Annotated in this window: 96 protein-coding genes and 3 pseudogenes (1 of these 99 running past the window's edge); 60 read left to right on the top strand and 39 right to left on the bottom strand. The window is 60.6% G+C overall.

Annotated elements, in window-relative coordinates; translation table 11 throughout:
- On the bottom strand, positions 1-617 hold the beginning of the coding sequence (locus tag F8N44_RS27055; protein WP_038360740.1) for a CoA-acylating methylmalonate-semialdehyde dehydrogenase. It extends 877 nt beyond the left edge of the window; only the first 617 of its 1,494 coding nucleotides appear in the window; it begins with the start codon at positions 615-617; the stop codon falls past the left edge of the window.
- Between the two features lie 76 nt (positions 618-693).
- Positions 694-2,043: an aspartate aminotransferase family protein gene (locus F8N44_RS27050; protein ID WP_150652463.1), complete on the bottom strand. Its 1,350-nt coding sequence runs from the start codon at positions 2,041-2,043 to the stop codon at positions 694-696.
- Positions 2,044-2,181: 138 nt separating this feature from the next.
- On the opposite strand from F8N44_RS27050, the gene F8N44_RS27045 reads away from it, so the two are divergent.
- The 7 genes from F8N44_RS27045 to F8N44_RS27015 all read left to right on the top strand — a co-directional run bounded on the left by F8N44_RS27045 (position 2,182) and on the right by F8N44_RS27015 (position 10,156).
- Positions 2,182-3,102 carry a LysR family transcriptional regulator gene (locus tag F8N44_RS27045; protein ID WP_150652462.1) on the top strand — a complete coding sequence of 307 codons (921 nt, stop codon included), beginning with the start codon at positions 2,182-2,184 and terminating at the stop codon, positions 3,100-3,102.
- A gap of 122 nt (positions 3,103-3,224) precedes the next feature.
- Positions 3,225-4,613 carry a uracil-xanthine permease family protein gene (locus F8N44_RS27040; RefSeq protein ID WP_150652461.1) on the top strand — a complete coding sequence of 463 codons (1,389 nt, stop codon included), beginning with the start codon at positions 3,225-3,227 and terminating at the stop codon, positions 4,611-4,613.
- 88 nt (positions 4,614-4,701) lie between these two features.
- Entirely contained in the window at positions 4,702-5,352 is a 651-nt protein-coding gene (locus F8N44_RS27035; protein WP_038360732.1) for a TetR/AcrR family transcriptional regulator, read from the top strand.
- 7 nt (positions 5,353-5,359) lie between these two features.
- On the top strand, positions 5,360-5,941 hold the full coding sequence (locus F8N44_RS27030; RefSeq protein ID WP_150652460.1) for an IMPACT family protein: 582 nt from the start codon (positions 5,360-5,362) through the stop codon (positions 5,939-5,941).
- A 621-nt stretch (positions 5,942-6,562) separates the two neighbouring features.
- Positions 6,563-8,110, top strand: coding sequence for an ABC transporter ATP-binding protein (locus tag F8N44_RS27025; RefSeq protein ID WP_150652459.1), 1,548 nt, complete (start codon positions 6,563-6,565; stop codon positions 8,108-8,110).
- Positions 8,111-8,123: 13 nt separating this feature from the next.
- Positions 8,124-9,230 (top strand): ABC transporter permease, encoded by a 1,107-nt coding sequence (locus F8N44_RS27020; protein ID WP_150652458.1) that lies wholly within the window; start codon positions 8,124-8,126, stop codon positions 9,228-9,230.
- Positions 9,230-10,156 (top strand): ABC transporter permease, encoded by a 927-nt coding sequence (locus F8N44_RS27015; protein ID WP_150652457.1) that lies wholly within the window; start codon positions 9,230-9,232, stop codon positions 10,154-10,156. The genes F8N44_RS27020 and F8N44_RS27015 overlap by 1 nt, the downstream gene beginning before the upstream one ends.
- Positions 10,157-10,215: 59 nt before the next feature.
- Here the strand turns inward: F8N44_RS27015 and F8N44_RS27010 are convergent, their stop codons facing one another.
- Complete coding sequence (locus F8N44_RS27010; protein WP_150652456.1) at positions 10,216-10,632, bottom strand: hypothetical protein; 417 nt, start codon at positions 10,630-10,632, stop codon at positions 10,216-10,218.
- An 83-nt stretch (positions 10,633-10,715) separates the two neighbouring features.
- Here F8N44_RS27010 and F8N44_RS27005 point away from each other — a divergent pair, with 83 nt between their 5' ends.
- The 3 genes from F8N44_RS27005 to F8N44_RS26990 all read left to right on the top strand — a co-directional run bounded on the left by F8N44_RS27005 (position 10,716) and on the right by F8N44_RS26990 (position 13,384).
- A complete protein-coding gene (locus F8N44_RS27005; protein WP_150652455.1) occupies positions 10,716-11,066 on the top strand; it encodes a MerR family transcriptional regulator in 351 nt (116 codons plus the stop codon).
- Positions 11,067-11,088: 22 nt separating this feature from the next.
- A complete protein-coding gene (locus F8N44_RS27000) occupies positions 11,089-11,775 on the top strand; it encodes an SDR family oxidoreductase (RefSeq protein ID WP_150652454.1) in 687 nt (228 codons plus the stop codon).
- 250 nt (positions 11,776-12,025) lie between these two features.
- Complete coding sequence (locus F8N44_RS26990; RefSeq protein WP_150652453.1) at positions 12,026-13,384, top strand: 8-oxoguanine deaminase; 1,359 nt, start codon at positions 12,026-12,028, stop codon at positions 13,382-13,384.
- Positions 13,385-13,508: 124 nt separating this feature from the next.
- Here the strand turns inward: F8N44_RS26990 and F8N44_RS26980 are convergent, their stop codons facing one another.
- Positions 13,509-14,600 carry a calcium:proton antiporter gene (locus F8N44_RS26980; RefSeq protein WP_150652451.1) on the bottom strand — a complete coding sequence of 364 codons (1,092 nt, stop codon included), beginning with the start codon at positions 14,598-14,600 and terminating at the stop codon, positions 13,509-13,511.
- A 287-nt stretch (positions 14,601-14,887) separates the two neighbouring features.
- On the opposite strand from F8N44_RS26980, the gene F8N44_RS26975 reads away from it, so the two are divergent.
- The 3 genes from F8N44_RS26975 to F8N44_RS26965 all read left to right on the top strand — a co-directional run bounded on the left by F8N44_RS26975 (position 14,888) and on the right by F8N44_RS26965 (position 18,106).
- The gene (locus F8N44_RS26975; RefSeq protein WP_077570867.1) at positions 14,888-15,961 is read left to right on the top strand and encodes a BMP family ABC transporter substrate-binding protein; all 1,074 of its coding nucleotides are present in this window, start codon (positions 14,888-14,890) and stop codon (positions 15,959-15,961) included.
- A 145-nt stretch (positions 15,962-16,106) separates the two neighbouring features.
- A complete protein-coding gene (locus F8N44_RS26970) occupies positions 16,107-17,072 on the top strand; it encodes a 2-oxoglutarate and iron-dependent oxygenase domain-containing protein (RefSeq protein ID WP_150652450.1) in 966 nt (321 codons plus the stop codon).
- 80 nt (positions 17,073-17,152) lie between these two features.
- Positions 17,153-18,106 carry an adenosine deaminase gene (locus F8N44_RS26965; RefSeq protein WP_008082147.1) on the top strand — a complete coding sequence of 318 codons (954 nt, stop codon included), beginning with the start codon at positions 17,153-17,155 and terminating at the stop codon, positions 18,104-18,106.
- Positions 18,107-18,227: 121 nt separating this feature from the next.
- Here the strand turns inward: F8N44_RS26965 and F8N44_RS26960 are convergent, their stop codons facing one another.
- The 3 genes from F8N44_RS26960 to F8N44_RS26950 all read right to left on the bottom strand — a co-directional run bounded on the left by F8N44_RS26960 (position 18,228) and on the right by F8N44_RS26950 (position 21,730).
- Positions 18,228-19,610, bottom strand: a complete 1,383-nt coding sequence (locus F8N44_RS26960) for an MFS transporter (RefSeq protein ID WP_150652449.1) — start codon at positions 19,608-19,610, stop codon at positions 18,228-18,230.
- A 138-nt stretch (positions 19,611-19,748) separates the two neighbouring features.
- Positions 19,749-20,483, bottom strand: a complete 735-nt coding sequence (locus F8N44_RS26955; RefSeq protein ID WP_150652448.1) for an ArsR/SmtB family transcription factor — start codon at positions 20,481-20,483, stop codon at positions 19,749-19,751.
- 317 nt (positions 20,484-20,800) lie between these two features.
- Positions 20,801-21,730: a LysR family transcriptional regulator gene (locus tag F8N44_RS26950; RefSeq protein ID WP_127925719.1), complete on the bottom strand. Its 930-nt coding sequence runs from the start codon at positions 21,728-21,730 to the stop codon at positions 20,801-20,803.
- 119 nt (positions 21,731-21,849) lie between these two features.
- Between F8N44_RS26950 and F8N44_RS26945 the strand changes: the two genes are divergently transcribed.
- From F8N44_RS26945 to F8N44_RS31435, 3 genes are all read left to right on the top strand, one after another.
- Positions 21,850-22,143, top strand: a complete 294-nt coding sequence (locus F8N44_RS26945) for a putative quinol monooxygenase (RefSeq protein ID WP_150652447.1) — start codon at positions 21,850-21,852, stop codon at positions 22,141-22,143.
- Between the two features lie 31 nt (positions 22,144-22,174).
- Complete coding sequence (locus F8N44_RS26940) at positions 22,175-23,188, top strand: zinc-binding alcohol dehydrogenase family protein (protein ID WP_150652446.1); 1,014 nt, start codon at positions 22,175-22,177, stop codon at positions 23,186-23,188.
- A 153-nt stretch (positions 23,189-23,341) separates the two neighbouring features.
- Complete coding sequence (locus tag F8N44_RS31435; protein WP_177431451.1) at positions 23,342-23,515, top strand: hypothetical protein; 174 nt, start codon at positions 23,342-23,344, stop codon at positions 23,513-23,515.
- A gap of 4 nt (positions 23,516-23,519) precedes the next feature.
- On the opposite strand, the gene F8N44_RS26935 is transcribed toward F8N44_RS31435, so the two are convergent.
- A complete protein-coding gene (locus tag F8N44_RS26935; RefSeq protein WP_150652445.1) occupies positions 23,520-24,722 on the bottom strand; it encodes a multidrug effflux MFS transporter in 1,203 nt (400 codons plus the stop codon).
- Between the two features lie 89 nt (positions 24,723-24,811).
- A complete protein-coding gene (locus F8N44_RS26930) occupies positions 24,812-25,009 on the bottom strand; it encodes a cation transporter (protein WP_150652444.1) in 198 nt (65 codons plus the stop codon).
- Positions 25,010-25,156: 147 nt separating this feature from the next.
- Between F8N44_RS26930 and F8N44_RS26925 the strand changes: the two genes are divergently transcribed.
- From F8N44_RS26925 to cueR, 3 genes are all read left to right on the top strand, one after another.
- On the top strand, positions 25,157-25,540 hold the full coding sequence (locus F8N44_RS26925; protein ID WP_150652443.1) for a hypothetical protein: 384 nt from the start codon (positions 25,157-25,159) through the stop codon (positions 25,538-25,540).
- A gap of 195 nt (positions 25,541-25,735) precedes the next feature.
- Entirely contained in the window at positions 25,736-28,129 is a 2,394-nt protein-coding gene (gene cueA, locus F8N44_RS26915; protein ID WP_150652442.1) for a copper resistance metal-translocating P1-type ATPase CueA, read from the top strand.
- A complete protein-coding gene (gene cueR / locus F8N44_RS26910) occupies positions 28,126-28,539 on the top strand; it encodes a Cu(I)-responsive transcriptional regulator (protein ID WP_025111722.1) in 414 nt (137 codons plus the stop codon). The genes cueA and cueR overlap by 4 nt, the downstream gene beginning before the upstream one ends.
- Here the strand turns inward: cueR and F8N44_RS26905 are convergent.
- From F8N44_RS26905 to F8N44_RS26895, 3 genes are all read right to left on the bottom strand, one after another.
- Positions 28,493-29,701 carry an MFS transporter gene (locus F8N44_RS26905; RefSeq protein WP_150652441.1) on the bottom strand — a complete coding sequence of 403 codons (1,209 nt, stop codon included), beginning with the start codon at positions 29,699-29,701 and terminating at the stop codon, positions 28,493-28,495. The two genes, cueR and F8N44_RS26905, sit on opposite strands and share 47 nt — an antisense overlap.
- Before the next feature lie 351 nt (positions 29,702-30,052).
- Positions 30,053-30,949: a PA4780 family RIO1-like protein kinase gene (locus F8N44_RS26900; protein WP_007958482.1), complete on the bottom strand. Its 897-nt coding sequence runs from the start codon at positions 30,947-30,949 to the stop codon at positions 30,053-30,055.
- A gap of 441 nt (positions 30,950-31,390) precedes the next feature.
- Positions 31,391-32,668, bottom strand: a complete 1,278-nt coding sequence (locus F8N44_RS26895; RefSeq protein ID WP_150652440.1) for an acetyl-CoA C-acetyltransferase — start codon at positions 32,666-32,668, stop codon at positions 31,391-31,393.
- 253 nt (positions 32,669-32,921) lie between these two features.
- Between F8N44_RS26895 and F8N44_RS26890 the strand changes: the two genes are divergently transcribed.
- The 4 genes from F8N44_RS26890 to F8N44_RS26875 all read left to right on the top strand — a co-directional run bounded on the left by F8N44_RS26890 (position 32,922) and on the right by F8N44_RS26875 (position 38,831).
- Positions 32,922-34,274 (top strand): 3-oxoacyl-ACP reductase, encoded by a 1,353-nt coding sequence (locus F8N44_RS26890; RefSeq protein ID WP_150652439.1) that lies wholly within the window; start codon positions 32,922-32,924, stop codon positions 34,272-34,274.
- Between the two features lie 3 nt (positions 34,275-34,277).
- Positions 34,278-35,132 carry a MaoC family dehydratase gene (locus tag F8N44_RS26885; RefSeq protein ID WP_150652438.1) on the top strand — a complete coding sequence of 285 codons (855 nt, stop codon included), beginning with the start codon at positions 34,278-34,280 and terminating at the stop codon, positions 35,130-35,132.
- Positions 35,133-35,430: 298 nt separating this feature from the next.
- Positions 35,431-37,026 (top strand): collagen-like triple helix repeat-containing protein, encoded by a 1,596-nt coding sequence (locus F8N44_RS26880; RefSeq protein WP_150652437.1) that lies wholly within the window; start codon positions 35,431-35,433, stop codon positions 37,024-37,026.
- 134 nt (positions 37,027-37,160) lie between these two features.
- Positions 37,161-38,831, top strand: coding sequence for a ShlB/FhaC/HecB family hemolysin secretion/activation protein (locus F8N44_RS26875; protein WP_150652436.1), 1,671 nt, complete (start codon positions 37,161-37,163; stop codon positions 38,829-38,831).
- 144 nt (positions 38,832-38,975) lie between these two features.
- Here F8N44_RS26875 and F8N44_RS26870 read toward each other — a convergent pair whose 3' ends face one another.
- The 4 genes from F8N44_RS26870 to F8N44_RS26855 all read right to left on the bottom strand — a co-directional run bounded on the left by F8N44_RS26870 (position 38,976) and on the right by F8N44_RS26855 (position 42,936).
- Positions 38,976-41,381, bottom strand: a complete 2,406-nt coding sequence (locus F8N44_RS26870) for an autotransporter outer membrane beta-barrel domain-containing protein (RefSeq protein ID WP_150652435.1) — start codon at positions 41,379-41,381, stop codon at positions 38,976-38,978.
- 635 nt (positions 41,382-42,016) lie between these two features.
- Positions 42,017-42,424 carry a response regulator gene (locus F8N44_RS26865; RefSeq protein WP_127925706.1) on the bottom strand — a complete coding sequence of 136 codons (408 nt, stop codon included), beginning with the start codon at positions 42,422-42,424 and terminating at the stop codon, positions 42,017-42,019.
- A 71-nt stretch (positions 42,425-42,495) separates the two neighbouring features.
- The gene (locus F8N44_RS26860; protein WP_007914651.1) at positions 42,496-42,708 is read right to left on the bottom strand and encodes a Flp family type IVb pilin; all 213 of its coding nucleotides are present in this window, start codon (positions 42,706-42,708) and stop codon (positions 42,496-42,498) included.
- An 18-nt stretch (positions 42,709-42,726) separates the two neighbouring features.
- Positions 42,727-42,936: a Flp family type IVb pilin gene (locus tag F8N44_RS26855; protein WP_007914649.1), complete on the bottom strand. Its 210-nt coding sequence runs from the start codon at positions 42,934-42,936 to the stop codon at positions 42,727-42,729.
- A 330-nt stretch (positions 42,937-43,266) separates the two neighbouring features.
- Here F8N44_RS26855 and cpaB point away from each other — a divergent pair, with 330 nt between their 5' ends.
- The 8 genes from cpaB to F8N44_RS26815 are packed head-to-tail and all read left to right on the top strand — an operon-like array spanning position 43,267 to position 50,715.
- Positions 43,267-44,208: a Flp pilus assembly protein CpaB gene (cpaB, locus tag F8N44_RS26850; RefSeq protein ID WP_150652434.1), complete on the top strand. Its 942-nt coding sequence runs from the start codon at positions 43,267-43,269 to the stop codon at positions 44,206-44,208.
- A gap of 20 nt (positions 44,209-44,228) precedes the next feature.
- Entirely contained in the window at positions 44,229-45,446 is a 1,218-nt protein-coding gene (locus F8N44_RS26845) for a type II and III secretion system protein family protein (protein ID WP_150652433.1), read from the top strand.
- Positions 45,443-46,633, top strand: coding sequence for an AAA family ATPase (locus tag F8N44_RS26840; RefSeq protein ID WP_127925701.1), 1,191 nt, complete (start codon positions 45,443-45,445; stop codon positions 46,631-46,633). Before F8N44_RS26845 ends, F8N44_RS26840 begins: the two co-directional genes overlap by 4 nt.
- A complete protein-coding gene (locus F8N44_RS26835; protein ID WP_150652432.1) occupies positions 46,630-47,898 on the top strand; it encodes a CpaF family protein in 1,269 nt (422 codons plus the stop codon). Before F8N44_RS26840 ends, F8N44_RS26835 begins: the two co-directional genes overlap by 4 nt.
- Positions 47,899-47,916: 18 nt before the next feature.
- The gene (locus F8N44_RS26830) at positions 47,917-48,801 is read left to right on the top strand and encodes a type II secretion system F family protein (RefSeq protein ID WP_150652431.1); all 885 of its coding nucleotides are present in this window, start codon (positions 47,917-47,919) and stop codon (positions 48,799-48,801) included.
- Between the two features lies 1 nt (position 48,802).
- Entirely contained in the window at positions 48,803-49,687 is an 885-nt protein-coding gene (locus F8N44_RS26825; RefSeq protein WP_150652430.1) for a type II secretion system F family protein, read from the top strand.
- Positions 49,688-49,709: 22 nt separating this feature from the next.
- Positions 49,710-50,432: a tetratricopeptide repeat protein gene (locus F8N44_RS26820; protein WP_150652429.1), complete on the top strand. Its 723-nt coding sequence runs from the start codon at positions 49,710-49,712 to the stop codon at positions 50,430-50,432.
- Between the two features lie 10 nt (positions 50,433-50,442).
- Positions 50,443-50,715, top strand: coding sequence for a DUF3613 domain-containing protein (locus F8N44_RS26815; protein ID WP_150652428.1), 273 nt, complete (start codon positions 50,443-50,445; stop codon positions 50,713-50,715).
- 118 nt (positions 50,716-50,833) lie between these two features.
- Here the strand turns inward: F8N44_RS26815 and F8N44_RS26810 are convergent.
- The 3 genes and pseudogenes from F8N44_RS26810 to F8N44_RS26800 form a co-directional block, all read right to left on the bottom strand.
- Positions 50,834-51,197, bottom strand: a pseudogene (locus F8N44_RS26810) (DUF6124 family protein).
- A 1,176-nt stretch (positions 51,198-52,373) separates the two neighbouring features.
- The gene (locus F8N44_RS26805) at positions 52,374-53,162 is read right to left on the bottom strand and encodes a response regulator transcription factor (RefSeq protein WP_150652426.1); all 789 of its coding nucleotides are present in this window, start codon (positions 53,160-53,162) and stop codon (positions 52,374-52,376) included.
- 126 nt (positions 53,163-53,288) lie between these two features.
- Positions 53,289-53,759: a prepilin peptidase gene (locus F8N44_RS26800; RefSeq protein ID WP_150652425.1), complete on the bottom strand. Its 471-nt coding sequence runs from the start codon at positions 53,757-53,759 to the stop codon at positions 53,289-53,291.
- A 75-nt stretch (positions 53,760-53,834) separates the two neighbouring features.
- Here F8N44_RS26800 and F8N44_RS26795 point away from each other — a divergent pair, with 75 nt between their 5' ends.
- Together F8N44_RS26795 and F8N44_RS26790 are read left to right on the top strand one after the other, a co-directional pair.
- Positions 53,835-54,278: a TadE/TadG family type IV pilus assembly protein gene (locus F8N44_RS26795; protein ID WP_123376941.1), complete on the top strand. Its 444-nt coding sequence runs from the start codon at positions 53,835-53,837 to the stop codon at positions 54,276-54,278.
- A complete protein-coding gene (locus F8N44_RS26790) occupies positions 54,275-57,028 on the top strand; it encodes a PAS domain-containing sensor histidine kinase (protein ID WP_150652424.1) in 2,754 nt (917 codons plus the stop codon). Before F8N44_RS26795 ends, F8N44_RS26790 begins: the two co-directional genes overlap by 4 nt.
- Here F8N44_RS26790 and F8N44_RS26785 read toward each other — a convergent pair.
- The 5 genes from F8N44_RS26785 to F8N44_RS26765 all read right to left on the bottom strand — a co-directional run bounded on the left by F8N44_RS26785 (position 57,025) and on the right by F8N44_RS26765 (position 61,509).
- Complete coding sequence (locus F8N44_RS26785; protein ID WP_150652423.1) at positions 57,025-59,013, bottom strand: pilus assembly protein TadG-related protein; 1,989 nt, start codon at positions 59,011-59,013, stop codon at positions 57,025-57,027. The genes F8N44_RS26790 and F8N44_RS26785 overlap by 4 nt on opposite strands.
- Positions 59,014-59,218: 205 nt before the next feature.
- Positions 59,219-59,776, bottom strand: coding sequence for a DUF4136 domain-containing protein (locus tag F8N44_RS26780; protein ID WP_150652422.1), 558 nt, complete (start codon positions 59,774-59,776; stop codon positions 59,219-59,221).
- 54 nt (positions 59,777-59,830) lie between these two features.
- Positions 59,831-60,445 carry a DUF4136 domain-containing protein gene (locus F8N44_RS26775; RefSeq protein WP_150652421.1) on the bottom strand — a complete coding sequence of 205 codons (615 nt, stop codon included), beginning with the start codon at positions 60,443-60,445 and terminating at the stop codon, positions 59,831-59,833.
- A 12-nt stretch (positions 60,446-60,457) separates the two neighbouring features.
- Positions 60,458-61,207, bottom strand: coding sequence for a methyltransferase (locus tag F8N44_RS26770; RefSeq protein WP_150652420.1), 750 nt, complete (start codon positions 61,205-61,207; stop codon positions 60,458-60,460).
- Positions 61,207-61,509, bottom strand: coding sequence for a MazG-like family protein (locus tag F8N44_RS26765; RefSeq protein WP_007914625.1), 303 nt, complete (start codon positions 61,507-61,509; stop codon positions 61,207-61,209). The genes F8N44_RS26770 and F8N44_RS26765 overlap by 1 nt, the downstream gene beginning before the upstream one ends.
- Positions 61,510-61,753: 244 nt before the next feature.
- Here F8N44_RS26765 and F8N44_RS26760 point away from each other — a divergent pair, with 244 nt between their 5' ends.
- Positions 61,754-62,047, top strand: coding sequence for a hypothetical protein (locus tag F8N44_RS26760; RefSeq protein ID WP_007914623.1), 294 nt, complete (start codon positions 61,754-61,756; stop codon positions 62,045-62,047).
- A gap of 204 nt (positions 62,048-62,251) precedes the next feature.
- Positions 62,252-63,601: an MATE family efflux transporter gene (locus F8N44_RS26755; protein WP_150652419.1), complete on the top strand. Its 1,350-nt coding sequence runs from the start codon at positions 62,252-62,254 to the stop codon at positions 63,599-63,601.
- Here F8N44_RS26755 and F8N44_RS26750 read toward each other — a convergent pair.
- From F8N44_RS26750 to F8N44_RS26715, 7 genes are all read right to left on the bottom strand, one after another.
- Complete coding sequence (locus tag F8N44_RS26750) at positions 63,595-64,470, bottom strand: alpha/beta hydrolase (RefSeq protein WP_150652418.1); 876 nt, start codon at positions 64,468-64,470, stop codon at positions 63,595-63,597. The two genes, F8N44_RS26755 and F8N44_RS26750, sit on opposite strands and share 7 nt — an antisense overlap.
- A 17-nt stretch (positions 64,471-64,487) precedes the next feature.
- Complete coding sequence (locus F8N44_RS26745) at positions 64,488-65,282, bottom strand: DUF4123 domain-containing protein (RefSeq protein WP_150652417.1); 795 nt, start codon at positions 65,280-65,282, stop codon at positions 64,488-64,490.
- Entirely contained in the window at positions 65,279-66,616 is a 1,338-nt protein-coding gene (locus F8N44_RS26740; RefSeq protein WP_150652416.1) for a type VI secretion system Vgr family protein, read from the bottom strand. Before F8N44_RS26740 ends, F8N44_RS26745 begins: the two co-directional genes overlap by 4 nt.
- A 232-nt stretch (positions 66,617-66,848) precedes the next feature.
- Positions 66,849-68,762 carry an arginine decarboxylase gene (gene speA, locus F8N44_RS26735; protein WP_038360569.1) on the bottom strand — a complete coding sequence of 638 codons (1,914 nt, stop codon included), beginning with the start codon at positions 68,760-68,762 and terminating at the stop codon, positions 66,849-66,851.
- A 218-nt stretch (positions 68,763-68,980) separates the two neighbouring features.
- Entirely contained in the window at positions 68,981-69,352 is a 372-nt protein-coding gene (locus tag F8N44_RS26730) for a translation initiation factor Sui1 (protein WP_007914613.1), read from the bottom strand.
- A 306-nt stretch (positions 69,353-69,658) separates the two neighbouring features.
- On the bottom strand, positions 69,659-70,216 hold the full coding sequence (locus F8N44_RS26720; RefSeq protein ID WP_150652415.1) for an NUDIX hydrolase: 558 nt from the start codon (positions 70,214-70,216) through the stop codon (positions 69,659-69,661).
- 3 nt (positions 70,217-70,219) lie between these two features.
- Positions 70,220-71,287 (bottom strand): DUF2333 family protein, encoded by a 1,068-nt coding sequence (locus F8N44_RS26715; RefSeq protein ID WP_150652414.1) that lies wholly within the window; start codon positions 71,285-71,287, stop codon positions 70,220-70,222.
- 434 nt (positions 71,288-71,721) lie between these two features.
- On the opposite strand from F8N44_RS26715, the gene gcbA reads away from it, so the two are divergent.
- The 12 genes and pseudogenes from gcbA to F8N44_RS26655 all read left to right on the top strand — a co-directional run bounded on the left by gcbA (position 71,722) and on the right by F8N44_RS26655 (position 87,942).
- Positions 71,722-73,392, top strand: a complete 1,671-nt coding sequence (gene gcbA / locus F8N44_RS26710; RefSeq protein WP_150652413.1) for a diguanylate cyclase GcbA — start codon at positions 71,722-71,724, stop codon at positions 73,390-73,392.
- Positions 73,393-74,883: 1,491 nt separating this feature from the next.
- Positions 74,884-75,390: pseudogene (locus tag F8N44_RS32335) on the top strand (methyl-accepting chemotaxis protein); the annotation flags it as partial.
- A gap of 241 nt (positions 75,391-75,631) precedes the next feature.
- Positions 75,632-76,084 carry a type II 3-dehydroquinate dehydratase gene (gene aroQ / locus F8N44_RS26700; RefSeq protein WP_007914604.1) on the top strand — a complete coding sequence of 151 codons (453 nt, stop codon included), beginning with the start codon at positions 75,632-75,634 and terminating at the stop codon, positions 76,082-76,084.
- 48 nt (positions 76,085-76,132) lie between these two features.
- Positions 76,133-76,594 (top strand): acetyl-CoA carboxylase biotin carboxyl carrier protein, encoded by a 462-nt coding sequence (gene accB / locus F8N44_RS26695; protein WP_150652411.1) that lies wholly within the window; start codon positions 76,133-76,135, stop codon positions 76,592-76,594.
- Positions 76,595-76,611: 17 nt separating this feature from the next.
- The gene (gene accC, locus F8N44_RS26690; protein ID WP_007914602.1) at positions 76,612-77,970 is read left to right on the top strand and encodes an acetyl-CoA carboxylase biotin carboxylase subunit; all 1,359 of its coding nucleotides are present in this window, start codon (positions 76,612-76,614) and stop codon (positions 77,968-77,970) included.
- 264 nt (positions 77,971-78,234) lie between these two features.
- Positions 78,235-79,113, top strand: a complete 879-nt coding sequence (gene prmA, locus F8N44_RS26685) for a 50S ribosomal protein L11 methyltransferase (RefSeq protein ID WP_150652410.1) — start codon at positions 78,235-78,237, stop codon at positions 79,111-79,113.
- Between the two features lie 30 nt (positions 79,114-79,143).
- Positions 79,144-80,421: a DUF3426 domain-containing protein gene (locus tag F8N44_RS26680; RefSeq protein WP_150652409.1), complete on the top strand. Its 1,278-nt coding sequence runs from the start codon at positions 79,144-79,146 to the stop codon at positions 80,419-80,421.
- Positions 80,422-80,606: 185 nt separating this feature from the next.
- The gene (gene dusB / locus F8N44_RS26675) at positions 80,607-81,617 is read left to right on the top strand and encodes a tRNA dihydrouridine synthase DusB (protein WP_150652408.1); all 1,011 of its coding nucleotides are present in this window, start codon (positions 80,607-80,609) and stop codon (positions 81,615-81,617) included.
- Positions 81,614-81,934 carry a DNA-binding transcriptional regulator Fis gene (fis, locus tag F8N44_RS26670; RefSeq protein ID WP_003221275.1) on the top strand — a complete coding sequence of 107 codons (321 nt, stop codon included), beginning with the start codon at positions 81,614-81,616 and terminating at the stop codon, positions 81,932-81,934. The genes dusB and fis overlap by 4 nt, the downstream gene beginning before the upstream one ends.
- Before the next feature lie 83 nt (positions 81,935-82,017).
- Positions 82,018-83,625: a bifunctional phosphoribosylaminoimidazolecarboxamide formyltransferase/IMP cyclohydrolase gene (gene purH, locus F8N44_RS26665; protein WP_007914589.1), complete on the top strand. Its 1,608-nt coding sequence runs from the start codon at positions 82,018-82,020 to the stop codon at positions 83,623-83,625.
- A 147-nt stretch (positions 83,626-83,772) separates the two neighbouring features.
- Entirely contained in the window at positions 83,773-85,068 is a 1,296-nt protein-coding gene (purD, locus tag F8N44_RS26660) for a phosphoribosylamine--glycine ligase (RefSeq protein WP_150652407.1), read from the top strand.
- A gap of 99 nt (positions 85,069-85,167) precedes the next feature.
- Complete coding sequence (locus F8N44_RS26655) at positions 85,168-87,942, top strand: hybrid sensor histidine kinase/response regulator (protein ID WP_150652406.1); 2,775 nt, start codon at positions 85,168-85,170, stop codon at positions 87,940-87,942.
- A 22-nt stretch (positions 87,943-87,964) separates the two neighbouring features.
- Here the strand turns inward: F8N44_RS26655 and F8N44_RS26650 are convergent, their stop codons facing one another.
- From F8N44_RS26650 to F8N44_RS26640, 3 genes are read right to left on the bottom strand one after another with little or no spacing between them, the layout of a single operon-like run.
- On the bottom strand, positions 87,965-88,606 hold the full coding sequence (locus F8N44_RS26650) for a hypothetical protein (protein WP_150652405.1): 642 nt from the start codon (positions 88,604-88,606) through the stop codon (positions 87,965-87,967).
- Positions 88,603-89,304, bottom strand: coding sequence for a hypothetical protein (locus tag F8N44_RS26645; RefSeq protein ID WP_150652404.1), 702 nt, complete (start codon positions 89,302-89,304; stop codon positions 88,603-88,605). Before F8N44_RS26645 ends, F8N44_RS26650 begins: the two co-directional genes overlap by 4 nt.
- 55 nt (positions 89,305-89,359) lie before the next feature.
- Positions 89,360-90,160 (bottom strand): hypothetical protein, encoded by an 801-nt coding sequence (locus F8N44_RS26640; protein ID WP_150652403.1) that lies wholly within the window; start codon positions 90,158-90,160, stop codon positions 89,360-89,362.
- Between the two features lie 234 nt (positions 90,161-90,394).
- Between F8N44_RS26640 and F8N44_RS26635 the strand changes: the two genes are divergently transcribed.
- Entirely contained in the window at positions 90,395-90,991 is a 597-nt protein-coding gene (locus tag F8N44_RS26635) for a MarC family protein (RefSeq protein WP_025111770.1), read from the top strand.
- An 85-nt stretch (positions 90,992-91,076) separates the two neighbouring features.
- Here F8N44_RS26635 and F8N44_RS26630 read toward each other — a convergent pair whose 3' ends face one another.
- From F8N44_RS26630 to cobG, 5 genes are all read right to left on the bottom strand, one after another.
- Positions 91,077-98,129 carry a TcdA/TcdB pore-forming domain-containing protein gene (locus F8N44_RS26630; RefSeq protein WP_224794819.1) on the bottom strand — a complete coding sequence of 2,351 codons (7,053 nt, stop codon included), beginning with the start codon at positions 98,127-98,129 and terminating at the stop codon, positions 91,077-91,079.
- A gap of 400 nt (positions 98,130-98,529) precedes the next feature.
- Positions 98,530-100,230 (bottom strand): precorrin-3B C(17)-methyltransferase, encoded by a 1,701-nt coding sequence (gene cobJ, locus F8N44_RS26625; protein WP_150652401.1) that lies wholly within the window; start codon positions 100,228-100,230, stop codon positions 98,530-98,532.
- Complete coding sequence (locus F8N44_RS26620; protein ID WP_412071562.1) at positions 100,230-100,964, bottom strand: precorrin-2 C(20)-methyltransferase; 735 nt, start codon at positions 100,962-100,964, stop codon at positions 100,230-100,232. Before F8N44_RS26620 ends, cobJ begins: the two co-directional genes overlap by 1 nt.
- Positions 100,961-101,587, bottom strand: a complete 627-nt coding sequence (locus F8N44_RS26615; protein WP_150652400.1) for a precorrin-8X methylmutase — start codon at positions 101,585-101,587, stop codon at positions 100,961-100,963. Before F8N44_RS26615 ends, F8N44_RS26620 begins: the two co-directional genes overlap by 4 nt.
- Complete coding sequence (gene cobG, locus F8N44_RS26610; protein ID WP_318182865.1) at positions 101,580-102,875, bottom strand: precorrin-3B synthase; 1,296 nt, start codon at positions 102,873-102,875, stop codon at positions 101,580-101,582. The genes F8N44_RS26615 and cobG overlap by 8 nt, the downstream gene beginning before the upstream one ends.
- Positions 102,876-103,007: 132 nt before the next feature.
- Here cobG and cbiE point away from each other — a divergent pair, with 132 nt between their 5' ends.
- The 12 genes and pseudogenes from cbiE to F8N44_RS26550 form a co-directional block, all read left to right on the top strand.
- The gene (cbiE, locus tag F8N44_RS26605; RefSeq protein ID WP_150652398.1) at positions 103,008-104,219 is read left to right on the top strand and encodes a precorrin-6y C5,15-methyltransferase (decarboxylating) subunit CbiE; all 1,212 of its coding nucleotides are present in this window, start codon (positions 103,008-103,010) and stop codon (positions 104,217-104,219) included.
- Positions 104,212-105,309, top strand: a complete 1,098-nt coding sequence (locus F8N44_RS26600) for a cobalt-precorrin-5B (C(1))-methyltransferase (RefSeq protein WP_150652397.1) — start codon at positions 104,212-104,214, stop codon at positions 105,307-105,309. The genes cbiE and F8N44_RS26600 overlap by 8 nt, the downstream gene beginning before the upstream one ends.
- On the top strand, positions 105,306-106,034 hold the full coding sequence (locus F8N44_RS26595) for a cobalt-precorrin-6A reductase (protein WP_150652396.1): 729 nt from the start codon (positions 105,306-105,308) through the stop codon (positions 106,032-106,034). The genes F8N44_RS26600 and F8N44_RS26595 overlap by 4 nt, the downstream gene beginning before the upstream one ends.
- Positions 106,035-106,375: 341 nt before the next feature.
- On the top strand, positions 106,376-106,666 hold the full coding sequence (locus tag F8N44_RS26590) for an addiction module antidote protein (RefSeq protein ID WP_077570750.1): 291 nt from the start codon (positions 106,376-106,378) through the stop codon (positions 106,664-106,666).
- Positions 106,667-106,763: 97 nt separating this feature from the next.
- Positions 106,764-107,162 carry a DUF2946 domain-containing protein gene (locus F8N44_RS26585; protein WP_150652395.1) on the top strand — a complete coding sequence of 133 codons (399 nt, stop codon included), beginning with the start codon at positions 106,764-106,766 and terminating at the stop codon, positions 107,160-107,162.
- A gap of 48 nt (positions 107,163-107,210) precedes the next feature.
- Complete coding sequence (locus F8N44_RS26580; protein ID WP_150652394.1) at positions 107,211-107,690, top strand: copper chaperone PCu(A)C; 480 nt, start codon at positions 107,211-107,213, stop codon at positions 107,688-107,690.
- 21 nt (positions 107,691-107,711) lie between these two features.
- Positions 107,712-108,158 carry a DUF2946 domain-containing protein gene (locus F8N44_RS26575; RefSeq protein WP_150652393.1) on the top strand — a complete coding sequence of 149 codons (447 nt, stop codon included), beginning with the start codon at positions 107,712-107,714 and terminating at the stop codon, positions 108,156-108,158.
- Positions 108,159-108,243: 85 nt separating this feature from the next.
- The gene (locus F8N44_RS26570) at positions 108,244-110,364 is read left to right on the top strand and encodes a TonB-dependent copper receptor (protein ID WP_150652392.1); all 2,121 of its coding nucleotides are present in this window, start codon (positions 108,244-108,246) and stop codon (positions 110,362-110,364) included.
- Positions 110,365-110,514: 150 nt separating this feature from the next.
- A complete protein-coding gene (locus F8N44_RS26565) occupies positions 110,515-111,894 on the top strand; it encodes a PepSY-associated TM helix domain-containing protein (protein WP_150652391.1) in 1,380 nt (459 codons plus the stop codon).
- Between the two features lie 256 nt (positions 111,895-112,150).
- Complete coding sequence (urtA, locus tag F8N44_RS26560; protein ID WP_150652390.1) at positions 112,151-113,416, top strand: urea ABC transporter substrate-binding protein; 1,266 nt, start codon at positions 112,151-112,153, stop codon at positions 113,414-113,416.
- Positions 113,417-113,672: 256 nt separating this feature from the next.
- A complete protein-coding gene (gene urtB / locus F8N44_RS26555) occupies positions 113,673-115,175 on the top strand; it encodes an urea ABC transporter permease subunit UrtB (protein WP_150651725.1) in 1,503 nt (500 codons plus the stop codon).
- Positions 115,175-115,343, top strand: a pseudogene (locus tag F8N44_RS26550) (urea ABC transporter permease subunit UrtC); the annotation flags it as partial. The gene urtB and the pseudogene F8N44_RS26550, both read left to right, overlap by 1 nt.

The following is a 115,343-nucleotide window of genomic DNA, read 5'->3' as shown; positions in this document are numbered from 1 at the left end:
GTCTTGTCACCGTGAACCACGCTCATCACGCCTTTCGGCAGACCGGCTTCCAGCAGCAGCTGAGCGATCAGCAGTGTCGAGCTTGGATCACGCTCGGACGGTTTGAGGATGAAGCAGTTGCCGCAGACGATCGCCAGCGGGTACATCCACAGCGGCACCATGGCCGGGAAGTTGAAAGGGGTGATCCCGGCAACAATGCCCAGCGGCTGGAAGTCCGACCATGCGTCGATGTTCGGGCCGACGTTGCGGCTGTACTCGCCCTTGAGGATTTCCGGCGCTGCGCAAGCGAACTCGACGTTCTCGATACCGCGCTTCAGTTCACCGGCGGCGTCTTCCAGAGTTTTACCGTGTTCTTCACTGATCAATTGCGAGATGCGTGCTTCGTTCTGCTCCAGCAGTTGCTTGAAGCGGAACATCACCTGCGCACGTTTGGCCGGTGGCGTGTTGCGCCAGGCCGGGAACGCAGCTTTGGCGGCATCGATGGCTTTCTGGATGGTTGCCTGGCTGGCCAGTGGCAGCTTGTGGATAGCCTGACCGGTGGACGGATTGAACACATCAACCGCGCGACCGTTCTCGGTCACCAGTTCGCCATTGATCAAATGCGGGATAACGCTCATCGAAAACTCCTGAATTCTTGTGCGCAGACGCCCGCAACAGGCGCCTGCTATTTGCATAGCTATATAGAAGGAAAAATCAGTCGAGCTTGTTCAGCACTTCGCCGACCGCGTCGAACAGACGATCGAGGTCTTGCGGCTTGCTGTTGAAGGTTGGGCCGAACTGCAGGGTGTCGCCGCCGAAGCGTACGTAGAACCCGGCTTTCCACAGGGCCATGCCCGCTTCGAACGGACGCACGATGGCGTCACCGTCACGCGGGGCAATCTGAATGGCACCGGCCAGGCCGAAGTTACGGATGTCGATAACGTTCTTCGAGCCCTTCAGGCCATGCAGCGCGTTTTCGAAATGCGGCGCGACTTCCGCGACGCTCTGCACCAGGTTTTCTTTTTGCAGCAGGTCGAGTGCCGCAAGGCCAGCGGCGCAAGCCACCGGGTGCGCCGAGTAGGTGTAACCGTGCGGGAATTCCACGGCGTATTCCGGGGTCGGCTGATTCATGAAGGTCTGGTAGATCTCGGAGCTGGCAATCACCGCGCCCATCGGGATCGCGCCGTTGGTGACTTGCTTGGCGATGCACATCAGGTCCGGAGTAACGCCAAAGGTGTCGGCACCGAACATGTTGCCGGTACGGCCGAAACCGGTGATCACTTCGTCGAACACCAACAGAATGCTGTGCTGATCGCAGATTTCGCGCAGACGCTTCAGGTAACCCTGCGGCGGCACCAGTACGCCGGCGGAACCGGCCATAGGTTCTACAAATACGGCGGCGATGTTCGACGCATCGTGCAATTCGATCAGCTTCAGCAGCTCATCGGCCAAAGCGATACCGCCCTGCTCCGGCATGCCGCGGGAGAACGCATTGCTCGCCAGCAGGGTGTGCGGCAGGTGATCGACGTCCATCATCGCCTGACCGAACAGCTTGCGGTTGCCATTGACGCCGCCAAGGCTGGTGCCGGCGATGTTCACGCCGTGGTAACCACGGGCACGGCCGATCATTTTGGTTTTGGTCGCCTGACCTTTTAGGCGCCAGTAGGCACGGACCATTTTCACCGCGGTGTCGGCGCACTCGGAACCCGAGTCAGTGAAGAACACGTGATTGAGGTTGCCCGGGGTCAGCTCGGTGATTTTCTCGGCCAACTGGAACGACAACGGGTGGCCGTACTGGAAGCCCGGCGAGTAATCGAGGGTACCCAACTGCTTGGAAACCGCTTCCTGAATTTCCTTGCGGGTGTGGCCAGCGCCGCAGGTCCACAGACCGGACAGCGAGTCGTATACCCGGCGGCCCTTGTCGTCGATCAGCCAGCTGCCTTCGGCGCCAACGATCAGACGCGGGTCGCGCTGGAAGTTACGGTTGGCGGTGTACGGCATCCAGTGCGCGTCCAGCTTCAGTTGGCTGGCCAGTGGCGACTGAGCGTTTTCAGGCATGTTCATCGGGCAAAACCTCGCAGGGCATAAGCGTCAGGGAGATAAAAAGCGTTGTTGCAGCTAAATTGCCACGCGGATAAAGTCTGTGAAATTCAACTCTTCTAACGTTCAGTTAGAACTTTGCTAAACAATGAGAACAACAATATGAGCAGCCGTCGCCCCGATCCGCTGGCCCAGGTCAGTGACTTTGATATTCGCCTGCTGCGGATATTCCGCAGCGTGGTGGAGTGCGGCGGCTTCTCGGCGGCGGAAACCGTGCTCGGCATCGGTCGCTCGGCGATCAGCCAGCAGATGAGCGATCTGGAGCAGCGTCTCGGTTTACGTTTGTGTCAGCGCGGCCGCGCCGGGTTTTCGCTGACCGAAGAAGGCCGTGAGGTGTATCAATCGGCGCTGCAACTATTAAGTGCGCTGGAAAGTTTCCGCACTGAGGTCAACGGCCTGCACCAGCATTTGCGCGGTGAGCTGATCATCGGCCTGACCGACAACCTCGTCACCCTGCCCCACATGCGCATCACTCACGCCCTCGCCCAGTTGAAGGAACGCGGGCCGGATGTGCAGATCCAGATACGCATGATTGCGCCGAATGAAGTCGAGCAAGGCGTGCTCGATGGGCGACTGCATGTCGGTGTGGTGCCGCAGGCCAGTGCGTTGTCGGGACTGGAATATCAACCGCTGTACAGCGAGCGCTCGCTGCTCTATTGCGCAGTGGGGCATCCGTTGTTTTATGTCGATGACAAGCAACTGGATGACGAACGTCTAAACAGTCAGGACGCGATTGCCCCGACCTTTCGTCTGCCGGCGGATATTCAGGCGCATTACCAGGCGCTCAATTGCACCGCCAGTGCCTCGGACCGTGAGGGCATGGCGTTTCTGATTTTGACCGGGCGTTACATTGGATATCTGCCGGATCACTACGCCAGTCTCTGGGTGCAGCAAGGTCGCTTGCGTGCTTTAAAACCAGGAACGCGGTTTTACGACTTGAGTCTGGCATCGGTCACGCGCAAGGGGCGGCGCACTCATTTGGTGCTGGAAAGCTTTCTGGAAAGCCTTGCCGCGACGCGCTGAAAAATCCAGCAAGGCCCAGCGGGGTTGGGCCTAAACAACAAATTCTTTGAATAACCTGAGCAAGTGGACAGCTTTTTGCAAAGCAGGATCAACTCCGATCCTTCAACAAGAAGCCTTCAGCCATGCAGCCAGATTCCGAACAATCCAGCGACCTGATCTACGGCCTCAACGACCGCCCCAAACCACTCGCCGCAACTCTCGCGGCGCTACAACACGTGCTCGCCAGTTTCGTCGGCATCATCACCCCGCCGCTGGTGATTGGTTCAGCATTGGGGCTGACCGCGCACTTGCCGTATCTGATCAGCATGGCGTTGATGGTTTCGGGCGTCGGCACGTTCATTCAGGCGCGGCGGCCGTTCGGCATCGGGGCGGGAATGATCTGTCTGCAAGGCACCAGTTTTGCTTTTCTTGGTGCGGTGCTGTCGGCCGGGTTTCTGGTCAAGCAACGCGGCGGCAGCCCGGAAGACATTCTGGCGATGATCTTCGGTGTGTGCTTTTTCGGCGCAATCGTGCAGATCGTCCTCAGCCGTTTCATCGGTCAATTGCGTCGAGTCGTTACGCCGTTGGTGACCGGTATCGTCATCACCCTGATCGGTATCAGCCTGATCAAGGTCGGCATCACCGATCTGGGCGGTGGCTTCAATGCGCCGGACTTCGGTGCGCCGGGCAATCTGGCGCTGGGCGTGTTTGTGTTGCTGACCATCATTCTGCTCAACCGTTCGAACACGCCATGGGTGCGCTTGTCGGCAATCATCATCGGTTTGCTGCTCGGCAGCCTGGCCGCGTGGTTCAGTGGGAAACTGGTGCCGCAGCCTTTACCTGACTTGCCACTGGTGAGTTTTCCTACACCGTTCAAGTTTGGCTTCAGCTTCGACTGGACGGCTTTCCTGCCGGTCGCGCTGATTTATCTGATCAGCACCATCGAAACCGTCGGCGACCTCACTGCCAATTGCATGCTCGCTCGCCAACCGATTAGTGGCCCTTCTTATATAAGCCGCCTGCGCGGTGGCGTCCTCGGCGATGGCGTCAGTTGCATGATCGCCGCGACCTTCAGCGCCTTCCCCAACACCACGTTTGCGCAGAACAACGGCGTGATCCAGCTGACCGGCGTTGCCAGTCGCTATGTCGGTTTGTACATCGGCACGATCCTGTTTTGTCTCGGAATGTTCCCGATGATCGGCGCGGTGCTGCAACAGATTCCAAAACCGGTACTCGGTGGCGCGACCCTGGTGATGTTCGGCGCGGTGGCCGCTGCCGGCGTGCGCATCCTCGCGCAGTCGCCGCTGGATCGCCGCAGCATGTTGATCATCGCCACTTCGTTCGGAGTAGGCTTGGGCATTGCTGCGCAGCCGAACCTGCTGCACTTGTTGCCGAAACTGGTGCAGAACCTGTTTGATTCGGCGATCACCAGCGGCGGCCTGACCGCAATTATCCTGTGCCTGTTGCTGCCGGAATCGAAAACCGAGGCCGCTGAAGCGCACGCGCCGCTGAACAAGATCGAACAGGCGTAACGGTTTTATCGCGCAAAGACTTGTCGGATGCCTGTGGGTGCGCTATCAACGCAACTGGTTGCACCCACAGACAAACCCGGAAGTGCCTATGACCTTTGAAGTCCCAGCCCATGGCGGCAAACCCGCCAGCCGCATTCGTCAGAAAAACGAAGAGACCATCCTCAAAGCCGCCGAAGACGAGTTCGCCCGTCACGGGTACAAAGGCACCAGCATGAACACCATCGCGCAGAATGCCGGGTTGCCCAAGGCCAACCTGCATTACTACTTCACCAACAAACTCGGTTTGTACGTGGCGGTGCTGAGCAACATCATTGAGCTGTGGGACAGCACCTTCAACACCCTTACCGCCGAAGACGATCCGGCCGAAGCGCTGACCCGCTATATTCGCGCCAAAATGGAATTCTCCCGCCGCCAGCCACAGGCCTCGCGGATCTTTGCGATGGAAGTGATCAGCGGCGGCGAATGTCTGAGCGAATATTTCAATCAGGATTACCGCGCCTGGTTCACCGGCCGCGCAGCGGTGTTTCAGGCGTGGATCGATGCGGGCAAAATGGACCCGGTCGATCCGGTGCATCTGATCTTCCTGTTGTGGGGCAGCACCCAACATTACGCTGACTTTGCCACGCAAATCTGTCGCGTCAGCGGTCGCAGCAAGTTGACCAAGCAAGACATGGAAGACGCCGGCAACAACCTGATCCGCATCATTCTCAAAGGCTGCGGCCTCACTCCTCCTCTATAAGACGTTTATGCCTTTCACCCTCAGCGGTTTTTGCGAGTACCGCGAAGAGATTCGCAAAAGCCGCTTTATCACTTTCGCCACGCGGATCAACAGCCCTGCCGAGGCGCAGGCGTTCTTCGAACAACACAGCGATCTCAACGCCTCGCACAATTGCTGGGCGTGGAAACTCGGCGATCAATATCGCAGCAATGACGACGGCGAACCGGGCGGCACGGCGGGTCGACCGATTCTGGCGGCGATCGAAGCGCAGGACTGCGATCAGGTCGCGGTGCTGGTGATTCGTTGGTACGGTGGTATTCAACTCGGCACGGGCGGTTTGGCCCGGGCTTATGGCGGTGGTGCGAACAAGTGCCTGCAGACCGCGGCGAAGGTTGAACTGATCAGTCGGGTGCCGTTGAGCTGTGCCTGCGGGTTTGCCGAGTTGGCGTTGGTGAAGTTGCGGGTTGCGGACTTGGGTGGATTGGTTGTCGAAGAAAACTTCACGGCAAACGGCGTTGAGTTGAAGTTGGCTGTGGGGGAAGCGCAGATCGATATCTTGCAAACGCAGCTAGCCGATTTGAGTCGTGGGCGGATTTTGTTGCAGCGGTGAAGCAAGATCAAAAGATCGTCCGATCGCGGCCCGAGCGTTCCGCAGCTCCTACACTCGAAATGCGTTCCCCTGCAGGAGCTGCCGAAGGCTGCGATCTTTTAGGGCATCACCCTTTTCCGTTTTTCCCCGGACTTGCCCACATCTGCTGTGCACCCGACTGTGGATAACCTGAGCACATAACGCTGTAACCCTTCTGTCACGTGGCTTTGCGCGGTTTGTTCACTTTTCGTTCAATTCACCCGACGAAACGAAAATTCCAAACAGAAACAGATAGTTAGCTCGGTTTATCACCATTAGAAGAAAGCACCGCAGTGCTTATGCCCGGGTTGTCGGCTTGCGCACAATAACTGTGGAGCAACCTGTGGATAACCCGTTCATGACCGCCGCAGTCGCAGGTTCTTCCTAGCCCCCACGGATTTGCTCGTTTTTTGATCAGTTGCCGACGGGCAAAACTGGAGCCCGATCAACGGCTTTGCTCTGAATTGGTGCCGTGAGCCCAACCAATTTTGAAGGCAATGCTCTGCTTCAGGCACTTGCACACGCGGCCCGCTCGGGTTCCTGACCCAATGGCCAGGAAATTGCTTTATCCACAGGCACAACTCCAAGCAAGTCGAGCCTGTCATGCCAATAGCCCCTCCCCTCCCGCGCCTGCAATTGCGCCATATCAGCAAACGCTACCCCGGCTGTCTGGCCAATGACGCCATTGACCTGAGCATCGCGCCGGGGGAAATCCATGCCCTGCTCGGTGAAAACGGTGCGGGCAAAAGTACCCTGATGAAGATTATCTACGGCGTCACCCAGGCTGATTCGGGCGAGATGCTCTGGCAGGGGCAACGGGTCAATATCCGCAACCCTGCACAGGCGCGGCAGTTGGGCATCGGCATGGTGTTCCAGCATTTCTCCCTGTTCGAAACCCTCAGCGTGGCGCAGAACATTGCGCTGGCGATGGGTGCTGCGGCCGGCACACCGAAACAACTGGAACCGAAGATTCGCGAAGTGTCGCGCCGCTACGGCATGGCGCTGGAACCCGAGAGACTTGTCCACAGCCTGTCGATCGGCGAGCGGCAACGAGTGGAGATTATTCGCTGCCTGATGCAGGACATTCGCCTGTTGATTCTCGACGAACCGACTTCGGTGCTGACGCCGCAGGAGGCCGAGGAATTGTTCATTACCCTGCGTCGCCTCGCTGCCGAAGGCTGCAGTATTCTGTTTATCAGCCACAAACTTGGCGAAGTACGGGCGCTGTGTCACAGCGCGACAGTTTTGCGCGGCGGGCGAGTTGCCGGACATTGCGTGCCAGCCGAATGTTCGGATCAGCAGTTGGCGCAGCTGATGGTCGGCGAAGCAGCGGCGTTGATTGGCGATTACCCGAAGGTCAGTGGCGGCACGACGTTTTTACGGATTAGCGGATTGAGTTGGCACAATCCGGACCCGTTTGGCTGCTCGCTCAAAGACATCGACCTGGAAGTGCGCAGCGGTGAAATCGTCGGCATCGCCGGGGTCGCCGGTAATGGTCAGGATGAGTTGCTTGCGCTGCTCAGCGGCGAGCAAATCCTGCCTCGCGCCGAAGCGGCGACTATTCGATTCGCGGAGCAACATGTCGCCGACCTGCGCCCGGATGCGCGACGCAAACTGGGCCTGGCGTTCGTCCCCGCCGAGCGTCTCGGCCATGGCGCGGTGCCGGAATTGAGTCTGGCCGACAACGCCCTGCTCACCGCTTTCCAGCAAGGCTTGGTCAGCCACGGCTTGATCGAACGCGGCAAAGTCCAAGCCCTCGCGCAACAGATCATCCAGCGCTTCGGCGTGAAAACCCCAGACACGCAAACCGCCGCGCGCAGTTTGTCCGGCGGCAACCTGCAGAAATTCATCCTCGGCCGGGAAATCCTTCAGCAACCGAAACTGCTGATCGCCGCGCACCCGACCTGGGGCGTGGACGTCGGCGCTGCCGCGACCATTCACCGTGCATTGATCGCGTTGCGCGATGCCGGCGCGGCGATTCTGGTGATTTCCGAAGACCTAGACGAACTGTTCCAGATCAGCGACCGCCTAGGCGCGTTGTGCGGTGGACGTTTGTCGGCGCTGCACAACACCACCGATACCCAACTCAGCGACGTCGGCGGCTGGATGGCCGGCCAGTTCGATCATTCACCTTCAGCCGCCACGGTTTAACGGAGTTTTCCACATGTTGCTTTTCCTCGAACCCCGTGGCCAGCAATCGCGCTTGATGCTGTGGTGCTCGCCATTACTGGCGGCGGCGCTGACGCTTGGCTGCGGCTCGCTGCTGTTTATCGCCCTTGGCCACGACCCGCTGCAAACCTTGCACACGCTGCTGGTCGCGCCGGTCAGCGATTTGTATGGCGTCTCCGAATTACTGGTCAAAGCGCTGCCGATTCTGCTCTGCGCACTGGGTCTGGCCGTGGCGTATCAGGCACGAATCTGGAACATCGGCGCCGAAGGCCAATTACTCCTCGGCGCGCTTGCCGGCAGCGCCTTGGCGGTGAACATCATCGGCATGCAAAGTCGTTGGGCGCTGGTATTTATTCTGCTCACCGGCACCGTCGCTGGTGCGGCGTGGGCCGGGCTGACCGCTTGGTTGCGCACACGCTTCAACGCCAACGAAATCCTCACCAGCATCATGCTCAATTACATCGCCCTGAACCTGCTGCTGTTCTGCGTGCACGGGCCGTTGAAGGATCCGGCCGGGTTCAACTTTCCCGAGTCGGCGATGTTCGGCGACGCCAGTCGTTTGCCGCTGCTGATGGAGGATGGCCGCGTGCACGCCGGGGTGTATTTCGCCTTGCTCGCACTGGTTGCGGTGTGGGTGTTGTTGCAGAAAAGCTTTGTCGGTTTTCAGATCAAAGTGCTTGGGCTGGACAAGCGTGCGGCGGGGTTCGTCGGCTTTCGCGAGAAGCGTTTGATCTGGCTGGCGCTGTTGATCAGTGGTGGCTTGGCCGGGCTGGCGGGTGTCTGCGAAGTCACCGGACCGATTGGGCAATTGGTGCCGCAGGTTTCGCCGGGGTATGGCTATGCGGCGATTACCGTGGCTTTTCTTGGGCGCCTCAATCCGATCGGGATTCTGTTTTCCAGCCTGCTGATGGCGCTGCTGTACATCGGTGGCGAGAGCGCACAGATGACGATGAATCTGCCGCAAGCGATCACCCAGTTGTTCCAGGGAATGATGCTGTTTTTCCTGCTCGCCAGTGACGTGCTGATCCTCTATCGGCCACGCCTGAACCTGCGCTGGGTGAAGCGCACGTCGACCACTGCCGTAACCGCCGGAGCGCTGTGATGGATATCGATCTGTTGAGCAATATTTTCTACGCCATGGTGCGCTGCGGCACGCCGCTGTTGCTGGTGGCGCTGGGTGAACTGATCTGCGAGAAGAGCGGCGTGCTCAATCTTGGCCAGGAAGGGATGATGCTGTTTGGCGCGGTGATCGGTTTTATCGTCGCGCTGAACAGCGGCAATCTGTGGCTTGGCGTGTTGCTGGCGATGCTCGCCGGAATGCTGTTGTCGTCGCTGTTTGCCTTGGTGGCGTTGGTGTTCAACGCCAATCAGGTTGCGACCGGTTTGGCGTTGACGATTTTTGGTGTCGGGCTGTCGACGTTTGTTGGGGCGGCCTGGGTGGGCAAACCGCTGGCCGGTTTTGAGCCGTGGGCGATTCCTTATCTGAGTGAGATTCCGCTGATCGGGCGGATGCTGTTTGCTCAGGATCTGCTGGTGTATCTGTCGTTCGCGCTGTTTGCGCTGGTGGCGTGGGTGATCATCAAAAGTCGTGTCGGGTTGATCATTCAAGCGGTCGGCGAGAATCCGGATGCGGCCAGTGCGATGGGGTTGCCGGTGTTGACCGTGCGCACGTTGGCGGTGCTGTTCGGCGGGGCGATGGCCGGGCTGGCCGGAGCGTATTTGTCGCTGGCGTACACGCCGATGTGGGCGGAAAACATGACCGCCGGGCGTGGCTGGATCGCCCTGGCGCTGGTGGTGTTTGCCAGTTGGCGAGTATGGCGGTTGTTGCTCGGGGCGTATCTGTTTGGCCTCGCCAGCATCCTGCACCTGGTGGCGCAGGGGTTGGGGCTGGCGATTCCGTCGAGTTTGCTGGCGATGCTGCCGTATGTGGCGACAATTGTGGTGTTGGTGCTGTTGTCGCGGGATGCGTTGCGGACGCGGTTGTATGCGCCGGTGTCGCTTGGGCAGCCTTGGCAGGCGGGGCATTAAGGGGTGAATTTACTGGCCTCTTCGCGAGCAAGCTCGCTCCCACAGTTGACCGAGCTCACTCACATCCCCTGTGGGAGCGAGCTTGCTCGCGAAGGCGTCCGCACAGGCAACACCTGAGCAATGCCCCACGCTAACTCGAGGACCAGGAAAACCAGCAATATCGAACTGGCGCCATGCAGCAAGGCATACGCCTGCCAAGCCGCAAACAGAAACCTGGCCACCGCGTCATACCGTCCATAAAGCGCCTGCGGATCGCGAATCCGCAGCACCGCCCACACGCACACCACCGAACCCAACAGATTCGCCATCAACAGATGCACAGGCTGAAACGCCGGCAGTTCGCCGGGCAAATTCAGCGCGGTCAAAAATCCATGCAAAACCGTAAAACTCCACGGCGTGGCAAACGCTGCCGTGACGATCAGGTCATACCAGGCGCTGCCACGCACCACATTGCGATACTGCGTTGAAGTCCACATCATCCTTGCTCCGGAAATTCAGGGAGCAAGCACGGTAAAGCCTGGAGTATGCTCCAGGGTCAATAGCCCTTTTGAGAGTCGCCATGCGCATCGGTGAATTAGCCCACGCCAGCGCCGTCAGCCGTGACACCCTGCGTTTCTATGAGCAGCGCGGGTTGATTGCGGCGCAGCGTAGTGCTAACGGTTACCGCGACTATCCGCCGGAGATGGTGCAACTGGTGCTCTATATCAAAACAGCACAGCGCCTGGGATTTACCCTCGGCGAGATCGGCGACAGTGTTGCGGCATTGTGGAACGCACCCGATCCGGACAACGCCGTGGCGCAACTTCTGCGCGACAAACTGCAACTGATCGAAACCCGCATGCGCGAGCTCGACGCGTTGCGTCAGGAGTTGCAACTTCGCCTCGGTCAGGCCTGTCCATTGAATCCATGATCCTCATTCATCAAGGAAGCCCATCATGTCTGCAAAAAACGCACTGATCATCGGCGCCTCCCGGGGCCTTGGCCTCGGTCTGGTGAAAACCCTGCTGGCCGACGGCTGGCAAGTCACCGCCACCGTGCGCAATCCTGCCAATGCTGAGGCGCTGCAAGCGCTGGGCACGGTGCGGATCGAGAAGCTCGACATGGACGACCAGCAAGCGGTCATTGCTCTGAGCCAACAGCTCAAGGGCGAAACCTTCGACCTGCTGTTCGTCAACGCCGGGGTCAAAGGCCCGGCCGATCAGACCCCGGGCGGCGCTACATTGGCCGAAGTCGGTCAGTTGTTCTTCACCAACGCGGTGGCGCCGATCAATCTGGCCCAGCGTTTTGCCGGGCAGATTCGTGACGGCAGCGGTGTGCTGGCGTTCATGAGTTCCGGGCTGGGCAGCGTGACGGTGCCGGACGCGCCGGAGCTGGCGCTGTATAAGGCGAGCAAGGCTGCGCTGAATTCGATGACCAACAGTTTTGTCACGCAACTGGGTGAGCAGAAGATGACGGTGTTGTCGCTGCATCCGGGTTGGGTGAAGACCGATATGGGTGGTGAAGGGGCTGACCTTGATGTGGAAACCAGCACCCGTGGGTTGGTCGATCAGGTGAATGCGTACACCGGCAAGGGCGGGCATCACTTCATCAACTACAAGGGCGAAACCATCCCCTGGTAATTGATGATCCCCCTGTAGGAGCTGCCGAAGGCTGCGATCTTTTGATCTAAAAAAAAATCAAAAGATCGCAGCCTTCGGCAGCTCCTACAGGGGTTGTGTATTTTGGTGATGTTGTCCTGTCGGATTGGGCTTGCCCGCTGCAACAATTTGTTTGAAACTGCGCACCTCGTCCACGCGGCGACCCTGGATCAGCAGACAGGGCATCACTGAGCTGGCAACCCTGAACCCCATTTTCAGAGGAGCCGGCAACATGCCCGCGACCCGTACCTGGTTAAAAAATCCCCTCGCCATTTTCACTTCCAACGAGCTCGATGCCCGTGGCGGTCTTGTCGTGCAAGACGGTGTCATCGTCGAAGTGCTTGCCGCCGGTCAGCAGCCATCGGCGCCGTGCAATGAAGTGTTCGATGCCCGCGAGCATGTGATCCTGCCGGGCCTGATCAACACCCACCATCATTTCTATCAAACCCTGACTCGCGCCTGGGCGCCGGTGGTCAATCAGCCGTTGTTCCCGTGGCTGAAAACCCTTTACCCGGTGTGGGCGCGCCTGACACCTGAGAAGCTCGCGCTCGCCACCAAAGTAGCGTTAGCTGAATTGCTGCTGTCGGGCTGCACCACCGCGGCCGACCATCACTACCTGTTCCCGGACGGTCTGGAAAATGCCATCGACGTGCAAGTCGAAAGCGTCCGCGAACTGGGCATGCGCGCCATGCTCACTCGGGGTTCGATGAGCCTCGGCGAGAAGGACGGCGGCCTGCCGCCGCAGCAGACCGTGCAGGAAGGTCAGGTGATTCTCGACGACAGTCAGCGCCTGATTCACGAGTACCACGAGCGTGGCGATGGCGCGCAGATCCAGATCGCGCTGGCGCCGTGCTCGCCGTTCTCGGTGACCCCGGAAATCATGTCGGCCAGCGCCGAACTGGCGAACAAGCTCGACGTGCGTCTGCACACGCATCTGGCCGAAACCCTCGACGAAGAAGATTTCTGCCTGCAGCGCTTCGGCCTGCGCACCGTCGATTACCTGGACAGCGTCGGCTGGCTCGGCCCGCGCACCTGGCTGGCCCATGGCATCCATTTCAACCCGGACGAAATCGCCCGCCTCGGTCAGGCTGGCACCGGCATCTGCCATTGCCCGAGTTCGAACATGCGTCTGGCCTCCGGGATCTGCCCGAGTATCGATCTGACTGATGCCGGTGCGCTGTTTGGTCTGGGCGTGGATGGTTCGGCGTCCAACGATGCCTCGAACATGATTCTCGAAGCGCGTCAGGCGTTGTACATCCAGCGTCTGCGTTACGGCGCCGAGAAGATCACCCCGGAGCGCGTGCTGGGCTGGGCGACCAAGGGTTCGGCGAGCTTGTTGGGCCGTACCGATATTGGTGAGATTGCCGTGGGCAAGCAGGCGGATCTGGCATTGTTCAAGCTCGATGAGCTGCGTTTCTCCGGTAGTCATGATCCGGTTTCGGCGCTGTTGTTGTGCGGCGCGGATCGGGCGGATCGGGTGATGATTGGCGGCAAGTGGCGCGTGGTGGATGGTCAGGTTGAAGGGCTGGATCTGAAAGGCCTGATCGCCGATCACAGCCAGGCGGCTCGCCAGTTGATCGCCGGTACCTGATACACCGCCGTTCAAAACTGTGGGAGCGAGCCTGCTCGCGAAGCGGGAATGTCAGACAACATGTTTGTTGAATGACACACCGCTTTCGCGAGCAGGCTCGCTCCCACATTGGTTTCTGTCAGCCTCAAAGGCCCAGCAGGGACAGCATGATGAAGGTCGCAAACAATACGAAGTGGGTCATGCCCTCAATGGCATTGGTCTCACCATCATTTAGGTTGATCGCACTGACGATCAGCGTGATGAAGATCATCACCGTCTGCACCGGCGTCATCGCCATCTGAAACGGCTGGCCGGTGTACAGGGCCATTGCTTCCATCACCGGCACCGTCAGAATCACCGTCGACAGTGACGCGCCCATCGCAATGTTCACCACCGACTGCATACGGTTGGCCAACGCTGCACGCAACGCGGTCAAAATTTCCGGCGCCGCGGAAATCGCCGCGACCAGAATCGCCGTGATCACCGGCGGTGCGCCCGTGCCTTCCAGGCCCAGATCGAGGGTCTTCGACATCACTTCGGCCAGTGCGCCGATCACCACAATGCCAAACACCAGAATGCCGATCGACAGGCCGATGCTCGATGCTTTCTCCTGCGCGTCCTGCGGTTCTTTCTTACGGCGTTTATCCGGGTAGCTGTAGCTGAAAAAGTAACTGTGCGGGCCGACCTGCATGCGCAGAAACAGCGCGTACAGCACCACCATCGCACCGATGGTGAACGCCGAATAAATCTTCCAGTTGGCCTCGGGAATAAATTCCGGCACTACCATCGACACGCCCATGGCGGTGAGGATCATCACGCTGTAGCTGCGCGCGGAATCGTCGTTGTAGGACTGTTCGCCGTGCTTGATCCCGCCCATCAGCGCGGCGAGGCCAAGGATGCCGTTGATGTCGAGCATCACTGCCGAATAGATCGTGTCGCGCACCAACGTGGGCGACGCTTCGTTGCTCATCATGATTGCCAGAATCACCACTTCGACGAGAACGGCGGCGAGGGTCAGGATCATGGTGCCGTAAGGGTCGCCAACTTTTTCCGCGAGCAATTCGGCGTGATGAGCGACGCGCATCGAGGCGGCGACGATGAAGGCGATCAGCACCAGACCGCCGATCAACGCGACGATCTGGCCGCTGTGCAGCATCCAGTGTTCCAACGGATAGGCGACGCACGCGGCGATGACGGCCAGGAGCAGAAAGCTTTCTTGCTTGAGGATGGTGAGCATGGCGGGCCTTTTGCCGAAGAGTGCGAATGAGCTACTGACTGCGGAGCGGCGCTAACGTTTCGTTACACCTTAGCGCACCAACCGATAGCAGCTGATTTCAGGCATGCACTTTTATTGGCCTCGCCGGCCCGTTCGCGAGCAAGCTCACTCCCACAGGTGACCGCATTTCAATGTGGAAGCGAGCTTGCTCGCGAAGGCCGTGCCTCGGTTTCGGCAGGGTTTGTTGTCCTTTTGGTCAGCAATTTGCATTGGCCCTGACCACACACAACAAAACGGAGCTCCAATTCATGCAAATACGTCCGCTGCACAAACTGCTGTGCGCCGCCCTCGGTCTGGGGATCAGCCTGAGCGCCAGCGCTGCCGATCCGCTGAAGGTCGGTTTCGTCTACATCGGCCCGATCGGTGACCACGGCTGGACGTATCAGCATGAACAGGGGCGCAAGGCTCTCGCAGAAAAACTCGGTACGCAGATCACCACCAACTACGTCGAGAACGTCGCTGAAGGCGCCGACGCCGAGCGGGTCATCCGCAACATGGCCAAGGACAACTACGACCTGATTTTCACCACCTCCTTCGGCTACATGAACCCGACATTGAAGGTCGCCAAGCAATTTCCCAAGGTAACCTTCGAACACGCCACCGGCTACAAGCAAGACAAGAACCTCGGCACCTACCTGGCGCGCACCTACGAGGGGCGCTACGTCGGCGGTTTCCTCGCGGCGAAGATGACCAAGACCAAGAAGATCGGTTACGTCGCTTCGTTCCCGATCCCCGAGGTGATCCGCGATATCAACTCGATTCAACTGGCCTTGAACAAGTACAACCCAGGCACCGAGATCAAAGTGGTGTGGGTCAACTCGTGGTTCGACCCGGGCAAGGAAGCCGATGCGGCCAACGCGCTGATCGATCAGGGCGTCGACGTGGTGTTCCAGCACACCGACAGCCCGGCGCCGATTCAGGCCGCCGAACGTCGTGGCGTGTACGCGGTAGGTTATGCCTCGGACATGGCGCATTTCGGGCCGAAAGCGGTGCTGACCTCGATCGTCAACGACTGGGCCCCGCACTATATTCAAGCGACGCAAAGCGTGATCGACCACACGTGGAAATCGCAGGATTACTGGGGTGGGTTGAAGGAAGGCACGGTTGAACTGCCGATCAGCGATCTGGTGCCGGCGCCGGTGAAAGCCGAGGCCGAGCAGATCATTGCCGATATCAAGAGCGGTGCGTTCCAGCCGTTTACCGGGCCGATCAAGGATCAGGCCGGTGTCGAGAAAATCCCGGCGGGCGTGAGTGCGACGAATGCGGAACTGGCGTCGATGAACTATTACGTGGAAGGCATGAAAGCTGAGATGCCGAAGTAATCCCCCGATTCACCACACAAAACCCTGTGGGAGCGAGCCTGCTCGCGAAAGCGGTGTGTCATTAAACAAAAATGTTGTCTGACACTCCCTCTTCGCGAGCAGGCTCGCTCCCACATTGGAAACACAGCGTATTCAAGGATTGTGTATGGATCAGCTTCCGATCATCGACATCAGCCCGCTCTATAGCGACGACGAAAACGCCTGGCCTGCCGTGGCAAAACAGATCGACCTGGCCTGCCGCGAATGGGGTTTCTTCTACATCAAGGGTCACCCGATTTCAGCGCAGCGCATCGACGCGGTGCTTGATCAGACTCAGCGTTTCTTTGCTCTGCCCGCAGCGGAAAAACTCAAAATCGACATCACCCAGACCCGCCACCATCGCGGCTACGGCGCCATCGCCACCGAGCAACTCGATCCGAGCAAACCCAGCGACCTGAAAGAAACCTTCGACATGGGCCTGCACCTGCCGGCCAACCATCCTGACGTGCTCGCCGAAAAACCGTTACGCGGTCCGAACCGTCATCCCGCGCAAGCAGGATGGGCTGAATTGATGGAACAGCATTACCTCGACATGCAAACCCTCGCGCAAACCTTGCTGCGGGCGATGACTATCGCGCTGAACATCGAACGTGACTTCTTCGACAGCCGCTTCGCTGATCCGGTCAGCGTCCTGCGCATGATCCACTACCCACCGCGCCACACCGCCAGCTCCGCCGAGCAGCAAGGCGCCGGCGCGCACACCGATTACGGCTGCATCACCCTGCTCTATCAGGACAGCGCCGGCGGCCTGCAAGTGAAGAACGTCAAAGGTGAATGGATCGATGCCCCACCGATCGACGGCACCTTCGTGGTCAACCTCGGCGACATGATGGCGCGCTGGAGCAACGACCGTTATCGCTCGACCCCGCACCGGGTGATCAGCCCGCTCGGGGTAGATCGCTATTCGATGCCGTTCTTTGCCGAGCCACACCCTGACACGCGCATCGAATGCCTGCCCGGTTGTCAGGACGCACAGCATCCGGCGAAATATCCGACCACCACCTGCGCCGAATTCCTGCTGTCGCGCTTCGCCGATACCTACGCCTATCGCCGCGAACAGGAAGCGGTGTGATGGATCGCTTGGTCAGGTTTTGCCAATTGTTTCGGCGAGCATCTGTAGAATGCCGCCATTGCACCTGATGAGAAAAGAATATGTACGACTGGCTCAACGCCTTGCCCAAGGCTGAACTGCACCTGCACCTGGAAGGCTCGCTTGAGCCCGAGCTGCTGTTCGCCCTGGCCGAGCGCAACAAGATCGCCCTGCCGTGGAACGATGTCGAAACCCTGCGCAAGGCTTATGCCTTCAACAATCTGCAGGAGTTCCTCGACCTGTATTACCAGGGCGCCGACGTGCTGCGCACCTCGCAGGATTTCTATGACCTGACCTGGGCCTACCTGCTGCGCTGCAAAGCACAGAACGTGATTCACACCGAACCGTTCTTCGATCCGCAGACCCACACCGACCGCGGCATCCCGTTCGAAGTGGTACTCAACGGCATCGCAGCCGCATTGAAGGATGGCGAGCAGCAACTGGGCATCACCAGCGGTTTGATCCTCAGCTTCCTGCGCCACCTCAGCGAAGAAGAAGCCGAGAAAACTCTGGACCAGGCACTGCCATTCCGTGACGCGTTTGTCGCGGTCGGCCTCGACAGTTCCGAGATGGGCCACCCGCCGAGCAAGTTTCAGCGCGTGTTCGATCGTGCCCGTCACGAAGGCTTCCTGACCGTTGCCCACGCTGGCGAAGAAGGCCCGCCAGAGTACATCTGGGAAGCCATCGACCTGCTGAAAATCCAGCGTATCGACCATGGCGTGCGCGCTATCGAAGACGAGCGTTTGATGCAGCGGATCATCGACGAGCAGATCCCGCTGACCGTGTGCCCGCTGTCGAACACCAAGCTTTGCGTGTTCGATCACATGTCGCAGCACAACATTCTCGACATGCTTGAGCGTGGCGTGAAGGTCACGGTGAACTCCGATGACCCGGCGTACTTCGGTGGTTACGTAACCGAGAATTTCTACGCGCTGCATGAACATTTGGGCATGACCCAGGATCAGGCCAAGCGCCTGGCGCAGAACAGCCTGGATGCGCGCCTGGTAAAACCCTAAGCAACACCGAAGTACCCATGTGGGAGCGAGCCTGCTCGCGAAGAGGGAGTGTCAGTTAACATTTTCGTTTAATGACACTCCGCTTTCGCGAGCAGGTTCGCTCCCACAGTGGGTTCTTTGTTCAGCCTGGGATTTGGGTTTCAGTCAGTTCCTCCAGGGTTTTCCCGCGCGTCTCCATCCCGAACAACCACACCACCCCCGCCGCTATCGCGAAACACGCTGCCCCCAGCGCGAACACCCCGCCCTGCCCGGTAATCGGGAACACCAGCCCCGTCACTAATGGCCCGAGCAGCGAGCCAACCCGGCCAATCGCCGAGGCGAAGCCCGAACCGGTTGCCCGCGCCGACGTTGGATAGAGCTCCGGCGTATAGGTGTAGAGCACCGCCCACATGCCGAACAGGAAAAACTGCATCAACAGTCCGGTGCCGATCAGCAGCGCAACGTTGCCGCCGAACACCGCGCTCTGCCCATAGAGAAACGCCATCACCCCGCCGCCGAGCAACGTGACGATGCACACCGGTTTGCGCCCCCAGCGCTCGACCAGCCATGCAGCCATCAAAAATCCTGGAATCCCGCCAAGGGAAATCAGCACCGTGTAATACACCGACTGCGTCACGGCAAAACCCGACTGTTGCAGCAACGCGCTGAGCCACGACGTCAGACCATAAAATCCCAGCAGCGCGAAAAACCACAAGCTCCAGATCATCGTCGTACGCTGACGGTATTGCGGCGACCAGATCTGCTTGAGCGCCGCGAAGAAATTGCCCGGCGGCGTCACGGTACGCGGCAATCGAATCGGTTCCGGCAACGCGACACCGCCGAGCGACGAACGCACCCGCGCCTCGATGCCGTTCAGCACCTTGTCTGCCGCCTCATGCTTTCCAGCCTGCTCCAGCCAGCGCGGTGACTCGGGAATGAAAAAGCGGATCGCCAGCACAAACACCGCCGGCACCGCCAACACCAGGAAGATGTCGCGCCAGCCAATCAACGGCAGCAGAAAGTAAGACAGCACGCCGGCCGCCACGAAACCCAGCGGCCAGAAGCCATCCATCAACGCGATGTAACGACCCCGGCGTTGCGCCGGAATCAGCTCGGACAGCATCGACTGGGCGATCGGAAATTCCATGCCCATGCCAATCCCCAGCAAGATGCGGAACAGCGTCAGCGTCTCGACCGTTTGCGCCGTCGAACACAGGTAGCTGGCCACGCCCCACAGCACGATGCTCCACTGAAACACCGGTTTGCGCCCGAAACGATCGGCGAGCATGCCGGACAGCGACGCCCCCAGCACCATGCCGAAGAAGCTCGAACTGGCGAGCAGACCCGCTTGCGCGCTGCTCAGACCGAACTCGGCTTTGATTGAGCCGAGCAGGAACGTCATCATCGCCAGGTCCATGGAGTCGAAGAAAAACGCCAGGGCGATGATGATGAAAATGATCCGGTGATAACCGCTGATCGGCAGTCGCTCCAAGCGTTCTGCCGCGCTGTAGCCATGTGTGTCCATGCCGCCTCCCCCATCCGAAATATCCCCGGATCGAGTGTGCGCGATAGCGTTTCGGCGTTCGTGCTGGATGCGACATGTTCGCAGTCGTGGACGACGCCAGAAGCACCGGTGCTTCCCAGGCGTCGAATGTGCGGTGCTCTACAACGCCATTTCCAGCTCGGCTTCCTTGGCGAAGCGATGCAGCTCCCGTTGGCCGATAGCCGTCAATTGCAAGGCCCGAGAGTCGTTGGGCAGGGTCAGCCAGCCGGACTGCATGAACAACTGCAGCAACGCCGCGCCGAGTGAGCCACCCATGTGCGGGCGACGCTCGCTCCAGTCCGGACAAGCGCACGCCACTTGCACATTGCGATGGGCCAGCGCCTGGATGAACACACCGCGGCCGGCCAGCAATTTCGCCCCCTTGAGAGTTACCACGACGCGTTGTTCAAGTTGTTCGATCCAGCCGGCATCCAGCAGCCGCTGGTACAGATCGGCGGCCAGTGTACCGCCCAGGTGGTCATCGCAAAAACGCGCGCGCAGCAGCGAGGACGGTGCAGTTTGCGGCTTGGCCATCGGAGTGGTGCGCTTGAACACCTCGGGAATGTCCCGTGGAGCACTGGCGATAGTGGCGCTGGCCAATGCTTCTATCGCAGCACCGACTTCCGGTGCCGAGAGACGGAAAAACCGTTTGCGACCACGGACTTCGACCTTCAACAGACCACCCGTGGATAGCCGCGCCAGATGCGCGCTGGCCGACGATGGCGACAGCCCTGTCAGTAGCGCAAGCTCCTCGGTTTGCCGGGCCGAGCCATCCATCAACGCCCACATCATCGCGCTGCGCTTGGGGTCGGCCAGCAACGTGGCGATCTGGCTGATGCAAGGTGCATGTTCCATGTGTTCACTCCCTGTTGAATCGTATCGTCTACTGCTCGGAGACATCTTGGCCGGTAATGAGTCATCGGCCAAGACGCGAAAATCGCCATGAACCGGGGCGAGGCAAGCTACTGACGCAGCCTGCTCCGGCACAGAACCCGCAGCAGTTGCGCGACCGTCACTCGAAGACTGGCGACGCGGTGCGAGGGTCTCCGGGCCGGGGTGTCGGTGCTGGCGTGAGGCGGGCGCTAGTATAAGCGGGTTAGCTGCCGCGTCCCGCGCCGGGGCCTGCACAGGTGGTGATTGTTCCTGACAGAAATTTCTCTATTTACCTGCGACTAATGATCATCTTTGGGAAAAACGGGAAATTGACTACTCAAATCAGCGCATCGGCTGGCGAGCATTTCCCTCAGAAGGTTCACCGGCTTACTCAATTGGGCGCGATGGGCGCACAACAGATTCAGCGGTGCGCGCTCACAGAGCAGCTCCGGCAACAGCACTTTGAGCCTGCCGGCGAGCACATCGGCGCCGACGTCCAGCCACGATTTGTAGGCAATCCCGGCACCGGCCACCGCCCACAGGCGCACGACGTCAGCGTCGTCGCTGAAACGGTCACCGCTGACGGTCAGACCGACTTCACGTTTGCCGTCGTGAAAACTCCAATGGTCATGCACCCGGCTGCCGAGCATGTACAGCAGGCAGTTGTGCTGAGCCAGCTGTTCGAGCTGGCGCGGTTCGCCGTGCCGGGCCAGATACGCCGGGGAAGCGCACAGCACGCGGCGGTTGTGCGGGGCGATGGGTAAGGCGACCAGGCTTGAGTCTTCCGGCTCGCCATAGCGCAAGGCGATGTCCACTGGCTGGCGGAACAGATCGGCGATGCGGTCGCCGAGCAGCAAGCGCACGGTCAGTTTCGGGTGCTCACGCTGGAACTCATCGAGCCACGGCAGCAACAGGTTACGGCCGAAGTCCGAAGGCGCCGACAACTGCAAGACCCCGCTGACCTGATCCTGGCCACTGGCGAGCAAACGCCGGCCTTCATCAAGATTACTCAGCGCCGCCCGCGCGTATTCGAGAAAGCCTTCGCCCTCGGCGGTCAGGCGCAGGCTGCGGGTCGAACGCGCCAGCAAGCGTGCGCCCAATTGCTGTTCGATCCGCTTCAATGCCGCGCTGGCCACGGCGGCAGACATGTCCATCACCCGCGCCGCCGCCGACAGACTGCCCAGATCCGCTGCCCGGACAAACAACTGCAAGTCATCGAAACGCAACATGGTCAGCCTCGATTATCAAAAAAATATTGAAAGAGACTGCTCTTTTAGCCGGTTTTATCTCGCAGAGAAATAGCCAATCATCTCTCCATCGAATTCATCCCGCTTCTCTGGAGCCGAGCATGTCCCAGCCATTCACCGCCATCGCCACCCTGATCGCCAAACCCGGCCAGCAGGATCGTCTCGAACAGGGCCTGCGCGCACTGGTTGAACCGAGCCGCGCCGAAGACGGTTGCAGCCAATACGATTTGCACCGCGACCTCGCCGACCCGCAGGTGTTTTATGTGATCGAACACTGGGCCAGCGAAGCGATTCTGGAGGCGCACAACGCCAGTGCGCACTTTCGGCACTTCCAGGCCAGCGCCGGCGACACCATCGAACACTTCCAGCTCAAGCGCCTCGGCGCGATTGCCTGATTCCTTCTTCTATACCTGTACGGAGCCACTCATGAAAGCCATCGCCTACTACGCCTCTCTGCCGATCAGCGACGCTCAATCCCTGCAAGACATCGAGCTGCCAGAACCGGTCGCCGGCCCGCGCGACCTGCTGGTGGAAGTCAAAGCCATTTCGGTGAATCCGGTCGACACCAAAGTGCGGCAGAACGTGGCGCCGGAAAACGGTGCAGCGAAAGTATTGGGCTGGGACGTTGCCGGTGTGGTCAAGGCAGTCGGCAGCGAAGTGACATTGTTCAAGGCTGGCGACAAAGTCTTCTACGCCGGCTCCATCGCCCGTGCCGGCGGCAATAGCGAGCTGCACGTAGTGGATGAACGCATCGTCGGCCACATGCCCAAGTCGCTCGGTTTCGCCGAAGCCGCCGCGCTGCCGCTGACCGCGATCACCGCGTGGGAGCTGTTGTTCGAACGTCTGCAAATTCGCGAGGGCAAAACCGATCAAGGCCAAAGCCTGCTGGTCGTCGGCGCGGCGGGGGGGGTGGGTTCGATCCTCACTCAGTTGGCGAAACGGTTGACCGGTCTGAAAGTGATCGGCACCGCGTCTCGCGAACAGACTTGCGACTGGGTAAAAGAACTGGGCGCCGACCTGGTGATCGATCACAGCCAGCCACTGAGCGAAGAGCTGAAGCGCGCCGGGATCGACAGCGTGACTCACGTCGCCAGCCTGACCCAGACCGATCAACATCTGGATCAATTGGTCGAAGCGCTGACGCCGCAAGGCAAACTGGCGCTGATCGATGATCCGAAGTCGCTCGACGTGAGCAAACTCAAACGCAAGAGCCTGTCACTGCACTGGGAGTTCATGTACACCCGTTCGCTGTTCGAGACGCCGGACATGATCGAACAGCACAAACTGCTCAACCGCGTGGCCGAGCTGATTGATGCCGGGACGTTGAAGACTACGGTGGGTGAGCATTTCGGCACGATCAATGCGAGCAACCTGCGCCGCGCCCATGAGTTGCTGGAAAGTGGCAAAGCCAAGGGAAAAATTGTGTTGGAAGGTTTCTGAGTTCGAAAAATCGAAGCCCTCGGCAGCTCCCACAGGGGCTGCCGAGGGCTTTTTGCCGTCAGTCAGATGATTGACCGTTGTCACAATTGCGATCGTATTCAGGACTACAATCGAAGCCTCTGCGATACATCTTTTACGCAAGGGAGGTCAGCAATGAAGATCCTGATAAAAGAAGTGGCAAAGTCTCAATGGCAGGTTCGTCTGGACCAACACGCCGTGACATTCCGCAGTGAAGCCGAAGCTTTGGCCTTCACCCGCACCCTCGAAGCGCGAATTTGCGCACCCCACCAGATTCCCGACCGTAGCCAGCAGCGCGCTGCCGGCTGAGGATTCACGCCTCAGCCTGAGCTTGCGCCAGCGCCCGCGCGTTCTGCAGACGCCGGGTGAGCATTGCCACGCACACTACCAGCACACCGCAAATACTGATGACGATTGCCATCGGTACAGCCGTGCCGTCGTGCAACACGCCCACCAGCGCTGAAGCGCCAGCGGCGACGCTGAACTGCATGCAACCGAGCAACGCCGAAGCACTGCCGGCACGCCCGCCCTGCCCGTTCATCGCGCAAGCTGCGGCATTGGGGCTGATGCAGCCGAGGCTGGAAACACAGATGAACAGCGGAATCAGCAGCGGCCACAAGGATTCGGTGTGCAGGGCGCTGACCGCGAGCAGCGTCAGCCCCGCCGCCAGATAAACCCAAACCGCACGTGCCAGCAGGAATGCCGGGCCACGCTTGGCCAACAAGCGCGCATTGACCTGCGCCACCAGAATGAACCCCGCCGCATTGGTGCCGAACAGCCAGCCGAAATGCTCGGCAGGCACGCCATACAGCTTGATGAAGATAAACGGTGAGCCCGCGATGTAGGCAAACATCCCGGCGATGGCGATGCCGCCGGTCAGGGCATGACCGAGGTAAACCCGATCCTTGAGCAAGCGTCCGTACTGGCGCAATGCGCCGGACAACGGCTGGCGCGGCATGTGCGCGGGCATACTTTCCGGCAGCCCCAGGGCCACGGCCAATCCTGCCAAGGCACTGAACCCGGTCAGCACCAAAAAGATCGACTGCCAGCCTGTGGTGTTGACCAGCAGGCCACCGAGCATCGGCGCCAGAATCGGCGCCAGGCCCATCACCAGCATCAATTGCGAGAAGACCTTCGCCGAGCCGACCGCGTCGCATTTGTCGCTGACCACCGCCCGGGAAATCACCATCCCCGCGCAACCGCCCAACGCCTGGACAAAACGCGCACCGATCAGCCATTCGAGGTTCGGCGCATAGGCGCAGGCCAGCGATGCCAAGGTGAACAGCGTGAGCCCCACGAGCAGCGGAATACGCCGGCCAAAGCGATCCGCCACGGGGCCGTAAAGCAGTTGGCCAATCGACAATCCGGCGAAATACGCCGCCAGCGTCATCTGTACATGTTTCTCGTCGGTGCCGAACGCCAGCGCCATAGAGGGAAATGCGGGTAAATAGAAGTCGATCGCCAAGGGCCCGAAGGCGGTCAAGGCACCGAGGATCAGAATGGTACGGAAGTTCATCAGGCATCCAGGTTGGCAAGTCGGCAGCCCGACAGTCTAGCCGCGCCCGGACGCCTTGAACATTCCGATAGCTCGCTAACTATAAAACTTCAGACGAGTTTCACCGCGTAGCCTTCTTCGCTGATCGCCTCGATGACCTGATCGCTGGTCAACGCGCTCTCGACGCCCACCTCTTTCGCCGCCAGATCGACCCGCACGCTGGCCGCCGGATCCTTGGCCTGCAGAGCGTTGGTGATGGCTTTGACGCAATGGCCGCAGGACATGCCTTGAACGTTGAACACTTGCATGGAATAACTCCTTTGAGTGAGATTGCCGCCAGTTTCGAGCTTGCCACGATGGCAAGGTCAAGTTCTTCAATAAACTGCCGGGCTGGCAATCGGCGCCGCGCTCGGCCAAGCTGCGTACATCAATGACTCGATTCAGGAGATTCAGCCATGCGCTGGTCAGCTTTCAGCCTGTTTGGCTTTCTCAGCCTCTTTGCCGCCGTCCCTCAAGTGCAAGCCGCTGGCGAGGATTACGGCGTTCTGATCATCTCCCGTGAGCGTCTGGAAGTGGCAACCTCCTGCGAGATCGGTGTGTATATCCAGGATCAGCTGTCGGCACGCCTGTTTCAGGAACAGAGCACATCTTTCAACTTGCCACCTGGCACTGTTTCGCTACGTCTGAAACTACTGCCGGGGCAAGTACCGGGTTGTAATCCGGGCGTGCTCGCACCGGGTTCACAGGAAATAAAACTGCAGGCGGGCGATGTGCAGAAGTACCGGATCGCGATGACACAGGAAGGCATGTACCTGAAGCGCGCCGATCTCGGCTATTAAGCAAATCCAGACCTGTGGGAGCGAGCCTGCTCGCGAATACGGTGTGTCATTCAGCGATGATGTTGACTGACCCACCGCTTTCGCGAGCAGGCTCGCTCCCACAGTTGCTTTTGCGGCGAGTCAAAGAATGGCGCTTGACCTTGCCCGCATGGCAAGGTTGATCCTTGTAGGCATCTACTACAGGGAGTACGACCGATGTCCGATTCCATCACGTTCGATCTGCCGATTGCCGGCATGACCTGCGCCAGTTGCGCCGGCCGTGTCGAGCGGGCGTTGAGCAAAGTCAGCGGTGCCAGTGCCGTCAGCGTCAATCTCGCCACCGAGCAGGCCCGTGTGCAGGCACCCGGCGGCAGTTTGCCGGCCTTGATGGACGCAGTTGAGCGCGCCGGTTACAGCGTCCCGCAGCAAACCATCGAACTGAATATCGAGGGCATGACCTGCGCCTCCTGCGTCGGTCGCGTCGAGCGCGCCCTGAACAAAGTCCCCGGGGTGAAAAGCGTCAGCGTCAACCTGGCCAACGAACGCGCCCACCTCGAATTGCTCGGTCAGGTCGATCCGCAAAACCTGATCGAAGCCGTCACCAAGGCTGGTTATTCGGCCAGCGTCTGGCAAGCCGAGCACCCACAAACCGATAACCAACAACAGCGCCTGAAACATGAACGCTGGGCACTGATCTGCGCGATCGCCCTGGCGCTGCCGCTGGTGGCGCCGATGTTGCTGCAACCGTTTGGCATCCACTGGATGCTCCCGGCCTGGGCGCAATTTGCCCTCGCCACGCCGGTGCAGTTTGTTTTCGGTGCACGTTTCTATGTCGCCGCGTGGAAAGCCGTGCGTGCGGGAGCGGGCAACATGGACTTGCTGGTCGCCCTCGGCACCAGTGCTGGTTACGGCTTGAGTCTCTATGAATGGGCCACCGCTGCCGGGCGTATGCCGCATCTGTATTTCGAAGCGTCGGCGGTGGTCATCGCCTTGGTGCTGCTCGGCAAATATCTGGAGAGTCGCGCCAAACGCCAGACCGCCAGCGCCATCCGCGCCCTTGAAGCGTTGCGTCCGGAGCGGGCGATTCAAGTGATTGATGGCCGCGAACAGGAGGTCGCCATCAGCGCTCTGCGCCTCAACGATCTGGTGCTGGTCAAACCCGGCGAGCGTTTCCCGGTCGACGGCGAAGTCATCGAAGGCCAAAGTCATGCCGACGAAGCATTGATCAGTGGCGAAAGCTTGCCGGTGCCGAAACAACCGGGTGACAAAGTCACCGGCGGCGCGATCAATGGTGAGGGGCGCTTGCTGGTGCGCACTCAGGCGCTCGGTGCGGAAACCGTACTGGCGCGGATCATTCGTCTGGTCGAGGACGCTCAGGCCGCCAAGGCGCCGATCCAGAAACTGGTGGATAAAGTCAGCCAGATCTTTGTGCCAACCGTGTTGCTGATTGCCTTGGCGACACTGATCGGCTGGTGGCTCTACGGCGCGCCAATGGAAACCGCATTGATCAATGCCGTCGCTGTTTTGGTCATCGCCTGCCCGTGCGCGCTGGGCCTTGCCACGCCGACGGCGATCATGGCCGGCACCGGCGTGGCCGCGCGTCATGGCATTCTGATCAAGGACGCGGAAGCACTGGAACGCGCTCATGAAGTCAGCAGCGTGGTGTTCGACAAGACCGGTACGCTGACCTCCGGCACGCCGCGTATCGCCCATTTCAGTGCAGTGGATGGTGATGAAAACTCGTTGCTGACACTGGCCGGTGCGCTGCAACGCGGCAGCGAACACCCGTTGGCCAAAGCGGTGCTCGATGCCGCAGCGGAACGAGGACTGCACGTACCGGATGTCAGCGACAGTCAGTCGCTCACCGGTCGCGGCATCGCCGGCAATCTCGACGGCCGGTGCCTGGCGCTGGGCAATCGCCGGTTGCTGGAGGAAAGCGCTTTGAGCGCCGGCAATCTGGGCGAATCCGCCCAAGCCTGGGAAGCCGAGGGCCGCACTCTGTCATGGTTGATCGAGCAAAGTCCGGAACCGAAAGTGCTCGGCTTGTTCGCCTTCGGTGACACCTTGAAACCCGGAGCGCTGGAAGCCGTGCAACAACTCGCTGCACGCGATATCCACAGCCATCTGCTGACCGGCGACAATCGCGGCAGCGCTCGCGTGGTCGCCGAGGCCTTGGGCATCAGCAATGTCCACGCCGAAGTGCTACCGGCGGACAAAGCCGCCACCGTCACCGAGCTGAAAAAAACCGGCGTGGTCGCCATGGTCGGTGACGGCATCAACGACGCCCCGGCCCTCGCCGCGGCCGACATCGGCATCGCCATGGGCGGCGGCACTGACGTGGCCATGCACGCGGCGGGCATCACATTGATGCGCGGCGATCCACGGCTGGTGCCGGCGGCACTGGAGATCAGTCGCAAGACTTATGCGAAGATCCGCCAGAACCTGTTCTGGGCCTTCGTCTACAACCTGATCGGCATTCCGCTGGCGGCGTTCGGCTTCCTCAACCCGGTACTGGCCGGTGCGGCCATGGCGCTGTCGAGCGTCAGCGTGGTGAGCAATGCGCTACTGTTGAAAACCTGGAAACCCAAGGATCTGGAGGAACACCGATGAACATCGGCCAAGCGGCCAGACACAGTGGCCTGAGCGCAAAAATGATCCGTTATTACGAGTCGATTGGCCTGCTCAAGGCGGCCCATCGCACCGACAGCGGTTACCGGGTCTACGGCGACGACGACCTGCACACGCTGGCATTCATCAAGCGCTCGCGGGACTTGGGCTTTTCGCTGGAAGAGGTCGGCAAGCTGCTGACCCTCTGGCAGGATCGCCAGCGCGCCAGCGCCGATGTCAAAGCCTTGGCCCGTCAGCACATCGACGAGTTGAACCAGAAGATCCGCGAACTCGGCGAACTGCGCGACACCCTGCAAGACCTGGTCGAGCACTGCAACGGAGACCATCGCCCCGACTGCCCGATCCTCAAGGAACTGGCGTCGGGCTGCTGCGCGCAACCCGCCCGCGCTTGAGCGCCAACAGCTTTACCGTGAGCAATGTGCCGAGGGGAATGCCGTGGAACAGCATGACCACGGCACCTGGCGTCCACCAGGCGTAGAACGGCGCGGCGATCAGCATGCCGATGCCGAACCCGGTCATTTGCAGCAAAGTCAGCACGCTGAAAATCGGCAGGCGTAACTGCTCGGGTTCGCGTTGCAGGCGCGACATCAGCCCGACTTCTGAAAAACCATCACCGAGCCCCGCCGGCAAGGAAAACAGCAGCAGACCGTAGAGGTTGTGCTGTTGGAACATCAGGATAAAGCCGCAGGACATCAGCGCCACACCGAAGAAAAACCGCCGCTCGAGGTTGATGTTGTCCGAGCCTTTGAGACGGCTGGCGATTCGCGCGCCCAGCAGTTTGCCGCTGGCCCACACCGCCAGCATCAGGCCCAGTGTGGTGCTCGCCGACTCCGGCGTGAGCAGTTTGGAAATGATCGGAAAGCCGACGTTGTGCGCGGCGCTGCCCAAGGTGTCGGCCATCGTCACCGCAAGCATCGCGGCAATCACCGGTGCCGAACGCAGGCCTTGCTTGAGTGCGGTCCATTCCCCGCGTTCGGGTGCTGCGTTGACTGTTGCGGGTTCGAAACGCAGCGGCACAATCAATAACGCTGCCAGCAAATAGGTCAGTGCATTCAGGGCGAACACTGTTTCAAAACCAAAACCCGCGACCAGCAAACCTGAAACCAGACTGCCGCCGACCATGGCCGCTGAAGACGCCGAAGTGATCCAGGCGTTGGCCTTGAGCAATTGCTCGGCGGGGATCAGACGCGGCAATTGACTGTTGAGGCCGATAGCGAACATCGAATTGCCCAGACCCAGACCGAAAGCGATCACGGGCAGCAACAAGGCTTGCTGGCTGACGGGCACGATCAACAGCAAACCGAGCACGCTGGCGCGCAGCAGATCGAACGCGATCAACGGCGCGCGTCCGCTGCAACGGCGGTAAAACGCAGTGCCAATCAGGCTGGCAAAGATCCCCCCGCCCACGCGACTGGCGAGGAAGATCCCGACGCTCATGGCGCTGTTGCTCAGCAGGTAGACGTAGGTGGCCAGCGCGACCATGTTGAGGAAGGCGCCGAAATCGGAGATCAGGCGGGCGGTGACGATCAGGTGGGTGTTGCGCGGGGTGGTCACATTCAGTCCTTGAGTGTGGTTGGGGCGGTGGACAGTAGACGTGAAATTGCGTTGATCCGAAAGAGGCCCTCACCCTAACCCTCTCCCAGGGGGAGAGGGGACTGATTGGGGGATGCTGTGGAGATACGCCGACCTGAACGTGCTGTATCGAATCCATAATCAACGCGGTAGCCCATTCCATAATCGACCCGGTGTTTCAGGTCGATGTATGACGCAAGGCACCTCGGTCGGCCCCCTCTCCCTCTGGGCGGTCCGACGTTTCGGGAGGGCTGGGCGGGCGGCGTTCCGATGAGGGTGCATTTCGAAACCAAACAAAAAAACCCGGCCGAAGCCGGGTTTCTCATCAAGCGCTCACTGCATCCACGGTGGCGGTGGTGGTTCGTCGGACTTGCCTTTCGGCTCGTCGTCCGCCGCGCGGATGGCCTGCTTGCGTTCCTCGTCGAGGCGCGCCGCTTCGATCTCGCGCAGAACTCCGCCAACATCGGCCAGGTCCTCCGGATCATCGAACTCACCGGTCAGCACACTGGCCGGGTGCAAGGTGCCCGCTTCGTAAAGCGCCCACATTTCCTTGGCGTACTTGGTCTTCTTCAACTCCGGCGCAAAGCGACCGAAGTACGAAGCCATGTTGCCGACATCCCGCTCCAGCATGCTGAACGCGTGGTTGTTGCCGGCAGCATCGACGGCTTGCGGCAGGTCAATGATGACCGGGCCGGTCGGCGTCAGCAGCACGTTGAACTCCGAGAGGTCACCGTGCACCAGACCGGTACACAACATCAGCACAATCTGCGAAATCAGGAACGCGTGATACTCGCGCGCCTGATCCGGCTCCAGCACCACGTCATTGAGACGCGGCGCGGCATCGCCGAATTCGTCGGCCACCAGCTCCATCAACAGTACACCGTCGAGGAAGTCATACGGTTTTGGCACCCGCACCCCGGCGCCGGCCAGACGGAACAGCGCCGCCACCTCGGCGTTCTGCCAGGCATCTTCGGTCTCTTTGCGACCGAACTTGGAGCCTTTCGCCATCGCCCGAGCCTGTCGGCTGTTGCGAACCTTGCGGCCTTCCTGATACTCGGCCGCCTGGCGGAAACTGCGTTTGTTCGCCTCCTTGTAGACCTTTGCGCAACGTAACTGATTGCCGCAGCGCACCACATAAACAGCTGCTTCTTTACCACTCATCAGTGGGCGCAGCACTTCGTCGACCAGACCGTCCTCGATCAGGGGTTCAATGCGTTTTGGAGTCTTCATCAGCTTTTATTGTGGGTCCTTTATTACCAAACACGCGAATGTCACTCGTTATACGGCAATCCTCGCACAACGGGGAGGGGTTGCCGACCTGTGAACCTGTGAATGCACACACTGTGCCGAAAAAATCGACCGCTGCGAATCATAGCTGAGCCGCCCTTGAATGTTGGTATCGGCCGTTGAGGGCATTTGCGACAGAATCTGACATCTGCGGTTTTAGCCCTTTACCCTCACCCCAGCCCTCTCCCGGAGGGAGAGGGAGCCGAGGTGTCTGGCGTTATACATCGACCTTACATACCGCGTCGATTATGGATTGGGCTAACGATCTGACTGAAACACCGTCGATTATGGATTCGGTGAAGCACGTTCAGGTCGGCGTATCTCTCAAACATCCCCCAATCAGTCCCCTCTCCCCCCGGGAGAGGGTTAGGGTGAGGGGCTCTTCTAACGTTCGATGATGGCGGTAACGCCTTGGCCGCCCGCGGCGCAAATCGAAATCAGGCCCCGGCCCTTGCCCGCCGCATCCAGCAGTTTCGCCAAATTAGCGACGATACGCCCGCCAGTCGCGGCAAACGGATGCCCGGCCGCCAGCGAACTGCCCTTCACATTGAGTCGGCTGCGATCTATCGAGCCTAGCGGTGCGTCGAGGCCCAGTCGGGTTTTGCAGTATTCCGGATCTTCCCAGGCTTTCAACGTACACAGCACCTGCGCGGCGAATGCCTCATGTATTTCGTAATAGTCGAAATCCTGCAAGGTCAGCCCATTGCGCGCCAGCAACCGTGGCACGGCGTAGACCGGCGCCATCAGCAGCCCTTCGGCGCCGTTGACGAAATCCACTGCCGCCGCTTCGCCATCGCGCAGATACGCGAGAATTGGCAAACCCCGTTCCTTCGCCCATTCCTCACTGCCGAGCAATACCACCGACGCGCCATCGGTCAGCGGTGTGGAGTTGCCTGCCGTCAATGTGCCTTTTGCGCTTTTTTCGAAGGCCGGTTTCAGCGCCGCGAGTTTTTCCAGGGTCAGGTCCGGGCGCAGGTTGTTGTCGCGGGTCAGGCCAAGGAACGGCGTCATCAGGTCGTTGTGCCAGCCTTCGCTGTACGACGCGGCAAGTTTGTGATGGCTTTCGAGGGTCAATTGATCCTGCTCTTCACGCGGGATCTGCCAGGTCTGCGCCATCAATTCACAGTGCTCGCCCATCGACAGCCCAGTGCGTGGTTCACCGATGCGTGGGAAATCCGGAATCAGATGTTTGGGCCGCAGTTGCAGAAAGGTTTTCAGTTTGTCGCCGGTGGTCTTGGCGCGGTTGGCTTGCAGGAGGATTCTGCGCAGACCTTCGTTGACGCTGATCGGTGCGTCCGAGGTGGTGTCGACGCCACCAGCAATGCCGCAGTCGATCTGGCCTAGGGCGATCTTGTTCGCCACCAGGATCGCCGCTTCCAGCCCGGTGCCGCAGGCTTGCTGGATGTCGTAGGCGGGCGTAGCGGGTGACAGACGTGAGCCGAGCACGCATTCACGGGTCAGACTCATATCTCGTGACAATTTCAGCACCGCGCCTGCCACCACTTCGCCGATGTGCTGGCCGTGCAGGTTGTAGCGTTCGATCAGGCCTTCGAGGGCGGCGGTGAGCATCGCCTGATTGCTGGCCGTGGCGTACGGCCCGTTGGAACGGGCGAAGGGGATACGGTTACCGCCAATGATCGCGACGCGGCGCAGCTGACTCATGAATAACTCCTTGGATAAATTCGGGTTGAAACAATCCCTGTGGGAGCGAGCTTGCTCGCGAAGAGGGCGGCACATTCACCACTTTTACCGACTGATACGACGCCTTCGCGAGCAAGCTCGCTCCCACAAGGTCCGCGCATGTCTGCAAGACCTGCTAAACCTCAGTGTCTAGCGTAGGCCTTATTGCGTGAATCGAACGATTGATTGCCATCGACAGTCCACACTTTGAACCCCAACTTCTGGAGAGCGTTCCATGTCTGACCGCTATATCGACTTCGCCAACTCGTCCATCGGCCATCGTCTGGTCGGGGCGCTGGGTCTGCCGTCGCCGGTGCGACTGGAACGCTGGCAGGCCGGGCGCCTGCGGCCGGTGGAAGGTGCGTTGCTGATCGGCGGCGGGCCGCTGGCCGAGCGCATCAGTGCCTTCGCCAACCGTTTGACCGACGGCATTTACCGCTACGGCGAACAGCCGGCGACGGCCACCGAATGGATTCCCGGTCACGGGCCGAAACTCAAAGCCGTGGTGTTCGACGCCAGCGAATTGCTGCACACCGACCAGCTCAAACAGCTGCGCGAATTCTTCCAGCCGTTGATGAAGAATCTTGAGCACAGCGCCCATCTGGTGATTCTCGGTCGTGCCCCGGAAACCCTGAGTGATCCGTTTGCCGCCAGTGCGCAACGAGCGCTGGAAGGATTTTCCCGTTCGCTGGCCAAAGAACTGCGCAGCGGCGGCACGCTGCAATTGATCTACGTCGGCGACGGCGCGGAAGATCAACTGGAAGGTCCGCTGCGGTTTTTCCTTTCGCCGAAAAGTGCCTTCGTCTCCGGGCAAGTGATTCGTCTGACGGCTTGCGCGACGCCAGTGACTGACTGGACACGCCCGCTGGCCGGGCGCAAGGCGTTGGTCACCGGGGCTGCGCGTGGCATCGGCGCGTCTATTGCCGAAACGCTGGCCCGCGATGGCGCCGACGTGATCCTGCTCGATGTACCACCGGCCAAGACTGATCTGGAAGCCCTCGCCGCGCGCCTCGGCGGGCGCGCCATCACCCTCGATATCTGCGCCGAAGATGCCGCCACGCAACTGATCGAACAGTTGCCCGACGGCCTCGACATTCTGGTGCACAACGCCGGTATCACCCGTGACAAAACCCTGGCCAACATGACGCCGGAGTTCTGGGACGCGGTGCTGGCGGTCAACCTCAATGCCCCGCAAGTGTTGACCAAAGCCCTGCTCGACAGCGGCACCTTGCACGACAACGCGCGGGTGATTCTGCTGGCCTCGATCAGCGGTATTGCCGGCAATCGCGGGCAAACCAACTACGCCGCGAGCAAGGCCGGTTTGATCGGGCTGGCGCAAGCCTGGGCTCCGACGTTGCTGGAACGTGGCATCAGCATCAACGCCGTCGCGCCCGGTTTTATCGAAACGCAGATGACCGCACACATTCCGTTCGGCCTGCGCGAGGCCGGGCGGCGCATGAGTTCGCTGGGCCAGGGCGGCTTGCCGCAGGACGTTGCCGAAGCGGTCGCGTGGCTGGCACAACCGGGCACCGGCGCGTTCACCGGGCAGGCGCTGCGGGTCTGCGGACAAAGTGTTCTGGGGGCATAGGCAATGAGCATCGAATGGCACACGCTGGATCGCGAACCGAGTCTGCCTGCGCTTTACGCAAGGGCGGCAACGCGACGGAAAATCACCGGCACGCAATTGCCCGACAGCGGCTTGCGCTGCGGGGTCGATGTCGATGGCAAGCGCCTGGCAGCCTATCGCAAGGTCTGCGGATTCGTCGATGACGGTCTGTTGCCACCGACGTATCCGCATATCCTCGCCTTTGCGTTGCAGATGCAACTGCTCACCGCCAAGGGGTTTCCGTTTCCGCTGCTGGGGCTGATTCATCTGAGCAACCGCATTCGCGTGTTGCGCCCGATGGGCGGAATCGGTCGGGCGCAAGTGAGCGTGCGCGTGACAAATCTGCAAGCGCATCCCAAAGGTGCAACGTTCGATCTGCTGACCACGCTGGATGATCAGCTCGGGCCGTTGTGGGAAGCCGAAAGCCAGATGCTCTGTCGCGGCGTGAAGCTTGAGGGCGAAGCTGTCGAACAAGACTGGGAACCCTCGCAATCGCTGGTGGAGGTGGCGCGCTGGAAAGCCCCGGCCGATATCGGGCGGCAATACGCCAAAGTCTCCGGAGACTACAACCCGATTCACTTGAGTGCGGCGAGTGCCAAGCTGTTTGGTTTTCCGACAGCAATCGCCCATGGTCTGTGGAACAAGGCGCGAACGCTCGCGGCGCTGAGCGATCATCTGCCCAAGGCCAACCTCGAGATCGCCGTGCACTTTCGCAAACCGGTGCGCCTGCCCAGTGAGGTGACCTTATTGGCGAGTGCGGCGGGATCCAGTGGTGAATTGCGGCTGATCGGTGCACAAGACCTGGAACACATGGTCGGGCAGTGGCAGCCCATTGCCTGAGCACGCGGGACACCGTTAATTGTGTGTATATAACTTAAGTTTTCGCCGTCCTTCCCCCTTCCGTTGAAAAAACCCGGGCCTTGATTATCAAGGCCTTTTTTTGTGCGGCTATATCGTGGGTATTAGTTATTAGGCGCTGAACTTCACCCTCTATATAAAGGCGTTAATACCAACTTGAGAATGGTGTGAAACCTGCCCCGGGACGAGATTGAGCACAACGGGCGAAGGCATCTCCGGCGACAGACCGGCGAGCCATCGAAGACAACGTACGTTGTGACAGGTGCAAGGAATCTCCATCATGAAAACTCAAAACGTGTGGTGCAAATCAGCAATCGTTATCGCAATGATGCTCTCTCTTGGCCTCGCCGGTTGCAGCAGCGGTGGTGGCGGTCACAAGAGCAGTTCCGGCAGTTCGGCGGCGGACGGCACTGCAGGGACTGGCGGCACATCGGGTACTGACGGCACGGGTGGCACGGGTGGCACCGGTGATACTGCCGGCACTGGTGGCACTGGCGGAACCGGTGGCACGGGCGGTACTGGCGGAACCGGTGGTACCGATCCGACCAACCCAACCAACCCGACTAATCCAACCGATCCGACTGATCCAACCAACCCGACCAATCCAACCACTACACCGCTGGTGACCACCACGCTGGTGCAGGATGTCGGTACAACCGTCGCTGGCGTCGGCGATGGCGTTGGCCAGATCGGCGATTCCCTGAGCACCGTTCCGGTTGTCGGTGGCGTGGTGCAGAGTGCGGCCAACACCGCAGGCAATGTTGTCAGCACCTTGGGTGATGGCGTCGCCAATGGCGTTGGCAAACTGGCCACCGATCCCAACGGTCTGACCACCACCGTTGCTTCGGTTGGCGGTGTAGTGACGGATGTCGGCAACGGCGTCTCCGACCTCAGTGGCAAACTGGCAACCGCCACCAGCAGCGTGCCGGTAGTAGGCGGTGTGGTCACCAAAGTCGCGCCGCTGCTCGATGGCGTCGGTGAAAAAGTCACCATGCTCGGCAATACCCTCGACACCACGCTGACCAGCGGCCCGACCAGCCAACTGACGAACAAAATCGGTGGCAGTCTGGTGCCGGTGATTGCGATGGTCGAAAGCACCACGGACAAACTCGGCACTGCCACCGGGCTTGGCGATCCGCTCAAAGGCGTGGTTGCGAAAGTAGGCGGAGCCGTCGACGGCCTGGGTGGCAAGGTCACCGATGCCGGTAACGGCAACGCCTTGACCAACACACTCGGCGGTGCGTTGAGCAACGCTGGCACAGCGGTCGGCAAGGCCGGCGGTCTGGTGTCCAACGGTACAGGTTCAGGCACCGGCGGTGGCGTCGGTGGCGTCGGTGGCGGCCTCGGTGGGACTGGCCTGCTGCAAACCGTCGGTGGTGCGGTGGTCAATGTCGGCTCAGGTCTGGCGGCGGGCAACGGCACGCTGGCCGCGCCTGGCAACGTCCTCGCCGCAGCCGGCAACACGGTGGCTTCGCTCAACACCGTACTCGGCGGCTCGGGTTCACCGATCACCGCGCCGACCTCGCCATTGGCCACGGCTGGCGGTGCCTTGGGCAACGCTCTGAATCCAGTCACCAGCGCGGTCACCAACCTGACCCAGCAAGTCGGCGGCGCCACCGGTCTCGGCTCGCCTGTCGCAGGCCTCACCGGTCAGGTCGGCGGTGCCGTGAGCAACATTGGTGGCGCGATTGCCGCCACCAACAACCCGGTCACCACTGCAGTCGGTGGTCTGGTCACTAACGTCGGCGGTACCGTTGCCGCTGTCGGCGGACTGGTCACCGGCGGTGCCAGCGGGGGCACCACCAGTGGTGCAGGCGGCGGGCTGGGCGGTATCGTCGGCGGTCTGACCGGCGCCCTGGGAGGCAACAAACGCTAAATTGCACCTGGCCGATTCGACGGCCTCACCTACAGCGCCTACGCTTGGTTGAGGGCGGAAGATTCCCACGAGTCTTCCGCCTTTTTTCTTAGGAGAAATCAGCCCTGCGCTGTGATCTGACCATGGAGTGTCCTATGCGTGTAATGGCATCCCTGCTGTTCCTCAGTCTCAGTTCCGCTGCCCTCGCCGACACCCTGCCCAGTTTTCTCAACAGCAACGAAACCATCCGCAACCTGCCCGTGCCGAACCTGCCAGCCGACGCCTATCGCCCGAGCGCCACGCCCGTGCAAGTGCCAGACGCCGGTGCAGCCGCCGCGCAACCGCTCTTGATGGACAGCAAAATCAATCTGCAAACCGTGCAGATCGAAGGCGGCACCCTGTACCCGCTCAACGAACTCGCTGAAATCTATAAGCCCCTGATCGGCCGGCAAGCCACGCTCGCCGACCTGATCGAAGCCACGCGCAGCATCACCCGACGTTATCAACAGGACGGCTATCTGCTGTCCTACGCGTTCCTGCCACAGCAAAATTTCAATGACGGCGTCGCGCGCGTGGTGCTGGTGGAAGGCTACGTGCGCGATATCCAGATCCAGGGCGATGTCGGTCGGGTCAAAGCCCTGCTCGACAAACTGGCGGCGAAAATCCAGGCCGAACGGCCACTGACCCGCAAGACCTTCGAGCGCTACACCACGCTGATGACGCGCATCCCCGGCGTGACGATTCAGGCCCAGGTGCCGCCACCGGGCACCACCGATGGCGCGACCACGCTGATCGCCCAGGCCAGCCGCAAACCGTTCACCAGCACCCTGAGCACCACCGAAGACAACCGCAACGGCACCCAGGCCTTGCTCGGTGTCAGCAGCAACTCGCAAACCTCGATGGGCGAGCAACTGAGCCTCAGCGGTTTATTCCCGCCGGGTGACGATCACGAACATTACTACCGCCTCGACTACAGCCAGTTTCTCAATGACGAGGGCGCACAACTGGCCTTGTCCGCTTCACGCTACCGAGCGGACCCCGGCACCAATGTCGTGCTCGACAATGGCCTGCAACTCAAACCGCACCGCGAAAACGATCGCTACTCGATCGGCCTCACGTTGCCGCTGATTGCCGCTTCCAACGAACTGCTGACAGCCGGCTCAAGGCTCTACGCAGTCAACGACAAAACCCGCTACAACGTAATCGGCTACCCGCTGAGCGTCGAAGAGCGCACCGACATCCGCGCCCTCGCGTTCGAGAGTGACTGGCGCAAGGCTGATGCCCGACAACTGCGGATCCTCAGCGGCGGTGTGTACCAAGGCGTGGACAGCATGGGCGCGAAAACCAACAACGACGCCATCGACCTCGACTTCTTCCGCCTGCGCCTGTCCGGCGTACAGAGCGACAAGTTCCTCGACAACTGGCAAGGCGTGCTGTCGGCCGCACTTTACTGGAGCGACGACAGCCTGCCCGACAGCGAGCGCGCGGTGTTCGGCGGACAGAATTTCGGTCGCGGTTATCCCGACGATCAAGCGTCCGGCGACAAGGGCTGGGGCGTAGCTTACGAGGTCAACTACAGTTTCAACCGCGACGGCAACTGGGTGCGCATCCTGCAACCGTATGTCGTGCTCGATCGCTCGCGCAGCTGGTTCAACGAATTGCCGGTGCGGGCCAACAATCTGTCATCGGCGGCGATCGGCCTGCGGTTTGGCGATGCCAAGTACTACAACATTGCGCTGGAGGCAGCGAAGGCGATGTCGGATGAAGCACTCGATACGTTCAATCGCAGGCCTCGGTACAGCATCAGTTTCAGTTATCAGCTGTAGGGCCAAGATTGCACGCAAGCCCTGAGTCAAAACAACTGTGGGAGCGAGCCTGCTCGCGAAAGCGCTGGGTCAGCCAACCGTTCTGTTGACTGACACACCGTCTTCGCGAGCAGGCTCGCTCCCACAGGTTTTACGTGATGCGGATCAGAACGCGTAACGCACCTTCGCGGTAAAGCCGTCGGAATCAAACCCGCTGGCCGTTACGTAGTTGTACGAGCCACCGACACTCCACGCGCCCATCCGATAATTGGCGCCCAGACCCAGTTCGTAACTGTCGCGCACCGGCGTGGTGCCACGGCTGGTGAACGAATCGCCGCCCAGTACAAACGAAGACGTCGTGCCGACCTTGTCGCCGATGAAGTCGTGCCAGGCCATGAGTTTCGCTTCCGGTTCAAGACTGCCGGTGCCCACTGCAAACGCTGCAGCGAGGCGCGCGCCCACACCCATTTCACCGACTTCATAACGCTGACTGCCGACATTCAGCGAGGCCGAACTGCCCTTCTCGCGATATGAATCCATGCCGACGTTGGCGTAACGCGCACCGACCTGCGGCTCCAGCACCACACCCGGGGTCAGGCGCAGGGTATAACCGGCCAAGGCACTGACGCCGAATACATCGCTGTCGTAATCGCCTTTGGCGCGGGTGCCGGCGATGTAGCGTTTGGACTCGTTGTCATTCCAGCCGTACATCAGCGAAGCGTCCACGAACCAGTTGTCGTGCATCCAATTGCCGTAAGCGGTCAGCGCATGACCGGTCACTTTGGTTTTGCTGCCGAGATCGGATTTCACATCGCTGTCGAGGTAGCTGTAAGCCAGACCGATCGATGTGTCGGCGTTCAACTGGCCGTCGGCGCCTACGGCAATCCCGTGGCTGTCGGCATCATAACCAGCGACACCGCGACGGGCATCCTGATCGGCATCGCTGTTTAGGGCTTGCAGCCAGACGCCTTTTTCCAGGCTGCCGGTGGCCGTACGTGCGCGATTGGCGCGGTCGTTGATCACGCCCGAGACCAGCATCTGGCTGTTGGTGGCGGCGTGCAGCACGCCACGGCTGACGTCCGGGCTGAGTGTCTCGGCCAGCCGCGCCAGTTGCGTGTCGGTGCTGGCGTTGGCAAACGCCTGGAACACCGGATCCTGTTCACCAAGACGTGACATCAGCGAGGCCGACAGTCCGACCAGCGCAGAAGCAGCATTTCGGGTGCCACCCGCATCGAGGGTGTTTTGCGTCAACACATCTTGCGACTTGGTGCTGACCAGCGCCTTGACGTCGTTGCCTTCCACGCCGAAGCTTTTGACTTCCAGCAACGCCGAAGACGACTCGACCGTAAGGTTTTCGCCGCCGATCAGATTGCCCGAACGGATCAACGTGTAACGGTTGCCACCAGCGGCGGTGCGAAAATCGCTGGAGCGTGCCTGCAATTGCACATGGCCGCCCGGCGCGATCTCGGTAGTGCCGGTGACGGTCAGAATCGCCCGGTTGATGTCGGTGTCATTGCCGACCGACATCGCAATCACCGAGTCCGCTTCTTCCATGTCCAGATCGCCGACGATCGTGGTATGTGCCCGCGCCAGGGTCAGCGTGCCTTCTTGTACCGTGACGTAACCGGACTTGATCGTCGCGCCATCGAAGTTGACCTCGCCATCGATGGACACCCCGGAAAGGCCCAGCAAGTCGCCTTTGACATCGCCGTTATTCCAGTAAAAGTAACTCAGGCCATCGTCCACTTGAATGGCCGCCGTACCGCCCTCGATCATGCCGTATGACTGAACAATGTTGAGCGGACCTTGTCCTGCGGGCTGGTTGTACACATGAATGCCGATGCTCTCCCCGTATACGTTGCCGTAGTTGTAGAGACCGTATTGGCTCGCATTCGATGCAGACACAAGCTGCACCCCGTTCAACACCAAAGCTTCGGCGCCACTGCCGGTGGCCCTGAGCGTCGACCGGCTCACGACGGCGGCGGACAGTGCGGTGTTTTCCAGATAAAGGCCACGGGCGTTGGTGCCGCTGACGACGATGGGGCCGGAGTTGATCACACCGCGGCCAAACGAAGTGTCGACCAGCGCAACCCCGGTGGCGTTATTGCCGCTCACCGTGATTGGACCTGAGTTCATGAAGGTGCCACGAACCGGAGTGCCCTTCAGCGCGATACCCGTCGATTCACCGCTGGCAGCCAGGCCATTGACCGTGACCGAACCCTCGTTGCTGAAGTTGTAGCCGAGCTGCGCCCACGACACGCCCGCCGCCGGCGCTATATCGATCCCGACACCGTGGGTGGCGCCATCGATGGTGATCCTGGCCTTGTTGACGATTTCGCTATTGACCGACAAACCGGTGAACCGCGCCGCGCTGGTCATCGCCGACGAAGAGCTTTCCACAACATTCGCCGTGCCCACGAGATTCAGAAAATCGTACGTCTGCTTGACGCTGACCAACGGCCCCGTGCCCAGATCGTAATTGAGCGTGACAGCGCCGACACCCGAAGCCTGAACAACGGCAGCCGCCACAGAAAGCGCCAGCAAAGAGCGGCGCAGACAAGAAGTATTCAAACGAGATTCCCTTCCAAAACATGAAAGACAGTTTCAGCAGGGTTCACATCTTCATTCAGGCATCCCTACCGGCCCGCCAGGTGTCCTGGCTCGGGCGCGGGGAATGTACATGAGCCATCACTTTGACACCATCAAAAGGTCAAAGGAATGACGTCAAATATTCAAAGAAACCGACCAACTGTCATTCCGCAATCGCGAGCAGGCTCACTCCCACAGAAAAACAAACGCAAGAACAGCGCAAATCGCACATCCATTCTGCTCCTCACCACTCAACAGGATGAGCGTTAGCTCGGCTGCAGCTTTTGATCTTGATCCACGGGCGACATCGGAAGGCTGAGCGGAGGGATTGATCCGGGCGTGGGAGCGCAGCGACCGTTTGGCGCAGCCAAACACAGCGAGAGGAGGTGCAGCGAAGCAAACCGTAGACGCTGCGCCCGGATCGATCCCGCAGCGAAGGAACCCCGAGCTTTAGCGAGCGGGCCGCACGTAGGAGCAAGCCTTTTTGGGTACTTTTTCGGCGTCTGGAAAAAGTGCCTCGCCGTAAGGGCGAAACCGCCAGCCGCAACACCCGAAGCAACGGATATTCACCAAAACCACCCAACGCACGGTCGGCCCAAAGGCCGCCGAGTTCAACCTCAGCCAACCTGAACCTTAGGCTTGGGAAACAGATTATCCAAAGTCTCCAACAACCTGACGTGATAAATCGGCTTGCGGAACAGATCCAGCACCTGCAACCGCAACATATCGCTGACATCCTCCATATCCGCATGCCCCGACGTCACAATCACCGGCAAATGCTGCCGAGAAGTATGCTCACGCAAGCGCTTGATCAACGACATCCCGGACTCCTCCGGCATACGCAAATCAGTAATCACCAAAGCAATATCCGGATACCGCGTCAGATGATGCAACGCCAGCTTCACCGACGTCGCCGTATGACAAGTAAACCCCTCACCCTCCAGCAACTCTGCCAGCTCCAGCAACGCGTCCTCTTCATCGTCAACCAGAAGCAACTGTTGGCGCGGCAGCGAGGAAGCAGTCATGGGCAATCCCTGAAAACTGAAAGTGAACCCGAGTGTAGCGCGGCATCAACCAGGCAGCAGTTTCATTCAACTCAGGACGGCGGTGCGGGGGCCGTCACGGCAGTGCCGCCCAGTGCCACCAGCAAATTGTTGAACATCACCAATACCCGGGCGCCGACGGGGGTGACGAACACAATGACCACCACCGCCACCATCGCCACGACAATCGCATACTCGATTGCCGACGCGGCTTCAGTGCTGGCAAAGAAGCCGCGGACACGCACTTTCAAATAATCAAAGAGCATCGCCATTCTCCTCGCCAGTCAGGGCCTGGTTACCGCTGTGCCACCCAGCCCGGTCAGAATATTGTTGAAGTAAGCCAACACCCGGTTACCCAACGGCGTGACGAAAGCCACCACGACCACGGCAACCATCGCCACCACGATCGCATATTCGATCGCCGACGCGGCTTCTTCGTTTTTGACCAGCAAACGGACTCTGGCCATCAAATAATCGAGGATCATCCGACACATACGACTACTCCTTTGCGCCTGTGGCGCCCATGTCACGCTGCTGCGGCAAAAGCCACCGTGCCATTTGAGCATTGTCAACAAAGCCCCACCCAACAACTGTAAGAACGGATTAATCACAAAGGATTAATCCGATCGCGAAGTTGCCGATTGCTGCTGTTAATTGGCCAAGACTCATACTTTAGTGGGTTATTTTCCTGTCACTAATGGCGTTTCGGCTTGGATCAGCTAGCGTGGAAATAGCGAAATAGTTGCATGTTCATAGCTGCCGGATTGGGAACTTCTCTCGTAAGCAAGTGCGGTGGGTAGTGCAGCAGGAAAGGGAGAGCCGTCATGAACAGTCGCGTCACCATGGGCCTTGCAGCCATTCTTATGCTTGCAGCGATCTTCGTCGGTTACTGGGGGCTGGTGCTCAGTCGTCAACCGGCACCCGTCGCCGAAGCCCCCGTTGCCCCAGCCGTCACCGTTGAAAAAACTGTCGCGATCGCCGAAGACCAGACTCGCCAACCGGTGGTGGTATTGCTCCACGATGTACCGCCCTTCACCGCGCTGACGGCGGCCGATGTCGCGGTGGAAAAACTGCGCAGTGCACCGGCCGGCAGCTTGAGCAATGTCGATCAGGCCATCGGCCGCACACCCTGGCGGCACCTCAGCGCCGGCACTTGGCTGAACGATGAAAGCTTCACCGCCGGCGGCTCACTGGCACGCATGATTCACAGCGATGAACGCGCCCTCACCGTGGCCGTCGACGAAGTGATCGGCGCGGCCGGGCAACTGATTCCCGGCGATTACGTCGATGTGCTGCTGTATCTGCGCCAGGACACCAGCAATCTGGAACAGTCGGCGCAGATCGTCGTCCCGGCCATGCGTGTGCTCGGGGTTGGCGATCAATATGGACTGACCAACGACGGCCAACCTGCTTCGCCGGCCCTGAGCGCCGATGAAAAACTCAAACAGGATCAACGCCGCATCGCCGCGCGCACCGTGGTGCTGGCGGTGCCGGAACAACTGCTCAGCCGACTGATGCTGGCAACGCAAGTCGGCACCTTGCGTCTGGCCGTACGCAGCAGCGAAGAACAACGCCTGGCCAAATACTGGGCCGGCGAAGCTCAGGCGCCGGCCCATCTGAACACTGCCAACAGCCAACTCTTCCAGTTCACCCAACTGGCCTTGGGCACCGGACCAAAAACGCCTGCCGGTGGCGGTTCCGGCGCGGCCCCGAGGCCGGCCGTGGAAATTATTCGCGGCAATCAGATCACTCAACAAAATCCATGACTGCGCAAGGATCCAAGGGCATGCAGAGTCGTTTCAGGCCGACATTCAAACCGATGCTGCGCGCCCTTTTATTGATGGGCCTGTCGATGGACGCCGCGTTGGCGGCAGTCGGCAATTGCTCGGCGCTGGGGCGCATGCCGCCGGTGATCGAAATCGGCGAAGGCTTTCAACAGGACGTGCAGTCGCCGGTAGCGATCACCCGCCTGGCGATCGGCGATCCGAAAATCGCTGACGTACACGCCAACGGTAGTTCGTCCTTTCTGCTCACCGGTGTGGCGCCCGGCGCCACCAGCCTGATGGTCTGGACGTCGTGCTCGAGCGAGCCACGCCAGAGCATGGTGTTCGTGCAGGGCGCCGCCACTGCCGCCATGACCGGCACCCTACCCTCGGATGACCCGAACCTGCCGTCCCAGGTGCAGACCGATATCCGCTTCGTCGAAGTCAGCCGCACCAAACTCAAGGAAGCCACCGCCTCACTGATCGGCACGCGCGGCAACTTTCTGTTTGGTTCGCCCGGCACCCTGCCACCGATTGATGGCGTGCCGCAGCCACGTCTGCCAGTGGACAACTCACTGTTCAACTTCTCGTGGGTCGGCGGCAAGACCATGGCGATCATCAATGCCTTGGAAACCAGCGGCTTCGCCTACACCCTCGCGCGGCCGAGTCTGGTCGCGTTAAACGGCCAGAGCGCAAGCTTTCTGGCCGGCGGTGAAATTCCGATTCCGGTGCCCAGTTCCGGCAGCGACAGCGTGTCGATTGAATACAAGGAATTCGGCATTCGCCTGACCCTGACGCCGACCATCATCGGCCGCGATCGCATCGCCTTGAAGGTCGCCCCGGAAGTCAGCGAACTCGACTTCAGCAATGCCGTGCAGATCGCCGGCACCACCGTGCCCGCTCTGACCATTCGCCGCACCGACACCAGCGTGTCGCTGGGCGATGGCGAGAGCTTCGTCATCAGCGGCTTGATCAGCACCACCAACAGCTCGCAGGTGAACAAGTTTCCCGGCCTCGGCGATATCCCGGTGCTGGGTGCGTTTTTCAAGGGCTCGCAGATCAAACGCGAAGAACGTGAACTGCTGATGATTGTCACCCCGCATCTAGTCCAGCCATTGGCCGCCGATGCGCAACTGCCGTCGCTACCGGGCGAAAAACTGCGTAATTACGATCCGAATTTCTACCGCATGTTCTTCCTTGAAAACGGCAACTTCGACAAGCGTAGCGGGTTATCGCAATGAGCCAGAGCCTGAGCCAGACCTTTCTCGCCATCACCCGCAACAGCACCGATCTGGAGTGGCTGCAGGGCGCGCTCGCGCCGCTCGGTCAAGTGGTCAGCGCCGGTGGCGGAAGCCTCGATGAACTGCTGGCGCTGGTGGACGTGACCTTTGCCAGCCTGGTCTTCGTCGGCCTTGATCGTGAGCACGTGGTCGCTCAAAGCGCGCTGATCGAAGGCGCGCTGGAGGCCAAACCGATGCTGGCGATCGTCGCCCTCGGCGACGGCATGGACAATCAGTTGGTGCTCAACGCCATGCGCGCCGGCGCCCGGGATTTTGTCGCCTACGGTTCACGCTCCAGTGAAGTCGCCGGACTGGTACGGCGCTTGAGCAAACGCCTGCCACCCGTTGCACCGAACACGCAACTGGGCGGGCTCACGGTCATGTATGGCGTGCAGAGCAGTTCCGACGGCGCACTGTTGGCCAACCACATGGCGATGGTGGTGCAAAAGAGCGGCCAGCAAACCTTGCTGCTCGATCTCGGTTTGCCGCGCGGTGACAGCCTCGCCCTGCTCGGGCTGGAGAGTTCTTTTCACTTCGGCGATGCCTTGCGCCACTTGCGCAGGCTCGACGCCACGCTGATCGACAGCGCCTTCACCAGCGCCGAAGCCGGCCTGCGGATTCTCGCCTACGCCAGCAACGATGAACCGCTGGAAAACACCAGCGCCGCCGAGCTGTACATGTTGCTCAGCGCCTTGCGCCAGCACTTCCAGCACATCGTCGTGAACCTCACCGGACAGACCGACAGCGAAGCCTTGCGCACCTTTGTCAGCCACTGCGACAAGTTGCTCTGGTACACCGACCAGAACGTGCTCAACTGCCGACGCAACCTCGCCGTACTCAATCTGTGGCGGGAAAAAGGCATGAAGCTCGACCACGGACGCCTGCTGATCGACCGCTATTTGAGCAACGTCGCGCCCAATTCGGAAACCCTCGGCAAGACCTTCAATCTGGAAGTAATCGCCACGCTGGCCCTCACCCCCGAAGTGCGCCTGAACGCGAAAAACCAGGGTGTCAGCCTGTTCGAACTGGCCCCGCGGGAAAAACTCACCCAGAGCCTGCGCGCCCTCGGCGAACGTTTGGCCAAACGCTCCGAAGGCCTGGCCAAACCGAAAGTGACCTGGTTCGACCGCTTGCGAGGTACCTCATGAGCGCAGAAAAACTCTTCGGCGCGGCACCCCGCAGTGGCGTCGGCAATAGCGATCACGAAGGCCTGAAACTGGTCCTGCATCGCTACATCATCGACGCCCTCGAAGAGTCCGGGAAAAACCTGCTGGAAGGTTCACGCCAACAACTCGCACAGTTCGTCACCGACAAAGTCGCCGAGTACATCGCGCGTTTGCACCTGGCGATTTCCCGCTACGAAATGGAGCGTTTGGCCGAAGAGATCGTCGACGAGCTCACCGGTTTCGGTCCACTGGAAGTGTTGCTGCGCGATCAGTCGGTGACCGAGATTCTGGTCAACGGCCCGCACCGGGTGTTCATCGAACGCGACGGTGTGCTGCACCAGAGTGACCTGCGGTTTATCGACGCGCATCACGTCGAACGTGTGATGCAGCGCATCCTCGCACCGCTCGGCCGGCGCCTCGACGAGTCTTCGCCGATGGTTGACGCGCGCCTGCCGGATGGCAGCCGGGTCAATGCGATCATTCCGCCGATTGCCCTCGACGGCCCATGCCTGTCGATCCGTAAATTTCGCAAGGACATGCTCAAGAGCACCGACCTGATGGCGATGCAAACCATCGACCTGTCGATCTTCGAGTTTTTCCAGGATGCGGTCGGCAAGCGCTGCAACATCCTGATCAGCGGCGGCACCGGCACCGGCAAAACCACGCTGCTGAATATTCTCAGCCAGTTGATCAACCCGCACGAGCGTCTGGTGACCATCGAAGATGTCGCCGAATTGCAGCTCGGTCACCCGCACGTGGTGCGCCTGGAAACCCGTCCGCCGAATGCCGAAGGCCACGGTGAAGTGAAAGCCAGCGACCTGATTCGCAACGCCCTGCGGATGCGCCCCGACCGGATCATCCTCGGCGAGATTCGCGGCGTCGAAGTGGTCGACGTACTCACGGCGATGAACACCGGCCACGACGGCTCGATGAGCACCGTGCACGCCAACAACGCCCAGGATGCGTTGTTGCGCCTGGAAACACTGGTCGGCCTGACCGGCCGCGCCATCGCCGAACGCACCCTGCGCCAGATGATCTGCGCCGCCCTCGACGTGATCATCCAGTTGACGCGCATGCCTGACGGGCGCCGCTGCGTCAGTGAAGTGGTGGAAGTGGTCGGTATTCGCGAAGACGTCTACGTCACCAACACCCTGTTCCGCCTCGACCGCCGCAGCGGTTTCGGCTTCCTGCGCGAAGCCGTCAATCCGGCCGGCGACAAGCTACGCCACGAGACGCATCTGGGCTGACGGCAAGGAGCACCGAGCATGCTGGGACCGATCATTCTCATCGTTATCTGCCTGACGCTGCTGGGGCTGTCGATCCGTCTGTTCCTGCAAGGCCTGCGCAAGACCGCAACGGAAAAAGTCCTCAATCGACTGGCCGCCGGGCAACCCCAACTGACGCCTGAAAAACCGGTGTGGGTTGGCTTGGAACGGATGTTTCTGCGCGCCGGACTGGGCCGCCCGACCGAGCGTTTCGGCCTGTGGCTGAGTCTGTGGGCGCTGGCGATGGCGCTGGGTTATTTTCTCGCCGACTGGGTCGGCCTGTTGCTGATGATCTTCGTGCCGCCACTGGCACTGCGACTGTACATCGCCGTGCTCTACCAGCGCCGGGTCAAACGCATGATCGAGCAACTGCCGCAGTTGCTCGATCACACCGTACGCAGCCTGAAGTCCGGGCGTACCCTAAGCGATGCAGTCATGGGCGGCATCGAAGCCAGTGAAGATCCGCTGAAAAAAGCCATGGGCCGGGTCCAGCGCAACGTGCAACTGGGCGTGAACTTGCCGGACGCCGTCAGCGACTTTGCCGAACTGTACGAACAGGACGAACTGCGCATGTTCGCCCTCGGCCTCAAGGTCAATCATCGCTATGGCGGCAACGCCAGCGAGCTGCTGGAAAACCTGATCAAACTGATCCGCGAACGCGACCAGGGCGCACGGCAACTGCGTGCGCTCACCGGCGAAACGCGGATGACCGCGTGGGTGCTCGGCTCGTTGCCGTTGCTGCTGGTGAGTTACTTCATGCTGACCAATCCCGGCTACATGCTCGGGATGTGGAACGACGCGAGCGGCCAGCACATGCTGATCAGCGCTGCCGTGTTGCAAGTGTTCGGCAGCCTGGCGCTGTGGCGCATGTTACGGAGCGTCTGACATGGTCTGGCTCGCGGCTCTGATGTTGCTGCTCGGTTCCCTGCTGCTGGTGGTCAATCACTTGCTGACCGAACGGCGTCGAGTGCGTCAGGTCAATCAGCGTTTGCAAGGGCATCTGGTGCGCGAGAACCGCTTCGGCAGCTGGCTGCGCGCACTGGGCAGCAGCAAGTTTGGCCAACGCTCGGTGAGCATCGACAGCGAAACCCAGACCCTGCTCAACCGCATCGGCTGGCGCCGCGCCAACGAACGAGCGCTGTTCGCGGCCTGCCAGATCGGCACGCCGTTGCTAACGTTGGGTTTGGCAATTTTTCTGCAAGAGGTGTTTTTTCCCCAGGCTGACAACCGCTGGATCGTGCCGATGCTCGCTACCGGCGGTGGTTATCTGCTGCCCAAACGCTTGCTGGCCTACGCGGCGGCACGTCGGCAGAAAACCATCGCCGTGGAGGTGTCGACGTTCATTCCGCTGCTGCGCATCCTCTTCGAATCCGGCATGGCCGTCGAACAGGCCCTGCGTGTGCTCAGCATTGAGGCGCAAAAGCTGCTGCCGGAACTGACCAGCGAACTGCGCCTGATCCTGACCCGTGTCGACAGCGGCCTGGAACTCGGCCAGGAGTTGAACAAAGCCGCGGTGATGCTCGCCGTCGACGAATTCACTGACACCTGCGTGATCCTCCAGCAACTGATTCAACAGGGCGGCGGCGCGATGAAATCGCTGCTGGCGCTCAAGCAACTGCTGGATGACCGGCGCCTGACGCGCTTGCAGGAATACATCTCGAAAATGTCCGCGAAGATGTCGGTGGTGATGATGCTGTTTCTGTTTCCGGCACTGCTGATAGTCCTCGCCGGCCCGGGTTTCACCGCGATAGCCCGGGCGTTCGCAAACTGACCTTGCTCATGGAGAGCGTTTGATGAAAATACTGATAGTCATGGCAAGTCTGTTGCTGCTCGGCGGTTGCGCCACCGACGGCCAGGCACCGTGGACGGCGCTGTTGGCACCGAGCAGTTGCAGCAAAATGACCCAGGAGCAGGAACTGGCCCTGAACCTCGCGGACGACCTGGCCAACGACGGCAAACTGCACGCCAGCCTCGCCAACCTGCAAAGCCTGCCGGACAACATCAGCGAAGTGCGCCTGCGCAAAGCCAAGGTCTACCGCCTGCTCGGCCGCAGCGAAGCCGAGCCGTTGTACCGCGGCCTGCTCGGCGGCTGCCTGACCGCCGAAGCCGAACACGGCCTCGGCCAACTCTACGCCGCCCGCGGCGACAACGGCCAGGCCCAGGCCCACCTGCAACGCGCCGCCCGCCTGGCCCCCACCGACGAAAAAATCCGCAACGATCTCGGCGTGGTCTACCTCAACCAGCTACGCCTCAACGACGCCCGTTTCGAGTTTCTCACCGCCATCGAACTCAAGCAGAACAACCAACTGGCGACCCTGAACATGGTCACCCTGTTGCTGTACCAGAACGACTGGCCACAAGCCGCCGAAATCGTCAGCCGCGCCAAACTGACCCCGGAACAATTCACCGAAGCCCAGCAACGCGCAGAAAAACTCAAAGCCCCGGTCAAGGCCAAACCCGCCAGCAGCAATCAAATGGCCGCCGTCGCTGACCCGTTGCCGTCATCGCTCAAATAAGGAGACAGCCATGAACCCCCTTAAAGGCCTGTGCTACCTGACCCTCCTCAGCCTGCCCCTCAGCGCTACCGCCATCGACGCCGGCCCCGCCTCGGCGCAACAACAGGAAACCGAAGGCTGGCTGGTCCTGCAAAGCCGCAACAAAGCCGCCTCGCCCAAGCCACAAACGGCGACCCCGACCGAACGGGATCTGGCGATGCAGCGCTGGTTGAAGAAGTACAAATATGAGATTCCGGATTTTTATGATCCGGATGCGGGTGGGAAGATCGAGACCAGGAATTAGTGAGGTGCTGACCTTGCGAGCGCTTTCGCGAGCAGGCTCGCTCCCACAGGTGGATTGCATTTCAAAATGTGGGAGCGAGCCTGCTCGCGAAGAACGATGACGCGGTATACCTGCCAAATCAGCGCTGCGGATCAACCCGATCCAATGCCCGGTTTACCGCCAGCTCGGCCAGCATGATGATCTGCTGAATCGCCAGCGCGGTATTGCGCTCGGGCCGGCCCAACTGATCGGCAAAGTTAGCCGCCAGCGTATTGGCTGAGGCCAGGGAATTCGCAGGCGTGGGCGAGCAGGCTTTCGGTATCGATTTTCGGATGGATGAGAAACATCGTGCTGGGCTGGCGTGGTTTTGCGGGTTCGGGGCAGAGGTAGAAATCGAGAGCACGTTTGATGGCTTCGCGGTTTTTTTCGAGGTTGTCGGCGCGGATGGCTTCTTCGAGCGGGGTGGTGGATTCGGTGGGTGGGTCGGGGATCAGTTTGTCCATTGAAACAACTCCAAAGTCTCTGCCACCACCCACTGCCATTCTCACGGGGCAAAAGGTGGCAGCTGTATGCAGGGTGAGAATACCGGTTATGGACACCCGGCCAGACCGAAGTCTGCCCGCACACAGCCGCCATGACACATTGCAGACAGCAGACAAGCTGGCGGCGATTATGCGTGCACAACGACTGGATGACCATAAATTGCCGGGTTCTCACACCCGATCGCTGAGTGTTCAGCGACAGCCAGAGACTAGAGAGCGCACGTCCGACGGACAACCTGAAAACAGTGTGGGAAGGTTCCTGTTATCTGGCGCAAATTTAAACAGCCAAACGCCAACCCTCACCCTAGCCCTCCCGAAACGTCGGACCGCCCGTAGGGAGAGGGGACTGACCGAGTTGTCTGGGAGAGCTACGCCGACATGAAATTCCGAATCGAACTCAGACATCTGAAACAGATCAAAAGCCCCTCACCCTAGCCCTCTCCCAGAGGGAGAGGGGACTGACCGAGTTGCCTGGAAGAGTTACGCCGACGTGAAATACCGAGTCGAATTCAGACTCTGAAACAGATCAAAAGCCCCTCAACCTAGCCCTCTCCCAGAGGGAGAGAGGACTGACCGAGTTGTCTGGGAGAGCTACGCCGACATGAAATTCCGAGTCGAACTCAGACTCTGAAACAGATCAAAAGCCCCTCACCCTAGCCCTCTCCCAGAGGGAGAGGGGACTGACCGAGTTGCCTGGGAGAGCTATGCCGACATGAAATACCGAGTCGAATTCAGACTCTGAAACAGATCAAAAGCCCCTCCCCCGCTCCTAACCACTCAACAGGATGAGCGTTAGCTCGGCTGCAGCTTTTGATCTTGATTCACCGGCCGCGTCGGCAGGCTGAGTGGAGGGATTGATCCGGGGGTGGGAGCGCAGCGACCGTTCGACGAAGTCGAACACATCGAGAGGAGGTGCAGCGAAGCAAACCGTAGGCGATGCCCCCCGGATCGATCCCGGAGCGAAGGAACCCCGAGCCTCAGCGAGCGGGCCGAACGTTGCGGCAAGCCTTTTTGGGTACTTTTTCGGCGTCTGGAAAAAGTGCCTCGCCGTAAGGGCGAAACCGCGAGCGGCAACACCCGCAGAAACGGATATTCACCCAAAACCCCAAGAGCATGGTCGGCCCACAGGCCGCCACGTCAATGCGCCGTAACCCGCTGCCGCAAAGCAGAAGCACTCGGCGACAAGGCCAAAGCCAACTGCGTCCGATTATGCATATGCGTCAACCGCAACACCTGCGAAACATAAAGCTTCACCGTGTTCTCGGTAATCCCCAACTCACAGGCAATCTGATAATTGGTCTGCCCCTTGCCCACCAACCGCGCCACATCCAGCTGTCGCGGTGACAACTGATTGAAAATCGCCGGCATCTCCTGCGCCTCAGCCTCGGCAGGCTCACCACCCGACACATCGCGAGCCACCGCCGAAGGACTGCGCCGCACCTTGTCCAGATCCTGATACAGGTCATCAATCGACTCAGACAAATACTGCAACTTCTGATTCAAATGCCCCAGTTGCAGATTCTTCTGCCGCTCCTGCAGAGCCACCTCCTGACGCCGCACACCTTCGAGCAACTCATCCAGATCAATCGGTTTCTGATAATAATCGGCAATCCCGGCACGCAACGCCTTGATCACATCCTGCTTGTCGGCACGCCCGGTGAGCATGATCGCCTCAAAAGCCCGATGCTTGCCCGCCAACCGCTGCAATGCCTGGATCAACTGAATGCCGTCCATGTCCGGCATGTGCAGATCACTCAGCACCAGACCGATTTCCGCGTCCTCATTGAAACGCTCGATCGCCTGCTGACTGGACTCACACGGCACACAGCGATAACCGCTGCTTTCAAGAAACTCGCACAACTCCTCCACAATCAACGGCTGATCGTCGACCACGAGGACTTTTACCGCAGACGTAAGCTTGTTCACGTGCTACTCCATGTCCCAGGCCAAAGCTGACCATTCCTGTACTGCCAGCCTTTGGCTGTATAACCAGTTCCTTTGAAAGTAGACGTACTTTCCGACTATGTACATAGGACTAGTGGCGCTTGGCGACTAATGGATCCAAAGCAGAACAAGCACCGTCCCAAGCAGCACAAACGGTGCAAATGGCAGCTTTTTTGACATATTTGGCCCCAGATATCGCAGACGATCTCTAAGCCCTTGACTCATATGAAGCCAGACTCTTGGCGCCAGCAGCATCCAGACCACGCTGGCGAGCCCAGCGCCAATAAATACCCCAAGAATGAACAGACCGTCCGTCGCGAGCCCCAGAGCTGTCATTAATTTCACATCGCCGGCGCCCATGCGGCCCATGAGAAAACCCGGCAGGGTCAGTGCCAGCGCAATCAGGCAGGCCCAACCGCCCTGCCCCGCTTCCGCGCCCAGCCAGGTGCTGCCGGTGCACAACAGCCAGATCAGCGCCAGCGCGGCGACGCCGAGGGTCAGAGCATTGGCAATGCGGCGCTGGCGAGCGTCTTGCGCCGCGCACAGCACCAGCCAGATCAGGAGAATAAAACTGTGCATCCGGTAAAAACCGTCCGTTTTTGCTGAATGATTCTATGCTGATACTACGCAGTGACAGTCAGGGTAGACGCACTCATGAAAACCGGCTTTCGGAAGTCGCAAAAAGGTGCGGTGGCGATCGAGTTCGCCTTGGTGTTCATCATCTTTTTCGCCGTGTTCTACGGTCTGGTCAGCTACAGCCTGCCCTTGGTGATGATGCAATCATTCAATCAGGCCACGTCCGAGGCGGTGCGCCGCAGTGTCGCGGTCGATCCCAACACTCCCAACTATTCAACGGTCGTGCTCAACACCGCGAACGCCACGCTGACCCAGCAGTTGTCCTGGATTCCGCCGGTCTTCAACCTGGTGGTCGGCGTTGATACCAGCAGCCAATACAGCGCGTCAGGCCTGCTGACGGTGCGAGTGGATTATCCGGTCAGCAAGTTGAATCAGGTCATGCCGTTCCTGGTGCTTCCGGTCGTTGGTACAGTGCCCAGTCTGCCCACCTATCTGACCGCCAAATCGAGTCTGCAATTTTGACGTCGGGGGACAAACTCTTCGGGCGCTTGCTCAAACGCAAGCCGCCCGCCGCACACGAGTTGCCCGACCCACTCGGCTCACCCGCGACAGGCTTGCACCTGTACCTGAACGACGACGCTGGCGTGCTGCAAATGGCCGGCCCGTTGCGCCATCTGCTGGCGCAGCACAAACCGCACCAGCCCCCCTTGCCACTGAGCGCCTATCTGTTACCCCACAGCACATTGACCATCGAAGGTCGGCCGAGGGAGTGGCAAGGGCTACTGCTCGATCTCGACTTTTCGGGATTGGGCGAACAGCACTTGCACTTGCGTGGCTGGGTGCAACCGCAGGGCGAAGGCTGGTTGATGCAGTTGATCGATATCGCCGACCTGCTGTTCGAACGCCAGCAATCGCGCCAGCGTGACGCCTGCCAATTGATTGCCGGGCAGATCAGCGAACAGTTGCGCGCGTGCAGCCCCCTGCGTTTGCCGGTGATCGTCAGCGAACAACTGCAGGTGATTGCCCAGCACTGGCACATCCCTTGTCTGGCGTTGGCCTTGCTCGATGATGAGGCGCAGGGCTGGCAGATTTATCGCCAGTATCGCGCCCACGATGCGCCGACTTTGTGGCATGACGATCAGCGTCTCGGCACGCCGCTGGACAGCCTCAATGGCGCTGCACCGCAGCGTGTCGGCGCGCACCATGGCCTCGATGAACATTCACGGGTGCAGGCTCTGTTTGGCAATGCCGAAGGTTTCGCGGTGCCGTATAGCGATGAACGCGGTGTGGTGGCCTGGCTGCTCTGCGGGTTTTATCCCGTGGACAGCGCCGCGCCGCATCTGACCGATCGTGACTGGATAACACTGCTCGCCGCGCTGGCCGGGCCGTTGCTCGGGCGCCTGCGCGAACAGCAGCATCACCGGCAACTGGAGCGCATCGAAGCGCTGCAAACCCTGTTGGGTGCAGGCTGGTGGGAAATCCTCGGCGGTGACGACAACATTCAACTGGCGCCTGCGCTGGCTGCGTCCCTGCAACTGAACAATGACGGACTGGCGCTGGAAGACTGGCTGGCACAGATCCATCCCGCCGACCGCGACGAGTTGCGCAGCCGTCTACAGGCCTTGCAGCAACATGGCGAAGCCCTGACGCTGTCGGTGCGCCTGCGCAATGGCGATCCCGCGCAGGCGCCAACGTGGTTTCGCGTCCAAGGCCAGGTGATTGGCAGCGGCGAGCATCGCCGGCGGGTCGGTTTCATGCTCGACATCAGCGACATCCAGAACCAGCAGCAACGAGCCGCCGCCGCGCATGCACGGCTCGACAATCTGATCGCCAGTTCGCCGGCGGTGATTTACGTCCAGCAGTATCACGAAGGCGCGCTGATTCCGGCGTTCTTCAGTGCCAGCCTGCAACCGCTGCTGGGCTGGAGTCTTGAGGACTGCGGCAACAGTGCACTGATCGAGATGATCCACCCTGACGATCGCGACCTGTATTTCGCCCGCAGCCGCCAATTGCTCCGTGAAGGTTCAGTGCGCGCGCGTTATCGCCTGCGCGACCGGCATGGCGAATATCACTGGCTGCTCGATGAAGCCAGGCTGCTGCGCAATGACCTTGGCCTGCCGGTGGAAGCGGTCGGGTTGTGGCTGGATGTCACCGAAGCAACCCTGGCGGCCGAGCAGGTGAAAAAGAGCGAGGAGCGCTACCGGATTCTGGTGGAGGACTCGCCGGCGATGATCTGTCGCTACCGACCGGACCTGACTCTGACTTTCGGCAACCGGCCGCTGGCGACCTATCTGGAATGCACGCCGGAAGAGTTGCCGGGGGTCGATCTGGGCAGTTGGATGTCCGACGAGCAACGCGCCGCGTTCATCCAGCGCCTCGCTTCACTGACGGCGGAGCAGCCGGTGAGCACCGCAGAAATCAGCCTGCAACTGCCCGGCCGCGAACACGCCTGGTGGGTGTGGTCCGATCGCGGCGTGTTCGACGAACACGGCCAATTGATCGAAGTGCAAGCGGTGGGCCGCGACAACACCGAAGTGCGCCGCTCGCAGCAGCAACTCACACAAAGCGCGAAAATGGCCACACTCGGCGAAATGGCCACCGGCCTGGCCCACGAAATCAATCAGCCGCTGAACGTGATGCGCATGGCCATCGTCAACGTGCTCAAGCGCCTGAGCAACGGTGATGTACAGATCGATTACCTGACCGACAAGCTCAACCGCATCGACGCGCAGGTGCAGCGCGCCGCGAAAGTGGTCGATCACATGCGCGTGTTTGGCCGGCGTTCGGAGATCGAACAGCAACTGTTCAATCCAGCCTCGGCCATTGAAGGCACACTGTCGCTATTGGCCGAAGGCATGCGCGGCAAAGGTGTGGATCTGCGCATCAGCGAGACGGGGTTCGAGGTTCAGGTGCGCGGCTACGTCGATCAGCTTGAGCAGGTACTGATCAACCTGATGGTCAACGCGCGCGACGCGTTACTGAGCAAGCGCGAGAAGGATTCAACCTTCAAACCATGGATTGCGATCTACGTCGAGCGCGATGAACAGAGCGTGCGGTTGTGGGTCGAGGACAACGGTGGCGGCATTGATCCGCGTCTGCTGGAGCGGATCTTCGAGCCGTTTTTCACCACCAAACCGATCGGCATCGGCACCGGGCTGGGGCTGTCGGTGAGCTACGGCATCATCGACAACATGGGCGGCCAGTTGAGCGTGCGCAATTCGGTGGAGGGTGCGCGGTTCTGCATCGAATTGCCGATTGCCTCTGATGCCTAAATTACCAGATAGGCCTTGCCGGTCTGGCCGCAGGTCATATTGGCGCCAACGTCGACGTCCATCAGGTTGATACCCAGACCTTTGAGCAGGTTGTTCAGCAGAGGGTCGAGCAACGGGCTGATCAGGTTGGTCACCACCGGCAGCAACTTGCTGGTGACATCGCTGATCAACGAGGCAACACCAGTGACGATGGCACCCAACGGATTGCTGCCCTGCGGTTTGTAGACGATCAGATTGATCCCCGCGAGGGTATTCGACAGGCTGCCGACGATGTTGCTGGTTGGCGCTGCCGGCAAGATGCTCGGCGGCAGTTTGAGGTTGGCCGGGGTGGCGAATGGTGTGCTGCTGGAGAACACCAGGTCTTGCGAGTTCTGCGCGACGCTGCTGTCGAGTTTGATCGCAATTCCGCCTGCGCCGAATTGCACATGGGAGTTGGCATCACAGCCGAACAGTCCGTAACAAGTCTCGATGCCCAGATCAATCAATGGCAATGGCGCGACCGTTGGCTCGGCTGCCGAAGAAAAGGCGTTGATTGGGTCGATCTTGCCAAGCTTCAGATCGGCGATGGACGTAATGGTGTGTGCCGTCAGGCTTTTACTGCCCGTTGTGCCTGTCGGGCAGCTGTAATCGGTGACATAGCTTTTCGCGCCGCCTGCATCCAGGCTGATATCGATTTGCGGCGATGGCAACAGCCTCGGGGCCAACTGCTCACATCCGGCACCGAGCAGGCAAAGCACTGAATTGAGCGTCGCCGCCAGGTTCAAGCTCAGCAGCGCATTGAGCGTCGGGGTCAACGCACCGACCAATCCCAACACCGCATTGGTCAGCCCCGTCACTCCGGACAGCACCGGCAGATTCACTGAGACCAGCGTGCGCACCTGCGCCGTACGCACATAAATCCGGTCCGCCCCGGTCGGGTTGACCTTGGCCCGCGCCGGATCGCCAATCGCAGAAAACTGCGGTGGCTCGATCACTTTCACCCGCACCGTGACATTCGCCAGCCCCAGCACACTGATCGGCAACGTTGCCGCCACCGCACTCTTGCTGTTGGCCAGTTGCACCACGCCCTGAATCAGTTGCAGCAGTTGCAGATTGGCGTCCAGCCCTGCCGCCGTGGTGCCGGTCTGCAATTGCAGGATGTCGCCCAGTTTGACCGGCGCCGCATTGATCGCGGCCACCTGCAATTGGCCCAGTGCAGTGATCACCTGGGCGGTCGCGCCGTTGAGTTGCACCACCGTCGCCGCCGCCTGAATCAGTTGCGTCACGGTCGCCTGGGTATTGAGCAACTGCGTGTAGTTGCCGGCCGCGACGTTGAGATTGATCGCCAGTTGATCAAGGTATTTGAGCAAGTTGATGTCGGTGTTCAGCAGGCCATCCCAGCCCAGTGCTGTGAGGTTGACGTTGCCGCCCAATAATCCGGAAAACAGCGGATTGAGGATGTTCGACTGTGCCGTATCAATGCTGGCCAAGGTGCTGCGTATATTCAGCTGGGCCACCGTCGGCTGCGGTTTGGCGGCCACCGCCGAGGCATTGAGCGTGGTGTTGAGACTGACCGGGGTGCCGCTGAACAAGGCCTGTACGCCACCGGCAAAACTGGTGGTCACCGTACGACTGGCGACGACTTTGACCGCTGCCGCTTGCGTGGCATCCACTGCGAACGTGCGCAGGCCGGAGGCTGGAGTGACCAGGGTGCCGCACGTGGTGGCGAGGGTGTTGCCGGCATCGACTATGTAGCCATTGCGCACGGCGCTTTGCCCGGCGTAACTGGCAGCGCTCAGGCCCGGCAGGCAATTGCCGCCACGGCTGACGGCTTCGAGGGCGGCGTTGTCGACCACCCGCTGCAATTTGCGTTGTTCCATGTACAAGCGACCGGTGTCGACCACCAACAGCAGCATCACCACCGCCAGACTGAGGGTGGCCGCCGCCATCAAGCCGATCGCCCCGCGCTGGCGGACCGGGCCGTTGAATCGCGAACGAGGCGACATGGCGCACTCCTTTGCCGCTGGCTCCATTGGTGTAACTGAGTGTAGACGCGCAATCTCCGGTAGGAGCTGCCGAAGGCTGCGATCTTTTGATCTTGGCCTCTAAAAATCAAAATCAAAAGATCGCAGCCTTCGGCAGCTCCTACCGGGGGTCGTCGCAGGGCAAAAAAAATGGGAGCTCAAGGGCTCCCGTTTTCTCTGAACAGACTCAGCGTGGTGGATAGTTGGCCAGAATCCGCGTGACCGTCTCGCGGATGGCATTGCTGCGATCATCGGGATTCGGCTTGCCGGAGAGCATCTGCTCATCGCTGCCGCGCCACACCAGTTTGCCGTCCTTGCCGTCGAGCAGGTCGATCTGGATGGTCGCGACCTTGTAGGTGATGTTGCGCGTTTCGTTGTACATCGGCGCGCCCCAATAGCCATTCCATGGGCCACCCCAACCGCCGCCATAGTTGGTCGTCACTTGCTGCTGACGATCCTCGACGATCAGATAAGTCTGCACATTCAAGTCACCCTTGGCGCCCGCCGCCGCGGGACGCAAACCGCGCTGGTCGAGCTGATCGGCCACGGCCTGGCGGATGCGTTGCTCGGTCAGATCACTCTTGATCCGTGGATCATCCGGGCGATATTGCAGGGCGGGGTCTTTCCAGCTCCAGCTGCGATAGGCCGCAAAGTCGCGGCTGGCATCGAAGTCGTGATTGACCTGGTTGGCGGCGCAAGCGCTGAGCAGCGCGACCATGGCCAGTAGAGCGAGACGGCGGAACATGGGTTTTCTCCGGTTGAAGACATGAACCTGCGGCAGCTTCGAATGGGCAGGAAGCTAACCGGGAGGATACGCCGACATGGCTTTTTCCACAGCTTCGCGGATCGAATCGGTGCGATCGATTTCGCTGCCCTTGTTCGCGGTTTCGGCACTGGCGCTCCACACCGGTTGCCCGCTGCCAGCGTCGAACAGATTGACCTGCACCACCACGACTTGCTCGGAATACGTGCGTACGATCGGCACCGTGTTGTACATACCGTAACCGCGTCCATATCGATCATAGCTGCCGTATCCACCGCCGTAATAACCGTAGTCATCCTGAACCTGGCGCAAACGTGTCTCCAGACGCAGATCAGCGCTGACCAACAGGTCGGCCGGGCGGTTGTCGTGCAATGGACGCAAGCCGCGCTGATCCAGGGCATTGCTTACCGCTTCGGCCACTTGCGCCGAATCGGCCCACGCCGTGCCCGGCGGCAGTTGCCCGTTGAGCCAGGCCCAACTGCGGTAGCGAGCGTAATCACGCGGCGGCGCTGGGTAAGCGCTACGGTCGAAGGTGGTGGCCGCTTGCGGCGGCGCCGGTGGCAAGGGCCGCGATTGCGCCACGTACGGGTTGCTGCTCTGGCAAGCAGCCAAACCCAGACACATCAGCAGTAACCCGGATTGAGCTTTCATGTCGCGCTCCGATCAGATCGGCCGGCAGATCCAGTGCAAGTAACGCCCAAGCCCGGCGAAGCTTGGGTGACGACGGTGAGCGAGCTCCATCTCGAGCAAATCCACGAGTTCGGCGCGGGCCTGGAATTCCACCGGCATATAGTCATGGAAAACGCGGACCCCACTCTGGCTTTCGACCTGCCACAGGCCTTCGAGTTGCGTTGCCAATTCCCTTGGATCGAGCGGCTGCTGCGGGGTCAGGCTCTGCTTTTCGCCGGCCATGACGTTCTTGCGCATTTTCTTGAAATGACCTTTGAGCAGGTTGCGATAAATCAGCGCATCGCGGTTGTAGAACGCCAGTGACAACCAGCCACCGGGTTTGGTCAGTTGATGCAGCACTGGCAGGATCGCGTGGGGTTCGGCGAGCCATTCGAGCACCGCATGGCAGATCACCAGATCGTACGGCTCGGTGAGTTGGCCGAGCAGTTCCTGCCATGGCGCCTGAATGAATGTCGCGGTCTGCCCGGCGTCGGCAAAACGCTGACGGGCACCTTCGAGCATCGGTGCGGCCGGCTCGGTGAAGGTCACCTCGTGACCGCGTTCGGCCAGCCACAGCGACATGTGGCCGAGGCCGCCGCCAATGTCGAGCACGCGCAATGGGCGATCCGGCAGCGCTTCAGCCAAGTCAGCCTGTAACACCGCGAGACGAATCGCGCCTTTGGCGCCGCCGTAGATTTTTTCGGCGAAACGCGTCGCCAACTGATCGAAATGCCGGTCGCTCATCAGCTGAACCGCCGTTCGCTGTCGGCGAGCTTGGCGCGCACCACTTCATTCATGTCCAGCCCCAGCTCGCTGCACAGCAGCAACAGATACAGGACGATATCGCCGACTTCCTGCCCGGCATGGGCGAGTTTGTCAGCGGGCAACTGGCGCGACTGGTCTTCTGTCAGCCACTGGAAGATTTCCACCAGCTCGGACATCTCGACGCTGGCCGCCATGGCGAGGTTTTTCGGGCTGTGAAATTGCCGCCAGTCATTGCGGTCGCGAATGGCGTGCAGGCGTTCGGTCAGTTCAACAAGGTTCATCGGGCTCTCCTGAAGGCGTATAGCTTCGGGGGGATACGACCTGAAGGCAAGCAGCGCAGACGATCTATTGTGGGAGCGAGCCTGCTCGCGAAGACGGTATGTCATCAACCATTGATTTCACTGACACAACGCCTTCGCGAGCAGGCTCGCTCCCACACAGAATGGGTGTAAACCTTCTATCATGCAGGGAACTCGGCCACCTGCGTTGTGGCCCAAGGCTCAGCTCTTTCATCAGGATGCACACATGCAGGTAGAAAGCTTTTTCGAATGGCTCGGGCAGGCGCTCGGTTCGGTCATCCGTTTTATCGTCGATGGCCTCAGTGGCTTGTTCAACATTTTGAGCAATGCCGGTGGCAACTTTGTCGACGGGCTGGCGAAGACGCTGGGTATGGATACCTCGATCATCAGCATCATCGCGCTGATTGTCGGGCTGATGCTGTTGTGGTCGGCGATTCGGGCGTTCATGAATGCGTCGATCATTGCCGGGATTATCTGGCTGTTGCTGGGGCTGTGGTTGTTGAGCTGGATTATTCACTAGGCCTTATAAGAGCCCCTCACCCTAACCCTCTCCCGGAGGGAGAGGGGACTGACCGGGTTGCTCTGCAGAAATGCGCCGACTTGCGATACCGAGTCGAACTCCAGAAAGAAATCGGCTCCCTCTCCCTCCGGGAGAGGGCTGGGCGGGCGGCGTTCCGATGAGGGTGGCTTCTACCGCTACAATGCCGCTCCCCAAGGAGCCCGCATGTCCACTCTGATCGCCGACTGGCGCGACCGCCCGACTCACCGCAAGGTCTGGGCGCTCGCCGCGCCGATGATTCTGTCGAATATTTCCGTACCGCTAGTGGCGCTGGTCGACAGCACCGTCATCGGCCACTTGCCCCATGCCCATCAATTGGGTGCGGTGGCGGTCGGCGCCAGCCTGTACACCTTTCTCGCCTGGGCGATGGGTTTTCTGCGCATGGGCACCACCGGGTTCGCCGCGCAAGCTGCCGGGCGCAGCGACGGTGCGGCGTTGCGGCAGATTCTGTTGCAGGGTCTGCTGCTGGCAATGGGGCTGGCACTCGTGCTTGGCACGTTGGGTGTACCGCTGAGCGGAATAGCACTGCACTTCATGCAACCGTCGGCGGAACTGGATCAGCTCACCCGGGACTTCTTCCACACGCGACTGTTCGGCTTGCCGGCGGCGCTGGCCAGTTATGCGCTCGTCGGCTGGTTCCTCGGCACGCAAAACGCCCGGGCGCCGCTGGCAATTCTGCTGACCACCAACCTGATCAACATCGTCCTCAATCTGTGGTTCGTCATCGGCCTGGACTGGGGCGTGGTCGGCTCGGCGCGCGCCTCGGTGATCGCCGAATGGAGCGGCGCCCTGCTCGGCCTGCTGCTGACCCGTAAGGCGTTGCGGGCTTATCCGGGGCACATCGCGTGGGCGGCGTTGAGGGTCTGGCAGAGCTGGCGTCCACTGTTGGCGGTCAACCGCGACATCTTTATCCGCAGTCTGGCGCTGCAATCGGTGTTTTTTCTGATCACCGTGCAAGGTGCGCGGCTGGGCGATTCGACGGTGGCCGCCAACGCGCTGCTGCTCAATGGTTTGCTGCTGACCGCGCATGCGCTGGACGGTCTGGCCCATGCCGTCGAAGCCCTGTGCGGACACGCCATCGGCGCCCGTGATCGCCTGGCCCTGCGTCGCTCGCTGGTGGTCGCGGGCGGTTGGTCACTGATCGCCAGCCTCGGCTTCGCCATACTGTTTCTGCTGGGCGGACACCTGTTCATCGAGATGCAGACCGATATCCAGAGCGTGCGCGACACTGCGTTCGTCTACCTGCCCTACCTCGCCGTGCTGCCATTGATTGCGGTCTGGAGTTACTTGCTCGACGGTCTGTTCATCGGCGCCACCCGCGCGCGAGAAATGCGCAACGGCATGCTCATGACCGTGGCTTTGCTGCTGCCGTTTGCCTGGGCGCTGCAAGGCTACGGCAATCACGGCCTGTGGATATCTTTTCTGCTGTTCATGGTGTTGCGCAGCCTGACCCTTGGCGCACAAGCCTGGTGGCTCAAGCGCAACGATGGCTGGTTCACTGGCGGCGTTCACTGAGCTGGCGTATGCGCGATAAACCCGACCACCTGATCGAGCACCGGCGCCAGGCGCCGCAACGGTCGCGACAGACTCGCCACCAAGGTTATATGACTGGGCCGTGAGTAATACACATCCTGCGCCGGCACCCCTGCCGCACGCAGCTTGCTGGCGAGACCGCCGGTGTTGCGTGTCGGGTTGACCAGATCATCTTTGCTTGCCGCAATCAACAGGGCCGGCGGTGCGCCACGACCGACATGGTTGATCGGCTGCGATTGCGGCGGCGAGTGCGGCCAGAAGAACACAGGACGCACCTCGGAATTCTTGATCGGCAGAAAGTCGTAGGGCCCGGCCAGGCCGATCCAGCCCTGCAAATCCCTCGGTGACATGCCTACCGAAGCGAGCAGTTCGCCGTCCAGCGCCAGCATCGCCGCGTTGTATCCGCCGGAGCTGTGGCCCATCAGATACAAGCGCTGCGGATTGCCGGAAAACTCGCGGATATGTGCCTTGGTCCACGCCACCGCCTGCGCCCCATCCTGCAGAAACAGCGGATAACGCACTTGCGGATACAAGCGGTAATCCGCCACCACCGTGACAATCCCCTTGGACGCCAGCGCTTCACCGACAAAGCGGTAATCGACGCGCGATCCGCTGTTCCAGCTGCCGCCATAGAAAAACACCACCACCGGTGCGCCCGGCATCGGCTGATGCGGCACGTACACATCAAGCTTCTGCCGCGGATCGTCACCATAAGCGATGCCCGACGTCTTGTCGTACGTGCTGTCCGGGGTCAGCGCATTGAGCAATTGCACCGGCGAACATCCGCCCAGCGCCAGCAGCAACACCCCGCCGATCACTGCACCAAACCCTTGCCGGAATAACCGTGTCATACGCGCCGAACCTCGCCTCAGAGCTGATCGCCGCGCCATTGACGCCGCACATGGTCGAGCCGTTGTTGCTGGGTCAGTCCCACCGGCGGCGGCACCAGTACGGCACGCGGATGCAGCAAGCGTAACCATAACCAGCCATCGAGCACGGTGCGGTCGCTGAACCCCAGCGCCAGACCCTGTTGGACATGGGAGGACATCGTCGCGTAATCGGTTCCCAAGGATTGGCACCAGCGCCAGATATGCTGCTCCAGCAGGCAGGCTTGCAAGCGTTCGCGCTGGCGCCGGGTCAGGCTTTCCTCGATGCTCAGCGGCTCGACGGCAAGTCCCGGATTGCGCAACTGCTGCCAGCCCTGACTGCCAATCGCGCGGTCGGCCCAGGTGCCGCCGAACCAGCGCAACTGGCGGATCGGCCCAAGCCAGCGGCTCAATTCAGCGGCGTCGCAGGCATCGAAAAAATAGCTCGCGGTCTGCCGGTTGTAATAGCTGAGCAAGGCCCGATGGCTCAAGCCGAACGACACCGTGAGCATGCGTTGCAAGTGGCCCAGCAGTTGTTGCGCCGATGCCTCGCTGCCAAGCAACAGCCCGCGCCAGGTTTCCGGATCGCTGTGACACAAGGCCGCCAACGCCGGGCAATCGCGCAACTCGATCAGCACCGGGCCGTACTCGCTGACCGGTTCAAACTCGGTACCCTCGAACAAACTGAAGCGTCGCACACCGCTAAAAGCCTGGCGCAAGATCCGCAAGGCCTGTGGAGCATCCGGGCCATCGAGCAACAGCCATTGCGCCATGGGCTCATGCACCGCGCCACTCATGTTGCGCCGCTCTGTTCAAGCGCAGTGACCAGTCGACAACTGCACACCGGTTCTGCGCAGTGACTGAAGCTGCCGCCGCCGGGGATCAGGCACAGCAGCAGCAACGGCTCACCGGACGCCAGCAATTGCTGCAAGCCGTCACTCACCAGACGGTCGGGCAGAGGCGCGACATCGCCCGTGTCAGTCTCGGCGATTGGCGGCTGCAGGACGCCGCTGATCATCGGCTGATCCGGATCGCCCTCAAAGAAACTCACCACCACCTCGACACCATCGCTCAGCGCCGTCATTGGCGTCTGCTGCAGAGACGGCGCGAGGGGCAGCCAACAATGACTCGGCGCGGCGCCTTCGCCTTGATAGAGCCAGTCGAACTGCACCGCTACCGGTCGCGAGCAATCGGGCTGTGGTTCATCGACCGCCACCACCCAGGCCCGTTGCAGGCTGTGCATGCGCAAGCGCGGTGGCGCGGTGGCCGCTGCGCTCGGCATTTGCAACGCACCGAACAGGCGGTTGGCGTAAGCAGGTTCGAGGGCCGGGTCGGCGCGATGCTCAATGCGGGTCAACAGCCATGGGCGATTGCATTCAGCGAAGGGATGCCCGGCCAATCGCAACCAATGACCGCTGCGCAATGTCGCCAGATCACTCTGACCTTCGGCCTGTTGCCCACCCGCCGAATCGACCTGAATTGCACTTTGCAATTTCCATTGGTGCAACGCGGGAGAAACATCATGTCCGTCATCCTCGCGCCGATAGCTCGCGGCGCCCGCCAAGGGCAACTGCGCCGGATCATCGCTGAAAACCAGGCAATGCCGATCACGCTCGTGTTCAAAGTAATAATGAATTCGCGCCTGCGCACACAAGCGCTGAAGCAGTTGCAGATCGGACTCGCGGTATTGCGTGCAGAACGTCCGGACCGGGTAGTCGCCACGCAACTCAAAGCGGCGCTGGGCAGCGACGATGCCGTGCTCTCTGAGCACCTGCTCGATGATCTGCGGCACCGAGCGGCCACTGAAGATCCGCTGGCTGAAGCGCAGCGCGAGGCAGCCGAGTTTGGGCCCCAGACGGATCCGGCTCAACCGCAAGCCTTCGCCGTACTCATGCTGGACAAGGCTCTGCAATTGCCCGTGCACGCCCTCCCCTGACGGCCCGAAACAGAGGAATGCCGAACGGTAAAGCAGGCCGGCGAGATCCAGGTGTGGATCGTTGATCAATACATCGATCTCGAACGCAAAGGATTCGCTGAGGGCTTCGCTACCGGTAAAGGCCAGGACTTCGAAGGGGTCGGACAGGCCCGCTACATCGAGACGAAACGACGACTCGTTGACTGGATCGAACATGGGCGGATCTCTACAGGAGGGGCGGTCGGGGATTCTCGCCGAGAGCCATGGCCGAGTAGAGAGCTGAAGTACAACTTAGGAAATGACCTACGCGAAAAGCAGACCGGATGACTTTGCTGGCCAGGACAGCCAAGCATTTCGCGAGGATTTTGGGAGATATCCCACCGGGTCATCTGAATTTTCCGCCACTTTCGGAGAAAATTCGGACAACCCGGCGAGATCGCACCTGGCCTCAGGAAGACAGGTAGGAGGAGCGGGTCAGGCCCAGACGCAAGGCATCGAGAAATTGCGTGCGCTCGCTGGCACTGATGCGGGCACTGGCGCACTTGTCGCGGTAGTGAGTCATCAGTTCTTCCGGCGACAAGTGCACGTAACGCAGCATGTCTTCGATGGTGTCGTGGGTCTCGATGCCGGCGTGGTACACGCTGCCATCGGCATTCTGGTAGATGTTCACCGAGTCGGTGTCACCGAACAGGTTGTGCATGTCGCCAAGGATTTCCTGATAGGCGCCGACCAGGAACACGCCCAGCAGGTAGTCTTCGCCTTCATTCAAGCCGTGCACCGGTAGGCTGGTTTCGATGCTCTGCTCGTCGACGTACTGATTAATCTTGCCGTCAGAGTCGCAGGTCAGGTCTTGCAGCACCGCGCGGCGCAGCGGCTCTTCATCGAGACGGTGCAGCGGGATGATCGGCAGCACCTGATCGATCGCCCAGGTGTCCGGCAGGCTCTGGAACACCGAGAAGTTGCAGATGTACTTGTCGGCCAGCTTGTCGTTGAGCTCGTCGAGCACCTGACGGTGCGAACGCTGACGGGCTTTCAGCGAGTTGTGCAGGCGACGGCACACAGCGAAGTAGCACTGCTCGGCCAGAGCTTTTTCAGCCAGGGTCAGTTTGCCGTCGGCGTACTGCGCAGCCACGTCGCTCATGTAGTGGGTGGCGCGCCAGTAGGTTTCGGTGACCATTTCGATGTCGGTCGGGCCGAGCAGGTCAACCAGCCACTGCACGGTTTCCGGCAGCGACTCTTTGTTTTCGATCTGCGGGATTTCGTCGTTGTGCTTCTCGACGTCGGTCACCTGCACCACCAGCATCGCGTGGTGCGCGGTCAGCGAACGGCCGCTTTCGGAGAAGATGTGCGGATGCGGCAGGCTCTGCGCGTCGCAGAATTCCTTGAGCATGCCGACCACGACACCGGCGTAATCGTCCATGTCGTAGTTGATCGAACTGGCGTTGCGCGAGTGCGTGCCGTCGTAGTCGACGCCCAGACCACCGCCAACGTCGATGTGATCGACCGGCAGGCCGAGGTTGCGCAGCTCACCGTAGTAACGGATCGCTTCTTTGAAGCCATGCTGATAGTCAGCCAGGTTGGCAATCTGCGAACCCATGTGGAAGTGCAGCAGGCGAATGCCCTGATCGAGACCGGCCGCGCGGAAGCGCTCGACCACCGACAGCAACTGCGCCGCCGACAGACCGAATTTGGATTTCTCGCCACCGGTGTCCGCCCATTTGGACGAGGCCAGCGACGACAGACGCACGCGCAGGCCGACCTGTGGCTTGACCTTCAGCGAGGCGGCTTCTTCGATCACCAGACCGACTTCGGATTCTTTCTCGATGACGATGAAGACGTTATGGCCAAGCTTCTGCCCCATCAGCGCCAGACGAATGAACTCGCGGTCCTTGTAACCGTTGCAGACGATGGTGCCGCCCTTCGGCGCCAGCGCCAGCACGGCCAGCAGCTCAGGCTTGGAACCAGCTTCCAGGCCGATGGAAACGTCCTGGGTGGCGATGATGTTCTCGATCACCGCTTCTTGCTGGTTAACCTTGATCGGGTACAGCGCGGTGTATTTGCTCTGGTATTCCAGGCGCTCGATATTGGAATCGAAGGCGCCGGTCAGCTGGCGTACACGGTCTTGCAGGATGTCGGGGAACCGAACCAGCAACGGCAAGGACAAACCGCTTTTGCGCAGTTGATCGACTTGCTCGAACAGGTCGATAGGCGAGCTGCTCGGGCCGTTCGGACGAACTTCGACGCGACCGGCGTCATTGATCGCGAAATACCCGGCCCCCCAATGGCGAATCCCGTAAACACTGCGGCTGTCCGCAACTGTCCATTGGCTGCCATCGTCTTTGCGTGTGCGTCGTACGGACATCGAAGTCCCCTATAAAGAAGTCATAGTGCGTCGCCTGATCTCAGGCCGGCGCAGTCTAAAGAATGAAAATGACGGTTCGTCAGCGCGGCGGTAGACCGCACTGACTGCGTGGAGTTTAGAAACCGGTCATGAACAGGCTCTGTGAAACCATGGAGACGACGCCGGATCTGACAACATTCAGAGCCGGATCAAGCCACAGGTGGGTTTCACAGAGGCTGCTAGCCGCCGGACTTCTTCGCTTTGAAACCGTGCTTGATCAGTTCAGCCAAGAGTAGCTCGACATGATCGCCCTGGATTTCGATGATGCCGTCTTTCAACGCCCCGCCAGTGCCGCAACGTTTCTTCAACGTTGTCGCCAACTCTTTGAGCGCATCTTCAGCCAGAGGCACACCGGTGATGGTGGTCACCGTCTTGCCGCCACGGCCCTTGCTCTCGCGTCGCACGCGGGCAATGCCGTCGCCGGCCGGGATCACGGTTTGTTTGCAGATACAGGCGTCCACCGGCTTACTGCATTCCGGGCAATGACGACCTGCGTCGGTGGAAAATACCAGGCCACCTAAGGCGGCGAAGGATGCGGCTTTTTTGGCCACCGGCAATCCTCTTGGGAGGACAAAGACTGATCGCGACCTTGGGCAAGGTCATCGACCGCGAAGCCCCACTCAGGCAGGGGCAGCGCTACTGCGCCGGAGTTTGGCGACGAGACTGCTGACCTGTAGGAGCTGCCGAAGGCTGCGATCTTTTGTTCCTGCTCTTGAAAAACAAGATCAAAAGATCGCAGCCTTCGGCAGCTCCTACAGTGGGTCAGCAGGCCAACCTCAAACTATTCGGTGCAGCTTGAAAAGGTCGCGCAGTGTAACGGCAAAAAAGCGACTTGCTAAGTGCCAATCGGCGCCAATTTATGTGTTCTTTGCGACGTCGCTTTGCTGCGCCTTCAGATAGCGCTTCAACGCGGCCAGAGAGTCCGGGCAATAAGGCTTTTGCTGGATTTCCTGCATGACCTGCTCGACCGGAATAAAGCGTGCTTCGAGGACTTCTTCAGGCTGCAGTTTCAGCGGGCCGTCCCACACGGCAGAAAACGCCGAACACCACAGACGGTTGCCGGTGTCTTCAAAGTAGAAATGGTCATGGGCAGTCAGCTCGACACCGCTGACGCCCAATTCCTCTTCCAGCTCTCGGGCTGCCGACGCGGCGTAAGTCTCGTCGGCCTGCACCATGCCGCCCGCCGCGACGTCCCAGTAACCCGGGTAAATCGCTTTGCTCAACGTGCGCCGGTGCACGCAAAGGTCGCCGGCGGAATTGAACAACATGATGTAAGTGCCGCGACCGATCAACCCACGCTCGCGCAGATCGGCACGCACCAGAGCGCCGAGCAGGTTGTCCTGCTCGTCGACCCAGGCGATCTGTTCGGCATCCGAGGCGGCGCGATGGGCCGCCTCTTTGGCGTTCTGACTCATGAATCAGCCCTGATTGAGCAGTTGACGCAAATCGATCACAGCAGCGTTGGCACGGGAAATATAGTTGGCCATGACCAGCGAGTGGTTGGCCAGCACGCCGAAGCCGCTGCCGTTAAGAATCATAGGACTCCAGACCGGTTCCTGCGAGGCTTCCAGCTCACGAATGATCTGACGCACGCTGACCGTGGCGTTCTTTTTCGCCAGAACATCGGCGAAGTCGACTTCGATGGCACGCAACAGATGCGACAGCGCCCAGGCCTGACCGCGTGCTTCGTAGAACACGTTGTCGATCTGCATCCACGGTGTCTCGACGACTTCCTCGTCAACCTGCGGCACTTCGCCGATGGCCGGCACTTCGGTTTTCAGCGCGGTATTGAGTTTGACCCGACCGACGCTGGCCGACAGGCGTTGCGACAGCGAGCCGAGACGGGTCCCAACATCGCCGAGCCAGTTGTTCAGGTTGTCGGCGCGGGCATAGAACAGCGCGTTTTTCTGGGTTGGATCGGACAGGCGCGCCTGATAACGGCTCAGCGAGTTGATGCCTTCCTGATATTCCGACTCACTCGACGGCAGGATCCAGCTCTTGTTGTCGAAGTTGAAACGCGGCTCGGCCTTGGCCAGATCGGCATCTTCCGCCGACTGCGATTGCGAACGGGCAAAGTCTTTGCGCAGGGCACGGGTCAGGTCACGCACCTGCACCAGTACGCCGTATTCCCAGCTCGGCGTGTTGTCCATCCACAGGCCCGGCGGGAAGCGGTCATTGGAGATGTAGCCGCCCGGTTTGTTGAGCAAGGTGCCGGCAACGGTCTTGAGGGTTTCGACGGTGGTGTAGCCGATCACCATCTGCTTGCCTTCTTTCTCGGCAGCTACCTGAGCGTTTTGCGCGACCGGAAACAGCGCCGGCTCCTGGCTCCAGTACCAGCCAAGGCCAATGGTCACCAGCAGATAGAGGCCGATCAGCGTGGCCAAAGCTCGGCTGAACAGCAGCCCGCCGACATAGCTGCGGGTGGCCGACTTGGGTTCAGCGGCACGTTCAGGCGCGCTGCCCGCGCGGTTTTTCCAGTCCAGCATGGCGATATCCTTTCAAATCTTGGGTTCAACGGTTCGACCACAACCATACAACAACGTGCCGAGGCCGGGCACCCGCGTGTAAAGATAAGCCGCAAATCATGCCGGCGAATGACGCTTCGACGCCCACTAAGGGATTCCCCGATGCCCGCGCCTCAGTCATTCGAATTGCAGGCTATTGAAAATCTTCACGTAGCTCATTCATCGCGCGGATGAACGTACGACTGACAACTCATCCAGATCGCCCTTATCAATCAGGGAGCGCCCGGCCCACGGGGGTTTGAGCGACGACAAGGTCAAAAGCGAAACTGCCCGGTCAGAAACTGAATGGTGACGCACTGCAGATTATTGACGTACGACACTCGTCTAAGGGAAAAGAGGTGCTAGCATAGAGCCACCAGTCGATCTCAGCATGCAGCCTAACTAGTAGTCAGGATATGACCGAGCCAGAAGACCCCAGCCGTGAGCGTCTCAAGCACCACTTTGCCCAGCGGGTAATTCATCAGGCACGTCAGATTCTTGAGATATGGCAGCGCCTGCAACGCAGTGAGTGGTCCACTGTCGACCTCGCCGAACTGAGCGAGGCCAACCTGCGCCTGCTGCGTTTTGCCGAGCGTTTCGAACAGCCGGAACACACTCAACTTGCGCGCCATATCAGTCAGTCGCTGGAAGCGGTGGACGCCAATCGCGGCCGCCTCAGCAGCGGCCTGATTACCGACCTCAATCGCTTGATGCAGCGCTTGTCGCGCACCGGCCTGCGCCATGGCGATCAACTCGACCAGACGTTCCTGCCGCCACTGCGCAAACCGATCTACGTGATGCTGCAGGATCACGACCGCGCTGAACGGCTGGCCAAACAACTTGAATTCTTCGGTCTTAGCGCGCAGGCGCTGGACAGTGTTTCGGCCTTTCGCTCCTCGATGGTCGAGCGCCTGCCGGCCGCGATCGTCATGGACGTGGATTTCAGCGGTACCGGCATCGGCCTGAAACTCGCCGCCGAAGCCCAGGTCGGGCTCGAGGAGCCGCTGCCGCTGCTGTTCTTCAGCCTGCACGAAACCGATACGCCGACCCGCCTCGCCGCCGTGCGTGCCGGTGGCCAGGAATTTCTCACTGGCACTCTCGAAGCGTCGAGCCTGCTGGAAAAGATCGAAGTCCTCACCTGCGTCGCGCAGTACGAGCCTTATAAAGTGTTGATCATCGACGACTCGCGTGCGCAGGCCTTGCACACCGAACGCCTGCTCAACAGCGCCGGCATCGTCACCCGCACCTTGATCGAACCGATTCAAGCGATGGCCGAACTGGCGGATTTCCAGCCCGACCTGATCATTCTCGACATGTACATGCCGGCCTGCACGGGTACCGAACTGGCCAAGGTGATTCGCCACAACGACCGCTATGTCAGCGTACCGATCATTTATCTGTCGGCCGAGGACGATCTGGACAAGCAGCTCGACGCCATGAGCGAAGGCGGCGATGACTTCCTGACCAAACCGATCAAGCCGCGTCACCTGATCACCACCGTGCGCAACCGCGCCGCCCGCGCGCGCAATCTGAAAGCGCGCATGGTCCGCGACAGCCTCACTGGCCTGTACAACCACACGCACATTCTGCAATTGCTCGAAGACTGCTCGTTCCGCGCCCGCCGCGAGAACAAGCCGCTGAGTTTTGCCATGCTCGACATCGACCACTTCAAACGGGTCAACGACAGTCACGGCCACCCGATGGGCGACCGGGTGATCAAGAGTCTGGCGCTGTTTCTCAAGCAGCGCTTGCGCAAGACCGACTTTATCGGCCGCTACGGCGGTGAAGAATTCGCCATCGTCATGCCCGACACGGATATAGAAGCGGCGCACAAAGTCCTCGACGAAATCCGCCAGCGCTTCGCCGAAATCCATTACCCGGCGCAGCCGCAGGATTTGTGGTGCACCTTCAGCGCCGGCGTGGTGGAAATGCACGACGACTGCGACAGCCTGATGATGGCCAGCCAGGCCGACGAAGCGCTGTACCGCGCCAAGGGTGCCGGGCGCAATCGCGTGCAGACTGCGCGCGAGTCAAAGCAAAGTGCCACTTTTTCATCGGATTCCACTGATTCGGTCATAACCCTGTAACAGAACCGCAATAAATTCAGGCGCTTACCATTTCTGCCGTTGGTAGCCGTCATGCGCCTGAAGTTGCTCACCAATCTCAATACGCTGCTGCTGGTCGCCGTGTGCCTCGCACTCGGCGCCACGCTGTGGTGGTCGCAAAAAGCTCTCGAACGCCCGTATCTGCTGATGGAGCGTTATCTGGGACTGTCGCAGCAGTTTCAGAACGAGGTCGCACGCAACGTCGAGGACTACCTGGGCAACGGCGACGCTTTGCGCCTGAGCAGCGCCAGCCAGGCCATCGACAGCTTGCGCAAAGAACTCGCTGAATTACCGCCGGCGCTGGCTGAAACGCTGCGCCCGAGCCTGTCGGGCCTGGATGAGTTCAGCAAAACCGAGTTGCTCGCGGCCGGCAAACTGGCGGGCGACCCGCAGGCCCTGCTGTTGCAGGCCGAGCGCGAGTTGAGCGCCAGCCTGGATCAGCTCAACACCTACGCCAACGGCAATGCGGCTTACATGACGCCGCTGCTGGTCGCCTCTCAGCACTTGGGCAAACTGTCGCTGGCGCGGGACAAACTGGTCAGCAGCGGGCGCAGTGAGCTGGCCGCCGATGTTGAGCGCGAAGTCACCAATATCCGCTCGCAGGCTCAAGTGATTGATGCCCTGCCCTTGCTCGGCGTCGTCGCCAACAATGAATCGGGCAGCGACGATTTCGCCGCGCTGATGGGTATCGAGAGCACCGAAAAAGCCGTCGCCGAAGACGCCGGTGTCGGTCTCAAGCGTGAACTCAACAGTTTGCTTGGCCGCTACCCGGCAGAGCTTGCACGTACGCGCGATCAGATCCAGAAACGCACCGACCTGAGCACTGCCACTCACCAGAAAATCGCCGCCGTACAGCAAGCCATCGCCGGGCTTGAGCCGGTGGTGCGCGCCCAGCACGGACAGATTCAGGACGAAGTGCGACTGATGCAGGGCGTGATGATCGGTTTGATTCTGCTGATCGCGCTACTGATCGACACCTTGCAGCGGCGACTGGCCCGTACGCTGACCAATCTCGCGCCGGCGCTGTCCACTTGGGCCGAGGGCGATTTCAGTCGTGACATTCATCTGGGCAAAACCAACCGTGAACTGCGTGACATCGAAGCCTCGCTCAATCGCTTGCGCGCGTATCTGGTGGATCTGGTCGCCACCATTCGCGGCAATGCCGAACAAGTCGCGGGCAGCAGCCGCACACTCGCGGAACTGAGTAACGACTTGCACAGCGGCGCCGAACATCAGGCCGGCGATACCGCGCTGATCCGCGATTCTCTCGGCGAACTTGAAGCGACAATCCAGCAAGTTGCCGGTGATGCCCAGCAAGCAGCAGACGCCAGTCGTCATGCCGGACTGGCGGTCGAGCATGGCCAGACGGTCATTGGCCAGAGCCTCACCGGCCTGCACGCATTGGTCGGTGAAGTACAAGGCAACGCGCAGATGATCGAACATCTGGCCGAAGAGTCGGCAACCATCGGTGGCGTGTTGACGGTGATTCGCTCGATTGCCGACCAGACCAACCTGCTAGCCCTCAACGCGGCGATTGAAGCGGCGCGCGCCGGGGAAATGGGTCGTGGCTTTGCCGTGGTGGCTGAAGAAGTGCGCTCGCTTGCCCAGCGTACTGCCGGCGCGACTGCCGAAATCCAGACGCTGATTGCCGGCCTGCAAACGGCGGCACGGCAATCGGTCGAAGGCATGCGGGCGCAAGTTGAACATGCCGAAGCCACAGCCAATCAGGCGCAAGCGGCGGACGGTGCGCTGGATAAAATCGTCGGTGCGATCCAGACCATTTCCGACACGGCGATCCGCATTGCCGATATCACCGCGCAGCAAAGCGGTGCAGTCAGCGAGATTCGCGATCACAGCGAGCGGATTCATCAGTTGGGTGGGGATAACTTGCTGCGGATCGGCCGTGGGCGCGAACAGGGTGAGAATCTGCTGGTGCTGGGCGGGCAACTGCATACAGCCGTGCAGGCCTTTCGCGTCTGATAGACCGCTAGCGCGAGCAGGCTCGCTCCCACATTGGAATGCATACCCCTGTGGGAGCGAGCTTGCTCGCAAAGGCGTCAGTCCAGACTCCACAAGTGACCGGATCAAATCACTTGGTCACATATTTCGCGCAAACATCGGCCATCGTGCTGGCTATTGCATAGAACTGGACAGTCACAAAGTCTTTGCGGCATAGTCGCCGGGTTCTGACGATTGCTCATTCATAACAAGGACTACGCAGATGGCAACCCTACTGGTGCTGCACGGCCCCAACCTGAACCTGCTCGGCACCCGCGAACCCGGCACCTACGGTTCAACGACCCTGGCGCAGATCAATCAGGATCTGGAGCGCCGCGCCCGTGAAGCCGGCCATCATCTGCTGTATCTGCAAAGCAATGCCGAGTACGAATTGATCGACCGCATCCACGCCGCACGCGGCGAAGGCGTCGATTTCATTCTGATCAATCCAGCAGCTTTTACGCACACAAGTGTCGCATTACGTGACGCGTTGCTGGGAGTGAGCATCCCATTCATCGAAGTGCATTTGTCCAACGTGCACAAACGCGAACCTTTCCGCCATCACTCTTACTTCTCCGATGTAGCGGTGGGAGTGATCTGCGGCCTTGGCGCCAGCGGTTACCGACTGGCCCTGGAGGCTGCACTAGAACAGCTTGAAACACAGGCAACGACTTGAACTACAAGCGTTAAGCGCCCCTGACCGACCCTTGGGAGTTGATGATTCATGGATATCCGTAAAGTTAAGAAACTGATCGAATTGCTGGAAGAGTCCGGCATCGACGAGCTCGAGATCAAGGAAGGCGAAGAGTCCGTACGCATCAGCCGTCACAGCAAGACCCCGGCTCAGCAGTACTACGCACCAGCGCCGATGCAAGCTCCGGCTGCCGCACCTGCCGCTGCTGCTCCGGTTGCTGCCGCAGCCCCGGTTGCCGCTGCTGCTCCAGCGCTGAACGGCACTGTTGCCCGTTCGCCGATGGTCGGCACGTTCTACCGCAAATCTTCGCCAACCTCGCCGTCCTTCGTTGAAGTCGGCCAGACCGTGAAGAAAGGCGACACTCTGTGCATCGTCGAAGCCATGAAGATGATGAACCACATCGAAGCTGAAACCAGCGGTGTAATCGAGTCCATCCTCGTCGAAGACGGCCAGCCGGTTGAGTACGACCAACCGCTGTTCACCATCGTTTGAACTGCGGAGAGCCTTTGATGACTGCGAAGTTGGAAAAAGTTCTGATCGCTAACCGCGGTGAGATCGCCCTGCGGATTCTGCGTGCCTGCAAAGAGATGGGCATCAAGACCGTCGCCGTTTACTCCAAGGCCGACAAAGAGCTGATGCACCTGGGTCTGGCAGACGAATCCGTCTGCATCGGCCCGGCTTCTGCCGCGCACTCTTACCTGCACATCCCGGCCATCATCGCTGCCGCTGAAGTGACTGGCGCTACCGCCATTCACCCAGGCTACGGTTTCCTCGCGGAAAACGCCGATTTTGCCGAACAGGTCGAGAACTCCGGCTTCGCCTTCATCGGCCCGAAAGCCGAAACCATTCGCCTGATGGGCGACAAGGTTTCGGCCAAGCACGCGATGATCGAAGCTGGCGTGCCTACTGTTCCAGGTTCTGACGGCCCACTGCCGGAAGACGAAGAAACGGCGCTGCGCATCGGTCGTGAAGTCGGCTACCCGGTGATCATCAAAGCCGCTGGCGGCGGTGGTGGTCGCGGCATGCGTGTTGTGCACAAGGAAGAAGACCTGATCGCCTTCGCCAAACTGACCCGCACCGAAGCAGGCGCGGCGTTCGGTAACCCGATGGTCTATCTGGAAAAATTCCTGACCAACCCGCGTCACGTCGAAGTGCAGGTTCTGTCCGACGGTCAGGGCCACGCCATCCATCTGGGCGACCGCGATTGCTCGCTGCAACGTCGTCACCAGAAAGTCCTCGAAGAAGCGCCGGCACCGGGCATCGACGAGAAGGCGCGCGAAGAAGTACTGGCTCGCTGCGTCAAGGCGTGCATCGACATCGGCTACCGCGGCGCGGGTACTTTCGAGTTCCTGTACGAGAACGGTCGTTTCTACTTCATCGAAATGAACACTCGTGTTCAGGTAGAGCATCCGGTTTCGGAAATGGTCACCGGTATCGACATCGTCAAGGAGATGCTCAGCATCGCCGCTGGCAACAAGCTGTCGTTCACGCAGGATGACGTGGTTATCCGCGGTCACTCGCTGGAATGCCGGATCAACGCTGAAGACCCGAAAACCTTCATGCCGAGCCCGGGTACGGTCAAGCATTTCCACGCTCCAGGCGGCAACGGCGTTCGCGTCGATTCGCACCTGTACAGCGGTTATGCGGTTCCGCCGAACTACGACTCGCTGATCGGCAAGCTGATCACTTATGGCGCCACCCGCGACGAAGCCATGGCCCGCATGCGCAATGCCCTGGACGAAATCGTGGTGGACGGGATCAAGACCAACATCCCGCTGCACCGTGATCTGGTTCGTGACGAAGGCTTCTGCAAGGGCGGTGTGAACATTCACTACCTCGAGCACAAGCTGGCTGGCGAGAAGCACTAAGCTTCAACCCGCACCAGACAAAGCCGCCTTCGGGCGGCTTTGTTGTTTCTGCAGATTACATAACCCCGTGTGGGAGCGAGCCTGCTCGCGAAAGCGGTGTATCAGATCTATATGCATCAACTGACACTCCGCTTTCGCGAGCAGGCTCGCTCCCACAGGGTATGGTGTTTCAAGTCACTCCCACAAAAGCTTTGCGCTCGCGTAAACTTGCGCGCTTCTCGCCGGCCGCTAGGCTGCAATCAATATTTTTCAAAGGTGCCCGCCATGCCTTGGCTGCAAGTACGTCTCGCCATCAGCCCGGAACAAGCCGAAACCTACGAAGACGCTTTCCTTGAAGTGGGCGCCGTGTCGGTGACCTTCATGGACGCCGAAGATCAGCCGATCTTCGAGCCGGAACTCAACACCACCCCGCTGTGGGCGCACACGCATTTGCTGGCGCTGTTCGAAGGCGGCACCGAACCGGCACCGGTTCTGGCCCATCTGGAGCTACTGACAGGCAGCCCGTTGCCTGAGCATCACAGCGAAGTCATTGAAGATCAGGACTGGGAACGCAGCTGGATGGACGGTTTCCAGCCGATGCGTTTCGGCCAGCGCCTGTGGATCGTGCCGAGCTGGCATGCCGCGCCGGAACCTGATGCGGTCAACCTGCTGCTGGATCCGGGCCTGGCCTTCGGCACCGGCACGCACCCGACCACCGCGCTGTGCCTGGAATGGCTCGACGGTCAGGACCTGAAAGACTGCAACGTGCTCGACTTCGGTTGCGGCTCGGGGATTCTGGCGATTGCCGCCCTGCTGCTCGGCGCCAAGGAAGCCGTCGGCACCGACATCGACGTGCAGGCGCTGGAAGCCTCGCGTGATAACGCCGGGCGCAACAACATTGCCGAAGAACTGTTCCCGCTGTACTTGCCGGAAGACCTGCCACAGGTCCAGGCCGATGTACTGGTCGCCAACATTCTGGCCGGCCCGCTGGTTTCTCTCGCGCCGCAACTGTCCGGCCTGGTGAAATCCGGTGGCCGTCTGGCGCTGTCGGGCATCCTCGCCGAACAAGGTGACGAAGTGGCTGCTGCTTATGCGCAGGACTTCGATCTCGATCCGATCGCCAATCGCGATGGCTGGGTGCGCATCACCGGCCGTCGGCGCTAATATGACCGCCTGCATAATCCGGATCGCCGCATGACCGACAGTTTCGTCACCCAGTGCCCGCATTGCCAAACCAGTTTCCGTGTCAGCCATGCTCAATTGAGTGTGGCCCGCGGGGTGGTTCGCTGCGGCTCCTGCCTGCAAGTGTTCAATGCGGCCAAACAGCTGCTGGAGCAACACGCCGGCAAGGACGCGGTGACACCGGTTGCACCCTCGATTGTCGAGCCGCCGCCGATTATCGAGGCCCCGCCGGTTGTCCAGGCGCCGGCCATCGTCGAACAGCCCGCGCCGCGTGCCATCAGCCAAAAGCAGTGGAGCGCGTCCGAGCTGGATCTCGATAGCCTCGATCTGGACGAAGAACTGGCGCGCCTCGAACAACGGGAAATCCAGCCGACCACCGAATTCGGTCGTCCGCGCGAAGATGCCCTGAGCGCACGCCGCGACAACCCTGAACCGGATGAAACGCTCTGGCGCGACAGTCTGTTCAGCGAGCGCGCCGATGAACACACGGCCGAGCCCGAGGACGACGAGGCAGAAATCGCCGACATCGAACCGGTCAAATCCGAGCGCACCGAGCCTTCGCTGTCACTGGAACCGGTGGATCTGGATGACGAACCAGCGATTCCGCATCTGCGCCTGCACGACCCGATCGACCCCAATGCCCGCCGCGAACGCCTGTCGGCCAGCGACGAAGCCGATGACGACGATTTGCCATCGATCGAGCCGCTGCGCAAAAAGCGCGAGCGCGCAGAGCCCGGCGTACGCGCCGAAGTCCTGCAAGACCTGACCGACGACCCGCTGCAACTGGACTGGCAGAAGCGCCGCTCGCCGTGGGGCCGACGTATGCTCTGGCTGCTGTTGGTCCTGCTGGCGGCGGGAGGCCTGGCCGCCCAGTACATCTCTTATCATTTCGAAGAGCTGGCCCGACAGGACCAGTATCGCCCGTGGTTCCAGCAAATCTGCCCGCAGATCGGCTGCACGGTGCCGTCCAAGGTCGATATCGCCCGAATCAAGAGCAGCAACCTGGTGGTGCGCAGCCATCCGGAGTTCAACGGTGCACTGGTGGTCGACGCAATCATCTATAACCGCGCGACATTCTCCCAGCCATTTCCATTGCTGGAGCTGCGCTTTGCCGACCTCAACGGTCACCTGATCGCCAGTCGTCGCTTCAAACCCGGCGAATACCTCAGAGGTGATCTCGAAGGTCTGGCGGAAATGCCGCCGCAGACGCCGATCCACATTGCGCTGGATATTCTCGATCCCGGGCCGAAAGCGGTGAATTACAGCCTGAGTTTCCACTCGCCCGAGTGAATCCCTGCGTCGCTTTCGAATTGACGGCGGTTTTCTGACTTTGCCACCCACAACCAAACCCGTGGCGATAACAGAATAACTGTTCAGATTTTGTTCAATTCAGCCTTTATCCAGTCATCGAGAGCGGGTATCATGCCAACCCTTTTTCGAACTCTCATGATCCGGCCCCACCTCAGGGAAGTCCTATGTCGGCGGTACGCATCGGCCCATACACATTACAGAACGGCTTGATTCTCGCCCCGATGGCGGGGGTCACCGACCAGCCCTTTCGTCAGCTGTGCAAGCGTTTGGGCGCAGGGCTTGTAGTCTCGGAAATGGTCACCAGCGACATGAGCCTGTGGAATACCCGCAAGTCGCGCCTGCGCATGATCCACGAAGGCGATCCCGAGCCACGCTCGGTACAGATTGCCGGTGGCGATGCGCAGATGCTGGCAGACGCGGCCCGGGCCAACGTCGAACTGGGCGCGCAGATTATTGATATCAACATGGGTTGCCCGGCAAAGAAGGTCTGCAACAAGGCCGCCGGTTCCGCGTTGTTGAAGGACGAAGCACTGGTCACCGAGATCCTGCACGCCGTTGTGGCTGCGGTTGATGTGCCGGTGACCCTGAAGATCCGCACCGGCTGGGATCGCGACAACAAGAACGGCCTGACCGTGGCGAAGATTGCCGAGCAGGCCGGCATTACGGCGCTGGCAGTGCATGGCCGCACTCGCGCCGATCTGTACAAGGGTGAAGCCGAGTACGACACGATTGCCGCGATCAAGCAGGCGGTGTCGATCCCGGTGTTCGCCAATGGCGATATCGATTCGCCGGAAAAGGCCCGTTACGTGCTTGACGCGACCGGTGCCGATGGCCTGTTGGTAGGCCGCGCCGCCCAAGGGCGGCCATGGATTTTTCGCGAGATCGAACACTTCCTGCGTACCGGCGAGAAATTGCCGGCACCGGAGCTGATCGAGGTGGAACACATACTGCTGGAGCATCTGGCCGCACTTCACGCTTTCTATGGGGATGTGATGGGCGTGCGCATTGCGCGCAAGCATGTGGGCTGGTATCTCGCAACCTTGCCGGGCGCCAGGGAGTTTCGCGCCCACTTCAATCGTTTGGATGGTACGGAAACACAATGCGCCAACGTTCGGGAGTTCTTCGCCGAGCGTTACAAGAGCCTGACAGGGGACGAAGAAGGGGTGGCCGCATGACGATGATGACCGAGACTTTAGTGAGTGGAACAGCACCCGTGAGCGACAACGTGAATTTGAAACAGCACCTCAACACCCCGAGCGAAGAAGGTCAGACCCTTCGCGGGAGTGTCGAGAAGGCGCTGCACAATTATTTCGCCCACCTTGAGGGCGCGTCCGTCACGGATGTGTACAACCTGGTGCTCTCCGAAGTCGAGGCTCCCCTGCTCGAAAGCGTGATGAACTACGTCAAGGGCAACCAGACCAAGGCCAGTGAGCTGCTGGGACTGAACCGCGGCACGCTGCGCAAGAAACTCAAGCAGTACGATCTGCTGTAAGCATTCAATCAAACCAGAAAGGCGCCCGCGTAAAAAACGGTCGCCTTTTTTGCTGACTTCCTTTGCTTTTGATGGAAATTGAGATGACCGACCAGACTACCCGCCTGCCGATCCGCCGCGCCTTGATCAGCGTTTCCGACAAGACCGGGATCCTCGAATTCGCCAAGGAGCTTGAAGCTCTGGGCGTCGAGATCCTCTCCACCGGCGGGACGTTCAAGCTGCTGCGCGACAACGGTGTTGCCGCAGTGGAAGTCGCGGATTACACCGGTTTCGCCGAAATGATGGACGGTCGGGTGAAAACCCTGCACCCGAAAATCCACGGCGGCATCCTCGGTCGTCGCGGTATCGACGACGCAATCATGAGCGAGCACGGCATCAAGCCGATCGATCTTGTTGCAGTCAACCTCTACCCGTTCGAAGCCACCATCAACAAGCCAGGCTGCGACCTGCCGACCGCCATCGAAAACATCGACATCGGCGGCCCGACCATGGTCCGTTCGGCAGCGAAAAACCATAAAGACGTAGCGATCGTGGTGAATGCCAGCGATTACGCCAGCGTGCTCGAAGGCCTCAAGGCCGGCGGTCTGACCTACGCTCAGCGTTTCGACCTGATGCTCAAGGCCTTCGAACACACCGCTGCCTACGACGGCATGATCGCCAACTACATGGGCACCGTGAATCAGGCCGCTGAAACCCTGAGCACTGAAGGCCGCAGCGAATTCCCGCGCACCTTCAACAGCCAGTTCATCAAGGCCCAGGAAATGCGCTACGGCGAGAACCCGCACCAGAGCGCGGCGTTCTACGTTGAGGCCAAGCCTGCCGAAGTCGGCATCGCCACCGCGACCCAACTGCAAGGCAAAGAGCTGTCGTACAACAACGTGGCCGACACCGACGCCGCGCTGGAATGCGTGAAGAGCTTCGTCAAGCCAGCCTGCGTGATCGTCAAGCACGCCAACCCGTGCGGCGTGGCGGTCAGCCCGGACGCTGAAGGCGGCATCCGTCAGGCCTACGAACTGGCTTACGCCACCGATACCGAATCGGCGTTCGGCGGCATCATCGCCTTCAACCGTGAACTGGATGCCGAGACCGCCAAAGCGATCGTCGAGCGTCAGTTCGTTGAAGTGATCATCGCCCCGAGCGTCAGCGAAGAAGCTCGCGCCATTGTTGCAGCCAAAGCCAACGTGCGCCTGCTGGCCTGTGGCGAGTGGTCGGCTGACCGCGCCGCTGCCTGGGACTACAAGCGCGTTAACGGCGGTCTGCTGGTACAGAGCCGCGACATCGGCATGATCAGCGCCGACGACCTGAAAGTCGTGACCAAACGTGCGCCGACCGAACAGGAAATCCACGACCTGATCTTCGCCTGGAAAGTCGCCAAGTACGTTAAATCCAACGCCATCGTCTACGCCAAGAACCGTCAGACCATCGGTGTCGGCGCTGGCCAGATGAGCCGCGTAAACTCGGCGCGTATTGCCGCGATCAAGGCTGAGCATGCCGGTCTGCAAGTCGCCGGTTCGGTGATGGCCTCGGACGCGTTCTTCCCGTTCCGCGACGGTCTGGACAACGCAGCCAAAGTCGGGATCACTGCGGTGATCCAGCCGGGTGGCTCGATGCGTGATGCCGAAGTGATTGCCGCTGCTGATGAAGCCGGCATCGCCATGGTCTTTACGGGCATGCGCCACTTCCGTCACTGATACACCGATTCAAATGTGGGAGCGAGCCTGCTCGCGAATGCAATCTGCCAGCGACGTTGACGTTGACTGACACACCGCTTTCGCGAGCAGGCTCGCTCCCACATAAAGCGCTCCAGCAGCGCCTGACAGATTTTTGAGGTTTTTGAAATGAATGTTTTGATCATTGGCAGCGGTGGCCGTGAACACGCACTGGCCTGGAAAGTGGCTCAGGATCCGCGCGTGCAGAAGGTTTTCGTCGCACCGGGCAACGCTGGCACCGCCATCGAAGCCAAGTGCGAGAACGTCGCCATCGACGTGCTGGCGCTTGAGCAACTGGCCGACTTCGCCGAGAAAAACGTTTCCCTGACCATCGTCGGCCCGGAAGTACCGTTGGTGGCTGGCGTTGTCGATCTGTTCCGCTCCCGTGGTCTGGACTGCTTCGGTCCGACCGCCGGTGCCGCGCAACTGGAAGGTTCGAAAGCCTTCACCAAGGATTTCCTCGCGCGCCACAAGATTCCGACCGCCGACTACCAGAACTTCACCGAGATCGAGCCGGCTCTGGCTTATCTGCGTGAAAAAGGCGCACCGATCGTGATCAAGGCCGATGGCCTGGCCGCCGGTAAAGGCGTGATCGTCGCCATGACCCTGGCCGAAGCCGAAGACGCCGTGCGAGACATGCTCGCTGGCAACGCTTTCGGTGACGCCGGTTCGCGCGTGGTCATCGAAGAATTCCTCGACGGCGAAGAAGCTTCGTTCATCGTCATGGTCGACGGCAAGAATGTGCTGCCGATGGCCACCAGCCAGGACCACAAACGCGTCGGCGACGGCGACAACGGCCCGAACACTGGCGGCATGGGTGCTTACTCCCCTGCCCCGGTGGTTACCGCCGACGTGCACCAGCGCGTGATGGACCTGGTGATCTGGCCGACCGTGCGCGGCATGGCCGAAGAAGGCAACGTCTACACCGGTTTCCTCTATGCCGGTCTGATGATCGACAAGGCCGGTAACCCGAAAGTCATCGAGTTCAACTGCCGCTTCGGCGATCCGGAAACCCAACCGGTAATGCTGCGCCTGCAGTCGAGCCTGGTGCTGCTGGTCGAAGCCGCTCTGGCGCAAGCGCTGGACAAGGTTGAAGCACAGTGGGATCCACGTCCGAGTGTCGGCATCGTGCTGGCCGCTGGTGGTTACCCGGGCGATTACGCCAAGGGCGCAGCGATCAACGGTCTGGACGCAGCAGCGAAGCTGGAAGGCAAAGTCTTCCACGCCGGCACCGCGCTGAAAGAAGGCAACGTCGTCACCGCCGGCGGTCGCGTACTCTGCGCCACTGCAATGGGCGCCAGCGTCGGTGAAGCGCAGCAGCAAGCCTACAAGCTGGCGGCCGCCATCGACTGGGAAGGTTGCTTCTACCGCAAGGACATTGGCTACCGTGCCATTGCCCGTGAACGTGGCGAAACCCAGGAATAAGCTGTACCTCAAGTCCGGCGAGGGATACCGTTCCTCGCCGGGCTGTTCCGCCGCCGCGCATCGTTATATTCTGGCATCAACCTACGAAGGGATTTCGCCGTGCGCTGGCTCAGGATTGCCATAAGCTTCACCGTCACGTTGCTGACCTTGCTCTGCATGCTCCCGGCCCAGGCCGCGCAAGGCAGTGGCTGGTCGGTATTGCTTGATGATCAGGGCAATCTGCAACTGAGCGACATCCGCTCCGCTCGTTACACCAATCAATTCAGCCCCATCGACCTTGACCGCCTCACCGCGTCCGAGCCCGATGGCGCCTTGTGGCTGCGTTTCAGGCTGGCACCGGGCAAGCACGAACAAGTGCTGCGCATCTTTGCCCCGGACCTGTCACAGCTCAATCTCTATGTACTCGACGGTGACAAGCTGATCGAGCAACGCAACACCGGCACCGACCAGCCGCAGGCCGAACGGCCGTTGCCGAGCAGCGACTTCATGCTGCCGTTGCCACAGAGCGACAAACCCCTCGATGTCTATCTGCGCATGGTCTCCGACCATCAGTTGCGCCCGCACGTCACCCTGCAATCGGCGGTGATGAGCGCGGCCAACCACAATCAGACGCTGGTCTTCGGTTTACTGTTCGGCTGCCTCGGCATGCTGCTGTTGCACAACCTGGTGCGCTACGCCTATTCCCGCTCGCGCAGCAGTTTGTGGCTGGCGGTCTGCGAAGGACTGTTGGGCCTCAGCCTGTTGCTGCTGCTCAACCTCGCCGGCCCGTGGCTGCCGAACTGGCATGCGGTGCAGACGCCGGGCGCCTATCTGGCGTTGCTGCTGACCGCTCCGGCCGGATTGATGTTCGCCTATCGCTTCTTCGCCCCGCTCGGCCCGCATCCGCTGAACAAACTGCTGCTGGGCGACATTCTGTTTATCGTGACCTGCAGCCTGTTGCTGCTGTTCGTCAACACCCTGCCGCTGAACATCATCACTTATGCACTGGTGGCGCTGGCCGGCCTGAGCATGTTGTTTGTCGCGTTCTATCACTGGCAGAAGGGCTACCGGCCGGCGCGCTTGTTCGTCGCGGCGATGGTGGTGTTCAACATCGGTACGCTGATCATCTTGCCTGCGCTGCTGGGGCTGACGCTGGTGTCGCCGCAAGGCCTGATCATGACCCTGATGGCGTTCATCTGCATCAGCGGCCTGTTGATGAGCATTGCTCTGGGTGAACGTCAGCGCAGCATCACCGAAAGCCGTTTCAGCGTCAGCCGCGACCTCGCCGCGAGCAATGCCGAGATCAACGCCAAAGCCGAGTTCCTTGCCAAGATCAGCCACGAAATCCGCACGCCCATGAACGGCGTGCTGGGCATGACCGAACTGCTGCTGGGCACGCCGCTGTCGGTCAAGCAACGCGACTACGTGCAGACCATCCACAGCGCCGGCAACGAACTGCTGACGCTGATCAACGAGATCCTCGACATCTCCAAGCTCGAATCCGGCCAGATCGAGCTGGACGACGTGCAGTTCGACCTCAACGCCTTGATCGATGATTGCCTGAGCATCTATCGGGCCAAGGCCGAGCAACAGAACGTCGAGCTGATCAGCTTTATCCAGCCGCAAGTGCCGCGTGTAATCAGCGGCGACCCGACACGCCTGCGCCAGACCCTGCTGAGCCTGCTGGAAAACGCCCTGAAGAAAACCGACGAAGGCGAAGTGCTGATCGTCGTCGCGCTCGACGAGCGCAGCAGTAAACCGCGCCTGCGCATCGCCGTGCAGGACAGCGGCCAGCCCATGGATCAGGAAGAGCGCGATGCGCTGATGCACGCCGAGCTGCACAGCAAGCACTTCCTTTCCGCCAATCGTCTGGGGGGCAATCTGGGGCTGGTGATCGCACGCCAACTGATCCGCTTGATGCAGGGTGAATTCGGCATCAAGAGCGGCGCCAATCAGGGCAGCACCTTGTGGCTGACCCTGCCGCTGGATCCCGATCGCCTCGAACACCCGACCTCGGATCTCGACAGCCCGCTGCAAGGCGCACGGGTGCTGGTGGTCGACGACAACGACACCTGCCGCAAAGTGCTGGTGCAGCAGTGCAGTGCCTGGGGCCTTAATGTCAGCGCCGTGCCGTCGGGCAAGGAAGCGCTGGCCCTACTGCGCACCAAGGCGCACTTGCGTGACTACTTTGATGTGGTGCTGCTCGATCAGAACATGCCGGGCATGACCGGTATGCAGCTCGCGGCCAAGATCAAGGAAGACCCGAGCCTGAACCACGACATCCTGCTGATCATGCTCACCGGCATCAGCAACGCGCCGAGCAAGATCATCGCGCGCAACTCGGGGATCAAACGCATCCTCGCCAAACCGGTGGCCGGCTACACCCTCAAGACCACCCTGGCCGACGAGCTGAACCAGCGCAACAAAGGCCAAGTGGTGTTCCAGCCGCAAGTGGTCACCCCGGCCACGGCTGCCAAAGTACCGAGCGACTTCCGCATCCTTGTCGCCGAAGACAACACGATTTCGACCAAAGTGATTCGCGGCATGCTCGGTAAGCTCAACCTGCAACCGGACACCGCCGCCAACGGCGAAGAGGCGCTGCAAGCGATGAAGGCCCAGCGTTACGATCTGGTGCTGATGGACTGCGAAATGCCGATCCTCGACGGCTTCTCGGCGACTCAGCAACTGCGCGCGTGGGAAGTCAGCAACCAGCGCATTCGCACGCCGATCGTGGCGCTGACGGCGCACATTCTCGCCGAGCACAAGGAGCGCGCGCGGCAGGCCGGTATGGATGGGCACATGTCCAAGCCGGTCGAGTTGTCGCAATTGCGCGAGCTGATCGAGCACTGGGTCGCCCAGCGCGACCAGCAAAACCGGACGGCATCGACTTTCTGAGCAGGATCGTATGGTTATTCGATCAGATCTCCAGGCCATCAATGTATTTGAGTGAGCCGGTGATGACGGAGTTTTTCACCTTTTCGCGAAACTGAGCGTAATGCAGCGTGTTGAAGGTGATGGCAGCCATTTGTTCAACGCTGTTGTGGATAAGTGTTTCATCCTCGCTGAACAAAAACCCGCTGGCCTCTCTCTCGATCTGGAACTGACGGTGATAGATGCCCATTTCCACCTTGTTCGGGCCACTCATCACGCAGGGGATCATCTGAAAATATCCGACATTGGCACGCAGGCTCGTGGACTCGAACAGCCTGAGTGCCGATGTGTTACGTTCCATCACCCGTAGCGCACGCCGCATAGGTTCGCAAAACTGCTCACCCAATACCGCCGCGATACGCTGCGTTGCATGAACGGCCATCAGATTACTGCGCGATGGCGTCAAGGTTTGCGGTTTCGGCACGTCCCATCCGATAAATTTCAGGACATTCCTGTAGTACTCGAACCAGTCCCCCGATAGCCCGTCCTCGAACGCCGCACGCGTTGCTCTTTGTGCATAGGCTGTGCTCATGTAGATATCATCTCGATGGGTCGCAGGCAGGCCACCGGCAAACGCCACGACACTGCCGCCCACCACCGCAGCCTGCGGTGTAATCAAGTCCTTCATGCCGTAATCTCCTTGGGCAGACTCAGCACTGCCACGCTGTCCGCAAGTTTGTCCCTGACTTTCCTGGCAATGGCCTCACGCGCGCCGCTGTAGCGAATTTCGGACAGACTTGCCCGGGCGTGATGCACATGGACCAAGCCTTGAACCTCTTCGCATGGATACAACTGTTGAAATGGATTTTGGATTAACTCGAGTGACGTCTCGAACTCAACAAACACGCTTGCGATCGAATCGGCAGCGTTCGCAACAATCACCAGAAGACGCACCTTCGCCACCGGCGCCGGCATGCTGTCTGACCCGGCCGTAGCCGATATTTTCATGAAACTGCGCAATTGCTGGATGGCGAGTTCGTCGCCCGGTATTTGTGCCATTCGCTGCAGAACTGCGCCGATTATTCGGGTTTCAGGCATTGCATCATTGCTTAACGCTGTACTGAAAAACTCCAGCGCGGACTGACTTCCGGGATTGCTGACCTGCCATGTCTGCTTCGACTTCTGATGGCGCAACCAGAAATCATCAAGGACACTTACATACGTGCCGTACCAATCCGGGGCCAGGGCTTTTTCACATTTCTTATTGGCAACCAGTTGCGCCAGCAAAATCGAATTGACCAGATCGCTATAAACTTCCAGCCGCTCACCATCGGGAATAATCACCACGCAAGCCCCGACAACCAGAACTAAACATTCATCATCCATGTTAGGCCTCCGTAATAAAGAAGGGCAGTCGCCATGACTGCCCTTCTTCTGTCAATCAGATTTCATACTCTTCGATTTTCGATACAACGTTCAGACCCAGCTTAGTCCTGATGGCCATGCGCGTCTTATCAGCAACTTCGGTATTCTTGGCAAAGATCGTTTCACCGGTGTACAACTTCACATTGCGAATATCCACATCGACAAACATCACTTTAGTGGAAGTATTGCGACGCAGAAAACGCACAGCGCCGACGGCCATGATGGCTTCGCCATTCACTTCGGTACAGACGCCAGCGGTGATGCCACCAACGCCGTGGTTCAGCAGATTGCGTTCATACAGAGTCAATGCGGTGTCACGTTTTTTCAGAGCGGCGATGGCGTCGCCCGCTGTCTTCAGCATCAGCGCAGTTGCAGGACCAGGCACCGCAAGACCGGCTACCACCGAGCCGAGAATTTCCAGGACCAGTTTATCCATACGTACGCTGGTGCCCGCAACCTCCAGATCGTTGTAGTACTTGGTGACAGGCGTCCAGCCTGAGTTGGTCATGACCTCGCGAAACAGCAGATACCACTCCAAGCCCTGGCTTTCGAGCGGGAATTTCTTGTTGGCTACAAGTGTCGCGAAAAGAAAGGCATTTTGTGCGTCGGTCCGATTGTCATCCGTCAGGTGAGCAGAAAATGCCAAAAGACCCTCGCCAACAACTGCCGCCTTGGTCGGCGCTTCCACGGCGTCACCCGAGTTAAGGCTCAAGGCAACACCGCGACCTTGAATAGTTGGAACTTCGTCAATTTCATATTGCTGCAGAGCACTAATGCAATTGGCGACATAGAGTTGTTGCATTACCGGGTTATTCACTTTGAATTCCTTATCATCATTTAAGCAAGCCTTCATTAACTTGCGAAAACAACAATAATCAAAAACACCAAAACCCTACAAACAAAAACATGTAACACCAATTACCAAACCAATCAAAGACGCAACTAAAAAACAACTAAACCAGTAACAAGCAACGCTCTAAAAGTCGATACCCCAACCCCGTAAAGCGCTGATAGACTCCATCCCCATTCTCCTTCCCTGCGAGACATGACCATGCTCCACGTGTTGTTCAGCGTTTACCTGAAGATGCTGGTGCTCTACAGCCCGTTCTTCGTGTTGTCCTGCTTTATCAGCCTGACCCGTGGCTACTCGCGCAAGGAGCAACGGCGGCTGGCCTGGAAAGTCGCGGTGGCGACGCTGGTCTCCAGCGTCTTGCTGTATTTGTTCGGGCGGGTGATTTTCGATGTGTTCGGCATTACCGTGGATGCGTTCCGCATCGGTGCCGGCAGCGTACTGTTCATTTCGGCGCTGGGCATGGCGCAGGGCAAACCGGCGGTGCAGGCCGACAACGTGCAGCAGGACGTGACCATCGTGCCGCTGACCATTCCGCTGACCGTCGGCCCAGGCACCATCGGCGCCCTGCTGGTGATGGGTGTCAGCCAGCCGCACTGGGACGATAAGCTCACTGCGATCATGAGTATTGCGCTAGCCAGTTTCACGGTGGGCGTGGTGCTGTATCTGTCGAACCGCATCGAACGGATTCTGGGGGATCAGGGGTTGCAGATCGTCAGTCGTTTGATGGGTCTGTTTGTCTGCGCACTGGCGGCGCAGATCATTTTTACCGGGGTCAAAGGTTATTTGGTGCCTTGAGCCCCCGACCTCGGAGTACCCGCCAAAACAAAACGCCGCGAACGACAATGTTCGCGGCGTTTTACTGTTCAGGTGAATTTATCGCTCAGGGCAAATGTTCAGCCACCATCGCCAGGCTGGCAATGCCTTCACCGTCCTGCACAGCCGCAAAAGCCTGCAACCACTGCTCGAGTGCGAACAGGTACTGACGGCCAGCCATTTTGACAGCCAGTTCGCATTCACCCTGCTCCTCGACGCCGCGCACGATCAGACTGTGGCCATTGTCCGGGTCGGCCAGCACCAGGTGGCCCGCGACCTGCGACATCAGCAAATGCCCGCCCTCTGCCACGTCCAGCACCAGCAAGCCAGGTTCCGGCACCTGCCCCTCGGATGGACGTCGCACATCTACAACAATGCAATCCAGACGCTGCCAGGTTTCGGCCGATATCCGATAACCTTCTGTGCGCGAACCGAAGGTCAGAATCAACCGTTCAACGCCGTCGGCAAGCAATGGCTGCACGTCGGTCAGATCATCAGTCAATTCCAGCGCCATGACTTCCTCGTCACGATGCGCATAGCTACCCGGCAACCAAACGCCATCGACCGTTCCGGCACTGAAGAGCAATTCGTCAATGGGGTCGAACAGCAGCGGATTGGCCGCATCACGCGTACCGAGGAACGTCGCCCATTGTCCATCGTCCCGTGCGGACACCTCGAACAGCCGATCGAGCGTCGGAACGTAGTACTGGTAACGATTGCCGGTGTTTTCAATGGGTAGAAACGCGGCATGGGATTGCCCTTCCAGCCGCCGTTTCAAACGTTCCTGCAGTTGCCCTGGCGTCTGACCAGGAGCCTGTGACCATCGGTTTTCCATGCTGATAATCCGTGCCGGTTGCTGATCCCGCAGTAGCAGCGTCACACCTTCTCGGGTACGCCCGAGCAGGCCGTCTGCGTGCGGCAGCACTTCGCTGAATGCCCACGACGACCATACCTGTTCGGCTTGGGGCAAGGCTTCGCGATGCAGCAACACGCTGCCGTTACCAAACGCCGTCCGCATCGTATCGACGCTAACCAGCGTCTGGCGCCAAAGCTGCCCGGCGCTCGCATCAAGCAACCAAACGGCCTGCCGATCAGGTGTCAGCCCCAATAAAGCAAGCTCGCGGTTAGCCGTTGCGTCCATCAGCACGAGCTTTTCGTCAATGCACCACGCAGCCAGAAACGTCTGACCCGGTTGGGCACGCAGGCCGATGATCGCAAACGCGGCGCTGCTGTATTCCTTGGCAAGCGCCGGCAATGCCGCCAGCCAATCCGGATGTTGTTGCAGCCAATGCCGGCCGAGGCCGACAAACTTCAGCACATTTCTATCAAGCGCGGACAGCCAGTTGTCGTCCTTGGCACCGAGGTCGATTTCGAACAGTCGTCCGTCGTTTTGAGTGGCCAGGAAGCTTTCACCCATACGGGTCACCTCGATTACATTTTTCGCCAGCGCCTTGTGCCATAAGACGTTGTCGCGCAGTTCGAAGCCATGGCTGAGCATTTGGTTTTGCTGGCTGTAAAACAGCAGCGCAGCGGCGGGATCAGCGGATCGAGGCATCAACATCACTATATCTGCGTCACTGTCGGCGCCAGCCCGGAAGTACCTGTCGTGATGCGCGGCAATCCATGCCCGCTCAAGCAATTGATCGAAGGACCAGGCACGGGCGTGAATGTACGGTGCGTAGGTCCAGGTGCTGATGGACGAAGCCATGCCGGGTGTCTCGTCCGCATAGGGACGAGGCTTTTTCTGGCGATGGCGGAAAAACGCGATTCGCGTTCCCTCTTCGGGCTTGAGGAAAGAACTTTCCAGACCGGGCGACCACATGTGGATGTCCGTCAGGACCACTTCGCGGTCGGTCAGATGAAACTCCAGCGTCGTGCGCACTTTCACGGTTTTTTGTTCTACCAACTGCTGCGAGACTCGCAGCGTGCCGTCGGCCAGTTGACCGAATGTAGTGATTTTCGTACCGGACTCCAGGCTCAGTAACCGATAACGATGGACGACCGAGCCAGTGATCACATCGACGCGCCAGACCGTGGCATGGTCGGGATGATAAAACCACGCATGAGTCGTGCTGGCAGCGCCGAGCATCAGGCCCTCATTGACTCCGCCCGGCAGATCGCGCGCATACAACAAGCGTTTTTGAGCGACATCGTAAAAGGCTGTCGTGCGAACATCGAGGCTGGCCGGATTGAGCGGAACCTTGAACCGTTGAAGCGTGACGTATCCCGTGCCTAGGCGCATCTCATCGTCTCGCCTGCGCAGGTGGGCAAGAACATCACTCGGATTGTTTTTATCATCGCCCAGGGTGATGGAAACCAGGTGCAGCGCATTGCGTTGCCAGTCCAGTTGAAACAACTCTCCCCCGGCCAACTCGATCAGCCCATCGAACGCCGACAGCACGATACCGTCGACCGTCAGTTGACGCCCCGCCAGGTACGTTTGTGGGGCGCCGTCATCCATCGTGGCTACGTCATCGAAGCTGACCTGCTCGATGCTGGCCCAAGGGGCATGCACCAGCCATTGGGTCGTGCCACTGAATTTCACCGTTTTCAATCCCGGCGTCAGACGTAGCTGGCAGCGGTCTGACGCGGCGCTGATTTCGTAGGACAGCTTTTGCTGGCACCCCATCGGCAAGGTCGGCACCGCCAGTTGGCGCACCTGCTCGTCCAGCACCACGCTGATCGTTGTCGGTTTATAGACCGGATGCAGTTTGTAGAGGATGTGCTTGAGCGACGGCGTACTGTGCAGATAAAAGCGCCGTTTGCCCTGCTCGTCGTATTCCAGCTTGTCCGCCACACTGTTGCGCAATTGCGGATAGCGAGTGTGGATGCGCTGATCCAGATGGTTCTTCAGCGTATCGACCAACGCCGTGAATGTATTGAACAACGAGTACCAGTCTGGCCCAGGTATTTCACTGGCGTCGCGAGGCTCGCCCTGCTCTCCCGGCAGTGGCTCGTAGACGTAGCCCGCGCCTCCCAGTTGATATTCGTACCCGTAATAGCAGAGCGGCGTACACGGCAGCACCACGGTATGAGGCGCAGCAGCCCTGTGAATGTTCAGCGCTGCACTCTCGGGGAGACCGAACGCGTGCCGAATATTGAGGGAACGGTGTATCTGCCTGGGATCGTCGTTGTATTGCGGCAATTCCAGTGCACCGCCGCCCCACGGATAAAATCGCTGACTGTCATAGCGTACCTGCCGGTCCTGCAGATCCAGGTGGGTGATGACGGCTTCCGGCGGGAACTGCAACACCCCCTCTTCAACAGTGAAGGCGCCCGGTTGGTAGGCATTGTGGATGGCACGCAGGTGATTGCCAACCGCCGTTGCCTTATCGGCAATCTGCCCCAGATTGCTGGCGATGGCAGTGGCGCCGATGCCGATGCCGAGCAACGGCACCGACAGAAAAGCGGCGGCAGCCCCTACTGTTCCGCCTAATGCCAATGCGGCAATGTCCAATCCCAACGCCACTGTGTTGAACGCCAGGGACGTAGAGAAGCGCGAGCGCTGCTCGTGATTGTCCGCCAGTGAAAGGTTGTAAATATCGAAGCCGATATTGACCAGCGAAAACGCAAAACCAACCCCGGTTGCCGCGCGACCGAGCACGCGGCCAGGCAACGTCGACTGGCGCAAGAGCAGCGCCTGTTCACTGGCCAGCGCTTGCCGCACCAGGTTGATCATCTGTGCGGTATCGCTGACCACGCCAAAACCCAACTGCGCATAGCTGACGTACACCTGCACTTGCAGCGCGATCGACAAGCTTGGCAGCTGATCACCGGCCTGGTATTCGCGATGACGCATTTCGCTGATCAGCGCCTGGATCGCAAAGGCAAAACTCAAGCGACTGCCGCCATCCGCCTCCGCCGGACCACCAGGGTTGCCTGCCTTCACACTCTGTTGCAGATGCTGTTTGAGCTGAGTGAAGCGCGGGTCGGCTGTGTTGACGGTGCGCGCTGGATGGCGATTCTGCGCATCGACCAGCGTCACCGAAAAGCCACCGTCCGCCTGCGGTTTGAGCGTTTCCAGCAAAGGCAGATATTCCCGCCCGAGCGAATGTTCACTGCGCAACTGCTGCGTGGCCTGAGCAAACTCCTGTGCCCAATAGCGCGCATCCATTTGCGCCAGACTGGCGCCCATCCGCGAGTTTTCGCTGAGCGAACGCTGGCGCGCCACGGCTTGTTTTGCCCAGACAGGGACACGGCCTGAATCACTCGAAGGTATGCGCAAAAAACTGTCCAGGCGCAAACCGCTCGATAGCTTGCGGGCGGCGATGGCCGCAGTGTTCAACTCGATCACGTTGAACCGCGCTGCGGCCATATCGCCCAGCCCGTAAAGCCTGGCCAGTGCGCTGTCCCCTGCGCTCAGATAACGCTCGACGCCGAGCTTCACCTGCGCGCCTTCGGCGAACGCGTAGATGGCAAAGTTCGGATCATAGAAGCGGTAGACGAATTGGTCTCCAGCCTGCACTTTGGCCACCAGCAAGGCGTGATCACCGGTGTCGAGCAAGAAGACCGTGGACGCGGTTTTCGCCTCCAGTGTCTGTATCACCATGTCCAGACTCTGCAAGCCGCGGGATTCACCGATGGCACTGCCGGGCAAGGCTCGTAGCTCGTTCAACGCACTGAGCAATGCCTGTGAACTCGGTTCCTGGTGGTTGACGTTGGCTGTGGCGACATGTCCCACCAGCGTCCGTTCGGCTGATTCGCCGGCAGCCACCGCTGCGCCCATCAGCAACGCCAGCGGATAACACCGACGTCCAGGGTCACTGGCAGTGTGCATCAGCAAATCCTGCGACAGTTGCCGGGCCGAGGTCGCGCCGGCCTCGACGAACATCTCGCGCACCTGCGCACTGCGCTGAAGAATCCGCGAACGGTACTCACCGTGCGCCGTGCGATTGATCTGGCCGATACGTTCGCCCCATTGCCGCAAAGTCAGCGGCTCAAACAGTGCCTGCACCTTGAGCTCGCGCGCCGTCAGGAGGCCATCCGCCGCGCCACGCGCCAGCCCGCTCTCGAAACCGGGCGATATTCGCTGGCGGACGGCTTTTTCGACCGCGTCATAACGGGCGAACGTGCCGTCGCCATCGGTTTCGACAGCGAGGTCGCGCACGGTCTGCCAGACCTCGGTGAAGCTGACGTCGTCCAGACTTGTCGCACCGAAAATGCCCCCGAGCATGACGCGCACCAACGGGCTCAGCTGCTCAAGTGGCAAAGAGTCATGGGCAATGCGGCTGAACAGTTCGTTGAGGTTGCTCGATGATTCGGCGCCTTGGGAAACGGGCAGTGCGCGCACAGGTTGCGCCAGGATCAACTGCCGATTTTCGAAACCGATGGAAAAGGCTTTGGTGAAGCTGATGTCACCGCTCAGCTTGTCCCTCATGGCTCGCACAAAGGGTTCGCCCAGATCATCCATCAATTGTTGCAGGACCGACGTCAGCAGCACCGGTTTACCGCCCACCACGGGCCAGCCTTGTTTGAACGTAAGTGTCTGTTGCGGTTGAAGCAGATCCGCCAGTTGGCCGCTATACCGCGATTTGAGTTTGCCGGCCTTCCACTTTTCCTGCTCTTTGGCCAGCCATTGCGCCTCGTCGTCATTAACGGTCCAACCGGAGATCGCCTCCTCTTCGGTCTGGGCGTTGTAACCCTCCGCCAGGCGCAGGCGCTCCTGAACCGTGACCTCGTTGTCCGGCAGCAGGTGAGTCTCGACATGGTTTTTCAATCCGGTGACTGCCGCTCCGGGGCCGGTAAGCGCAATGGTGCCGCGCGCTCCGACGCGAATGCCATCGCGGTAGTAACTTAAAATCGACTCGCTCAACTTACCCAGAAAATCCTGCTGTGTGCTTGTCAGTTGCCCCTGCGCGATTTTTTCGTTCATCACGTTTTCAATTACATCAAGCAATCGTTCCGTCTGTGACCAGTCTACCGACGATGCTATTGCCGACTGTTCAACGGCTTGCAGGCAGTCATAGTTGAAACGGATCAATTGCATGACCGCGAGCGTCATCTCGCTTTGCGGGTGTGCCAGCAGATAAGCGTTCATCTCCCGGCTGAATTGCGTGCCCATTCGCAGACCGTTTTGCGGGCTGTGGACTTCACGCGGCGCGACAAATATCTGCTCGACGCCGGGTTTGCTGCGGGCAAAGGCGAGCAGTGCATCCAGATGGGTGCCAGGCAACGTATCCGTGTGGTCGGTGTAGCGCAGGCGGTCGCGCCCCGGCATCAAGGTTTCGTCATGATTGAGCAAAAGCTGCAACACGCCCAGTCGTTGCTCGTCACTGAAACCGCTTATGTCGACTCCGCCCGGTTTGTCGGCCAGCGGCGGCAAGTAATCCATGTCAGTGTAACGACCGCCCTCCAGATACTCGGCCTGCAAGCGCACAACATCGCTGGCTGCTGCAAAGTTACCGCGCATGGACACTTCGCGTTGATAGACATCCTGTAAAAAGTGCCCGGCAAACTCCCGTCCGACATCGCGCAACTGCAAATCGGTGCCGGCCATTTGCTGATGGCTTTGCAAACAGCGTTGACGAAAGGCTTCCAGCGTTGCGCGGTCCTTGCCGTAGGCACGCACCATCAAATCGATCCGGGCCTGATCAGCGTGGCCTTGCCATTGCGGTAGTTGCAGGTACTCAAACATTTCGCGCTTCAATACACGCGCACGATCTTCAATCATCCTTGCCAGCTCACCGGGGCTGGTCAGCGTGTCGCCGCCCGACTCCATCGCATCTACTCTGGCACTCTCGGATATAACCCGATTCATTTCGAAAGCGAGCAATGCATCGCTGTCGTACCAAAGATTGAACTGGTAATTTTCGGCAGCCAGCACCTGGCGCCAGATATTCATGTAATCGCGCTGGATATTGCCGACTTCACTGCCGCCCACCCAGACAAAGTGCATGATTGCGGGTACCGGGCTGGGTACATCACTGAGCATGTTGACAGTGCCGGCCAAACGGCTGGCATAGTCTCGTAGTTTATCTTCAACTGTATTGATCAACGCCGTCACGGGCGCTGAGTTGCGATGTGACAGGCGCTCAAGGTTTTGCAGGAAGAGTGTTACAACTTGCAGTTTTTCAGTGAGACGCGTGGCCTGCCCGGCATTTTCGTAAAGCGCTACCAACATTGCATATTCGGCAGAGCCGGAAAGTGCCTTGAATGTTCGCTTCAGCGCAGAATACTCATCAGGCGAAATAAAATTGAACGCGCCGACATATTGCTCCATGACACCCATCAGACTTCATCCTTTATTCATTGAGAGAATCCTGGACGAAGTTATTCTGCCGGCGCGACAACTTCAAAAAGCACAAAACTCAAATAATTTCTCAAGAAACATCAAACGACAGATAAGTTCAGCGCACGCATGATCCGGTAACAAACAGCTGCATGACGAGTCGTTCGATAAACAAACGAAGCGGTGCTCCTGACGGATACACCGCTCTGGTTTAAACCTTATCGGCTGATAGGGAATTTCGACTTGATATCTCACCGAGGCAACTTATTTACAACTTGCCTCGGCGTCCTGCTCAGGAAAGCGGTTTTTCGCCATACCAGCGCGGCGTGTAGACCCAATCACCCCCGCTGGCGCGGGGAAAGGTGCAGGTAGTGGAAGAACCAATCAACACCATGGTGCGCATGTCCACCTGCTCCGGCGTCAACGCGCCCAACGTCGTGGTGCGCAAGGTCTGACCCGGACGGCCGATGTCGCGGCCCAATACCACGGGCGTTTCAGGTGCACGATGCTGCGCGACGATTTCCAATGCCCGGCCCAGTTGCCACGGACGCGCGCGTGAGATCGGGTTATAGAACGCCAACGCCAGATCTGCTTCGGCGGCCAGGTCCAGACGCTTCTCGATGATCGACCAAGGCTTGAGGTTGTCCGACAGCGACATCACGCAGAAGTCATGGCCCAGCGGTGCACCGGCCTGCGCGGCGGTACCCAGCGAGGCCGACACGCCCGGGAGGATTTCCAGGTCGACGCTGTGCCACGCCGGATCAGCCGATTCGTGCAACGCTTCAAGCACCGCAGCGGCCATGGCGAACACGCCGGGATCGCCCGACGACACGACGATCACCGAGCGCCCCTCGGCGGCCAGCCTGAAGGCGTGACGGGCGCGCTGCATCTCTTCGCGGTTGTCGGTGCAGTGCTGCACCTGATCGTCGCGAAACGGCCCGGCCATGCGCACGTAAGTTTCGTAGCCCAGTACATCGGTGGCGCGGGCCAGCTCGGCTTTCACCGCCGGCACCATCAGTTCGGCAGCGCCGGGGCCGAGGCCGATCACCGCGAGACGACCGCGTGGCCGGCCAATCTTTGAAACATCCAGAGGCTGCTCGGCAACTGCGATTGCCATGCCGTGGCCGGCCACGACTGTCGCCTCGGGCACTGCGACTCGCGCCAGGGTTTCGATGTCGCTTTGCGCCGCGACAAAGCGCAGCGGCACACCCAGTTCAAGCGCCGCTTCACGCAAAAGTGGCGCAGCCATTTGCGTCTCGCTGACTAGCAGGCAGGCCAGCGACTGCACGGCAATTTTCGCCTGCTGCAAGGCACTGCGAACGGCATCCGTCAGGTCTGCTGTTTCCGCACTCACCGCCACCGCCACACTGCGTGGATAGATCAGTAACTCACTGGCACTCGCTTCACGCGCGACACTGCCGACATGAATCGAGCGCTGCGCCTGCGGATCTTCCGGCAATTGCGCCTGATCCAGCCACGGCGCGGCGCCTTCGATGCGCACGCTGTGGCCGGCCAACAGATCGGAGACAAATCGCTTGCCCAGTTCCAGATCGCCCAGCGCGTAGCCCGTCGGGGGATTGAGCAGGCACGTGCCAAAACGCAACTCGCCGCTGGTGGTGATCGCCGCCGCAACTTGCAGCCCGGCTGCGATTTCCCGCGCCATGACATTCACCCCGCCGAGGCCGCCCAACAGCGGCACCACGGCGCTGCCGTCTTCGGCCACGGCGAGCACTGCCGGTTCGGCGCCCTTTTCCAGCAGCAGCGGCGCCAGCGTGCGGATGACGATGCCAGCGGCGCACAGGGCAATGATCGGTGTGTCCTGTTGATACAGCGCGCGCAGGGTCGCGCCGAATTCCTGATAAGTGCAATCGGCACCTTCGACGCGCCCGGCAAGGCCATGGATCTGCGCCGCCGGATACACCTGCTGGATGCGCCGCGCGGTGGCCATGCTGCCCTGACCGAGAATGACAATGGCGGGGGAAGATTGAGTCATCAGCCTTGCCACCGTTCGCCCGGCACGATGATCAGCGAGAAGTACGGCGACGACATCGGTTCGACCTGATCCATCGGCACGATCTTCTGATTGGCCATGGTTGCGCGCTCGACGTACAGCGCGCGTTCGGCCAGACCGAGTTCTTCCAGCACCTGCCGCACTTTCGGGAAGTTGCGCCCCAGCTTCATGATCACCGCCGCGTCGGCATCGGCCAGTCGGCGTTTCAGCTCTTCATGGGGCAACACGCCGGAGAGCACCGACAGGCTCTGATTGCGATACACCAACGGCGCGCCTAGCACCGACGCGCCACCGAGCATCGAGCACACGCCTGGCACTACTTGCGCTTCATAGCGCGTGGCGAGGCGATCGTGCAGGTACATGTAGGAGCCGTAGAAGAACGGATCGCCCTCACAGATCACCGCCACATCACGACCGGCATCCAGATGTGCCGCGACCGTTACGGCGGCTTCATCGTAGAAATCACTGATGACTTGCTCATAGGAAAGCGGCGCCGGCAGAGCTTCGGTGGTCACCGGGTAGACCAGCGGCAGCAGGTTCTGCGCCTCTTGAAGGTGCGCCTCGATGATGCCGAAGGCATTGCCCTTTTTGCCCTTGGCGACGAAGTACGCTACCACTGGCGATTCACGCAGCAAACGCAGGGCCTTGACGGTAATCAGTTCCGGATCACCCGGGCCGACGCCCAGGCCAATCAAACGTCCTTTGACCTGCATCATTCGATCTCCGTGGCGAGGGCGTTAACGGCGGCGGCGGCCATGGCGCTGCCACCGAGGCGACCCTGCATGATCACGAACGGTACGCCACGGCTGTCGGCGGCCAGCGCGGCTTTCGATTCGGCAGCGCCGACGAAGCCGACCGGGAAACCCAGAATCAGCGCCGGTTTCGGTGCGCCGGCGTCGAGCATTTCCAGCAGGTAGAACAGCGCTGTCGGCGCGTTGCCGATCACCACGACGCTGCCTGCCAGATGCGGACGCCACAGCTCCAGCGCGGCGGCGGAACGGGTGTTGCCCAGTTCACGGGCAAGCGCAGGCACGCTGTCGTCGCGCAGGGTGCAGATCACTTCGTTATTGGCCGGCAGGCGCGCACGGGTCACGCCTTCGGAGACCATCCGCGCATCGCAGAGGATCGGCGCACCGGCGGCCAGCGCATCGCGCCCGGCCTTGCCCGCACCCTCGGAGAACTGCAGACCGTCGACGGCTTCGACCATGCCGCAGGCGTGGATCACCCGCACCGCGAGTTTCTCCAGATCGGCCGGGATGCGCGCCAGATTGGCCTCGCTGCGAATGATCGCGAAGGAGTTGCGATAGATCTCCTGACCGTCGCGGATGTAATCAAGCATCAATGGGGCTCCGAGAGCGGGCGGCGAGCAGGGTCGCGGCCGCTTCAATAGTAAGGTTGCGGGCGTGCAGCGCGCCGAAACCCGGCAGCGTTGCATCGCGAAAATAGAGGTCGTAATGACCGGGACTGACGGCCAGCAATGTCACCGGGGCACAGTGGGCGGCGGCGCAAGAGCGCGAGCAGCCGCTCAGGTGCACATTGAGGGCCGAGGGCAGCAACGCCGCCAGATGGCGGGCGTCCTGCTTGGTGTCGGCCAGGCCTTTGCCGCAGCCCTTGGAACCGGTGCAGGCGATCAGGCGTGCGAGGGGGTCGCCAGCGCGGGTCAACAGGTTCAGTCGCTGAAAGCCTTCCAGCACTTGGACCGTATCGCCTGCGTTGACGTCGGGCAGCAGCAGGCTTTGCCAAGGGGTGAAACGCAGGCTGCCATTGCCGAACTGGCGGGCCAGTTGCGCCGCCCCGCGCAGCATCGCCGGATCGAGACGGCCCAGCGCTGGCACTGCACCGACGTACACCCGCCCCGAAGTATTTTGCGGATGAGCGCCGATGTGCAGATCGTCCGCCACGGCCGCGCGTTGCCAATGGCTGATCGGCTTGATCGGCAAGCGCGTGCTCAGTTGCTCGATAAACGCCGAGAGCGGCAACTCGTCGAGCAAATGGCGCATGCGCGTCTGCTCGGGCCGCGCCGACTCAAGAAACAATTCCAGCACCGCAACCACCAGCGCATGGCCGTGTTCCAGCGCCACCGCGCCGACCCCGCGATCCGTCGGGCATCCGGCAAGACCGAACGCCAGGATGGTTTCACCGTCACGCTCGAACGCCGACAACCACAGGTCATGGGGATGTTCGAGCATCGCCAACGCTTCGCCACCATCCAGTAGCACAGCGAACTTGGCGCTCAACTCGTGGAAACGTGGATGGCTTTGCAGCGTATCGAGGATCTGTTCGGCGAGGGGCCGGGTGTCGAAGTGCATCTGCCGATCAATCCCGGCAGTGGGGCTGAGCATCAGGTTGCGCACATCGTCACCGGCCGCCGTGCGCGGGCCGAGACCGGCGGCGAGCAGACGTTCGATCAGCGCTGCAGATTGCTGACCGATCCCACGGATTTGCAGATTGGCGCGGTTGGTCGCCTCGATCGCCCCGCCGAACTGTTCCGCTGCATCGGCCACCGCGTCGGCTTGATCGGCGCTGATCGACCCGCCATTGAGCTTGATCCGGCAGATACCGCCATCCAGTGCCTGGACGATACGCAGCAACCCCGGGCAGGCCGAGGGGCGTAAAGCGGTGGACATCGGGCGTTCGTTCAAGGGGCGGACCGGCTGCGTGGGAAAGGCGCTTCGCGGGCGAAGGCGCGGTATTATGCCTGCTTTGTCCGCTGGCATGAAAAGTCTGCCCGTCGGAACGGCCTGTTTAGAGGAATATAGATGTCACCCTGGCTGACGGTAGTGGGAATCGGTGAAGACGGCTTCAAGGGCCTGGGCAAAAACGCCCGGCGTGCCCTGCTGGGCGCCTCGCGGATCGTCGGTGGCCAGCGTCAACTGGATTTGCTGCCGGTGTGTATTCGCGGTGAACGGCAATTGTGGCCTAGCCCGTTTTCCCTCGCGCCCGTGCTCGAACAGCGGGGCGAAGCGGTCTGCGTATTGGCCAGTGGTGATCCGATGTTTTACGGCGTCGGTGCCAGCCTCGCCCGCCAGGTGCCGAGCGAAGAGATGCTGATTCTGCCAGCGCCGTCGTCCTGTTCACTGGCTGCCGCTCGTCTCGGCTGGCCGTTGCAGGAGGTGGTGACGCTGTCGCTGGTGGCCCGACCGCTGGCGGCGCTCAATGCCCAATTATTCAGTGGCGTGCGGTTGTTGTTGCTGAGCAACGACGGCCAGAGCCCGGCGGCTGTTGCGCAATTGCTCCGCGAACGCGGTTTCGGTTCAAGTCGCATGAGCGTTCTCGAACATCTGGGCGGCGACGCCGAGCGGAGCATCGACAGCACCGCCGACGCTTGGGACGACGCGCCGATAGCCGACCTCAACGTCATCGCCATCGAATGCCTGGCCGATGCCGACGTCCCGCGCCTGTCACGCCTCGCTGGATTGCCAGACTCGGCATTCCAGCACGACGGCCAATTGACCAAACGCGACGTACGCGCCATCACCCTCGCCCGTCTCGCCCCGACACCCGGCGAACTGCTCTGGGATGTCGGCGCCGGCAGCGGCTCGATCGGCATCGAGTGGATGCGCGCGCACCCGAGCTGCCGTACCTTGGCCATCGAAGCCGACGAAGGTCGCCAGCAATTGATCGAGCACAACCGCGATGCGTTGGGTGTGCCCGGCCTGCAATTGATTCGCGGCAAGGCACCGCAGGCATTGGCCGGACTGGAGCGCCCGGATGCGATTTTCATCGGTGGCGGCGTCACCCGTGAGGGCGTCTTTGAAACCTGCTGGGAACAGCTCAAACCCGGTGGCCGTCTGGTCGCCAACGCGGTGACCCTGCAAAGCGAAGCGGCCCTGATGAACTGGCGCGAACGTTACGGCGGCGAGCTGACGCGCATCCATGTCGCCCAAGCGCAGCCGCTCGGCGAGTTCGACACTTGGCGGCAGGCGCTGCCGATCACCCTGCTCGATCTGGTCAAACCCCTCGATGCGTGACGAAACCGCCGAACAACCCGCGCCCCTGCGCAGCGGCCTGACCACCGGCAGTTGCGCCACCGCCACCAGCCTCGCCGCTGCGCGCCTGCTGCTCGGCGGGCTGTCGGCCGATGCGGTGCAGATCGTTTTGCCCAAAGGCAAACAGGTGCAGATGCGCCTGGAGTTCTGCCGGTTGACCGACGACGGCGCCGAGGCCGGAACGATCAAGGATGCCGGTGACGATCCGGACGTGACCCACGGCGCCTTGCTCTATTCGCGGGTGCGACTGCTGAGTGAGCCGGGGATTCGTTTCAATGCCGGTGCCGGCGTTGGCACTGTAACGCGGCCGGGCCTGGTGCTCGGCGTTGGCGAGCCGGCAATCAACCCGGTGCCGCGCAAGATGATCAGCGATCACCTGAGCCTGCTCGCAGCCGAGACGGGTTACGGCGGCGGCTTCGACGTCACCGTCAACGTCGAGGGCGGCGAGGCGCTGGCACTGAAAACCATGAATCCGCGACTGGGCATTCTTGGCGGGCTGTCGATCCTCGGCACCAGCGGCATCGTCCGGCCGTTCTCCTGCGCGGCTTACATCGCCTCGATTCATCAAGGCATCGACGTGGCGAAAACCAACGGTTATCTGCACATCGCCGCGTGCACCGGCAATGCCAGCGAAGACACCATGCGCCGGGTCTACGACCTGCCGGAAATCGCCTTGATCGAAATGGGTGATTTTGTCGGTGCAGTGCTCAAGCATCTGCGCAAAGTGCCTGTGGATAAACTCAGCCTGTGCGGCGGCTTCGGCAAGATCAGCAAACTGGCCGCCGGACACATGGATCTGCACTCGCGGCATTCGAGTATTGACTTACCGCAACTGGCTGAGTGGGCAGCGGCGATCGGTGCCGATGAGGCGTTGCAGCAAGGCATTCGTGAGGCCAATACCAGTCAGCAAGCCTTGGCAATGGCCAGTGCGGCGGGGATCGCCCTCGGTGATGAAGTCTGCCGGCATGCGCTGAATTTTGCCCGCAGCGTGGTGCCGGCGCAGGTGCAGGTCGAGGTGTTTGCGATTGATCGTCAGGGCGGGATTGTCGGGCATGCCGGAGGTTTTGCATGAAGCGGATTCTGCTGTTGGGCGGCGTCACGGAAGCGCTGGCGATTGCCCGCACGCTCGGGCCGCAACATATTTACAGCCTCGCCGGCGTTGGCCGGGTGCCGACGGATCTGACCTGTCAGGTGCGCGTCGGTGGTTACGGTGGCGCCGAAGGACTGGCGCAATTCATTCGCGACGAAGGCATCGATCTGTTGCTCGACGCCACGCATCCCTATGCCGCACAGATCAGCCAGAACGCCGCCACCGCCGCGCACCTGACCGGCATCCCCTGCTGGGCTTTGCGCCGTCCGGCGTGGCAGCCGCAGCCCGGTGATGACTGGCGCGAAATCAGCGACTGGGCCGAGTTGATCGCTGCCCTCAAGCCGTTTCGCCGACCGCTGTTCACCCTCGGCCGCGAACCGCTGCAACACCTCGATGAAATCCCTCGGGGCCAGTTCTGGACCTTGCGCGCCCTCGACGTCTACCCCGGCAACGAACGCTGCGAAGTGATCGGTGCGCGGGGGCCGTTTCTGCTGGAGGATGAGCGCGCACTGTTCGAACGGCGGCAGATCGATGTGTTGATCAGCAAGAACAGTGGCAGCGCCGCGACCGAGCCGAAGCTAGAAGTGGCGCGCGAGCGTGGGGTGCCGGTGCTGGTGTTGAAGCGGCCGGGGTTACCGGGGGTTGATCGGGAGTTTGCCTCGGTCGACGCAATCCTCATGGCCCTTGCGCCCCTTAACCTTATCTAAAAACAAGCGCAGTTCTCACGGACGCCTTCGCGGGCAAGTCGAATCGTCGCACCGCCGCTTCCACAAGGTTCGCGACGTACACAGACTACGTGTTCGCCACCGACCACTGTGGGAGCGAGCCTGCTCGCGAAGACGTCGGCGAAGTCTGCACATCATTGCCTGACCCACCGCTTTCGCGAGCAGGCTCGCTCCCACAATGTCACGGGTTCGGCCGGATATCTGACCTGAATCCTACAAACGCAACGGACACTGCCCACAACAACTTAACGAATCACTGACTATCGGCAGTCAGCGTCCACCTCTACGCTCAACGTCTTTGATTCCAAGGGCGTACACATTCAATGTCAGAAGAATTCGCCCGTTTTGACGCCGCCGAGTACCTCAAAACTCCCGAGGACATGGCGGCATATCTAGATGCCTGTTTTGACGATGATGAAGGCGACGGCGTCCTTATCCGTGCAGCGCTCAATGACATCGCCCGGGCTCAAGGCATGACACAAGTGGCGCGGGATGCAGGTTTGGGCCGCGAAAGTCTTTATAAGGCGCTGAGTAGCACTGGCAATCCCGAATTCGCAACTATCATGAAAGTCATGAAGGCTCTGGGTTTGAGATTGCATGCCGTAACGCTGTGACCGCGCTGCGACACCAAACCGCACGACGCTTTTTTACTTATCGGCCCTGATCAGGCTAAATAGCCGCGCCTGATCGCCCACCCAATGGATCTGTCCCATGAACCGACGCCGGCTAGCAATTGCCTGGATCGCCTGCTTTGCAGTGCTGTTCAACATGCTCGCCATGCCGATGACGGGAGCAATGGCACAGGCGGCCAATTCACCGGCCGAACAGTTGCTCTGGAGCAGTTTCTGCACCGGCAGCGGGACGAAGATGGTGGCGATCAACATCGGCGCCACCGATCAAAAGGCCCCGAGCAACGACACTCATTCGAACATGCAGCATTGCTGGTGCTGCTCGGGCTCGGCGCCGTTGGTGGCGCTGCCGGGGCATTCGCCGCAGCTGTATTTCGCCCGTTACGAAAGCAATCGCAGCGTGGTGCCCGCCTCTCTGCAAACACCGACGCCGCGCCAGCAATGGCCAAGTCTCAATCCCCGCGCTTCCCCTCTGGTTTGATTTGTTCGCGCAATTGACCTGCGTTTCAAATCGTTCTGGAGAACTGCCATGTTGAACAAACTCATCATCGTCGCTGCGCTGCTGTTGCCGGCGTGCTTTGCCCATGCTCACGAATACAAAGTTGGGGAACTTGAGATCGCCCATCCGTGGTCGCAAGAGTTGCCGCCGAATGCGCCGACGGTCGCCGCCTATTTCATCATTCACAACGCCGGCAAGTCGGACGATCGCCTGCTCAGCGTCGACTCGCCGATTGCCCCCGAAGCGCAACTGCACGATCACGTAATGCAGGGCGATCTGATGAAGATGCAGCAAGTGCCGAACGTGGCCATTCCCGCCGGCGGCAACGTGACCTTCGCCCCAATGGCCTACCACGTGATGCTGCTCAACCCGACCGATCGCAGCCTGCTCAGCGACGGCAAACGCTTCCCGCTGACGCTGCATTTCGAGAAGGCCGGTGAAGTCACCGTCGAAGTCTCGGTGCAGAAGAAACCGCCGGAAACCACGCAGGCCCACGCGCACGCTCAGTAAGCCCTCCGGCAGACTCCGCGCATGCGCCCGCTGAGCGCCAGGTCCTCCCGGCAACGCCGTCAGACTCAACACCTGACTCGCGGCAGCTGGATCGCCCTGTTCGCCATGTTGATGATCTTCATCGGCCCACTGATTTCTCAGTCGATGCCGATGGATCAACACGCCTCGACATCAATGCCGATGAGCATGGACATGTCGATGGCCATGCCGGGCATGGACCACAGCGGCCATGATGCACAACCGGCGGCAGAACACTGCCCGCCGCAATCCTCGCACCACGTGCTGTGGGAAAAGTGCGGCTATTGCAGCCTGCTGTTCAATTGCCCGGCACTGACCGGCGGAGGCGATTTCGTCGCCTTCAATATTGCGCCGCTGAACACCTTCACTCCGCCCTCGCCACGCCTGGGTCACGCCCGGCAAACCTTCTTCCCCGGCGCCCGCACCCGCGCCCCGCCCGTCGCAGCGTAAACACCGCACCTCTGATTGCACACGGTTGAGAAGACAGCTTAAGGCTGCCGGCCGTGTCGTTTACGACTGTTTGATGGAAATTGTCATGTCCAGGTTTGCTGCTGTTCCACGCTCGGGCTGTGCCCCGGCTTCCTTCGCTTTGACCGAATCGCGGATTCGTTTCAGGCACGCTACCGCCGTCCTTTGCGGCGTTCTGCTGTCCCCGCTGGTGCTGGCCGATGATCACGCTGGCCACAACGAAGAACTCAGTCCAACGGTGATCACCGCAATTGCGCCGAGCTCGCCACTGACCATCGTCACCAATCCAAAAGATCCGCGCCAACCGGTACCGGCCAGCGATGGCGGCGATTATCTCAAGACCATTCCCGGCTTCGCTCTGGTGCGCAATGGCGGCACCAATGGTGATCCAGTGCTGCGCGGCATGTTCGGCTCGCGGCTGAACATCCTCACCAATGGCAGCATGATGCTCGGCGCCTGCCCCGGCCGAATGGACGCGCCGACCTCGTACATCTCACCGGAAACCTACGACAAACTCACCGTGATCAAAGGCCCGCAAACCGTGCTTTGGGGGCCGGGCGCGTCGGCGGGTACGGTGCTGTTTGATCGTGAGCCGGAGAGCTTTGGCGAACTCGGCACCCGCGTGAACGCGAGCATTCTGGCCGGCTCCCACGGCCGCTTCGACAAGGTCGTCGACGCCGCTGCCGGCGGGCCGTTGGGCTACGTGCGCGTGATCGGCAACACCGCGCATTCCGACGATTACCGCGACGGCAACAACGACATCGTCGCCTCGCGCTACGACAAGTGGAACGGCGATATCGCGGTCGGCTGGACCCCGGACGCCGACACCCTGATCGAACTCACCGCCGGCAAGGGCGACGGTGAAGCACGCTACGCCGGGCGCGGCATGGACGGTTCGCAGTTCCTGCGGGAAAGCCTCGGCCTGCGTTTCGAAAAATCCAACATCACCGACGTGCTGGAGAAACTCGAAGCGCAGGTCTACTACAACTACGCCGACCACGTGATGGACAACTACACCCTGCGCACGCCGTCCGGCACCGGGATGATGGCCGGGCCCATGGCCTCCAACGTCGACCGCCGCACCCTCGGCGCACGGATCAAGGCCACCTGGCGCTGGGCTGATATTCAACTGATCACCGGCCTCGATGCGCAGACCAACGAACACCGTCAGCGCAGCGGCATGGGCATCGATACCTACAAGGATCAGCCGTACAGCAAGGACGCCGATTTCCATAACTACGGCGTGTTCAGCGAAATGACCTGGTACGCCGCCGACCGTGATCGGCTGATCAGCGGCGCCCGCGTCGACCGCGCTTCGGCCAAGGATTATCGACAGACCACTGGCTCGGGAATGATGACTCGCCCGAACCCGACCGCCGACGATACCCGCGCCGCCACCCTGCCCAGCGGTTTCATTCGCTACGAGCATGACCTGGCCGACAGCCCGACCACGCTCTATGCAGGCCTCGGTCATGCGCAGCGCTTCCCGGATTACTGGGAGCTGTTTTCGCCCAAGTCCGGCCCGGTCGGATCGGTCAATGCGTTCGACTCGATCAAACCGGAAAAGACCACCCAGTTCGACTTCGGCGTGAACTACAAGAGCGCCGACCTCGAAGCCTGGGCCTCGGGTTACGTCGGCGTGGTCCGCGACTACATCCTCTTCGACTACACCCCGGGAATGATGGGCATGAGCACCTCGCGCGCCGAGAACATCGACGCGCGAATCATGGGCGGTGAACTCGGTGCCGCGTACAGACTCACCGACCACTGGAAAGCCGATGCGACCCTGGCCTACGCCTGGGGCAAGAACAGCAGCGACGGCACGGCCCTGCCGCAAATGCCGCCGCTGGATGCCCGCTTCGGTCTGACCTATACCGAAGACAACTGGAGCGCCGGCGCACTGTGGAGGGTGGTTGCCGCACAAAACCGTATCGACCAGAACAAGGGCAACGTGGTCGGCAAGGATTACGACAAGAGTTCGGGCTTCGGCGTGTTCTCACTCAACGGTGCCTATCGGATCAACAAACACTGGAAGGTCAGCAGCGGCGTCGACAACCTGTTCGGCAAGGCTTACGCCGAACACCTGAACCTGGCGGGTAACGCCGGATTCGGCTACCCGGCCAACGACCCGCAAGCGATCAATGAGCCGGGGCGCACGCTCTGGACCAAGGTCGACATGAGTTTCTAACACCTACCCACCCATGTGGGAGCGAGCCTGCTCGCGAAGGGGACGGCACATTCAACATTGATGTCGTCTGGCACGACGCCTTCGCGAGCAGGCTCGCTCCCACAAGGTTGCAGAACAACTAGAAGATCCAAGCCCAGCGGAGCACACGTGATGAAACAGCCCAAACCGAATTTCTACAACCTGGCCTGGCGTTGGCATTTTTACGCCGGTCTCTTCGTCGCCCCCTTCATGGTGATGCTGGCCCTGACCGGCATCATTTATCTGTTCAAACCGCAGCTCGATTCGCTGATGTACAGCAGCCTGCTCAACGTCCCGGCCGGCCATCACACAGTGCCGGCGGATGACCTGCTGCAACGGGTGAAAAGTGCTTATCCACAGGGCCAGGTCACCCAGTATCTGCCGCCGGTCAACGCCGAACGCAGCGCACAGTTTGTGCTGACCAACGCCGACCACGAACTCAACGTGTTCGTCGATCCGTACCACGGCGACATCCTCGGCGAGCAGGATGCCAAACAAAATCTGCAAGCCATCGCCCGCGCCATTCACGGCGAATTGATGATCGGCACCGTCGGTGATCGTCTCATCGAAATGGCCGCTGGCTGGGGCGTGGTTCTGGTGGTGTCTGGCCTGTTCCTGTGGTGGCCGCGCGGTCAGGCAGCGGGGATTCTGTGGCCACGGCTGAACAGTCGCGGTCGCGTGTTGTGGCGTGATCTGCACGCGGTCACCGGGTTCTGGGGCGCCACCCTGTTGCTGGTAATGTTGCTCAGCGGCATGACCTGGACCGGTTTCTGGGGCAAGCAATATGCCCAGGTGTGGAACGTGTTCCCGGCGGCGATGTGGGACAACGTGCCAACCTCCGACGTCGAGGCGCGCAGCCTTAACACCGCCACGCGCCAGACCGTGCCATGGGCGATGGAAAACACGCCAATGCCAATGTCCGGCGACCACGCCGAACACATGAACCACGGCGCCACCAACGCTGGCCCCGCAGCACCCGCCATCAGCCTGCAAGACGTGCAAAACATCGCCACCCAGCGCAAGGTCGAGCCGGGTTACAGCATCACCCTGCCGACCACCGCCACCGGCGTGTTCACCATCGCCGTGTTCGCCGATGACCCGCGTAACGACGCGACCCTGCATGTCGATCAATACACCGGCAAGGTGCTCGCCGATGTTCGCTTCGAACAATACGGCACCGTCGCCCGCGCCACTGAGATCGGCGTGATGCTCCACGAGGGCAAGATGTTCGGCACCTTCAACCAGATCGTGGTGCTGCTGATCTGCCTGATGATTCTGCTCAGCGCCGTCAGCGGCGTGGTGATCTGGTGGAAGCGCCGGCCACAGGGCAAATTCGGCGTACCGCCGCTGCGCCATGACTTGCCGAAATGGAAAACCGGCGTGGTGATCATGTTGGCGCTGGCGGTGGTGTTTCCACTGGTGGGGGCTTCACTTGTGGTGGTGTGGTTGCTGGATCGACTGCTGCTGTCACGGATGAATCGGCAAACCGAGTCTGCGTCGACTTCATCCTGAAACCGCACTCGACCTTCTTCAACGCCAATCCCGTGCGGGCTCCCCTGCACGGGATTTTTTTTGCGCCCCAATCTGGCGCGGCAGCCTGCACCAATGCGCCATGAGCGTTCCTTCATGGTGCATGCGCCACACAGCCAACCGCTCTAACACGACATTTTCTTGCCAAAACCCGACCGGGCACAGCCCTTGCAAAACACCCTTCAGTCGTCCGCATCTGCCAACCAAAAAAACTTCAAACGTTCATGGAGATCGCACAATGAAGCGTCGCAGTTTGATCAAGGCTTTCACACTCACGGCATCCATTGCCGCGATGGGCATGACCTGGACCGTCCAGGCCGCCGAGACCATCAAGGTCGGGATTCTGCATTCGTTGTCCGGCACCATGGCGATCTCCGAAACGTCGCTCAAAGACATGGCGCTGATGACCATCGACGAGATCAACGCCAAGGGCGGCGTCAACGGCAAGATGCTTGAGCCGGTCGTGGTTGACCCGGCGTCGAACTGGCCGCTGTTCGCTGAGAAGGGCCGGCAGTTGCTGACTCAGGACAAGGTGTCCGTGGTGTTTGGTTGCTGGACCTCGGTGTCGCGTAAATCGGTGTTGCCGGTGTTCGAAGAACTCAACGGTCTGCTGTTCTATCCGGTGCAATACGAAGGCGAAGAAATGTCGCCGAACGTGTTCTACACCGGCGCCGCGCCGAACCAGCAAGCGATCCCGGCAGTGGAATATCTGATGAGCGAAGAAGGCGGCAGTGCCAAGCGCTACTTCCTGCTCGGCACCGACTACGTCTATCCGCGCACCACCAACAAGATCCTGCGTTCGTTCCTGCACTCCAAAGGCGTCGCCGACAAGGACATCGAAGAGGTCTACACGCCGTTCGGGCACAGCGACTATCAAACCATCGTCGCCAACATCAAAAAGTTCTCGGCCGGTGGCAATACTGCCGTCATCTCGACCGTTAACGGTGACTCCAACGTGCCGTTCTATAAAGAGCTGGCCAACCAGGGTCTGAAAGCCACCGACGTGCCGGTTGTGGCGTTCTCGGTCGGCGAAGAAGAGCTGCGCGGCATCGACACCAAACCGCTGGTGGGCAACCTCGCGGCGTGGAACTACTTCGAATCGGTGGAGAACCCGCAGAACCAGAAATTCGTCGCTGACTGGAAAGCCTACGCAAAGAAACACAACCTGCCGGGCGCGGATAAAGCCGTGACCAACGACCCGATGGAAGCCACTTATGTCGGCATCCACATGTGGGCGCAGGCCGTTGAGAAAGCCAAATCCACCGACGTCGACAAAGTCCGCGAGGCACTCGCCGGCCAGACTTTCGCGGCGCCGTCGGGCTACACCTTGACCATGGACAAGACCAATCACCACCTGCACAAACCGGTGATGATCGGCGAGATTCAGAGCGATGGTCAGTTCAACGTCGTGTGGCAGACCGAAGGGCCGATCCGTGCGCAGCCGTGGAGCCCGTTCATTCAGGGCAACGACAAGAAGCCGGATTATGCGGTGAAGAGCAACTGAGTCTGACTTGGGTTTTGCGGTGGGGCGGAGATCTTTTCCCCCTCACCCCAGCCCTCTCCCCCAAGGGGTAGAGGGGGAAAGGGAGCAGATCTCTATGGCTTTCAGAACCCGAGTTCGACGCAGGAATGTCAGGTCCGTGCTGGATGACCTGACAACTCGGTCAGTCCCCTCTCCCTCTGGGAGAGGGTTAGGGTGAGGGGCGGATTCACAGCCGGACATCGCTCCTTCGGCCACCGCAAGAAAGGACACACCACTAATGCCCACTGCCATACACCGCTTTATCATAGCCATCGCACTCTTGTTGCCGATGCTGGCCCACGCCGGCGATGCCGAAGACTTCGTCGCGGCCAATCCCGTGCAGCAAGCCAAAATGCTGGAAACCTGGGCCGCGCAGCCCGACCCGGCCCGTATCGAATTGATCAACGCCCTGCAACAAGGCGAACTGACCGTCGACGGCCAAGCGAAAACCCTGCGCCTGAACAACCGCCTGCGGGGTCTGATCGACACCGCTCTGGCCAGCCACCAATTGCTCGCCGCCGACGCCAAAATCCGTCTGAGCGCCGCGCAGCAATTGCAGAAAAGCGCGAAACCCGCGCAGCTGAAATTCCTCGACCAGCAACTCGCGGGTGAAAAAGACGAAAGCGTCCATGCCGCCCTGAGTCTGGCGCTGGCCAACCTGCAACTGGTCGACACGGATCCGGCCGTGCGCCTCGCCGCAGTTCGCCTGCTCGGCGAAACCGGCGACCCACTGGCGCGCACGCGCCTCGAAGGTTTGCTCGAACCTGGCGTTGAAGCCGACGCCAATGTACGTACTGCAGCCGAAACCAGCCTCGCTCAGGTCAAACGCAAACTGCTGATCGGCGAAGTGCTCGGCCAGGCGTTCAGCGGCATGTCGCTCGGTTCGATTCTGCTGCTCGCCGCACTCGGTCTGGCGATCACGTTCGGCCTGCTCGGCGTGATCAACATGGCTCACGGCGAGATGCTGATGCTCGGTGCCTACTCGACGTACGTGGTGCAGTTGATGTTCCAGCGCTACGCCCCCCAAGCGATCGAGTTTTATCCCTTGATCGCGCTGCCGGTGGCGTTCTTCGTCACAGCGGCAATCGGCATGGCGCTGGAGCGCACGGTGATTCGCCACCTCTACGGCCGCCCGCTGGAAACCCTGCTCGCCACGTGGGGCATCAGCCTGATGCTGATTCAACTGGTGCGCCTGCTGTTCGGCGCGCAGAACGTTGAAGTCGCCAACCCGGCGTGGCTGTCCGGCGGTATTCAAGTGCTGCCGAATCTGGTGCTGCCATACAACCGCATCGTCATCATTGCGTTCGCGCTGTTCGTGGTCGTGCTGACCTGGCTGCTGCTGAACAAAACCCGCCTCGGCCTCAACGTCCGCGCCGTCACCCAAAACCGCAACATGGCTGCCTGCTGCGGTGTGCCGACCGGTCGCGTCGACATGCTCGCCTTCGGCCTCGGTTCCGGTATCGCCGGACTCGGCGGCGTGGCGCTGAGCCAGATCGGTAACGTCGGCCCGGACCTCGGCCAGAGCTACATCATCGACTCGTTCCTGGTGGTGGTGCTCGGCGGCGTCGGCCAGTTGGCCGGTAGCGTGCTCGCGGCCTTCGGCCTGGGCATCGCCAACAAGATTCTCGAACCGCAGATCGGTGCGGTGCTCGGCAAAATCCTGATCCTCGCGCTGATCATTCTGTTTATCCAGAAACGTCCGCAAGGCCTCTTCGCACTGAAAGGACGGGTGATCGACTGATGAACCAGCCTCTGCTTGTTACCGCTACACAAAAGGCCGGCCCGAAAGTCACGATCGCTGTTGGCGCGGTGATTCTCGCCCTGCTGATCGCCCTGCCGTTGCTGTCGTTGTTGCCGGCGGAAAATGCCCTGTCGGTCTCGGCGTACACGCTGACGCTGGTTGGTAAAA

It is taken from the genome of Pseudomonas fluorescens (genome assembly GCF_902497745.1).
GTDB lineage: Bacteria > Pseudomonadota > Gammaproteobacteria > Pseudomonadales > Pseudomonadaceae > Aquipseudomonas > Aquipseudomonas fluorescens_BM.
This window is presented reverse-complemented; position numbering and strand designations above follow the sequence as displayed.

Bases quoted from the DNA above. Each gene is read 5' to 3' on its own strand.
- F8N44_RS27050 (WP_150652463.1), bottom strand. From the start codon at position 2,043: ATGAACATGCCTGAAAACGCTCAGTCGCCACTGGCCAGCCAACTGAAG.
- F8N44_RS27045 (WP_150652462.1), top strand. From the start codon at position 2,182: ATGAGCAGCCGTCGCCCCGATCCGCTGGCCCAGGTCAGTGACTTTGAT.
- F8N44_RS27040 (WP_150652461.1), top strand. From the start codon at position 3,225: ATGCAGCCAGATTCCGAACAATCCAGCGACCTGATCTACGGCCTCAAC.
- F8N44_RS27035 (WP_038360732.1), top strand. From the start codon at position 4,702: ATGACCTTTGAAGTCCCAGCCCATGGCGGCAAACCCGCCAGCCGCATT.
- F8N44_RS27030 (WP_150652460.1), top strand. From the start codon at position 5,360: ATGCCTTTCACCCTCAGCGGTTTTTGCGAGTACCGCGAAGAGATTCGC.
- F8N44_RS27025 (WP_150652459.1), top strand. From the start codon at position 6,563: ATGCCAATAGCCCCTCCCCTCCCGCGCCTGCAATTGCGCCATATCAGC.
- F8N44_RS27020 (WP_150652458.1), top strand. From the start codon at position 8,124: ATGTTGCTTTTCCTCGAACCCCGTGGCCAGCAATCGCGCTTGATGCTG.
- F8N44_RS27015 (WP_150652457.1), top strand. From the start codon at position 9,230: ATGGATATCGATCTGTTGAGCAATATTTTCTACGCCATGGTGCGCTGC.
- F8N44_RS27010 (WP_150652456.1), bottom strand. From the start codon at position 10,632: ATGTGGACTTCAACGCAGTATCGCAATGTGGTGCGTGGCAGCGCCTGG.
- F8N44_RS27005 (WP_150652455.1), top strand. From the start codon at position 10,716: ATGCGCATCGGTGAATTAGCCCACGCCAGCGCCGTCAGCCGTGACACC.
- F8N44_RS26990 (WP_150652453.1), top strand. From the start codon at position 12,026: ATGCCCGCGACCCGTACCTGGTTAAAAAATCCCCTCGCCATTTTCACT.
- F8N44_RS26980 (WP_150652451.1), bottom strand. From the start codon at position 14,600: ATGCTCACCATCCTCAAGCAAGAAAGCTTTCTGCTCCTGGCCGTCATC.
- F8N44_RS26975 (WP_077570867.1), top strand. From the start codon at position 14,888: ATGCAAATACGTCCGCTGCACAAACTGCTGTGCGCCGCCCTCGGTCTG.
- F8N44_RS26970 (WP_150652450.1), top strand. From the start codon at position 16,107: ATGGATCAGCTTCCGATCATCGACATCAGCCCGCTCTATAGCGACGAC.
- F8N44_RS26965 (WP_008082147.1), top strand. From the start codon at position 17,153: ATGTACGACTGGCTCAACGCCTTGCCCAAGGCTGAACTGCACCTGCAC.
- F8N44_RS26960 (WP_150652449.1), bottom strand. From the start codon at position 19,610: ATGGACACACATGGCTACAGCGCGGCAGAACGCTTGGAGCGACTGCCG.
- F8N44_RS26955 (WP_150652448.1), bottom strand. From the start codon at position 20,483: ATGGAACATGCACCTTGCATCAGCCAGATCGCCACGTTGCTGGCCGAC.
- F8N44_RS26950 (WP_127925719.1), bottom strand. From the start codon at position 21,730: ATGTTGCGTTTCGATGACTTGCAGTTGTTTGTCCGGGCAGCGGATCTG.
- F8N44_RS26945 (WP_150652447.1), top strand. From the start codon at position 21,850: ATGTCCCAGCCATTCACCGCCATCGCCACCCTGATCGCCAAACCCGGC.
- F8N44_RS26940 (WP_150652446.1), top strand. From the start codon at position 22,175: ATGAAAGCCATCGCCTACTACGCCTCTCTGCCGATCAGCGACGCTCAA.
- F8N44_RS31435 (WP_177431451.1), top strand. From the start codon at position 23,342: ATGAAGATCCTGATAAAAGAAGTGGCAAAGTCTCAATGGCAGGTTCGT.
- F8N44_RS26935 (WP_150652445.1), bottom strand. From the start codon at position 24,722: ATGAACTTCCGTACCATTCTGATCCTCGGTGCCTTGACCGCCTTCGGG.
- F8N44_RS26930 (WP_150652444.1), bottom strand. From the start codon at position 25,009: ATGCAAGTGTTCAACGTTCAAGGCATGTCCTGCGGCCATTGCGTCAAA.
- F8N44_RS26925 (WP_150652443.1), top strand. From the start codon at position 25,157: ATGCGCTGGTCAGCTTTCAGCCTGTTTGGCTTTCTCAGCCTCTTTGCC.
- cueA (WP_150652442.1), top strand. From the start codon at position 25,736: ATGTCCGATTCCATCACGTTCGATCTGCCGATTGCCGGCATGACCTGC.
- cueR (WP_025111722.1), top strand. From the start codon at position 28,126: ATGAACATCGGCCAAGCGGCCAGACACAGTGGCCTGAGCGCAAAAATG.
- F8N44_RS26900 (WP_007958482.1), bottom strand. From the start codon at position 30,949: ATGAAGACTCCAAAACGCATTGAACCCCTGATCGAGGACGGTCTGGTC.
- F8N44_RS26895 (WP_150652440.1), bottom strand. From the start codon at position 32,668: ATGAGTCAGCTGCGCCGCGTCGCGATCATTGGCGGTAACCGTATCCCC.
- F8N44_RS26890 (WP_150652439.1), top strand. From the start codon at position 32,922: ATGTCTGACCGCTATATCGACTTCGCCAACTCGTCCATCGGCCATCGT.
- F8N44_RS26885 (WP_150652438.1), top strand. From the start codon at position 34,278: ATGAGCATCGAATGGCACACGCTGGATCGCGAACCGAGTCTGCCTGCG.
- F8N44_RS26880 (WP_150652437.1), top strand. From the start codon at position 35,431: ATGAAAACTCAAAACGTGTGGTGCAAATCAGCAATCGTTATCGCAATG.
- F8N44_RS26875 (WP_150652436.1), top strand. From the start codon at position 37,161: ATGCGTGTAATGGCATCCCTGCTGTTCCTCAGTCTCAGTTCCGCTGCC.
- F8N44_RS26865 (WP_127925706.1), bottom strand. From the start codon at position 42,424: ATGACTGCTTCCTCGCTGCCGCGCCAACAGTTGCTTCTGGTTGACGAT.
- F8N44_RS26860 (WP_007914651.1), bottom strand. From the start codon at position 42,708: ATGCTCTTTGATTATTTGAAAGTGCGTGTCCGCGGCTTCTTTGCCAGC.
- F8N44_RS26855 (WP_007914649.1), bottom strand. From the start codon at position 42,936: ATGTGTCGGATGATCCTCGATTATTTGATGGCCAGAGTCCGTTTGCTG.
- cpaB (WP_150652434.1), top strand. From the start codon at position 43,267: ATGAACAGTCGCGTCACCATGGGCCTTGCAGCCATTCTTATGCTTGCA.
- F8N44_RS26845 (WP_150652433.1), top strand. From the start codon at position 44,229: ATGCAGAGTCGTTTCAGGCCGACATTCAAACCGATGCTGCGCGCCCTT.
- F8N44_RS26840 (WP_127925701.1), top strand. From the start codon at position 45,443: ATGAGCCAGAGCCTGAGCCAGACCTTTCTCGCCATCACCCGCAACAGC.
- F8N44_RS26835 (WP_150652432.1), top strand. From the start codon at position 46,630: ATGAGCGCAGAAAAACTCTTCGGCGCGGCACCCCGCAGTGGCGTCGGC.
- F8N44_RS26830 (WP_150652431.1), top strand. From the start codon at position 47,917: ATGCTGGGACCGATCATTCTCATCGTTATCTGCCTGACGCTGCTGGGG.
- F8N44_RS26825 (WP_150652430.1), top strand. From the start codon at position 48,803: ATGGTCTGGCTCGCGGCTCTGATGTTGCTGCTCGGTTCCCTGCTGCTG.
- F8N44_RS26820 (WP_150652429.1), top strand. From the start codon at position 49,710: ATGAAAATACTGATAGTCATGGCAAGTCTGTTGCTGCTCGGCGGTTGC.
- F8N44_RS26815 (WP_150652428.1), top strand. From the start codon at position 50,443: ATGAACCCCCTTAAAGGCCTGTGCTACCTGACCCTCCTCAGCCTGCCC.
- F8N44_RS26800 (WP_150652425.1), bottom strand. From the start codon at position 53,759: ATGCACAGTTTTATTCTCCTGATCTGGCTGGTGCTGTGCGCGGCGCAA.
- F8N44_RS26795 (WP_123376941.1), top strand. From the start codon at position 53,835: ATGAAAACCGGCTTTCGGAAGTCGCAAAAAGGTGCGGTGGCGATCGAG.
- F8N44_RS26785 (WP_150652423.1), bottom strand. From the start codon at position 59,013: ATGTCGCCTCGTTCGCGATTCAACGGCCCGGTCCGCCAGCGCGGGGCG.
- F8N44_RS26780 (WP_150652422.1), bottom strand. From the start codon at position 59,776: ATGTTCCGCCGTCTCGCTCTACTGGCCATGGTCGCGCTGCTCAGCGCT.
- F8N44_RS26775 (WP_150652421.1), bottom strand. From the start codon at position 60,445: ATGAAAGCTCAATCCGGGTTACTGCTGATGTGTCTGGGTTTGGCTGCT.
- F8N44_RS26770 (WP_150652420.1), bottom strand. From the start codon at position 61,207: ATGAGCGACCGGCATTTCGATCAGTTGGCGACGCGTTTCGCCGAAAAA.
- F8N44_RS26765 (WP_007914625.1), bottom strand. From the start codon at position 61,509: ATGAACCTTGTTGAACTGACCGAACGCCTGCACGCCATTCGCGACCGC.
- F8N44_RS26760 (WP_007914623.1), top strand. From the start codon at position 61,754: ATGCAGGTAGAAAGCTTTTTCGAATGGCTCGGGCAGGCGCTCGGTTCG.
- F8N44_RS26755 (WP_150652419.1), top strand. From the start codon at position 62,252: ATGTCCACTCTGATCGCCGACTGGCGCGACCGCCCGACTCACCGCAAG.
- F8N44_RS26750 (WP_150652418.1), bottom strand. From the start codon at position 64,470: ATGACACGGTTATTCCGGCAAGGGTTTGGTGCAGTGATCGGCGGGGTG.
- F8N44_RS26745 (WP_150652417.1), bottom strand. From the start codon at position 65,282: ATGAGTGGCGCGGTGCATGAGCCCATGGCGCAATGGCTGTTGCTCGAT.
- F8N44_RS26740 (WP_150652416.1), bottom strand. From the start codon at position 66,616: ATGTTCGATCCAGTCAACGAGTCGTCGTTTCGTCTCGATGTAGCGGGC.
- speA (WP_038360569.1), bottom strand. From the start codon at position 68,762: ATGTCCGTACGACGCACACGCAAAGACGATGGCAGCCAATGGACAGTT.
- F8N44_RS26720 (WP_150652415.1), bottom strand. From the start codon at position 70,216: ATGAGTCAGAACGCCAAAGAGGCGGCCCATCGCGCCGCCTCGGATGCC.
- F8N44_RS26715 (WP_150652414.1), bottom strand. From the start codon at position 71,287: ATGCTGGACTGGAAAAACCGCGCGGGCAGCGCGCCTGAACGTGCCGCT.
- gcbA (WP_150652413.1), top strand. From the start codon at position 71,722: ATGACCGAGCCAGAAGACCCCAGCCGTGAGCGTCTCAAGCACCACTTT.
- aroQ (WP_007914604.1), top strand. From the start codon at position 75,632: ATGGCAACCCTACTGGTGCTGCACGGCCCCAACCTGAACCTGCTCGGC.
- accB (WP_150652411.1), top strand. From the start codon at position 76,133: ATGGATATCCGTAAAGTTAAGAAACTGATCGAATTGCTGGAAGAGTCC.
- accC (WP_007914602.1), top strand. From the start codon at position 76,612: ATGACTGCGAAGTTGGAAAAAGTTCTGATCGCTAACCGCGGTGAGATC.
- prmA (WP_150652410.1), top strand. From the start codon at position 78,235: ATGCCTTGGCTGCAAGTACGTCTCGCCATCAGCCCGGAACAAGCCGAA.
- F8N44_RS26680 (WP_150652409.1), top strand. From the start codon at position 79,144: ATGACCGACAGTTTCGTCACCCAGTGCCCGCATTGCCAAACCAGTTTC.
- dusB (WP_150652408.1), top strand. From the start codon at position 80,607: ATGTCGGCGGTACGCATCGGCCCATACACATTACAGAACGGCTTGATT.
- fis (WP_003221275.1), top strand. From the start codon at position 81,614: ATGACGATGATGACCGAGACTTTAGTGAGTGGAACAGCACCCGTGAGC.
- purH (WP_007914589.1), top strand. From the start codon at position 82,018: ATGACCGACCAGACTACCCGCCTGCCGATCCGCCGCGCCTTGATCAGC.
- purD (WP_150652407.1), top strand. From the start codon at position 83,773: ATGAATGTTTTGATCATTGGCAGCGGTGGCCGTGAACACGCACTGGCC.
- F8N44_RS26650 (WP_150652405.1), bottom strand. From the start codon at position 88,606: ATGAAGGACTTGATTACACCGCAGGCTGCGGTGGTGGGCGGCAGTGTC.
- F8N44_RS26645 (WP_150652404.1), bottom strand. From the start codon at position 89,304: ATGGATGATGAATGTTTAGTTCTGGTTGTCGGGGCTTGCGTGGTGATT.
- F8N44_RS26635 (WP_025111770.1), top strand. From the start codon at position 90,395: ATGCTCCACGTGTTGTTCAGCGTTTACCTGAAGATGCTGGTGCTCTAC.
- F8N44_RS26630 (WP_224794819.1), bottom strand. From the start codon at position 98,129: ATGTTGGTAGCGCTTTACGAAAATGCCGGGCAGGCCACGCGTCTCACT.
- cobJ (WP_150652401.1), bottom strand. From the start codon at position 100,230: ATGACTCAATCTTCCCCCGCCATTGTCATTCTCGGTCAGGGCAGCATG.
- F8N44_RS26620 (WP_412071562.1), bottom strand. From the start codon at position 100,964: ATGATGCAGGTCAAAGGACGTTTGATTGGCCTGGGCGTCGGCCCGGGT.
- F8N44_RS26615 (WP_150652400.1), bottom strand. From the start codon at position 101,587: ATGCTTGATTACATCCGCGACGGTCAGGAGATCTATCGCAACTCCTTC.
- cobG (WP_318182865.1), bottom strand. From the start codon at position 102,875: ATGTCCACCGCTTTACGCCCCTCGGCCTGCCCGGGGTTGCTGCGTATC.
- cbiE (WP_150652398.1), top strand. From the start codon at position 103,008: ATGTCACCCTGGCTGACGGTAGTGGGAATCGGTGAAGACGGCTTCAAG.
- F8N44_RS26600 (WP_150652397.1), top strand. From the start codon at position 104,212: ATGCGTGACGAAACCGCCGAACAACCCGCGCCCCTGCGCAGCGGCCTG.
- F8N44_RS26595 (WP_150652396.1), top strand. From the start codon at position 105,306: ATGAAGCGGATTCTGCTGTTGGGCGGCGTCACGGAAGCGCTGGCGATT.
- F8N44_RS26590 (WP_077570750.1), top strand. From the start codon at position 106,376: ATGTCAGAAGAATTCGCCCGTTTTGACGCCGCCGAGTACCTCAAAACT.
- F8N44_RS26585 (WP_150652395.1), top strand. From the start codon at position 106,764: ATGAACCGACGCCGGCTAGCAATTGCCTGGATCGCCTGCTTTGCAGTG.
- F8N44_RS26580 (WP_150652394.1), top strand. From the start codon at position 107,211: ATGTTGAACAAACTCATCATCGTCGCTGCGCTGCTGTTGCCGGCGTGC.
- F8N44_RS26575 (WP_150652393.1), top strand. From the start codon at position 107,712: ATGCGCCCGCTGAGCGCCAGGTCCTCCCGGCAACGCCGTCAGACTCAA.
- F8N44_RS26570 (WP_150652392.1), top strand. From the start codon at position 108,244: ATGTCCAGGTTTGCTGCTGTTCCACGCTCGGGCTGTGCCCCGGCTTCC.
- F8N44_RS26565 (WP_150652391.1), top strand. From the start codon at position 110,515: ATGAAACAGCCCAAACCGAATTTCTACAACCTGGCCTGGCGTTGGCAT.
- urtA (WP_150652390.1), top strand. From the start codon at position 112,151: ATGAAGCGTCGCAGTTTGATCAAGGCTTTCACACTCACGGCATCCATT.
- urtB (WP_150651725.1), top strand. From the start codon at position 113,673: ATGCCCACTGCCATACACCGCTTTATCATAGCCATCGCACTCTTGTTG.